Source organism: Streptomyces sp. NPDC040410, assembly GCF_055595715.1.
The window spans coordinates 134,151-247,056 of the sequence record NZ_JBVIVK010000002.1 but is presented as its reverse complement, the minus strand read 5'-3'; the positions used below and the strand labels follow the sequence as shown (position 1 = coordinate 247,056).

At 70.8% G+C, this 112,906-nt stretch carries 104 protein-coding genes, 1 tRNA gene and 3 pseudogenes; 70 read left to right on the top strand and 38 right to left on the bottom strand.

Annotated features, from left to right (window positions below; all coding sequences use genetic code 11):
* Positions 1-300 precede the first annotated feature (300 nt).
* Entirely contained in the window at positions 301-1,338 is a 1,038-nt protein-coding gene (locus tag ACZ562_RS05105) for a helix-turn-helix transcriptional regulator (protein WP_471174266.1), read from the top strand.
* Here ACZ562_RS05105 and ACZ562_RS05100 read toward each other — a convergent pair.
* Together ACZ562_RS05100 and ACZ562_RS05095 are read right to left on the bottom strand one after the other, a co-directional pair.
* Positions 1,301-2,287, bottom strand: a complete 987-nt coding sequence (locus ACZ562_RS05100) for a helix-turn-helix transcriptional regulator (protein ID WP_471174265.1) — start codon at positions 2,285-2,287, stop codon at positions 1,301-1,303. The two genes, ACZ562_RS05105 and ACZ562_RS05100, sit on opposite strands and share 38 nt — an antisense overlap.
* A 39-nt stretch (positions 2,288-2,326) precedes the next feature.
* On the bottom strand, positions 2,327-3,190 hold the full coding sequence (locus tag ACZ562_RS05095; RefSeq protein ID WP_471174264.1) for a helix-turn-helix transcriptional regulator: 864 nt from the start codon (positions 3,188-3,190) through the stop codon (positions 2,327-2,329).
* A gap of 479 nt (positions 3,191-3,669) precedes the next feature.
* On the opposite strand from ACZ562_RS05095, the gene ACZ562_RS05090 reads away from it, so the two are divergent.
* The gene (locus tag ACZ562_RS05090) at positions 3,670-4,005 is read left to right on the top strand and encodes a hypothetical protein (protein WP_471174263.1); all 336 of its coding nucleotides are present in this window, start codon (positions 3,670-3,672) and stop codon (positions 4,003-4,005) included.
* A 178-nt stretch (positions 4,006-4,183) separates the two neighbouring features.
* On the opposite strand, the gene ACZ562_RS05085 is transcribed toward ACZ562_RS05090, so the two are convergent.
* Positions 4,184-4,597, bottom strand: a complete 414-nt coding sequence (locus ACZ562_RS05085; protein WP_471174262.1) for a pyridoxamine 5'-phosphate oxidase family protein — start codon at positions 4,595-4,597, stop codon at positions 4,184-4,186.
* Between the two features lie 114 nt (positions 4,598-4,711).
* Here ACZ562_RS05085 and clpB point away from each other — a divergent pair, with 114 nt between their 5' ends.
* Positions 4,712-7,318, top strand: a complete 2,607-nt coding sequence (gene clpB, locus ACZ562_RS05080; RefSeq protein ID WP_471174261.1) for an ATP-dependent chaperone ClpB — start codon at positions 4,712-4,714, stop codon at positions 7,316-7,318.
* 172 nt (positions 7,319-7,490) lie between these two features.
* Entirely contained in the window at positions 7,491-8,021 is a 531-nt protein-coding gene (locus ACZ562_RS05075) for a YbjN domain-containing protein (protein WP_471174260.1), read from the top strand.
* Positions 8,022-8,244: 223 nt separating this feature from the next.
* Here the strand turns inward: ACZ562_RS05075 and ACZ562_RS05070 are convergent, their stop codons facing one another.
* Together ACZ562_RS05070 and ACZ562_RS05065 are read right to left on the bottom strand one after the other, a co-directional pair.
* Entirely contained in the window at positions 8,245-9,435 is a 1,191-nt protein-coding gene (locus ACZ562_RS05070; RefSeq protein WP_471174259.1) for a pyridoxal phosphate-dependent aminotransferase, read from the bottom strand.
* 222 nt (positions 9,436-9,657) lie between these two features.
* A complete protein-coding gene (locus tag ACZ562_RS05065) occupies positions 9,658-10,089 on the bottom strand; it encodes a hypothetical protein (protein WP_471174258.1) in 432 nt (143 codons plus the stop codon).
* Positions 10,090-11,903: 1,814 nt separating this feature from the next.
* Between ACZ562_RS05065 and ACZ562_RS05060 the strand changes: the two genes are divergently transcribed.
* From ACZ562_RS05060 to ACZ562_RS05030, 7 genes are all read left to right on the top strand, one after another.
* A complete protein-coding gene (locus tag ACZ562_RS05060) occupies positions 11,904-12,440 on the top strand; it encodes a DUF2617 family protein (RefSeq protein WP_471174257.1) in 537 nt (178 codons plus the stop codon).
* Between the two features lie 98 nt (positions 12,441-12,538).
* Positions 12,539-14,176: a polyamine aminopropyltransferase gene (locus ACZ562_RS05055; RefSeq protein ID WP_471174256.1), complete on the top strand. Its 1,638-nt coding sequence runs from the start codon at positions 12,539-12,541 to the stop codon at positions 14,174-14,176.
* Between the two features lie 160 nt (positions 14,177-14,336).
* Complete coding sequence (locus ACZ562_RS05050) at positions 14,337-15,146, top strand: SRPBCC family protein (protein ID WP_471174255.1); 810 nt, start codon at positions 14,337-14,339, stop codon at positions 15,144-15,146.
* A 70-nt stretch (positions 15,147-15,216) separates the two neighbouring features.
* Positions 15,217-16,005 carry an aldose epimerase family protein gene (locus ACZ562_RS05045; protein WP_471174254.1) on the top strand — a complete coding sequence of 263 codons (789 nt, stop codon included), beginning with the start codon at positions 15,217-15,219 and terminating at the stop codon, positions 16,003-16,005.
* A 10-nt stretch (positions 16,006-16,015) separates the two neighbouring features.
* Positions 16,016-16,564 carry an orotate phosphoribosyltransferase gene (gene pyrE / locus ACZ562_RS05040; RefSeq protein ID WP_471174253.1) on the top strand — a complete coding sequence of 183 codons (549 nt, stop codon included), beginning with the start codon at positions 16,016-16,018 and terminating at the stop codon, positions 16,562-16,564.
* 217 nt (positions 16,565-16,781) lie between these two features.
* The gene (gene fbaA, locus ACZ562_RS05035; RefSeq protein ID WP_471174252.1) at positions 16,782-17,813 is read left to right on the top strand and encodes a class II fructose-bisphosphate aldolase; all 1,032 of its coding nucleotides are present in this window, start codon (positions 16,782-16,784) and stop codon (positions 17,811-17,813) included.
* A 68-nt stretch (positions 17,814-17,881) separates the two neighbouring features.
* The gene (locus tag ACZ562_RS05030) at positions 17,882-19,351 is read left to right on the top strand and encodes an MFS transporter (RefSeq protein WP_471174251.1); all 1,470 of its coding nucleotides are present in this window, start codon (positions 17,882-17,884) and stop codon (positions 19,349-19,351) included.
* Between the two features lie 331 nt (positions 19,352-19,682).
* Here the strand turns inward: ACZ562_RS05030 and ACZ562_RS05025 are convergent, their stop codons facing one another.
* The gene (locus ACZ562_RS05025) at positions 19,683-20,105 is read right to left on the bottom strand and encodes a DUF3151 domain-containing protein (RefSeq protein WP_471174250.1); all 423 of its coding nucleotides are present in this window, start codon (positions 20,103-20,105) and stop codon (positions 19,683-19,685) included.
* Here ACZ562_RS05025 and ACZ562_RS05020 point away from each other — a divergent pair.
* Together ACZ562_RS05020 and ACZ562_RS05015 are read left to right on the top strand one after the other, a co-directional pair.
* Entirely contained in the window at positions 20,094-20,222 is a 129-nt protein-coding gene (locus ACZ562_RS05020) for a hypothetical protein (protein WP_471174249.1), read from the top strand. The genes ACZ562_RS05025 and ACZ562_RS05020 overlap by 12 nt on opposite strands.
* A 75-nt stretch (positions 20,223-20,297) precedes the next feature.
* A pseudogene (locus ACZ562_RS05015) lies at positions 20,298-20,587 on the top strand (IS630 family transposase); the annotation flags it as partial.
* Between the two features lie 42 nt (positions 20,588-20,629).
* Here the strand turns inward: ACZ562_RS05015 and ACZ562_RS05010 are convergent.
* Complete coding sequence (locus ACZ562_RS05010; RefSeq protein WP_471174248.1) at positions 20,630-21,466, bottom strand: hypothetical protein; 837 nt, start codon at positions 21,464-21,466, stop codon at positions 20,630-20,632.
* Between the two features lie 884 nt (positions 21,467-22,350).
* Positions 22,351-23,319, bottom strand: a complete 969-nt coding sequence (locus ACZ562_RS05005) for a DUF4240 domain-containing protein (protein WP_471174247.1) — start codon at positions 23,317-23,319, stop codon at positions 22,351-22,353.
* Between the two features lie 190 nt (positions 23,320-23,509).
* Here ACZ562_RS05005 and ACZ562_RS05000 point away from each other — a divergent pair, with 190 nt between their 5' ends.
* Entirely contained in the window at positions 23,510-24,688 is a 1,179-nt protein-coding gene (locus tag ACZ562_RS05000; RefSeq protein ID WP_471174246.1) for an ISAs1 family transposase, read from the top strand.
* 230 nt (positions 24,689-24,918) lie between these two features.
* On the opposite strand, the gene ACZ562_RS04995 is transcribed toward ACZ562_RS05000, so the two are convergent.
* Complete coding sequence (locus tag ACZ562_RS04995) at positions 24,919-25,386, bottom strand: ATP-binding protein (RefSeq protein WP_471174245.1); 468 nt, start codon at positions 25,384-25,386, stop codon at positions 24,919-24,921.
* Positions 25,387-25,564: 178 nt separating this feature from the next.
* On the opposite strand from ACZ562_RS04995, the gene ACZ562_RS04990 reads away from it, so the two are divergent.
* The 11 genes from ACZ562_RS04990 (at position 25,565) to ACZ562_RS04940 (ending at position 37,130) form a co-directional block, all read left to right on the top strand.
* Positions 25,565-26,476: a helix-turn-helix domain-containing protein gene (locus ACZ562_RS04990; RefSeq protein WP_471174774.1), complete on the top strand. Its 912-nt coding sequence runs from the start codon at positions 25,565-25,567 to the stop codon at positions 26,474-26,476.
* On the top strand, positions 26,436-26,570 hold the full coding sequence (locus ACZ562_RS04985; protein WP_471174244.1) for a DUF397 domain-containing protein: 135 nt from the start codon (positions 26,436-26,438) through the stop codon (positions 26,568-26,570). The genes ACZ562_RS04990 and ACZ562_RS04985 overlap by 41 nt, the downstream gene beginning before the upstream one ends.
* Positions 26,571-26,843: 273 nt before the next feature.
* On the top strand, positions 26,844-27,779 hold the full coding sequence (locus tag ACZ562_RS04980; protein ID WP_471174243.1) for a hypothetical protein: 936 nt from the start codon (positions 26,844-26,846) through the stop codon (positions 27,777-27,779).
* Between the two features lie 119 nt (positions 27,780-27,898).
* Positions 27,899-28,729 (top strand): tryptophan 2,3-dioxygenase family protein, encoded by an 831-nt coding sequence (locus ACZ562_RS04975; protein ID WP_471174242.1) that lies wholly within the window; start codon positions 27,899-27,901, stop codon positions 28,727-28,729.
* Complete coding sequence (gene kynU, locus ACZ562_RS04970) at positions 28,722-29,909, top strand: kynureninase (RefSeq protein WP_471174241.1); 1,188 nt, start codon at positions 28,722-28,724, stop codon at positions 29,907-29,909. Before ACZ562_RS04975 ends, kynU begins: the two co-directional genes overlap by 8 nt.
* Positions 29,910-30,296: 387 nt before the next feature.
* On the top strand, positions 30,297-31,193 hold the full coding sequence (locus ACZ562_RS04965; RefSeq protein ID WP_471174240.1) for an alpha/beta hydrolase: 897 nt from the start codon (positions 30,297-30,299) through the stop codon (positions 31,191-31,193).
* A 198-nt stretch (positions 31,194-31,391) separates the two neighbouring features.
* Positions 31,392-32,411: an alpha/beta hydrolase gene (locus tag ACZ562_RS04960; RefSeq protein ID WP_471174772.1), complete on the top strand. Its 1,020-nt coding sequence runs from the start codon at positions 31,392-31,394 to the stop codon at positions 32,409-32,411.
* 76 nt (positions 32,412-32,487) lie between these two features.
* Positions 32,488-33,663, top strand: coding sequence for an acyltransferase family protein (locus ACZ562_RS04955; protein WP_471174770.1), 1,176 nt, complete (start codon positions 32,488-32,490; stop codon positions 33,661-33,663).
* A 185-nt stretch (positions 33,664-33,848) separates the two neighbouring features.
* Entirely contained in the window at positions 33,849-35,198 is a 1,350-nt protein-coding gene (locus ACZ562_RS04950; RefSeq protein ID WP_471174239.1) for a sensor histidine kinase, read from the top strand.
* Positions 35,195-35,860, top strand: coding sequence for a response regulator (locus tag ACZ562_RS04945; RefSeq protein WP_471174238.1), 666 nt, complete (start codon positions 35,195-35,197; stop codon positions 35,858-35,860). Before ACZ562_RS04950 ends, ACZ562_RS04945 begins: the two co-directional genes overlap by 4 nt.
* A 64-nt stretch (positions 35,861-35,924) precedes the next feature.
* Positions 35,925-37,130 (top strand): cytochrome P450, encoded by a 1,206-nt coding sequence (locus ACZ562_RS04940; protein ID WP_471174237.1) that lies wholly within the window; start codon positions 35,925-35,927, stop codon positions 37,128-37,130.
* A gap of 197 nt (positions 37,131-37,327) precedes the next feature.
* Here ACZ562_RS04940 and ACZ562_RS04935 read toward each other — a convergent pair whose 3' ends face one another.
* Positions 37,328-38,173, bottom strand: coding sequence for a diacylglycerol kinase family protein (locus ACZ562_RS04935; RefSeq protein ID WP_471174236.1), 846 nt, complete (start codon positions 38,171-38,173; stop codon positions 37,328-37,330).
* 189 nt (positions 38,174-38,362) lie between these two features.
* Between ACZ562_RS04935 and ACZ562_RS04930 the strand changes: the two genes are divergently transcribed.
* Together ACZ562_RS04930 and ACZ562_RS04925 are read left to right on the top strand one after the other, a co-directional pair.
* The gene (locus ACZ562_RS04930) at positions 38,363-39,646 is read left to right on the top strand and encodes an adenylosuccinate synthase (protein WP_471174235.1); all 1,284 of its coding nucleotides are present in this window, start codon (positions 38,363-38,365) and stop codon (positions 39,644-39,646) included.
* A gap of 421 nt (positions 39,647-40,067) precedes the next feature.
* Complete coding sequence (locus ACZ562_RS04925) at positions 40,068-40,358, top strand: DUF3303 family protein (RefSeq protein ID WP_471174234.1); 291 nt, start codon at positions 40,068-40,070, stop codon at positions 40,356-40,358.
* Between the two features lie 19 nt (positions 40,359-40,377).
* On the opposite strand, the gene ACZ562_RS04920 is transcribed toward ACZ562_RS04925, so the two are convergent.
* The 3 genes from ACZ562_RS04920 to ACZ562_RS04910 all read right to left on the bottom strand — a co-directional run bounded on the left by ACZ562_RS04920 (position 40,378) and on the right by ACZ562_RS04910 (position 43,334).
* Positions 40,378-41,028, bottom strand: coding sequence for a hypothetical protein (locus tag ACZ562_RS04920; RefSeq protein WP_471174233.1), 651 nt, complete (start codon positions 41,026-41,028; stop codon positions 40,378-40,380).
* Positions 41,029-41,174: 146 nt separating this feature from the next.
* Positions 41,175-41,876 carry a GntR family transcriptional regulator gene (locus ACZ562_RS04915; protein WP_471174232.1) on the bottom strand — a complete coding sequence of 234 codons (702 nt, stop codon included), beginning with the start codon at positions 41,874-41,876 and terminating at the stop codon, positions 41,175-41,177.
* A 102-nt stretch (positions 41,877-41,978) separates the two neighbouring features.
* Positions 41,979-43,334, bottom strand: coding sequence for an aminotransferase class III-fold pyridoxal phosphate-dependent enzyme (locus tag ACZ562_RS04910; RefSeq protein WP_471174231.1), 1,356 nt, complete (start codon positions 43,332-43,334; stop codon positions 41,979-41,981).
* Positions 43,335-43,503: 169 nt separating this feature from the next.
* Between ACZ562_RS04910 and ACZ562_RS04905 the strand changes: the two genes are divergently transcribed.
* The 3 genes from ACZ562_RS04905 to ACZ562_RS04895 all read left to right on the top strand — a co-directional run bounded on the left by ACZ562_RS04905 (position 43,504) and on the right by ACZ562_RS04895 (position 46,547).
* Positions 43,504-44,118 (top strand): type 1 glutamine amidotransferase family protein, encoded by a 615-nt coding sequence (locus tag ACZ562_RS04905; protein ID WP_471174230.1) that lies wholly within the window; start codon positions 43,504-43,506, stop codon positions 44,116-44,118.
* A complete protein-coding gene (locus tag ACZ562_RS04900) occupies positions 44,115-44,573 on the top strand; it encodes a MarR family winged helix-turn-helix transcriptional regulator (protein WP_471174229.1) in 459 nt (152 codons plus the stop codon). Before ACZ562_RS04905 ends, ACZ562_RS04900 begins: the two co-directional genes overlap by 4 nt.
* Before the next feature lie 78 nt (positions 44,574-44,651).
* The gene (locus ACZ562_RS04895; RefSeq protein ID WP_471174228.1) at positions 44,652-46,547 is read left to right on the top strand and encodes a serine/threonine-protein kinase; all 1,896 of its coding nucleotides are present in this window, start codon (positions 44,652-44,654) and stop codon (positions 46,545-46,547) included.
* Between the two features lie 157 nt (positions 46,548-46,704).
* On the opposite strand, the gene ACZ562_RS04890 is transcribed toward ACZ562_RS04895, so the two are convergent.
* Positions 46,705-47,454: an SLATT domain-containing protein gene (locus ACZ562_RS04890; RefSeq protein WP_471174227.1), complete on the bottom strand. Its 750-nt coding sequence runs from the start codon at positions 47,452-47,454 to the stop codon at positions 46,705-46,707.
* 294 nt (positions 47,455-47,748) lie between these two features.
* Between ACZ562_RS04890 and ACZ562_RS04885 the strand changes: the two genes are divergently transcribed.
* The 3 genes from ACZ562_RS04885 to ACZ562_RS04875 are packed head-to-tail and all read left to right on the top strand — an operon-like array spanning position 47,749 to position 49,397.
* A complete protein-coding gene (locus ACZ562_RS04885; RefSeq protein ID WP_471174226.1) occupies positions 47,749-48,087 on the top strand; it encodes a YbaB/EbfC family nucleoid-associated protein in 339 nt (112 codons plus the stop codon).
* Positions 48,088-48,145: 58 nt separating this feature from the next.
* A complete protein-coding gene (gene recR / locus ACZ562_RS04880; protein ID WP_471174225.1) occupies positions 48,146-48,745 on the top strand; it encodes a recombination mediator RecR in 600 nt (199 codons plus the stop codon).
* On the top strand, positions 48,738-49,397 hold the full coding sequence (locus tag ACZ562_RS04875; RefSeq protein ID WP_471174224.1) for a DUF5063 domain-containing protein: 660 nt from the start codon (positions 48,738-48,740) through the stop codon (positions 49,395-49,397). The genes recR and ACZ562_RS04875 overlap by 8 nt, the downstream gene beginning before the upstream one ends.
* A gap of 17 nt (positions 49,398-49,414) precedes the next feature.
* Here ACZ562_RS04875 and ACZ562_RS04870 read toward each other — a convergent pair whose 3' ends face one another.
* Together ACZ562_RS04870 and ACZ562_RS04865 are read right to left on the bottom strand one after the other, a co-directional pair.
* Positions 49,415-49,654: a hypothetical protein gene (locus ACZ562_RS04870; protein WP_471174223.1), complete on the bottom strand. Its 240-nt coding sequence runs from the start codon at positions 49,652-49,654 to the stop codon at positions 49,415-49,417.
* A gap of 207 nt (positions 49,655-49,861) precedes the next feature.
* A complete protein-coding gene (locus ACZ562_RS04865) occupies positions 49,862-50,263 on the bottom strand; it encodes a VOC family protein (RefSeq protein ID WP_471174222.1) in 402 nt (133 codons plus the stop codon).
* A gap of 65 nt (positions 50,264-50,328) precedes the next feature.
* Here ACZ562_RS04865 and ACZ562_RS04860 point away from each other — a divergent pair, with 65 nt between their 5' ends.
* On the top strand, positions 50,329-51,294 hold the full coding sequence (locus ACZ562_RS04860) for a helix-turn-helix transcriptional regulator (protein ID WP_471174221.1): 966 nt from the start codon (positions 50,329-50,331) through the stop codon (positions 51,292-51,294).
* On the opposite strand, the pseudogene ACZ562_RS04855 reads toward ACZ562_RS04860, so the two are convergent.
* Positions 51,276-51,359 (bottom strand): annotated as a pseudogene (locus tag ACZ562_RS04855) (response regulator transcription factor); the annotation flags it as partial. The gene ACZ562_RS04860 and the pseudogene ACZ562_RS04855 sit on opposite strands and share 19 nt — an antisense overlap.
* Before the next feature lie 228 nt (positions 51,360-51,587).
* Between ACZ562_RS04855 and ACZ562_RS04850 the strand changes: the two are divergent.
* The 4 genes from ACZ562_RS04850 (at position 51,588) to ACZ562_RS04835 (ending at position 56,298) form a co-directional block, all read left to right on the top strand.
* Positions 51,588-52,865 carry an aspartate kinase gene (locus ACZ562_RS04850; RefSeq protein ID WP_471174220.1) on the top strand — a complete coding sequence of 426 codons (1,278 nt, stop codon included), beginning with the start codon at positions 51,588-51,590 and terminating at the stop codon, positions 52,863-52,865.
* Entirely contained in the window at positions 52,865-53,923 is a 1,059-nt protein-coding gene (locus ACZ562_RS04845) for an aspartate-semialdehyde dehydrogenase (protein ID WP_471174219.1), read from the top strand. Before ACZ562_RS04850 ends, ACZ562_RS04845 begins: the two co-directional genes overlap by 1 nt.
* A 591-nt stretch (positions 53,924-54,514) precedes the next feature.
* Positions 54,515-55,111 carry a SigE family RNA polymerase sigma factor gene (locus ACZ562_RS04840; RefSeq protein WP_471174218.1) on the top strand — a complete coding sequence of 199 codons (597 nt, stop codon included), beginning with the start codon at positions 54,515-54,517 and terminating at the stop codon, positions 55,109-55,111.
* Between the two features lie 146 nt (positions 55,112-55,257).
* Positions 55,258-56,298 (top strand): hypothetical protein, encoded by a 1,041-nt coding sequence (locus ACZ562_RS04835; protein ID WP_471174217.1) that lies wholly within the window; start codon positions 55,258-55,260, stop codon positions 56,296-56,298.
* Between the two features lie 53 nt (positions 56,299-56,351).
* Here the strand turns inward: ACZ562_RS04835 and ACZ562_RS04830 are convergent, their stop codons facing one another.
* Positions 56,352-57,146 carry an SURF1 family protein gene (locus ACZ562_RS04830; protein ID WP_471174216.1) on the bottom strand — a complete coding sequence of 265 codons (795 nt, stop codon included), beginning with the start codon at positions 57,144-57,146 and terminating at the stop codon, positions 56,352-56,354.
* A 412-nt stretch (positions 57,147-57,558) separates the two neighbouring features.
* Here ACZ562_RS04830 and ACZ562_RS04825 point away from each other — a divergent pair, with 412 nt between their 5' ends.
* Entirely contained in the window at positions 57,559-59,400 is a 1,842-nt protein-coding gene (locus ACZ562_RS04825; protein WP_471174215.1) for a S9 family peptidase, read from the top strand.
* Positions 59,401-59,551: 151 nt separating this feature from the next.
* On the opposite strand, the gene ACZ562_RS04820 is transcribed toward ACZ562_RS04825, so the two are convergent.
* The gene (locus ACZ562_RS04820; protein ID WP_471174768.1) at positions 59,552-61,561 is read right to left on the bottom strand and encodes a potassium channel family protein; all 2,010 of its coding nucleotides are present in this window, start codon (positions 61,559-61,561) and stop codon (positions 59,552-59,554) included.
* Positions 61,562-61,743: 182 nt separating this feature from the next.
* Here ACZ562_RS04820 and ACZ562_RS04815 point away from each other — a divergent pair, with 182 nt between their 5' ends.
* From ACZ562_RS04815 to ACZ562_RS04780, 8 genes are all read left to right on the top strand, one after another.
* The gene (locus ACZ562_RS04815) at positions 61,744-62,769 is read left to right on the top strand and encodes a permease (RefSeq protein WP_471174214.1); all 1,026 of its coding nucleotides are present in this window, start codon (positions 61,744-61,746) and stop codon (positions 62,767-62,769) included.
* Positions 62,766-63,635 carry a TIGR03943 family putative permease subunit gene (locus ACZ562_RS04810; RefSeq protein ID WP_471174213.1) on the top strand — a complete coding sequence of 290 codons (870 nt, stop codon included), beginning with the start codon at positions 62,766-62,768 and terminating at the stop codon, positions 63,633-63,635. Before ACZ562_RS04815 ends, ACZ562_RS04810 begins: the two co-directional genes overlap by 4 nt.
* A gap of 113 nt (positions 63,636-63,748) precedes the next feature.
* Entirely contained in the window at positions 63,749-64,171 is a 423-nt protein-coding gene (locus ACZ562_RS04805) for a DUF6325 family protein (protein ID WP_471174766.1), read from the top strand.
* Positions 64,172-64,254: 83 nt separating this feature from the next.
* Positions 64,255-64,554 carry an SHOCT domain-containing protein gene (locus tag ACZ562_RS04800; protein ID WP_471174212.1) on the top strand — a complete coding sequence of 100 codons (300 nt, stop codon included), beginning with the start codon at positions 64,255-64,257 and terminating at the stop codon, positions 64,552-64,554.
* A 32-nt stretch (positions 64,555-64,586) separates the two neighbouring features.
* A complete protein-coding gene (locus ACZ562_RS04795) occupies positions 64,587-64,931 on the top strand; it encodes a carboxymuconolactone decarboxylase family protein (RefSeq protein ID WP_471174211.1) in 345 nt (114 codons plus the stop codon).
* A gap of 411 nt (positions 64,932-65,342) precedes the next feature.
* The gene (locus ACZ562_RS04790; RefSeq protein WP_471174210.1) at positions 65,343-66,686 is read left to right on the top strand and encodes a dicarboxylate/amino acid:cation symporter; all 1,344 of its coding nucleotides are present in this window, start codon (positions 65,343-65,345) and stop codon (positions 66,684-66,686) included.
* Positions 66,683-67,405 (top strand): cysteate racemase, encoded by a 723-nt coding sequence (gene cuyB, locus ACZ562_RS04785; RefSeq protein ID WP_471174209.1) that lies wholly within the window; start codon positions 66,683-66,685, stop codon positions 67,403-67,405. Before ACZ562_RS04790 ends, cuyB begins: the two co-directional genes overlap by 4 nt.
* Before the next feature lie 38 nt (positions 67,406-67,443).
* The gene (locus tag ACZ562_RS04780) at positions 67,444-68,130 is read left to right on the top strand and encodes a GntR family transcriptional regulator (RefSeq protein WP_471174208.1); all 687 of its coding nucleotides are present in this window, start codon (positions 67,444-67,446) and stop codon (positions 68,128-68,130) included.
* Between the two features lie 249 nt (positions 68,131-68,379).
* On the opposite strand, the gene ACZ562_RS04775 is transcribed toward ACZ562_RS04780, so the two are convergent.
* Together ACZ562_RS04775 and ACZ562_RS04770 are read right to left on the bottom strand one after the other, a co-directional pair.
* The gene (locus ACZ562_RS04775) at positions 68,380-68,835 is read right to left on the bottom strand and encodes a hypothetical protein (protein ID WP_471174207.1); all 456 of its coding nucleotides are present in this window, start codon (positions 68,833-68,835) and stop codon (positions 68,380-68,382) included.
* 456 nt (positions 68,836-69,291) lie between these two features.
* Positions 69,292-69,475: pseudogene (locus ACZ562_RS04770) on the bottom strand (IS481 family transposase); the annotation flags it as partial.
* Positions 69,476-69,577: 102 nt separating this feature from the next.
* Between ACZ562_RS04770 and ACZ562_RS04765 the strand changes: the two are divergent.
* Complete coding sequence (locus ACZ562_RS04765) at positions 69,578-70,417, top strand: hypothetical protein (RefSeq protein WP_471174206.1); 840 nt, start codon at positions 69,578-69,580, stop codon at positions 70,415-70,417.
* A gap of 324 nt (positions 70,418-70,741) precedes the next feature.
* On the opposite strand, the gene ACZ562_RS04760 is transcribed toward ACZ562_RS04765, so the two are convergent.
* The 3 genes from ACZ562_RS04760 to ACZ562_RS04750 form a co-directional block, all read right to left on the bottom strand.
* Positions 70,742-70,815: transfer RNA gene (locus ACZ562_RS04760), tRNA-Pro, on the bottom strand.
* Positions 70,816-70,849: 34 nt separating this feature from the next.
* Entirely contained in the window at positions 70,850-71,653 is an 804-nt protein-coding gene (locus tag ACZ562_RS04755; protein ID WP_471174205.1) for a Pr6Pr family membrane protein, read from the bottom strand.
* Positions 71,654-71,736: 83 nt separating this feature from the next.
* Complete coding sequence (locus tag ACZ562_RS04750) at positions 71,737-72,663, bottom strand: metallophosphoesterase (RefSeq protein ID WP_471174204.1); 927 nt, start codon at positions 72,661-72,663, stop codon at positions 71,737-71,739.
* Positions 72,664-72,755: 92 nt separating this feature from the next.
* On the opposite strand from ACZ562_RS04750, the gene ACZ562_RS04745 reads away from it, so the two are divergent.
* Entirely contained in the window at positions 72,756-73,220 is a 465-nt protein-coding gene (locus ACZ562_RS04745; RefSeq protein WP_471174203.1) for a GatB/YqeY domain-containing protein, read from the top strand.
* Between the two features lie 165 nt (positions 73,221-73,385).
* Here the strand turns inward: ACZ562_RS04745 and ACZ562_RS04740 are convergent, their stop codons facing one another.
* Positions 73,386-75,641: a transglycosylase domain-containing protein gene (locus ACZ562_RS04740; RefSeq protein ID WP_471174202.1), complete on the bottom strand. Its 2,256-nt coding sequence runs from the start codon at positions 75,639-75,641 to the stop codon at positions 73,386-73,388.
* 543 nt (positions 75,642-76,184) lie between these two features.
* Here ACZ562_RS04740 and wblA point away from each other — a divergent pair.
* Entirely contained in the window at positions 76,185-76,523 is a 339-nt protein-coding gene (wblA, locus tag ACZ562_RS04735) for a transcriptional regulator WblA (protein ID WP_067033339.1), read from the top strand.
* A gap of 15 nt (positions 76,524-76,538) precedes the next feature.
* Here wblA and bagB read toward each other — a convergent pair whose 3' ends face one another.
* The gene (gene bagB / locus ACZ562_RS04730; protein WP_471174201.1) at positions 76,539-77,948 is read right to left on the bottom strand and encodes an ATPase BagB; all 1,410 of its coding nucleotides are present in this window, start codon (positions 77,946-77,948) and stop codon (positions 76,539-76,541) included.
* 103 nt (positions 77,949-78,051) lie between these two features.
* Positions 78,052-79,029: an ATPase BagA gene (bagA, locus tag ACZ562_RS04725; RefSeq protein ID WP_471174200.1), complete on the bottom strand. Its 978-nt coding sequence runs from the start codon at positions 79,027-79,029 to the stop codon at positions 78,052-78,054.
* Positions 79,030-79,135: 106 nt separating this feature from the next.
* Here bagA and ACZ562_RS04720 point away from each other — a divergent pair, with 106 nt between their 5' ends.
* The 4 genes from ACZ562_RS04720 (at position 79,136) to ACZ562_RS04705 (ending at position 81,577) form a co-directional block, all read left to right on the top strand.
* Positions 79,136-79,297, top strand: a complete 162-nt coding sequence (locus ACZ562_RS04720) for a DUF4177 domain-containing protein (protein ID WP_003975360.1) — start codon at positions 79,136-79,138, stop codon at positions 79,295-79,297.
* The gene (locus tag ACZ562_RS04715; RefSeq protein WP_471174199.1) at positions 79,294-79,761 is read left to right on the top strand and encodes a RidA family protein; all 468 of its coding nucleotides are present in this window, start codon (positions 79,294-79,296) and stop codon (positions 79,759-79,761) included. Before ACZ562_RS04720 ends, ACZ562_RS04715 begins: the two co-directional genes overlap by 4 nt.
* Before the next feature lie 90 nt (positions 79,762-79,851).
* On the top strand, positions 79,852-80,721 hold the full coding sequence (locus tag ACZ562_RS04710; protein ID WP_471174198.1) for an NUDIX hydrolase: 870 nt from the start codon (positions 79,852-79,854) through the stop codon (positions 80,719-80,721).
* Between the two features lie 25 nt (positions 80,722-80,746).
* On the top strand, positions 80,747-81,577 hold the full coding sequence (locus ACZ562_RS04705; RefSeq protein ID WP_471174197.1) for an MBL fold metallo-hydrolase: 831 nt from the start codon (positions 80,747-80,749) through the stop codon (positions 81,575-81,577).
* Positions 81,578-81,611: 34 nt separating this feature from the next.
* On the opposite strand, the gene ACZ562_RS04700 is transcribed toward ACZ562_RS04705, so the two are convergent.
* Entirely contained in the window at positions 81,612-82,442 is an 831-nt protein-coding gene (locus ACZ562_RS04700; protein WP_471174196.1) for a nucleotidyltransferase, read from the bottom strand.
* Positions 82,443-82,679: 237 nt separating this feature from the next.
* Positions 82,680-83,354, bottom strand: coding sequence for a Crp/Fnr family transcriptional regulator (locus tag ACZ562_RS04695; protein ID WP_280886848.1), 675 nt, complete (start codon positions 83,352-83,354; stop codon positions 82,680-82,682).
* A gap of 215 nt (positions 83,355-83,569) precedes the next feature.
* Between ACZ562_RS04695 and nth the strand changes: the two genes are divergently transcribed.
* Genes nth through ACZ562_RS04680 form a run of 3 tightly spaced genes read left to right on the top strand, consistent with a single transcriptional unit; the run spans position 83,570 to position 86,536 of the window.
* Positions 83,570-84,538, top strand: a complete 969-nt coding sequence (nth, locus tag ACZ562_RS04690) for an endonuclease III (protein WP_471174195.1) — start codon at positions 83,570-83,572, stop codon at positions 84,536-84,538.
* Positions 84,539-84,590: 52 nt separating this feature from the next.
* The gene (locus ACZ562_RS04685; RefSeq protein WP_471174194.1) at positions 84,591-85,286 is read left to right on the top strand and encodes an NUDIX hydrolase; all 696 of its coding nucleotides are present in this window, start codon (positions 84,591-84,593) and stop codon (positions 85,284-85,286) included.
* A gap of 50 nt (positions 85,287-85,336) precedes the next feature.
* Positions 85,337-86,536 carry a MarP family serine protease gene (locus ACZ562_RS04680; protein ID WP_471174193.1) on the top strand — a complete coding sequence of 400 codons (1,200 nt, stop codon included), beginning with the start codon at positions 85,337-85,339 and terminating at the stop codon, positions 86,534-86,536.
* Between the two features lie 132 nt (positions 86,537-86,668).
* Here the strand turns inward: ACZ562_RS04680 and ACZ562_RS04675 are convergent, their stop codons facing one another.
* The 6 genes from ACZ562_RS04675 to ACZ562_RS04650 form a co-directional block, all read right to left on the bottom strand.
* A complete protein-coding gene (locus tag ACZ562_RS04675) occupies positions 86,669-86,851 on the bottom strand; it encodes a hypothetical protein (RefSeq protein WP_471174192.1) in 183 nt (60 codons plus the stop codon).
* Between the two features lie 127 nt (positions 86,852-86,978).
* On the bottom strand, positions 86,979-87,926 hold the full coding sequence (locus ACZ562_RS04670) for an alpha/beta fold hydrolase (RefSeq protein WP_471174191.1): 948 nt from the start codon (positions 87,924-87,926) through the stop codon (positions 86,979-86,981).
* A complete protein-coding gene (locus ACZ562_RS04665) occupies positions 87,923-88,411 on the bottom strand; it encodes a phage holin family protein (RefSeq protein ID WP_471174190.1) in 489 nt (162 codons plus the stop codon). The genes ACZ562_RS04670 and ACZ562_RS04665 overlap by 4 nt, the downstream gene beginning before the upstream one ends.
* 69 nt (positions 88,412-88,480) lie before the next feature.
* Entirely contained in the window at positions 88,481-89,932 is a 1,452-nt protein-coding gene (nhaA, locus tag ACZ562_RS04660; protein ID WP_471174189.1) for a Na+/H+ antiporter NhaA, read from the bottom strand.
* Between the two features lie 200 nt (positions 89,933-90,132).
* The gene (acs, locus tag ACZ562_RS04655; protein WP_471174188.1) at positions 90,133-92,091 is read right to left on the bottom strand and encodes an acetate--CoA ligase; all 1,959 of its coding nucleotides are present in this window, start codon (positions 92,089-92,091) and stop codon (positions 90,133-90,135) included.
* Between the two features lie 264 nt (positions 92,092-92,355).
* Positions 92,356-94,776 (bottom strand): bifunctional SulP family inorganic anion transporter/carbonic anhydrase, encoded by a 2,421-nt coding sequence (locus ACZ562_RS04650; protein ID WP_471174187.1) that lies wholly within the window; start codon positions 94,774-94,776, stop codon positions 92,356-92,358.
* Between the two features lie 337 nt (positions 94,777-95,113).
* Here ACZ562_RS04650 and ACZ562_RS04645 point away from each other — a divergent pair, with 337 nt between their 5' ends.
* Positions 95,114-96,385 carry a polysaccharide deacetylase family protein gene (locus ACZ562_RS04645; RefSeq protein ID WP_471174186.1) on the top strand — a complete coding sequence of 424 codons (1,272 nt, stop codon included), beginning with the start codon at positions 95,114-95,116 and terminating at the stop codon, positions 96,383-96,385.
* A gap of 3 nt (positions 96,386-96,388) precedes the next feature.
* Here the strand turns inward: ACZ562_RS04645 and ACZ562_RS04640 are convergent, their stop codons facing one another.
* Positions 96,389-97,369: an ATP-binding protein gene (locus ACZ562_RS04640; protein ID WP_471174185.1), complete on the bottom strand. Its 981-nt coding sequence runs from the start codon at positions 97,367-97,369 to the stop codon at positions 96,389-96,391.
* Between the two features lie 101 nt (positions 97,370-97,470).
* Here ACZ562_RS04640 and ACZ562_RS04635 point away from each other — a divergent pair, with 101 nt between their 5' ends.
* Positions 97,471-98,295 carry a Fic family protein gene (locus ACZ562_RS04635; RefSeq protein WP_471174184.1) on the top strand — a complete coding sequence of 275 codons (825 nt, stop codon included), beginning with the start codon at positions 97,471-97,473 and terminating at the stop codon, positions 98,293-98,295.
* A gap of 387 nt (positions 98,296-98,682) precedes the next feature.
* Here ACZ562_RS04635 and ACZ562_RS04630 read toward each other — a convergent pair whose 3' ends face one another.
* A complete protein-coding gene (locus ACZ562_RS04630) occupies positions 98,683-99,528 on the bottom strand; it encodes an HAD family hydrolase (RefSeq protein WP_471174183.1) in 846 nt (281 codons plus the stop codon).
* Between the two features lie 563 nt (positions 99,529-100,091).
* Between ACZ562_RS04630 and ssd the strand changes: the two genes are divergently transcribed.
* From ssd to ACZ562_RS04595, 7 genes are all read left to right on the top strand, one after another.
* Complete coding sequence (ssd, locus tag ACZ562_RS04625) at positions 100,092-101,195, top strand: septum site-determining protein Ssd (RefSeq protein WP_471174182.1); 1,104 nt, start codon at positions 100,092-100,094, stop codon at positions 101,193-101,195.
* Between the two features lie 107 nt (positions 101,196-101,302).
* Complete coding sequence (locus ACZ562_RS04620; RefSeq protein ID WP_471174764.1) at positions 101,303-102,625, top strand: TadA family conjugal transfer-associated ATPase; 1,323 nt, start codon at positions 101,303-101,305, stop codon at positions 102,623-102,625.
* The gene (locus ACZ562_RS04615; protein ID WP_471174181.1) at positions 102,618-103,481 is read left to right on the top strand and encodes a type II secretion system F family protein; all 864 of its coding nucleotides are present in this window, start codon (positions 102,618-102,620) and stop codon (positions 103,479-103,481) included. Before ACZ562_RS04620 ends, ACZ562_RS04615 begins: the two co-directional genes overlap by 8 nt.
* The gene (locus ACZ562_RS04610; RefSeq protein WP_471174180.1) at positions 103,478-104,266 is read left to right on the top strand and encodes a type II secretion system F family protein; all 789 of its coding nucleotides are present in this window, start codon (positions 103,478-103,480) and stop codon (positions 104,264-104,266) included. Before ACZ562_RS04615 ends, ACZ562_RS04610 begins: the two co-directional genes overlap by 4 nt.
* 144 nt (positions 104,267-104,410) lie before the next feature.
* Positions 104,411-104,620 (top strand): DUF4244 domain-containing protein, encoded by a 210-nt coding sequence (locus tag ACZ562_RS04605; protein WP_471174179.1) that lies wholly within the window; start codon positions 104,411-104,413, stop codon positions 104,618-104,620.
* The gene (locus tag ACZ562_RS04600) at positions 104,607-104,969 is read left to right on the top strand and encodes a TadE family type IV pilus minor pilin (protein WP_471174178.1); all 363 of its coding nucleotides are present in this window, start codon (positions 104,607-104,609) and stop codon (positions 104,967-104,969) included. The genes ACZ562_RS04605 and ACZ562_RS04600 overlap by 14 nt, the downstream gene beginning before the upstream one ends.
* A 302-nt stretch (positions 104,970-105,271) precedes the next feature.
* Entirely contained in the window at positions 105,272-105,736 is a 465-nt protein-coding gene (locus ACZ562_RS04595; protein ID WP_471174762.1) for an Rv3654c family TadE-like protein, read from the top strand.
* Here the strand turns inward: ACZ562_RS04595 and ACZ562_RS04590 are convergent.
* Complete coding sequence (locus ACZ562_RS04590; protein ID WP_471174177.1) at positions 105,661-108,216, bottom strand: DEAD/DEAH box helicase; 2,556 nt, start codon at positions 108,214-108,216, stop codon at positions 105,661-105,663. The two genes, ACZ562_RS04595 and ACZ562_RS04590, sit on opposite strands and share 76 nt — an antisense overlap.
* A gap of 80 nt (positions 108,217-108,296) precedes the next feature.
* Here ACZ562_RS04590 and bldG point away from each other — a divergent pair, with 80 nt between their 5' ends.
* From bldG to ACZ562_RS04570, 4 genes are all read left to right on the top strand, one after another.
* The gene (bldG, locus tag ACZ562_RS04585) at positions 108,297-108,638 is read left to right on the top strand and encodes an anti-sigma factor antagonist BldG (RefSeq protein WP_471174176.1); all 342 of its coding nucleotides are present in this window, start codon (positions 108,297-108,299) and stop codon (positions 108,636-108,638) included.
* Positions 108,639-108,749: 111 nt separating this feature from the next.
* Positions 108,750-109,172, top strand: coding sequence for an ATP-binding protein (locus tag ACZ562_RS04580; protein WP_471174175.1), 423 nt, complete (start codon positions 108,750-108,752; stop codon positions 109,170-109,172).
* Positions 109,173-109,494: 322 nt separating this feature from the next.
* Positions 109,495-111,900 carry a sodium-translocating pyrophosphatase gene (locus ACZ562_RS04575; protein ID WP_471174174.1) on the top strand — a complete coding sequence of 802 codons (2,406 nt, stop codon included), beginning with the start codon at positions 109,495-109,497 and terminating at the stop codon, positions 111,898-111,900.
* 195 nt (positions 111,901-112,095) lie between these two features.
* Entirely contained in the window at positions 112,096-112,686 is a 591-nt protein-coding gene (locus ACZ562_RS04570) for a small secreted protein (protein WP_471174173.1), read from the top strand.
* Positions 112,687-112,906: the final 220 nt, after the last annotated feature.

Here is a 112,906-nt window from a genome sequence, read left to right as displayed (position 1 = left end):
GAGGGACTTCCCGCAGCTCATGCCGCCGAGCGAGGCACCCCGGCCGTTCGCCGCGGTGCGGCAGACCCCCGTCAGCTCGGTGCGGACGGACGGGAGGGGGCCTCGAAATAGCGGGATGTATGGGTGGTTTCCGGTGGTCACGCCGGGGGGAGCCGTGTTGCGGAGCCGGTCACGGCCGCGCATAGTTGCGAAGCCGAAGGGGAGACAACCACATGGCGGTAGCGGCATATCCGGCACTGCGGTGCGCCCCGGAGGCGGAACCGGCACGAGGGAAGACGGGAAGCGGGGGTGGGATGGGCGATGGCCGGGCACGGGACGGACGAGCATCCACACGGTGCTGACCGACTGTGCGAGGCCGGGGATCGCGTGTATTCCCGGGCCGTACGGCGGGGCCGCGTGCCGCGCCGGGACGCGGAGCCGGTGCCCTGCCTGCTGGAGCTGGCCCTGCTGCACCCGGACCCCGACGACATGGACTGGCTGGTCCCCACCTCCCCGCAGGAGGTCATGACCCGGCTGCTGCGCGGGGTGTACGACGAGGTCAGCGCGAGCGAGCGGCGGGTGGGCTCGGCGGTGGCGGCCTTCGAGTGGTACGCCGGACTCGGCCCCCGGCCGCGGTCCGCCGCCGCGGAGGGCTCGGCGATCCGCGTCCTCGACGGCCTCTCCCGCATCCAGGCCGCGATGGACGAGGCGACCGAGGCCTGCACGACGGAGGTCCTCACCGTCCAGCCGGGCGGCATCCGGCCCGAGCACGAGCTGACGGAGGGCCTGCACCGGGCCCTCGCGCTGCGCGGCCGGGGCGTACGCATGCGCGACCTGTACACGCACGTGGCCCGGCACGGCCAGGGCCTGCTCAACTACCTGGAGCTGATGGGCGGCGCGGTCCAGGCCCGCACCCTCGACGAGGTGATCGACCGGCTGATCCTCTTCGACCGCACGGTGGCCTTCATCCCCGCGAACGCCGACCGCACCGTGGCCCTGGAGCTGCGCCACCCGGCCCTCGTCGAGTACCTGGTCACGGTCTTCGAACGGCTGTGGCGGCTGGCGATCCCGCTGACCGCACCACTGCCCGACACCGGTATCGAGGGCATATCGCACCGGGAGCAGTCCATCGCCGCGCTGCTCGCGGAGGGCCACCAGGACGCGGTGATCGCGGAACGGCTCGGCATAAGCGTCCGCACCTGCCGCGCCCACATCGCGCGGCTGTCGGAGACGCTGGGCGCCGCCAGCCGCACCCAACTGGGCGTCCGCATAGCCCAGGTCGGCCTGGACGGCCCGCCCCGCCCCCAGGAGGTCGGCTCCCTCACCGTTCCGGATCAAGAATCCCGGACCGTGCGATGAGGTAGCCGAGCTGTGCCCGGCTCTCACTGCCGAGCGTCGCCGCGAGTTTGGCGATGTGGACGCGCGCGGTGCGGATGTTCATGCCGAGGCGGTCGGCGATGACGGCGTCGGTGTGGCCCTCGACGAGGAGTGCGGCGATGGCGCGCTGACGGTGCGTGACGCCGCCCAGGGAGGGCTGCTCCGCCGCCTCCGGGTACATGGGCGTGGCCAGGCGCCACAGGCGGTCGAAGGTGGTGGCGAAGTAGTCCACGAGGGCCGGGTGGCGGACCTCCAGGGCCAGGGACCGGTCCTTGCTGCCGGGCACGAAGGCGACGGCGCGGTCGATGACGAGGAGGCGCTCGGTGACCTCGTCGAGGGTGCGCGCCTCGACGTCGCCGTGCAGCCGTTCGTAGCGGGCGAGGACCGAGGGCGCGTGGCGCAGCGTGTGCTGGTAGAGGGTGCGGATACGGCCGCCGCGGTCGAGTAGGTCCTGGTCGCGGGACAGGGCCTCGGCATGGCGCTCGGCAGGTGCGCGGGTGTGGCTGGTGTACGGGTGGATCGCGAGAAGTTCGGCGGAGGCGTCGGCCATGGCCTCGGCGATGGCGAGGTTGATCCGGTCGAGTCCGCTCAGGACGCTGATGGTGGGGATGTCCTCGCCCGCGGTGTGCCGGACGCCCATCCTCAGGAGCGGTTCGAAGGTCTCGGCCAGCCGCTCCTCGCGCCGGCGCTCGTCCGCGATGCGCTCCTCACAGGCGCGCAGCAGCCGGTGCAGCGCCACGGCCGGGGACGCCGGCTCCAGCCTGTCGAGGTTCGCGACGGCGGGGTGCAGCAGGCCGAAGTCGACGAGACAGGGCGCCGCTTCGGCGTCGGCGACGCTCATTCGCCCCTCGCGCAGGGCTCGTTCGTACAGCTCCGTCCCCGCGGCACACAGGGCTTCCGGGCCGTGCTCCGGATGCGGCGCCGGGGTCACTCGCGTGTCTCCTTCCGTCAGGCACCTCTTGGCCGGCGGTCACCGGTCGGCGATCTGGGTGTCCCGGTCAAGGATGCCCGACTGTGCGATGAGGAAGCCGAGTTGGGCCCGGCTGCCGCTGCCCAGGGCGGCCGCGAGTTTGGCGATGTGGGCCCGGCAGGTGCGCACGTTCATGCCGAGGCGCCGGGCGATGGCCTCGTCGACATGCCCCTCGACGAGGAGCTTGGCTATCGACCGCTGCACTCCGCTGATGCCGTCCGTGGGGGGAGCGTACGGGGCTTCCTCCAGTAGGGGAACCGCGCGTGCCCAGAGCTGCTCGAAGACCTTGGCCAGATACTCCACGAGACCCGGGTGCCGCAGTTCGAGGGCGACGTCGCTGCCGTCGGCCGCCGGGATGAAGGCGACGGTTCGATCGAAGATCATCAGCCGTTCTATGAGTTCCTCGAGCGTCCGTATCTCCACGTTGCCCTCGGCCATGAGCTCGGCGTACGCCAGCGTGCCCTGGCTGTGCCGGGCGGTGTGCTGGTAAAGGGTCCGCATGGTGATGCCGCGGGCGATGACGGCGCGCCCCCGCTCCAGCGCCTCGGTCAGCGAGTGCTCGCTGCGGCCGCCGCCCGGCTGGACCGTGAGGATCTCCGTCCTGCAGTCGGCGATGGCGAGTTCGATCGCCGAGTTGATCCGGTTGATTCCCTCCAGCACGGTGATGGCGTGCGTGGTCGGCAGATCCTGGGCAGTGATGGCCATGAAGGGCTCGAAGGAGTCGGTCAGTTGGACCGCGAGGCTCCTGCGCTCCTGGATCTCCCGTTCCAGGGGGTGCAGGCGCTGCGCCAGTGCCGCCGCCGGCGGAACCGGGCGCAGCCATCCCGCGTCGTCGGGGTCGGGGTGGAGCAGTGCGAACTCCATCAGGCAGGGAGCGGGCTGGACTTCGGTGCGCGCGATGCGGCCGAAACGCAGCGCACTGGCATAAAGGCGCTTGCCGTCGTCACACAGCTCAGTCTCAGCATGAGGATGTGTCCGGTATGAGTTGTTTGATGGCAAAGCTCCACCCCCCAGGGTCCTGAACGTGCAGGAACATGATGCATCGACCCTGTGGTGTTCGACTGACTGAATGAGCCATCGTCTTGGTGACGGCGGGGGAGAGTAGCAACGGAAGTGAGGACGAAGCCGACTATGTGCAAGAGAATGGTTCGCTCGGTGCTCGCTGTCGCCTTCTCCGCTGGGTTGGTTTTCGGTGCGTACGGTGCCCTGGACCTCTCCTGGAGCAGTGAGCCGGCCACCGCGCAGGACTCCGGCAGTGAGGCCGTCGTACCGTCGGACCTGTCATGGAGCAGCGTTCAGGCGCGAGACCTGTCGTGGAGTTTCGCTCCGAAGGGCACGACGGCATGACCACCCCACCCGACGACCGCTCCTTCCGCCGAGAGATGGCCACGGCCTACCGCTCGGGCTGGCACTTCATCGACCTGGTCACCGCGATCCCCCACGCCGGTGACTCGTTGATGGTGACGGTCTTCGGTGAGCCGGTGGTGGTCACGCGGGACGAGGAAGAGGACGTGCGGGCGTACCGGTGTCTGCGTCGGCCTCGGGGGGCGCCGCAGCCCGTGCGATGTGCCATCCGGTACGGAATGATCTTTGTGAACCTTGACCAGCGGGACCATCAGCTGGTGGAGCCGGACGCTCCGGCCCTGCCGACCATCTCAGCCACCCCCCGCAGTGCCTGACGCGATTCCCCCGTCGTAAAAAGATCGCTCAGGTACTTCCCCCCGCAGCGGCGTCACCGTGACCTGAACACGGTGACGCCGCTGCAGCTTTTGCAGGAAATTTCCGGGTATCGGGTCGATCGGTACGTGGCTGGAACCAGTCGGTCTCCGGTGCGTCTTGTTACCGGTGTCACCCGCGTCACCCGCGGCCCATCGCGCGCGTCAGCCGGATCTCGATCACCACCCGGGACGGGTTCGGTGACGGCGTCCGCCCGTAGCGCTCCGCGTAGCGCCGCTCCGCCTCCGCGATCCGCTCCGGCTCGGTCCGGACCGAGGCGCGGCCCTCCAGCGTCGCCCACCGCCGCCCGTCCACCTGGCACACGGCGACCGGCGCGCCCTCGGGACCGGCGGCCAGCACGTTTCCCACCTTCGCGCTCGACTTGTCCGCGATCACCCGAGCGAGCCGCGCCCCGGGGTCGTATGTCACTCCGACGGGAACGACGTGCGGGCTGCCGTCCGGGCGCGGTGTCGTCAGTGTGCACAGGTGCCGCTCCCGCCAGAAACCGAGGTATGCGGCGTCGGGGGCGGCGGGGTCTTGCGGGTACTTGGCCATGCAGGGGAACTTATACGGCGAACCTTGAGTGGAATAGACTCAAGTTTGTGTAGGTTGACTGAGTCAGAACTGGGAGATGTCGCCGACAGCTGACGGCAGGAGGAGAAAGCGAACGTGGACGCCGAGCTGACCAACCGGAGCCGGGACGCCATCAACACGGCCGGTAACCGCGCCGTGTCCGAGGGACACCCCGACCTCACCCCCGCCCACCTGCTCCTGGCTCTGCTCCAGGGGCGAGGACCCCAAGGAAACGAGAACATCGTCGACCTGCTGGCCGCGGTCGACGCCGACCAGGCGGCCGTACGCGTGGGAGCGGAGAAGATCCTCGCCGGGCTGCCCAGCGTGACCGGCTCCACGGTCGCGCCCCCGCAGCCCAACCGCGAGCTGCTCGCCGTGATCGCGGACGCCGGCGAGCGCGCCAAGAACCTCCGCGACGAGTACCTCTCCACCGAGCACCTGCTCATCGGCATCGCCGCGAAGGGCGGCGCGGCCGGCGACGTACTCTCCGAACAGGGCGCCAGTGCGAAGAAGCTGCTGGACGCGTTCCAGAAGAGCAGGGGAGGGCGCCGGGTGACCACCCCCGACCCCGAGGGCCAGTACAAGGCGCTCGAAAAGTTCGGCACGGACTTCACCGCCGCCGCGCGGGAGGGCAAGCTCGACCCCGTCATCGGGCGGGACCAGGAGATCCGGCGGGTCGTGCAGGTGCTGTCCCGCCGCACCAAGAACAATCCCGTCCTGATCGGTGAGCCCGGGGTCGGCAAGACCGCCGTCGTCGAAGGGCTCGCCCAGCGGATCGTGAAGGGCGACGTGCCGGAGTCCCTCAGGGACAAGCGGCTGGTCGCGCTCGACCTGGGCGCGATGGTCGCGGGTGCGAAGTACCGCGGCGAGTTCGAGGAGCGGCTGAAGACCGTCCTCGCGGAGATCAAGGACTCCGACGGCCAGATCATCACCTTCATCGACGAGCTGCACACGGTCGTGGGCGCGGGCGCCGGCGGCGACTCCGCCATGGACGCCGGCAACATGCTCAAGCCGATGCTGGCTCGCGGCGAGCTGCGCATGGTCGGCGCGACCACCCTCGACGAGTATCGCGAGCGGATCGAGAAGGACCCGGCCCTGGAGCGGCGCTTCCAGCAGGTGCTGGTCGCCGAGCCCTCCGTCGAGGACACCATCGCGATCCTGCGCGGACTCAAGGGCCGCTACGAGGCCCACCACAAGGTCCAGATCGCGGACAGCGCGCTGGTGGCGGCCGCCGCGCTCTCCGACCGGTACATCACGTCCCGCTTCCTGCCCGACAAGGCCATCGACCTGGTCGACGAGGCGGCCTCGCGCCTCCGTATGGAGATCGACTCCTCGCCTGTCGAGATCGACGAACTCCAGCGCGCCGTCGACCGGTTGAAGATGGAGGAGCTGGCGATCGGCAAGGAGACCGACCCGGCCTCGCGCGAGCGCCTGGAGAAGCTGCGCCGCGACCTCGCCGACAAGGAGGAGGAGCTCAGGGGCCTGACCGCCCGCTGGGAGAAGGAGAAGCAGTCCCTCAACCGCGTCGGAGAGCTGAAGGAACGGCTCGACGATCTGCGCGGCCAGGCCGAACGCGCCCAGCGCGACGGCGACTTCGACACCGCCTCCAAGCTGCTCTACGGCGAGATCCCCACCCTGGAACGCGACCTGGAGGCCGCTTCCGAGGCTGAGGAGGAGGCCGCCAGGGACACGATGGTCAAGGACGAGGTCGGCTCCGACGACATCGCGGACGTCGTCGCCGCCTGGACCGGCATTCCCGCGGGCCGCCTGCTGGAGGGCGAGACGCAGAAGTTGCTGCGCATGGAGGAGGAGCTGGGCCGCCGCCTCATCGGCCAGCAGGAGGCGGTCCAGGCGGTGTCCCACGCCGTACGGCGCACCCGTGCCGGTATCGCCGACCCGGACCGGCCGACCGGCTCGTTCCTCTTCCTCGGCCCCACCGGTGTCGGCAAGACCGAACTCGCCAAGGCTCTCGCGGACTTCCTCTTCGACGACGAGCGGGCGATGGTCCGCATCGACATGTCGGAGTACGGCGAGAAGCACAGCGTGGCCCGACTGGTCGGCGCCCCGCCCGGCTACGTCGGCTACGAGGAGGGCGGCCAGCTCACGGAGGCGGTGCGGCGCAGGCCGTACAGCGTCGTGCTCCTCGACGAGGTGGAGAAGGCCCACCCCGAGGTCTTCGACGTCCTCCTCCAGGTGCTGGACGACGGGCGCCTGACGGACGGTCAGGGACGTACGGTCGACTTCCGCAACACGATCCTCGTGCTGACGTCCAACCTGGGCAGCCAGTTCCTGGTCGACCCGATCACCGGCGAGGAGGAGAAGAAGGAACAGGTCCTGGAAGTGGTCCGCACCTCCTTCAAGCCGGAGTTCCTCAACCGCCTCGACGACCTGGTGGTCTTCTCGGCCCTGTCGAAGGACGAGCTGAGCCGGATCGCCCGGCTCCAGATCGACCGCCTGGCCAAGCGGCTGGCCGAGCGCCGTCTGACCCTGGAGGTCACGCCCGAGGCCCTGGACTGGCTCGCCGACGAGGGCAACGACCCGGCCTACGGCGCCCGCCCCCTGCGCCGACTCATCCAGACCGCCATCGGCGACCGTCTCGCAAAGGAGATCCTGGCGGGCGAGGTCAAGGACGGCGACACGGTCCGGGTGGACGCGATCGGCGGCGGCCTGCTGGTGGGACCGGCGACCGGGAAGACGCTGTAGGCCCGAGGGCCGGGCGCGGTCCTGGAGCCCGCTCGCGCCGGTGATCCCTCACGCCGTCGCGCCACGGCGGCGTAGGAGGTTGCCGGTCGTGGGCCAAGAGAGAGAGGGTGGGTGTGTACGTCTGGTCTCAGCGATGGCCGGACGAGCCAGACGACCGCAGGAGTTTCCAAGTATGTCCATCGACCCGTCCTCGATTCCGAACTTCGGGGGCCAGCCCGAGCCGCAGCCCCAAGGACCGGCGGGCCCCGTCATCCCGGATCAGGACCTCGTGAAGCAGCTCCTCGACCAGATGGAGCTGAAATACGTCGTTGACGACGAGGGCGACCTCGCGGCGCCGTGGGAGGAGTTCCGTACGTACTTCATGTTCCGCGGGGAGGGTGACCAGCAGGTCTTCTCGGTGCGGACGTTCTACGACCGGCCGCACCAGATCAACGAGAAGCAGCAGCTCCTCGAGTCCATCGACGACTGGAACCGCAGGACCCTGTGGCCCAAGGTCTACAGCCACACCCATGACGACGGCACCGTCCGCCTGATCGGCGAGGCCCAGATGCTGATCGGTACGGGGGTGAGCCTGGAGCACTTCGTCTCGTCGACTGTCAGCTGGGTGCGGGCCGCCATCGAGTTCGACAAGTGGCTCGTCGAGCAGCTGGGTCTCGAGCAGGAGGTCAATGACGCGGAGAAGCCCGAGGACGACGAGGAGTAAGTCCTCCCTCCGGTCTTGCTGCCAGGGGGGCGGGCGAGTACGGCTCATTACGCCCCGTGAGCGAACGAGTGCCCGGCCAGGGCGCCGACCACCGCGGTCGCGCGCCGGGGCCGGGCTCTCGCCTTCCGCTCCGGCGCATGCGTATGCGCCTGCGCTTGCGCCGTATGAGCGTGCAAGCGCGGCAGGCGCCCGTCCACAGCCTGTGGGGAACCCGGGCCCGGAGTCAGCCCTCCAGCGCCTTCAGGCGCTGTACGGCCTCCTCCAGCACGGCCGTCTGCTTGCAGAACGCGAACCGCACGAACGGGGCGCCGGCCTCCCGGTGGTCGTAGAAGACCGCGTTCGGAATGGCCACGACGCCGGCCCGGTCCGGCAGGGCGCGGCAGAAGGCGAAACCGTCCGTCTCGCCGAGGGGCCGGATGTCGGTCGTGATGAAGTAGGTGCCGGCCGGCCGGAACACCGCGAAGCCCGCCTCCGTCAGGCCCGCCGCCAGCAGGTCCCGCTTGACCAGCATGTCCTCGCGGAAGGCGGCGAAGTAGGAGCCGGGCAGGGACAGCGCCTCGGCCACCGCGTACTGGAACGGCCCCGACGACACGTAGGTCAGGAACTGCTTCGCCGAGCGCACCGCGGTGACCAGCCCCGGAGCGGCCGTGACCCAGCCGACCTTCCAGCCGGTGAAGGAGAAGGTCTTGCCCGCCGAGCCGATCGTGACCGTCCGGTCCCGCATCCCCGGGAACGTGGCCAGCGGCAGGTGTTCGGCCTCGTCGAAGACCAGGTGCTCGTACACCTCGTCCGTGACCACGAGCAGATCGCGCTCGACGGCCAGCCCGGCGATCGCCGTGAGTTCCTCGCGGGTCAGGACGGTGCCGGTCGGGTTGTGCGGAGTGTTGATCAGCAGGAGGCGGGTGCGGTCGGTGACGGCGTCGCGCAGCTCGTCGAGGTCGAGCCGGAAGCTTCCTTCGTGCGGGCGCAGGGTGACCGGCACGCGCGTCCCGCCCGCCATCGCGATGCAGGCCGCGTACGAGTCGTAGTACGGCTCGAAGGCGATGACCTCGTCACCGGGCTCCAGCAGGGCGAGCAGGGTGGCGGCGATGGCCTCCGTGGCGCCGGCGGTGACCAGCACCTCGGTGTCGGGGTCGTACGACAGCCCGTACCGCCGCTGCTGGTGCGCGGCGATCGCGGTACGCAGCTCGGGAACGCCCGGACCCGGCGGGTACTGGTTGCCGCGCCCCTCGCGCAGCGCGCGCACGGCCGCCTCCCGGATCTCCTCGGGGCCGTCCGTGTCGGGGAAGCCCTGGCCCAGGTTGATCGACCCGGTCCGCAGGGCCAGCGCGGACATCTCGGCGAAGATCGTCGTCCCGAACTCGGCGAGCCGGCGGTTGAGGAGCGGGCGTGCGCTGGAGGTCATGCCGGCCATCCTGCGCCGACCGCTGGACTTCCTCAACTCACGTTCGGGAACGAGCGCCTGCTCCGGTGCCCGAAGCACCGCCTCTGAGCGGGGGGAGGACTGTCGTCGTCCGTCGTCGTCCGTCGCCGTCGGACGGCACACAGTCGGCACGGCCCAGGGCTCCGAAGGGCCTCCAGGACTCCCGAACGGGGATGTGTTCTCGCTCCAGCGGACAGGCTCCGGATGCCTCGGTCACCTTGTCACCGCTGCCCAGATGCGCAGGCCGACGAACCACGCAGCCACCCCGGCGCCGGCCCACCCGATTCTCCCCTGCTGAGCGTCCACGAGCTGTTGCAAGTCGGAAATCCTGTGGCCAGGACGGTCGAAGGCTGGTTCGTTCGCAAAGTAGCAGACGACGACTGGCACGGCGGCCCGCAGCGGCGTCCACCGCGACCTCGCTGCCCAGAAGTCCGCGATCAGGGCCACACAGTACGGAGCACCGAAGGCAAAGGCGATTTGCCCAGGACTGCACTCGAACAGGGTTTTGCCGTCCATGGCCGGAAGCAGTATGGGCATGTTCATGATCATGCCTGTGACGGGGGACATGAGCGCCAGAGCAAACAGGCCGACGATCCACCCCGAACATCCGTCTTCTTTTTCGACCACCCAGTACTCGCGGGTCATGTAGATCCCGTACTCCTTACGCTCCGCAATCGTTGGCACGGTGCCTATGGGGCTCAGGCATCGGCTGCAAATGCCCGTCCGGCTCTCACCGTTGAGCTCCGCCCCCGGACCCAGCCTGCGCGTCGCAACACACGTCGTGGCGGGTCATGCACGAGTCGTTCCACTTCGTCGTGGGTGACACGACCGGCTGAGCGGTCGCACCTCTGTCGGTGTGCTCCTCATGGACCGGGCTTGTGAGGAGGGATGCATTGGACAGGTGGAGTCGTAGCAGCCGCGTGGCGCTCCAAGGGCGAGAATTCCCTGACCCCGCGCTCCCGGCATGCGGAGCATCCGATACCGGCCGGGCGCACCACGAAGCGTGAAGAGTTGTCGACCTCGTTGTCGATGGAGATCCCCTGGGGCGCCGGCTCCGATCAGCGGGGTGGCGGGAAGACTGACGTGTTCTCCGAGGGCTCTGACCCGCCGGTGCGCGGTGAGACGCGGCCAGTCATTCCTTGTCAAATACCCTGTTCTACCGCCCTGATCGTTGCTACTCGCCGCCTGCATGAGGAGCAGCAGCGGGACTCACGGTAGGTGGTCGATGCGGGCTTGCCATCCGTGGAACTACTCACTCCCATCCCGCCGGGAGTCCGCGTCAGAACACCGACGGAGGCAGGTCCGCCGAGAGATCGCGTACCGTGCGCCCGCGTGGCATCGGCCGGGCCGGTTGGACCGGGTCGCGTCGAAAATAGACAACGTGGACAAGGTCGCGTCGTTCGTGGTCATGGTGCCGCCGAGCGACCAGCCCGGTGGAGTGCCCGTTCAGGTGTCCAAAGAGCTTGAGGCCGAGCGAGCGTGCTACCAGCAGCAGTTGGAGTACGGCTTTTATGCCCTGGGAATCACGACGCTCCATGTGGTCCGGCAGATCAAGCGCGTGGAAACTCGGACGGCCCTGAAACCTTTGTGCAGTTCAGCGGACTCCTCGCCGGGACCCTCTGAAGTTCCTCAACTCTGCTTTGGGCCGGGAGGCGGGAGGGCATCTCCTCCGCACGCACCAAGCGAGGCGCCCACGGGGGGTGGCTTCGGGGGAATCGGAAGGAGGGTGACGTCATGTTCTTCGGCATCATCCTGGCGGTGATCGCGGTCCTGTTCGTAGGGGCCCTGGTGTCCCTCGCGCGCAGGGGCAGCCACGGGCCGGTCGGTGGCCGGCGTGCCCGTTCGCACCGCTCGGGGAGCGGCGACAGCTGGTGGGCCGGCGAGGGCGGCAGCGGATCGTCGTGCGGCTCGTCCTCGGGCGGGGACTCCGGGGGACACTCCGGTGGGCACTCCGGTGGGCACTCCGGTGGGCACTCCGGTGGGCACTCGTGCGGCGGCGGCTCGTCCTGTGGCGGCGGGTCGTCCTGCGGCGGTGGGGGCGGATGCGGTGGAGGCAGCTGACACGGGGCAGCTGAGCTTCCGAAGGGAGTCGTATCCGGCCGACGGGGCCCGCTCGACGAGCGGGCCCCGCAGCACGGCGTCGCGCGCCCGCCGGGGACTTTGCCCGGGGGCGCTCGCTTGTTTCTGCGCGCGCCTCGACCGCCCCGGCGTACGCCGTAGTTGAACAGTTGAGCTGTGGAGCCCTCTGAGGGATGGAAACCCCACGAACTTGGGTAAAAACGCTGTGGCGGCGCCACAGTTCATGATTCCCTCTAAAACACCAACGCAGCCCTCGGACGTGCAGCGGAAACACCTCTCCTGACCTCCCGACCGGGCTGACCGGGCCGATCCCCCGGAGCCGACCGGGGTGCGCCGGACCCACACCCTCCTTTTTCTTTGCGTGCTTTCGGAGCCGACCCATGCTCACGACCCTGAACACCTCCTACACCGACTCGCGCGCGGCCGACCTCGCCTGGGCTCTGGGACGCGAGCCGCTGCCCGCGCTGGCCACGCTCGACCTCGAACTGAGCGGAGCGAAGCTTCAGTTGAGACTCCTCGGTGCGTCCCACCAGGTGCTCCTGGAGGAGGAGCGGGGCGTCTGCTCGGAGACGGTGGCATGCATTCCCGGCAGCAGCACACCGCTTCCGCTCGGTGTCGCCAAGCGGGTCGGCGACTGGGAGTACGAGTTCGCGGCGAGGGTGGAGGTCCTCTCCCCGGGCTCGTTCGCGGGCCGCGCCCAGGAGTTGCTGGCCCTGGTCTCCGACCATCCCAACGGCCTCGCCGGCGTCTTCCCGGGCAGTCCGCACGCCTTCACGGCGCTGCTCGCCCAGCACCACGAGGGGCAGGTGCACTGGCGGACCTGGCACGCGTACCCGCAGGACGGGCAGCTGGTGGCGACGCGGACACGGGTGGGCGTCCGGGTGCCGGTGAGCAGTCTCAGCCCGTCCGGCGTCTGACACAGACTCCGAGCACTCGAACAAGGGGCCCCGGCCGTACGGCACTTCCACACGTGTGGGTGACGAAGCGTGCCGCATATGTGACGTAACGTCGCAGCGTGATCGAACCGCACGCGCCAGCCCCGACCGGCACCAGGCTGCCCTGGGCCGGTCCGGCGCGGCTGCCGGTCCGGCCGGACACCGCCCGGTTCCTCGTCCTCGCCTGCGTCTTCGTCTGCGCGGCCTGCGGACTCGTGTACGAACTCGAACTCGTCGCCCTCGCCTCGTACTTGATCGGCGACTCGGTCACCCAGGCCTCCGTCGTCCTGTCCGTAATGGTCTTCGCGATGGGCCTCGGCTCGCTCGTCGCGAAGCGGCTGCGCCCGCTCGCGGCGGCCGGCTTCGGCGCGATCGAGGCCGCTCTCGCGCTCGTCGGCGGCTGCAGCGCGATGGCGCTGTACGCCGTCTTCGCCTGGACCGGCGACTGGGGCGGCCTGTGGGCGAACGGACCCCGCTGCCTGCTGGTCGCCTTCTCTCTCGCCATCGGCCTGCTGATCGGCGCCGAAGTCCCGCTGCTGATGGAACTGATCCAGCGCATCCGCAGACAGGACGCGGGCGGCGCGGTGGCCGACCTCTTCGCGGCGGACTACGTGGGCGCCCTGGTCGGCGGCCTCGCCTTCCCCTTTCTCCTGCTGCCCCTGCTCGGCCAGTTGACCGGCGCGCTGCTCACCGGCGCGGTCAACGTCGTGGCCGGCGGGGCACTCGTCCTCGGCCTCTTCCGCGGCGACCTGACCCGCCGTGCCCGCTGGGTGCTCCTGGTCGTCATCGTCGCCGTGCTCGCGGTGCTGGCCACGGCAGCCGCACTCGTCGGCGACTTCGAACGGGCAGCACGCCACGCCGTCTACGGCAGGGACGTTCGCGTGGCACTCCAGACCGGCGTCCAGGAAGTGGTGATCACCGGCGGCACCCACGGCCGCCCCCTCAACCTGTTCCTCGACGGCCGGCTGCGGGTCAGCGGCCGCGACGAGCGCCGCTATCACGAGGCGCTGGTCCACCCCGCGATGAACGGTCCCCACGCGCGCGTGCTCGTCCTGGGCGGCGGCGACGGACTGGCCGCCCGGGAGGTGCTGCGGTACCCCGGCGTGCGGCAGGTCGACGTCGTCGAACTCGACGCGGCGGTGGTACGACTGGCGCGCCACGACCCCGCGCTGTCCGAGCTGAACGGCCATGTGTACGGCGACCCGCGCGTCCGTGTGCGGACGGCCGACGCCTTCCGCTGGCTGCGGGGCGCCGCGCGGACCGCTTACGACGTGGTGATCGCGGACCTTCCCGACCCGGGCATCACGGCGAGCACGAAGCTGTACTCGCAGGAGTTCTACGGCCTGGTGCGGCGGGTGCTCGCCGGCGACGGCCGCCTGGTGGTGCAGGCGGGCCCGGTCTCCTTGCGCCCGCGTGTCTTCTGGACCGTGGAGACGACCGTCCGTGCGGCCGGCCTCGGCACGGCCCCCTACTGCGTGGGCGGCCGCGACTCCGGCTTCGCCGCGGGCCCCGACCGCTCCGCCGGCGCGACCCGCGCCCCCCACGACTGGGGCTTCGTCCTCGCGGCCCCCGGAGCACCCCCACCCCTGCGACTCGCTCCGCACGGCCCCCACCCGGCCACGCTGACGCAGCCGTCACTGGACGCCGACGCGAGAGCGGCGGAGGCGACGAGGATCAGCGGGTCGCCGGTGTCGACGCTGGTGCATCCGAGGTACTGAGGTTTGGCGGCGCATCTCGGCCCGTCCCGCGTTCGAGGACGAGGCCGTTCAGGCCGAAGCGGGTGTCCGGGGTGCAACCCCCGGCACGCCCACACCAACGCGCGGTCACTTTCGACCAGGGGGAGTGCACAACGGCGCCCACTGGGTAGGCTCCGCTGACATGGAGCATGAGGTGTTCGTTCCGGTTCCTGCCGAGCGGCTCAGGGAGGCGCTCGCCGATCCCGCGCGGGTCGCCCGGGCGGTCCCCGGGCTCCAGCAGGACGCCGGTGCCGAGCCCGTCAGCGGCAGGCTGAAGGTGCGCGTCGGCAGCCACTCCGTCACCTACCGCGGCACCGTACGCGTCTGCGGGCAGGAGGACGGTTCCTACGCCGTCGAGGGCGACGCCTCCGAGACCCGCGGTACCGGCTCGGTCAAGCTCGCGCTGACGCTCCGCCTGAGGGACACGGACGGCGGTACCACCCTCACCTTCGACGGAACGGCCTCCGCGGACGGACGCGTCAAGGAACTCCCGGCCGACGCGGTCGCCTCGGCCGCGGCCAGGCTGCTGACCCGGTTCGCGGAGAACCTGGGCGGGACGGCGGAGGAACGGGAGCCGGAGCCGGAACCTGAGCAGCCGGAGCCGGAACCCGGGCTGCGGCAGCCCGAACCGGAAAAGGCACCGGAGCAAGAGCCGCGCCGGCCGCCGGAGCCCCCGCCCGTCGAGGACGTGGCACCCCTGCCGGCCGACGACTTCGAGGCATCCGCCGAACCGCCCGCCGAACCGCCCGCCGAGGCGGCGCACGCGCGGCGGACGATGATCGGGCGCAGCGCGGAGGAGGTGGACCACGCTCCGCCGCGCGGCCGGTACGCTCCCGTGCCCGCCCCGCAGACGGTCACCCCCGTCTCGACGCTGCGCTGGGCGGCACCGGCCGCCGCGGCCGTGGTCGTCTCGGCGATCGTGGTGGGGCGGATGCTGCGCAGACGGCACTGACGCCGGCCGGTGCGGATGCGCACGCACGCGTACTCGCCCGCCCTCCTGATCAGCCCAGTAGGGTCGTCCCGTGAGTAACGAAGACATCACGCTGACCGCGGGCGACGCGGAAGTGACCGTGCAGCCGCGCAACGGCGGCCGCATCGGAGGACTCCGGGTCGGCGGCACCGAACTCCTGCGGCAGGGGGACCGGTTCGGCTGCTTCCCGATGGTCCCCTGGTGCGGCCGGATCCGCGACGGACGGTTCCGAAACGGCGCGACCGTCCACCAGATGCCGCTCAACTCCCCGCCGCACGCCATCCACGGCACCGTCCGGGACGGCGCCTGGCGCACCGCCCGCACCTCCGCCGACGAGGCGGTCATCACGTACGACCTGGTCGACCCCTGGCCCTGGTCCGGCCGGGTCACCCAGGTCGTCGGCCTGACCGGGGACGGCCTGACGCTCACGATGTCCATCGAGACGTACGAGACCTCCTTCCCGGCGCAGATCGGCTGGCACCCGTGGTTCAACCGGAACCTGGGAGGGGAGGACGTCCGTCTCGCCTTCGAGCCCGCCTGGCAGGAGGAGCGCGGCGACGACCACCTCCCCACCGGCAACCGCGTCGACCCCGAGCCCGGCCCCTGGGACGACTGCTTCGGCATGCCCGGCGGGGTCGACGTCACCCTGACCTGGCCCGGGCAGCTGGAGCTGAAGATGGCCGGCCGCCTGCAGTGGGTGGTGGTGTACGACGAGCAGGAGGCCGCGGTGTGCGTGGAGCCGCAGACCGGCCCGCCCGACGGCCTGAACACCCGGCCCCGCCTGGTCACCCCCATCGACCCCCTTGAGGCCACGACGACCTGGACCTGGCGCCGCCTCTAAGCTGGCGGGCATGAGTGACGTACGCGGCGAGCTGCTGCAGCAGATCAAGGACAAGGCCGTGGTGCACGGCAAGGTGACCCTGTCGTCGGGCAAGGAGGCCGACTACTACATCGACCTCCGCCGTATCACCCTGGACGGCGTGGCCGCCCCCTTGGTCGGCGAGGTCATGCTCGACCTGACCGCCGACCTGGACTTCGACGCGGTCGGCGGGCTCACGCTCGGCGCCGACCCGGTGGCGACCGCGATGCTGCACGCCTCCGCCGCGCGCGGGAAGGTGCTCGACGCGTTCGTCGTGCGGAAGGCGGGCAAGGCGCACGGCCTGCAGCGCCGTATCGAGGGTGCCGAGGTCGCGGGCCGCCGTGTCCTGGCCGTGGAGGACACCTCGACCACGGGCGGCTCGGTGCTGGCCGCCGTGGAGGCGCTGCGTGAGGCAGGGGCCCAGGTCGTCGCGGTGGCCACCATCGTGGACCGCGCCACGGGCGCAGCCGAGGCGATCAAGGGGCAGGCGGACGTACCGTACGTCTTCGCGTACTCCAAGGACGACCTGGGCCTCGACTGAGTCCCGACTGAGTCCCGACTGAGTCCCGACCGGGTCAAGCCCGGGTCCCGCCCGGGTCCCGCCCGGTTCTCGCCCGTGTTATCCACAGGTTGGACACGATGGAGGGATCATCCGGCCAAGTCTGGAAAGATGGGGCCGACGATGACGTCACTCCCAAGGTCTAGGTCAGGGCCGTAGGACGCAGAACCCCAACCCGCACATACCAAGGAGCGGACACATGCCCATCGCAACCCCCGAGGTCTACAACGAGATGCTCGACCGGGCGAAGGCAGGCAAGTTCGCCTACCCGGCCATCAACGTCACCTCGACCCAGACCCTGCACGCTGCGCTGCGCGGCTTCGCGGAGGCGGAGAGCGACGGCATCGTCCAGATTTCGACGGGTGGTGCCGAGTTCCTGGGCGGCCAGTACAGCAAGGACATGGTCACCGGCGCCGTCGCCCTGGCCGAGTTCGCGCACATCGTCGCCGAGAAGTACCCGGTCCAGGTCGCCCTGCACACGGACCACTGCCCGAAGGACAAGCTCGACGGGTACGTACGTCCGCTGCTCGCGGTCTCCGAGGAGCGCGTCAAGGCCGGCCGCAACCCGCTCTTCCAGTCCCACATGTGGGACGGCTCCGCCGAGACGCTCGCCGACAACCTCGCCGTCGCCCAGGAGCTCCTGGAGCGCGCCCGCGCCGCCAAGATCATCCTCGAGGTGGAGATCACCCCGACAGGTGGCGAGGAGGACGGCGTCTCCCACGAGATCAACGACTCCCTGTACACGACGGCCGACGACGCGATCCGCACGGCCGAGGCGCTCGGCCTGGGCGACAAGGGCCGCTACCTGCTGGCCGCCTCCTTCGGCAACGTGCACGGCGTGTACAAGCCGGGCAACGTCGTGCTCCGCCCCGACCTGCTGAAGGAGCTGAACGACGGCGTGGCGGCGAAGTTCGGTCTGCCGGCCGGCTCCCAGCCGTTCGACTTCGTCTTCCACGGCGGCTCCGGCTCCACCCCGGAGGAGATCGCGACCGCGCTGGAGAACGGCGTCGTCAAGATGAACATCGACACGGACACGCAGTACGCCTTCACGCGTCCCGTCGCCGACCACATGTTCAAGAACTACGACGGTGTCCTGAAGGTCGACGGCGAGGTCGGCTCCAAGAAGACCTACGACCCGCGTACCTGGGGCAAGCTGGCCGAGGCGAGCATGGCCGCGCGTGTCATCGAGGCGACGCAGAACCTGCGCTCGGCGGGCACGAAGATCAAGTAACCGGCCGTCCACGGCGGTATACAGCGAGCCCGGCGCGACCGCGCCGGGCTCGCTGTATACCTGGGGGCATGCCCGATGTCCGGCTGGCCTCGCCGCAAGGCAAGTGGATCCTGCTGACCACCGTGCTCGGCTCCAGCATGGCCATGCTGGACTCGACCGTCGTCAACGTCGCCCTGCCCCGCATCGGTCGTGACCTGGACGCGAGCCTCGCCGCCCTGCAGTGGACGGTCAATGCGTACATGGTCACCCTGGCCGGGCTGATCCTCCTCGGCGGGTCACTCGGCGACCACTACGGCCGCCGCAAGGTCTTCGTCGTGGGTGTCGTCTGGTTCGCCGCCGCCTCCCTGCTGTGCGGCATCGCCCCGAACGCCGGCGTCCTGGTCGCCGCCCGCGCCCTGCAGGGCATCGGCGGTGCCCTGCTCACCCCCGGCTCCCTCGCCCTCATCCAGGCCTCGTTCCACCCCGACGACCGGGGCCGGGCCGTGGGACTGTGGTCCGGGTTCGGCGGCATCGGTGCGGCGGTCGGCCCGTTCGTGGGCGGCTGGCTGGTGGACGGCCCGGGCTGGCGGTGGGTCTTCCTGCTCAACGTCCCGCTGGCGCTGGCCTGCGCTCCCATCGCCGTACGGCACGTGCCCGAGTCGGCTGGGGGAGGCACCGGCCACGGCCGCTTCGACGTGCTCGGCGCGGTCCTGGGCGCCCTGGCCCTGGCCCTGGTGACGTACGCGCTGATCGAGGCCCGGCAGGGGTCGCTGGTCGTCGTGTTCAGCGCGGTGGCGGGACTGGCAGCGGGCGTCGCCTTCGTCTACGTCGAGCGGCACCGCCCCGACCCCATGATGCCGCTCGACATCTTCGCGTCCCGCCAGTTCACCGCGGTCAACCTGGTCACGCTGTGCGTGTACGCGGCCTTCGGCGGCTTCTTCTTCCTCGCCGCGCTCCAGCTCCAGGTCGCCGTGGGCTGGTCGGCCCTCGCCGCCGGTACGGCTCTGCTGCCGACGACGGTCCTGATGCTGCTGTTCTCCGCCCGCTCCGGGGAGCTGGGCGAGCGCATCGGCCCGCGGATCCCGCTCACCGTCGGCCCCCTGCTGTGCGCCGCCGGGATGCTGCTGATGCTGCGCGTCGGACCGGGCGCCTCCTACGTCGCCGACGTGCTGCCCGCGCTGCTCGTCCTCGGCCTGGGCATGGTCACCCTGGTCGCCCCGCTGACCGCCACCGTCCTCGGCTCCGTGGACGTCGCCCGCGCGGGTCTGGCCAGCGGCATCAACAACGCCGCTGCCCGGGCGGCCGGCCTGATCGCGGTGGCCGCGCTGCCGCTGCTCGCCGGGATGGGGCCGGAGGCGTACCGGTCGCCGAGCGCCTTCGACGAGGCGTTCGGGCGGGCGATGGTCCTGTGCGCGGGAGCGCTGGTGGTGGCGGCGGGCCTCGCCTTCGCGACCGTACGGCGGCCTCCGCCGGACTGCCGGCGCCCGGAGTGCCGGACGCACGGATCGATCACGGCACCGCCGTTGGAGGGGGAGCGGGCGCGGGGGCGGATTTCGTAGGCGCTCGGGCTGTGGCCGGGAGTGGACGTGACTCCGTCAGCGCCGCGGTGCTCCGCGTGCCGCCGCCGCTGCCTCAAGGCAGAGCGGTGGCACGCAGGCGAATCCGCAGCTTTCGTCGACCTCCTCTGCGGTGACTAGTGCCGCTCAGCCAAGGTTTGCCCGTCAAGGAGCGGCGTCCGGTGCGTGCTCTCGGCGTGCCGGCCGGAAGTCCTCGTACTGGACGTACTCGGGCTTTCGGCCGGTGCGGCGAGTGGGGGCACCTCCCACGCCCTTGAGGCAGTGGGGGAGCGTGCCGGGCGTCGCGACGGGGCGAACCTTGGCTGACGCGGCACTAGGATCGCTTCAACTCGTCGTACGCCTCGGCGCTGCTGTCCCGCAGGAACTGCCAGCATCGTTCCGTCTCGTCCTTCTCGTCGATCGCCCCGGCGGCGCGGGCGAGGGCGGCGAGACAGCGCAGGAAGCCGCGATTGGGCCGGTGACTCCAGGGGATGGGGCCGTGCCCCTTCCATCCGGCCCGGCGCAGCGCGTCGAGCCCCCGGTGGTAGCCGGTGCGGGCATACGCGTACGACTCGACCACTCGCCCCGCCTCGAAGGCGTCGTCGGCGAGCATCGCCCAGGCCAGCGAGAACGTGGGGTACTTCGCCGCGACCTCGGCCGGCGGCAGCGACTCCTCGCCCAGCAGGCGGTACGCCTCTTCGTTCTCCGGCAGGTTCGTCGGGTCCGGACCCCCGAGCAGGTTCTTGTGACTCGTCATGATGGCAGTCTGCCACTTGCGGTCTTCCGCGCGATCATCATGAAGCCGGGCCTCGAACGGCCGATCTTCGGCCCGGCGGACATCGCCATCGGGCTGGAGGACCGGCCAGTGCTGTGACCGCATAGGTTCACCGGGTTGGTGGTCGTGGCGGTTGGATGTGCGGTGACGTCCGATCCGACCGTTGGAGGTGCGGTGGCTGAGCCTGTCCGTGTGCGGAGACTGACCGACCAGGAGGGGCAGCGGCTGCAGCAGATCGTGCGCCGCGGCAGCACGTGTTCGGTGCGCTACCGGCGCGCGATGATGGTGCCGGCCTCGGCCGGCGGGAACCGTGTACCGGTGATCGCCTCGCTGGTGCAGGCCGACGAGGACAATGTCCGGGATGTGTTCCACCGGCCTGGCCTGCCTGGACTCTCAGTGGGCGGGAGGCCGTCCCCGCCAACTCGGCCCCGACGACGAGGACTTCGTCGTGGCGACGGCGTCCGCAGCGTCGGCCTCTCTCTGTAACACCAGGATCTGCTGCCAGGTCAACACAGTTCGTGGGACTCGCTCCGGTTCGGGGCGGGCAGAGAGACCATTTCTGGCAGGGGTAGGCGCAGTTCCACTGCGGTGCCGTCCGGCAAGGTCAGCCGGAGTTCGTCACTGCTGCAGAATTCCAGTGCCGTCGCCCCACACTCCCAGCGCACGTCCCAAGGGTTGTCTGGCACCCAGCCCGGCTCCAACTCGAACTTCAGTCCGTGGACGCTGGCCTTGTCCCGGTCAAGGTCATGCAGGACCAGTGAGCCGAAGGCGGCCGGTCCGCCGTTGCTCGGGATCTCCTGCTCGTCGTCGTACTCGTCCCACCATCGTTCGGGCCAGTCCTCCTCCGGAGGCACCCACCAGGGCCCGCCACCAGGTGAACAGGCGACCAGCCGCTCATCGGGGGAGAACACCGGCACGCAGTACATCGGCGCAAGGTTCATCGGGTTCACTTCGTGATCCAGATGCGTCACGCGGCGCAGCGGACCGTCCAGGGAATAGACATCGTAGCCATTCTCACCCTGACCGGATTCGAACCTCGCAACGACAAGCCGCTGCGAGGGCGATGTCACCAGTCCGTCGATCCCACCGCCGCAGTCGGGCATCGGGATCGTCAGCTCGTCGAGTACCGTCATCGCAGGCCAGGTGTACCGTGCCAGTCGCAGCCCCATCTGCTCTGCCTCCAGCAGAATCTGACCGGATTCCAACGGGCGCACGGTGTCGGCGCCGTCGTGCCACCACTTCAGTTCACCACTGCCACGGTCCCACAGCCCCACCCCGCCGTGCACGGCTGCCAGGACGCTGTCACCATCGCCTGCCAAGCGCAGCCACTGCGGATCCGCCACGGGCCCAGCCTCTGCCTCTCGCCACCCCGACGGGGGTAGTTCGAACTCGCCCGTAACGCCCGGACGACGGAATCCGAATCTGGATCTGTCCATTGGCGCATCATATGTTGACCGTTTAAAGCCGCCAATTGACCGCCCGGGTTGGTCATTCTGGTCGGTCACGCCGGGCTTCTTCTCACTTCTTTTGGTAGGTGTTTCCAACTCTGGTCGCTGGGGTGTGTACGGCCGGATGATCCAGGGTTGATGCGTTCTCAGCTGGCGGGATAGGCCGGTTCGTTGGCTCTGGGGCCTGATAGGCGGTTTGCCGGAGTGGGAGCAAGAGACGCGACGCCAGATGATCAAGGCTTCTGAGACCGAAGATCGTCCTGGAGTCGCGTCCGCGTGTCATCCTCCCTGATCAACGTCCTCGCGCGCCACTGCGAGGACGGCAACGAGCCCTGCCCGTCCATCGAACCGCACGAGCCTCTGAGCCGGCCGCGCCCACGGACTCGAAGTCCGACAGGCGGATTCCCCGCTCGCACGTTCGAAAGTCCCGATCAGGACTCGCAGCCGCACGCCCCCTCCCGTGGAATGGGCTCCCCTGGCGCCGTAGTGGGCGAGGTGCAGGGTCTCACCGTCGACCTGGAGCTCTCGCGGTGCCGCTGCCACCGGAGGCGGCGCGGCGTGGCAGGCCCACCAGGCTCTTGGGAAGTTGATACGCGCGGTAGCGCATGCCCCAGGCGCTACCGTGCCTGTCACCTCCCAAGACCAACGTCAAAGGTCCTGCAAGCGAGCACACAGAGACCTGCACGGCGATGCGCAACGGACACCGGGCGAAGCGGGGATCCGGACCTCGCGAACCCCAAGGTCCGACCGGCAGTTTCTTCCCCGGCTTGCCAGGAAGCTCAGCAGGGATCGAACGGAATCGTGTGCGCTGTACCGTCCGCCGGGTCTTGGACGATGATCTCCGCGATGTGGTCGCAGTAGTAGTGATTCGTGAAGTGATGGAAGAAGACGTTCTGGATCAACTTGCCGGCACCCTCGATCGTCAGGTCGGGTACCCGCAACGTCAACTCGATGGTCACGGGGATGCGGGTGTCACCATTCATGGACAATTCACCGTACATACCTCGCAATACCTCACGACCGCCGTCGCGCTCTTCGATACCGAAGAAGTCGTACCGAGCTCCGTCGACAACCTTTCCATCGAAGCCGTACGCCTCATATGCCGCGAGATTCGCCTGGCGAGACGTATGGGAGCCCAGTGGGGCGTCGTTGAGGAAGAGCGCGGCAAGTCGGGGAAGTCGGCGGTGCATCTCTTCCGGATCGTCGAAGTCAAAGTCCTCACCCGTGCCGTTGCCCGCCGCAGTCGGCCTGAGGGAGCTCGCATAGGCCCACGCTGCCCTGCCCACCTGAGGGTGTTCGGCCTCATAACGCTCCAACTCACCCCAAAAGTCCTGGCTGCTGGTGAGGCTCTCGAATGCGGATGATGCGGCGCAATACACCCACTCATTGCGGAACACGTGCAGGTTTCCCGCGGCAGCTGCTTCGATCACCATCGGCTGAGCTGCCAGCTCGTCAGGAGCGGCGGCGACCCGCTCGAACCAGGAACGGCCCAGCACCAGAAGGCCAGCCCTGAAGTAAGCGAAGCTGTCGTCCGAGCAACCGCCACCTATGAGATAGGCCGCAGCCCACACATCCCACCGCTCAACGGCACTATGCAACTCGCGGAAGCACACCTGATAGCCGAGGACGTCCGTGGGTGCAAGGCCGTCCAGTCGGTCTCCCAACGCCCTGGCGAAGGCGTCGCCGTCAGCGCCACCACTGTCCGCTCGGGCCGTCTCGACCACATTCCAGAATCTGTCGATGTCCATGGCGGACATCGTTGCACCAGGGTCTGACACTGGCGTCTGGCTATCAGGGTTGATGCGTTCTCAGCTGGCGGGATAGGCCGGTTCGTTGGCTCTGGGGCCTGATGGGCGGTTTGCCGGAGTGGGAGCAAGAGACGCGACGCCAGATGATCAAGGCTTCTGAGACCGAAGATCGTCCTGGAGTCGCGTCCGCGTGTCATCCTCCCTGATCAACGTCCTCGCGCGCCACTGCGAGGACGGCAACGAGCCCTGCCCGTCCATCGAACCGCACGAGCTGGCCTCGCTGTCCGAGGTGCTGGCCGCCGTGCCCGATCCCCGCCAGGTGCGCGGGCGCCGCTACCGCATCGGCGTGCTGCTGGCCCTGTGCCTGACGGCGGTGCTCGGCGGAGCCCGCTCGCTGGCGCAGATCGCCCGGTATGCCGCCGACGCCGACCCGCAGGTCCGCGCCGGACTCGGCCTCGCCCGCGCCACGCCCAACGCTTCCACGCTCGGCCGACTGCTGGCCCGCATCGACGGCGACGCCCTGGACGACGCGGTCGGAACCTGGCTCGCCCGCCACGCCGCCGATCCCGTCGAGGAGGACGAAGCCCTGGTCGGGCTGGCGGTGGACAGCAAGACGGTGCGCGGCTCGCGCACCGACAGCAAGACCGCGATACACCTGCTAGCCGCCGCCCTGCACGGCAGTCAGACCGTCATCGCCCAGCGCCAGGTGGCGGCCAAGAGCAACGAGATCCCGGCCATGGCCCCGCTGCTGGCCCGCTTCGACCTGCGCGGCGTGGTCGTCACCGCCGACGCCATGCACACCCAGCGCAAGACCGCGAAGAACATCGTCGCCGCCAGCGGGCACTACCTCCTGGTCGTCAAGGGCAACCAGAAGAAGCTGCGCCGGCAACTGCGCCGCCTGCCCTGGCGGCAGATGCCGCTGCTGGACCGCACCCGCACCGCCGGGCACGGACGTCGCGAGGTCCGGCGGCTGAAGGTATGCACCGTCGAAGCCGGGCTGCTGTTCCCGCACGCCGTCCAGGCCATCGAGATCAAGCGACGCCGCGTCAACACCAAGACCGGCAAGGTCCAGACGAAGACGGTCTACGCCGTCACCAGCCTCACCCCCGACCAGGCCGACCCCGCCCGCCTGGCCGAACTCATCCAGGGCCACTGGTCCGTGGAGGCCCTGCACCACGTGAGAGACGTGACATTCGCCGAGGACGCCTCCAAGATCCGCACCGGCAGCGCGCCCCGCGCCATGGCCACCCTGCGCAACCTCGCCATCGGCCTGATGCGCCAGGCCGGCTGGACCAACATCGCCGCCGCAGCCGACCACTATCGGTCACGCCCCGACTACGCCACCGCGCTCCTCAAGATCACCTGCTGAGAACGCATCAGCCCTGCCGGATGATCCGGCGTGTGGGGGCTCGCGGGATGGCGTCGGCAGGGCTGAGTTGGCGGGGACGGCCTCCCGCCCACTGAAGGTCCAGGCAGGCCAGGCCGATCTCGTTGAACCGGTGGAACACATCCCGGACGCACAGCACTAGGCGCACTCGGCCGGCTGCCGGAATCGGGCCCCTTGACCCACTGAGCGAACGCACCCGGCCGGACGATCCCTTACACCCCTTCCCAGGACGCAACCGCAGGATCGGTGGACACCTCTGCCCACACGGTCTTGCCCACGGGTTGACGAGGTGTCGAACCCCAGCGCACAGCCAGGACGTCCACCAGGAGCAGGCCGCGGCCCGACTCTCCGTCAGGACAGGACGGGGGCGGGGCGGTGAGCGGGTGTTTCGCTGAGGCCGCGTCCGCTACCTCGATACGGACGAGGCCCGCCCCCGCGTCGAGGGTGAGCCGGAGACCGAAGTCGCGTCCCGGAACGCGGCCGTGCCGCACGGCGTTCGCGGTGAGTTCCCCGACGACGAGGGCGACCGTGCACGACGTGTCCGACGCCGGCGGGTATCCCCACTCCTCCATGCGCCGCACGGCGAGGCGTCGGGCGAGCCGCGCGCCGCGCGGCGAGGAAACGAACTGTGCAGTGAGCAAGCGGAGTTCGCGTCCCGAGCTGGTCGTTCCTGTCAGCACGGCCTGTCCATCCTTGTCCGTCGAGTCTGAGGACGTCCCGCGATGTGCGCGAGTCGTCACGTTCCGTACCCAAGATTCGTCCGGTCGCCCTACGCTCGAAAGGTGACGCAGCCTTACTTTTCAGTCCGTAAGGAACGGAAGTGATGCCTTGGCCAACGGAATTGATCCCAGCGCGTCGATGGCGGCGCTGTTCGGTGCGCGGGTGCGCAGGCTCCGCACGGCGGCGGGAATGACCCAGGCCGAACTCGGCGAGAAGACGCATGTGGTGAGCACGCGGATCACGCAGGTCGAGCGGGCCTCCGGGGCGAAACCGACGCGGGAACTGGCACGGACGCTCGACGCCGTCCTCGGCGCGGACGACTTGCTGGTCGAGCTGTGGCCGTACGTGTACCGGGAGGCGTTTCCGGACTGGTCGCGGGCGTTCATCGAACTCTCGGAGCGGGCGGTGTCCATCAACCAGTACGCGGCCCATGTGGTGCCGGGTCTGTTGCAGACCGAGGCGTACGCGCGGGCGGTTCTGAGCCTCGACGTACTCCTCAGCGGCGAGGAGCAGTTGGAGGAACGCGTGGCGGCACGGTTGGGTCGGCAGCAGCGCCTGCGATCGCCGGACCGACCGGACTTGTGGGTCGTCCTGGACGAGGCCGTACTTCGGCGTCCGGTCGGTGGGCGGACGGTTATGCGGGAACAGTTGGCTCGGCTGCTGGATGCCGCTGCGGAGCCCCACATCCATTTACAGGTGCTGCCGTTCGACCAGGGCGGGCACGAAGCGATGGGTGGGTCCCTGACCATCCTGACCCTCCCGGACGGCACAGCGGCGGCCTACACAGAAGGCTCGGACTACGGCCAACTCATCGAGGAAACGGCCGACGTCAGCCGGTACACGGTGATTTACGATCGGCTGCGGGCGGCAGCCCTGCCCCCGCTCATGTCCGTCGACATGATCCGGTCCGCGATGGAGGGCAACTACCGTGGCGCGAACGTCCCGACCCGATCAGACCGGCGCCGACTGGCGCAGAAGCAGCTACAGCAATCAGGCGGGAGGCGACTGCGTGGAGGTGGCCGACGGCTTCACCGTCGTCCCCGTCCGTGACAGCAAGGTCCCGCACGGCCCCGCTCTGGTCTTCGAGGCAGGCTCCTGGGCCGCGTTCATAGGCGAGTTGAAGGCCGGTCGGCACCGCCTCTGAGTCAACCGGGTGCCGGTCACGGCCCGTCTTCCGGGCCCGCCGGATCCTTGCCCGCGAGGGTCCGGCGGCCCACTGACCTCCCAAAGAACCGGGGGAAAGAACTACCCGCCCACCCACCCTCCCGGCCCGTGTCACCCGTCCGGGTGACCGGCTTGCTAGGGCGGGATACGGACGGCTACGTTCGCCGCGACAACCGCAAACAGATACGGCCCCCGGCCGGGACGGCAATCCCGATCGAGGGCCTGACCGATCAGGAAGCAGAACCCCTTCCCGATGGCTGAACCGCAGTCTAACGCGCGCCGGCGCGCCGACGCCGGAACTCCGACCTCCGGCGTGATCCACGTACGCACCCGGCTCACGGCCGACTTCACCGTGCTCTCCAACGCCCTCGCGCAACGACGCGGCAGTGCGGTCACGGTCGGCGTGGCGGCCTACATCCTCTCCTTGCCCGACGGCGCCCCCGTGAGCATCGCCGCCCTGTGCGAGCACTTCACCGAGGGCGAGATCCTCATCTCGCGAGCGCTCAGGGAACTCGAAGCGGCCGGCTACCTGGAACGCCGCCGTGAGCGCCTGTCCACCGGCCAGATCCGCACCCGGACGTACTTCTACGACATCCCCGGCGGCGCCCCGGACACGGACGGCCCTCCCGATCCGCCGAAGCCGCGTCGGCCCCGGAAGCAGCCCGCCGCAGCGGCGGCCGCGCTCACGGCCGCGACCTTGCAGGAAACGCTGCACGCGCCCGCACAGATCGAGGCGGAGACGCCGATCCCGCTCGCCGACGCCGACCCGCGGGCAGTCGCCGTACTCGCCGCCCTACGCCGGGTCGATCCGCGGCTGATCCTCTCGGGGCAGGAGGCGGCCCGCCTCGCACCGGCCGTCGCCCAGTGGCTCGCGGCGGGAGTGGGAGCGCCCCAGATCACCGAGCTGCTCACCGCAAGACTCCCCGACCACTTCCTTGCCCGTCCGGCAGCCATCCTCGCCTTCCGCCTGCGAGAGATGCCCCTGCCCCCTCCACCCGCGTCGGAGCACGCCTTGGAACGCCCGGCTGTCCTGCCTTTCCAGACCTGCGACGGCTGCGCTCTGGGTACTCGGCAGAAACTGGCAGCAGCAGTGCGTGAGTGCATCGGCCTTCGCCGAAGATGCGCACGGCGGCCCGGACGCCGAGCTGAGAGATTCCTCGTGGGCTCGCCCCGGGCACGCCGGGTGTGACCAGGCGGGCCTTGCGCCGCTGGGGCACGATTGCGGAGGATGCCCGTGGGGACCGGGGCCCCCGTGTCGGTAACGGCAGGGGCGGACCGCTACCCGGAGTACATGTACAGGAGACAGCGATGTCCCACGAGGCTCATGAGCCCGAGACCCCGCATCTCGATTTCGCAGGCACGACGCCGTACGAGGACTACGTCAAGGCGGACGTGCTCACCCACCTCCAGCACACCCTCTCCGACGACCCCGGAGAGATGGTCTTCCTGGTCACGACCCAGGTCATGGAGCTGTGGTTCACCGTCATCGTCCATGAGTGGGAGACGGCCGCGGGGGCGCTGCGCGAGGACCGGGTGCCGGTCGCGATCGACGCGCTGAAGCGTTCCGTACGGGAACTGGAGGCGCTGAACGCCTCCTGGAAGCCGCTCGGCCAGCTCACCCCGGCCCAGTTCAACGCCTACCGCTCCGCCCTCGGCGAGGGCTCCGGCTTCCAGTCGGCGATGTACCGCCGCATGGAGTTCCTGCTCGGCGAGAAGTCCGCGTCCATGCTGGTCCCGCACCGCGGTGCGCCCCGCGTCCACGCGGAGCTGGAGAAGGCACTGCACGAGCCGAGCCTGTACGACGAGGTGCTGCGGCTGCTCGCCCGGCGCGGGCACGCGATCCCCGGGGAGGTGCTGCGGCGCGACGTCGCGCGGCGGTACGAGCCGTCGGACGAGGTCGAGGCGGTGTGGACGGCGGTCTACTCGGGAGACGCCGGCGACGAGGTCGCCCGGCTCGGCGAGGCGCTGACCGACGTCGCCGAGCTGGTGTGGCGCTGGCGCAACGACCACCTGGTCGCCACCCGCCGTGCGATGGGCGCGAAGCCCGGCACGGGCGGCTCCGCCGGGGTGGCCTGGCTGGAGAAGCGCGCGCAGAAGAACGTGTTCCCCGAGCTGTGGACGGCGAGGTCCCATGTCTGAGCTTGCCATCACGGCGAAGAAGCTGGACGCCGCCGACGAACTGGCAGGGAAGCGCGCGGAGTTCGTCCTCGACGACGTTGTGTACCTCGACGGCAACTCGCTGGGCGCGCTGCCCGCGGCCGTACCCGGACGCGTCGACGACGTCGTGCGCCGGCAGTGGGGATCCCTCCGCATCCGCTCCTGGGACGAGAGCGGCTGGTGGACGGCGCCCGAGCGGATCGGCGACCGGATCGCCCCGCTGGTGGGGGCGGCGCCCGGGCAGATCGTGGTGGGCGACTCGACAAGTGTCAACGTCTTCAAGGCACTTGTGGCAGCGGTACGCATGGCCGGCAGCGGCCGGGACGAGATCGTCGTCGACGCGACGACGTTCCCCACGGACGGGTACATCGCGGAGTCGGCGGCACGGATGACCGGCTGCGCCCTGCGGCCGGTGACGCCGGCGGAGGTGCCGGGGGTCCTGGGCGACCGTACGGCCGCGGTCCTGCTGAACCACGTCGACTACCTCACGGGCCGGCTTCACGACCTGCCGTCACTCACCGCCGCCGTGCACGCGGCGGGCGCGGTGGCCGTCTGGGACCTGTGCCACAGCGCGGGCGCCCTGCCGGTCGGGCTCGACGAGCACGGGGTCGGCCTGGCGGTCGGCTGCACCTACAAGTACCTGAACGGAGGCCCTGGTTCACCGGCCTACCTGTACGTACGAGGTGATCTGCAGGACCGCTTCGACTCCCCGCTCCCCGGCTGGAACTCCCACGCCGAGCCCTTCGACATGCGCTCCGACTACGAACCCGCGTCGGGCGCGCAGCGGGGCCGGGTGGGCACGCCGGACATCCTGTCCATGCTCGCCCTGGAGGCGGCCCTCGAGGTGTGGGACGGCGTCACCGTCGAGGCGGTACGTGCCAAGTCGCTGGCGCTGACGGACTTCTTCCTCGACTGCGTCGCGGCGTACGTGCCCGCGGGACGGGTGGAGTCCCTGACCCCGGCCGCCCACGGGGAGCGGGGCAGCCAGGTCGGGCTGCACTGCGAGAACGCGGGCGAGGTGATGCGGCGGCTCGTCGAAAAGGGAGTGGTCGGTGACTTCCGCCGCCCCGACGTACTGCGGTTCGGCTTCACGCCGCTGTACGTGGGGTTCGCCGATGTGGAACGGGCGGCTCGGGTGCTCGGGGAGGTGTTGGCCGCTTAGGACCTGTCCGGGCGATCTCACGGCGGAGGAAGGCGGCGGCGCCCTGTCGGTTCCGGTGAGCGGGGTGCGGTGCGTGCGGCTGCGAGGCGGAGGAGGGCGTCGACGTGGAGCGTCGGCAACCGACGACAACGCGGCAGATGTGCGTGCCACACCCCGCGTCTCCGCCGGGATCGGCCGGACGGGTCCTAGCCGTTTCAGCCGCATGGCCGCGCAGCCCGACGCCCTCAGGCTGCGCGGCGACGCACCGACCCAGGCCCACACTCGGACGACGTACGCTCCGACACAGAGCCGAATGCGCAGCCCAGGCAGCCCGCTGATACCGTCCCCGCCGACGGCCGAATTCTCTCCTGGTCCGCCGAACACGTTTCGTCGCTGAGAGGTTGGAGCATGCCGGACGACGACGCCCGTGCCGCAGCAGCAGCAGCCGCCGCAGAAGAGGAGTCGGCCTTCTCGCACCCCGCCGTCGACCCCGATGCCACGGCCGCGTACGGCGACCACACCGACCAGGTGATCGACTTCTATGCGCCGCGCGGCGGGGAAGTGCCGGGCGCCCAGTCCGCCCCGCTGGTCGTCGTGCTGCACGGCGGCGCCTGGCGGGCCGCGTACGACCGCCGCCACATCACCCCGTTCGCGGACTACCTGGCCCGCCGGGGCTTCGCCGTGGCCAACGTCGAGTACCGCAGGGGCGGGGCCGGCGAGGGTGCCGTTGCCACCGGCCCCGTCGCGGGCCGCTGGCCCGACACCTTCGACGACGTGGCCGCCGCGCTGGACGCGCTCCCCGCCCTCGTACGCGAGGTCCTCCCACAGGCCGACCCGCGCCGCACGGTGATCACCGGCCACTCGGCGGGCGGCCACCTGGCCCTGTGGGCGGCGGCCCGGCACTGCCTCCCGCCGGACGCCCCCTGGCGCACCGACCGCCCGGCCCCGCTGCGCGGCGTGGTCGCCCTCGCGCCGATCGCCGACTTCGAGGTCGCCGACAAACTGGACGTCTGCGGCGGCGCCACGCGCCAACTCCTGGGCGGAGCGGACAAGTTCGCCGTACGCAGGCCGTACGCGGACCCGGCCCTGCTGCTCCCCACGGGTATCGCCACCGCCCTCGTCCAGGGCCGCAGGGACGTGGACGTCCCGCAGGCGGTCGCCGAGGCGTACGCGGAGGCGGCGGCGAAGGCCGGCGAGATGGTCGGCCTGACGCTCCTGGAGGACGTCGGCCACTTCCCGCTGATCGACCCGGCGGCGGACGCGTGCGCGGTGGTGGCGGAGGAGATCGCCCAGCTGGCGTGGTGAGCAGCCACCGTCCTCTCCACCTGTGCCATACCCGCCTGTGCCCTGCCCGCCTGTGCCATACCCGCCTCTGTCATCCCCGTAGTACCTGAGAGCTACCGCGCAGGTGAGCTCCCCGGCGGGACGCGGACGACGACGAAGGGTCCGTAACTTCCCCTCCAGACAAGCCCGATGGCCGGGCGGACCGGGGGGAAGACGACCATGGGGCTGGACACTCCTACCGCCGCCGGGAAGACCGCGCGGCGGGGCAGGAACAAGGGGCGCCGTGCGGGCACATGGCGCCGCATCCTGCTCGCGGCCCTCATCACCGGCGCCGTCGTGGCCCCCCTCTCCGCCGCCGCCCGACCGGAGATCCCCGCCCCGGCCCCCGTGGCCCTCGCTCCGGTCACGGCTGCCACGCTGGACGAGGCGTACGCCGCCAACCGTGCCAACGCCGCTCAGGCGGCCCGTATGGCCGCTGCCCACGGCGACACCCACCGCGCCGCGGCCGACCGCTCCATGGCCGACCCGTCCCGCCGCTTCCTCGCCTTCGACGGCCGAGGCCCCGGCCTGGCGACGGAGGTCTTCGGCGACCTCGCCCACGCCGACCGCACAGCCGTCCTGGTCCCGGGCTCCGACACGAGCCTCGACACCTACGAACGCTTCCGCGCCGGGGCCCTCGCCCTGCAGCGGCAGCTCACCCGGCAGGCCCCCGACGGCACCGGCACCGCGGTCGTGGCCTGGCTCGGCTACCGCACGCCGGGCACGGTCAGCGCGGCCGTCCTCACCCGGGGCCGCGCCGAACAGGCCGCCCCGCGCCTGCGCGCCTTCCTGCGGGAGCTGCGCGGCATCACCGGCCGGGAGGCCCACGTCTCGCTGGTGTGCCACTCGTACGGCTCGGTCGTCTGCGGCCGCGCCGCATCCGGCCTCGACGTCGACGACATCGTCCTCGTCGGCAGCCCCGGCACCGGTGCCGACTCGGCCGCGGCGCTGCACGCGCCCGCCCGGATCTGGGCGGCCCGCGGCGCCGGGGACTGGGTGGCGCACGTGCCGCACGCCAGGACCGACCTCTTCGGCACCACTGTCGGCCTCGGCGCGGACCCGGTGTCACCGGCCTTCGGCGCGCACGTCTTCGCGGCCGGCGACGGAGGCCACAGCGCCTACTTCGCACCGGGCTCGGCCTCCCTGGCCAACCTGACCCGGATCGTCCTCGGGGAGACCTCGGAGGTGACCCGTGGGTGAGACGGGCACGCACACCGCGTGGCACGGCACAGGCCTCGGTACATGGTGCGGCACACGGCACGGCATACGGCACCGCATACGAAGGGGCGCCGGCCGGATCGACGCCGCCCCGCCCGCGGAGCGGGACCGCGCCGTCGACGCCCTGCGCGCCTTCGCGATCCTCGGTGTCGTGCTCGGCCACTGGCTGGTGACCGCCCTGGTCGCGGACGGCGGCACCCTGCGCGCCGCGAGCCCTCTGCAGCACATGCCGTGGCTGGCCCCCGTCTCCTGGGCGTTCCAGACACTCGCCGTGTTCTTCCTGGTGGGCGGGCACGTGGCGACCCGGAGCCATGCCTCGGCGCCGGCGCGCGGCACGACGTACCGGCAGTGGCTGGGCACCCGCCTGGCCCGCCTGTTCAAGCCGGTGGCCGCGGTGCTGACGCTGTGGACGGTGGCGACGGCCGCCCTCCTCCTCTCCGGCGCGCGGTTCCTCACGGTGCGCACCCTCGTCAGACTGGCCCTGTCTCCCTTGTGGTTCCTCCTGGTCTTCGCCGCGCTGACGGCGGCGACTCCCCTGCTGGCCCGGCTCCACCCGCTGTGGCCGCTGGCCGTCGTTCTTCATGTGGACCTCGTGCGCTTCGGCCTGGGTGGCCCCTCCTGGCTCGGCTGGGTGAACGTGGCGGCGGGCTGGCTGGTGCCGTTCACCCTGGGTGCCGCGTGGACGCGGGGCGAACTGGAGTGCCGTCGCGCGGGCTGGATCCTGCTCACCGCGGGAGTCGCGGCCACGGCGGCGCTCGTCGCCTGGGCGGACTACCCGGCTTCGATGGTGGGCGTCCCGGGCGCCTCGGTCTCCAACCTCAACCCGCCCACACTGGCCGCCGTCACCTTCGGCCTGGCCCAGTGCGGACTGGCCCTGCTCCTGCGCGACCGCCTGCGGCGCGCCATGAGCCGCCCCCTGGCCTGGGCGGGGGCGGCCCTGGTCAACCTCTCCGCGATGACCGTGTTCCTCTGGCACCAGACGGCGCTGATGGCGACCACGGCCATGGGCCTGCTCGCCGGCCGGCTGCCCGGCCTGCACACGGTCCCCGACGGCATGGTCTGGGTGGCGGCCCGGCTCGCCTGGCTCCCGGTGTTCGCCCTTGCGCTCATGGTCTGCTGGGCCGCCTTCCACGGGTTCGAGACGGGCGGCGGCCACGCGGTGAGCGGTTCCCGGGTGGTATGGGTCCAGCGGCGGCCGGAAACCACAGGAACCGACACGGTGCGCGGTGCTTAGGGTATGGGCCTCAGGGACCGGACCCCGGCGCGGCGGTGTTCGCGTACGAGTCCGGGCTGGTCCGGCCTCCGGGCTACCGACCAGGTCCGGTCGTTGCTGACGCGGCACTAGTACCTGAGACGGATCCCGGAGAACCCCTCTCACAGCTGACGACCGCGACCCCGCCTCCGCCTACCGTTCTGCATGTGACCGAGACGACCCAGCAGATGCCCCGCACGCCACCGGGTGAGGGCAGCAGACCGCGCAGCCCGGAGTTCCGGCTGGCCGCCGACGCCCTGCGCGGGCTGCGACAGGACCTGTTCCACGGCGCCTTCGCCTACGACCCGCTCCCGGCCATGCGCGTCGACGGCGCGCTGACCAGGCGGCTGCCGACGCGCATCCGGCAGTACGCCGTCTGGACCCCGCACGCCCTGGTGGCGGCCGCCGGCCTGCTGTCGGCGGCCATCGCGGGCACCACGACCCCGGGCAACGACATCGGCGCCCTGATGTGCGCCCTTTTCGCGCTGTGCCCGGTGCTGCTGACGCTGCTTCGGCCGATCGGCGCCTTCTGGTCGTCCCTGGCGGCCGCCCCGGTCACCGGTTTCTTCGCCAACGGCTGGGACGACTGGCCGTGGCGGCCCGGCAGCTTCGCCTGCCATCTGGTCGTGCTGACGGTCGTGGCCCTGCGGACCAGACCGCGGGTCACAGGGTGGATGTGGCTCCTGACCGCGGTGTACAGCGTCACCGTCGACAGCTTCTTCGGTTCGGGGTACTACTCCACGAACACCGGCCCGATGCTGGTCGTCTCCGCACTCGTCCTGCTCGCAGTCAGCGTCGGACACATACGCCGCGAGGCCGCGCAGGAGGTGACCGCCCAGCAGACGGTGACGGAGCACGAGCGCTCCCGGCGCACGCTCCTGGAGGAGCGCACCACGATCGCCCGCGAACTGCACGACGTCGTCGCCCACCACATGTCGGTCGTCGCCATCCAGGCGGAGGCCGCCCCGTACCGGGTGGAGAACCCGCCGCCGGAGCTGGAGCGCGCCTTCGCCACCATCCGGGAGAACGCGGTGGCGGCCCTGACCGAGCTGCGCCGGGTCCTGGGCGTCGTGCGTGCCGAGGACTACGAGGCCCCGGACGCCCCGCAGCCCACCCTCGCCGACCTGGACGCGCTGCTCTCCAACGTGCGGAACACGGGGCTGACCGTCGAGAAGGCGGTCACCGGAGCGGTGCGCGAACTGCCGCAGGGCGTCGAGCTGTCGGCGTACCGCATCGTGCAGGAGGCGCTGAGCAACTCGCTGCGGCACGCGCCGGGCGCGAGCGCCAGAGTCGAGATCGGGTACGTCCTCGGAGGCCTGGGCCTGCGCATAGTCAACGGCCCGCCGCCCGAGCCGTCCCTGGTGAAGCCCTCGCCCGGAGCAGGGCACGGCATCACCGGCATGCGGGAGCGGGTCTCCATGCTGAACGGCGAGATGACGGCGGGCCCGGCGGCCGGCGGAGGCTACGAGGTGGCGGTGTTCCTGCCGGTCGCCGGTGTGAGCGGCGGTGACGCATGACCATCCGCGTACTCATCGCCGACGACCAGATGATGGTGCGCGAGGGCTTCTCGGTCCTGCTGAACGCGATGCCGGACATCGAGGTGGTCGGCGAGGCCGTCAACGGGCGCGAGGCGGTCGAGCGGGTCCGTGAACTGGCCCCGGACGTGGTGCTGATGGACATCCGCATGCCGGAGCTGAACGGCATCGAGGCGACCCGGGAGATCGTCGCCGCGGACGGCGCGGCGAAGGTGCTGGTGCTCACCACCTTCGACCTCGACGAGTACGTGTACCAGGCGCTGCGGGCGGGAGCCTCGGGCTTCCTCCTCAAGGACGCCTCGGCACGCCAGCTCGCGGACGGTGTGCGGGTGGTGGCGTCCGGCGAGGCCCTGCTCGCCCCGTCCGTGACCAAGCGGCTGATCACGGAGTTCTCGAAGCTGTCCGACACCCCGCGGCTGATGCCCTCCGCGCAGGCGGCGTACGGCGATCTGACCGAGCGGGAGACGGAGGTGCTGGTGCTGATCGCGCAGGGCCTGTCGAACGCGGAGATGGCCGAGCGGCTCGTGGTGGCCGAGTCGACGATCAAGACGCATGTGAGCCGGATCCTGGTGAAGCTGGGCCTGAGGGACCGGACGCAGGCCGCGGTGTTCGCGTACGAGGCGAGACTGGTCACGCCGGGCTGAGCCGGGCCCCGTCCGGCCGGACCCCCTGGTCAGACCGCGGGACGCCGGACTAGCGTCCGTGTGCATGGCAGCCTTCGACCCGTGGGACCCGGCGTTTATCGCCGACCCGTACCCCGCCTACGCAGAGCTGCGTGCCCGGGGCCGTGTGCACTACTTCGAGCCCACGAACCAGTGGCTGGTACCGCACCACGCCGACGTGTCGGCGCTGCTGCGGGACCGCCGCCTCGGCCGGACGTACCAGCACCGCTTCACGCACGAGGACTTCGGGCGTACGGCGCCGCCGGCGGCGCACGAGCCGTTCCACGTCCTCAACGACCACGGGATGCTCGACCTGGAGCCGCCGGACCACACCCGGATCCGGCGCCTGGTGTCGAAGGCGTTCACGCCGCGCACGGTGGAGCAGCTGAAGCCGTATGTGCACGGGCTGGCCGGCGACCTGGTGTCCGCGCTGGTCGAGGCGGGCGGGGGCGACCTGCTGACGGACGTCGCGGAGCCGCTGCCGGTCGCGGTGATCGCCGAGATGCTCGGCATTCCGGAGTCCGACCGGGCCCCGCTGCGGCCCTGGTCGGCGGACATCTGCGGGATGTACGAACTGAACCCGTCCGAGGACGCGGCGAGCCGGGCGGTGCGGGCGTCGGTCGAGTTCTCGCAGTACCTGCGGGAGCTGATCGCCGAGCGCCGCAAGGAACCCGGCGACGACCTGATCTCGGGCCTGATCGCGGCGCACGACGAGGGCGACCGCCTGACCGAACAGGAGATGATCTCGACCTGCGTCCTCCTGCTGAACGCGGGCCACGAGGCCACGGTGAACGCCACGGTCAACGGCTGGTGGGCACTGTTCCGCAACCCCGAGCAGCTGGCGGCGCTGCGCGCGGACCACTCCCTCGTGCCGTCCGCCATCGAAGAGCTGATGCGTTACGACACCCCGCTCCAGCTCTTCGAGCGCTGGGTGCTGGACGAGATCGAGATCGACGGCACGGTGATCCCGCGGGGAGCGGAGATCGCGATGCTGTTCGGCTCCGCCAACCACGACACCGAGGTCTTCGGGAACCCCGGCGAACTGGACCTGTCCCGCACGGAGAACCCGCACATCTCGTTCAGCGCGGGCATCCACTACTGCATCGGCGCACCCCTGGCCCGCATCGAGCTGGCGGCGTCGATGACGGCCCTGCTGGAGAAGGCCCCCACACTGAGCCTTGCGGCGGAGCCGAAGCGGAAGCCGAACTTTGTGATCCGGGGGTTGGCGGGGTTGCGCGTCGAGGAGAGGTGACCACCCCGTTCGGCTGATCGTCGAGCGGATACCGAGACATCCACACGGTCAGGCTCGGCGGCAAGATCACCCTTCCCGATCCCGTCGGAATCACGCTCGACACCGACGAGCTCAAGCAGTACGCCGACTGACAGGCCGGGGGCAGCCGGTCAGGTCCCGTCGCCGCGGCCCGGGGCTGCCGCGGCGGTCGCCCTTCCTCAGGCGACCGGCAACGTCAGGCCGAACGCCCCCTCCCAGACGGTCCAGGTCCGTCGGCGCACCGGTCCCGACACGACCGAGTCCGCCCGGTAGCGGAAGTCACCGCCGGACACGGTCACGCTCCGGCCGCGGGCCAGCAGCGGTGCCGCCTCCGCGCCCACCGAGACCGGCCGTACCTCGACGTCTGCCACCCCCGAGTCCCCGGGCGTCACCGACATCTCCTGCACCGGCTGGTCCAGGTCCACCAGCGTCACGCCGTCGACCTCCACCCGCAGGCGGGAGGGCCCCCGCCAGGGGGCGGCCTGCATCGCCCGGGGCGGCCGGGCGGGCACCAGCGTCCGTACGAGCGACTGGTACGTCCGCAGCCAGGGATGCGCGGGGTCGGCGGTCTCCGGTTCAGCCGGCGAGGCCGGCGACGGTATCCCCAGGGCGCCGAGCACGACCCCGTCGCTCTCGTCGACCAGCAGGTCCAGGCGCCGCTCGGCGCCGTCCAGGACCGCCCTGGCCGCCGCCACCGCCGCGGTCGGCACCCCCAGGGAACGCGCCAGGGACACGGCGCCGCCGACCGGCACCACCGACAGCGCACATCCGGCCAGCTCCCGCTGCCGGTGCAAAACGGACACCGCCCGGACCAGGGTCCGGTCGTCGCCGACCACGACCGGCCTTCGCGAACCCCTTCGCCGCAGTGCGCGGGCGAATTCCTCGGGCCCTTCCGGGAGGCACACCTTCATGGGCGCACCCCCGCTGAGCACGTCTTTCGCGATCCGAACGGACTCGCCGTCCGCCCGGACGGCGACCGGGTCGATGACCACAAGGAGCTGGTCGGAAGTCGCCACCTCGGTCATGCCTCGCTTCCTCGGGTAGCATCTTTGTGCAAGAGCCCCTTGCGCTATTGCGCCAGGGGCTTCGTCTATTCCGGGGCATCCGGTCCGACGGGTCGCGGCCAACGAAGGTCGCCGGGGTACCAGGTACGGGTTTCGTGCCGGGTGCGCCCCTGACCCTGGACATGCCCCGCCCGGAAGGGGTGTACGCGCGTGCCCGCACTTGTGCTGCTCGGTGCTCAGTGGGGTGACGAAGGCAAGGGAAAGGCGACCGATCTGCTCGGCGGGTCGGTGGACTATGTGGTGCGTTACCAAGGCGGTAACAACGCCGGCCACACGGTAGTCGTGGGCGACCAGAAGTATGCCCTCCACCTCCTCCCTTCCGGAATCCTGTCCCCGGGGTGCACCCCGGTCATCGGCAACGGTGTCGTCGTCGACCCGTCGGTCCTGCTCTCCGAGCTGAGCGGATTGAACGAGCGCGGCGTCGACACGTCCAAGCTCCTGATCAGTGGCAACGCCCACATCATCACGCCGTACAACGTCACCGTCGACAAGGTGACCGAACGCTTCCTCGGGAAGCGGAAGATCGGCACGACCGGGCGCGGCATCGGGCCGACCTACGCGGACAAGATCAACCGCGTCGGGATCCGCGTGCAGGACCTGTACGACGAGTCGATCCTCACCCAGAAGGTCGAGGCGGCCCTCGACGTCAAGAACCAGCTCCTCACCAAGCTGTACAACCGGCGCGCCATCGCCGTCGACCAGGTGGTCGAGGAGCTGACCGGCTACGCGGACAAGCTCGCGCCGTACGTCGCCGACACGGTTCTCGTCCTCAACCAGGCGCTGGAGGACGACAAGGTGGTGCTGTTCGAGGGCGGGCAGGGCACCCTGCTCGACATCGACCACGGCACGTACCCCTTCGTGACCTCGTCGAACCCGACGGCGGGCGGTGCCTGCACCGGCGCCGGTGTCGGGCCGACGAAGATCAGCCGGGTCATCGGCATCCTGAAGGCGTACACGACCCGTGTCGGCTCCGGCCCCTTCCCGACCGAGCTGTTCGACGAGGACGGCGAGGCGCTGCGCCGCATCGGCCACGAGCGGGGCGTGACCACCGGCCGTGACCGCCGCTGCGGCTGGTTCGACGCGGTGATCGCGCGGTACGCGACAAGGGTCAACGGTCTGACCGACTTCTTCCTCACCAAGCTCGACGTCCTCACCGGCTGGGAGCAGATCCCGGTCTGCGTGGCCTACGAGATCGACGGCAAGCGCGTCGAGGAGCTCCCGTACTCGCAGTCGGACTTCCACCACGCGAAGCCGGTCTACGAGACCCTCCCGGGCTGGTCCGAGGACATCACGAAGGCGAAGTCGTTCTCCGACCTCCCGAAGAACGCCCAGAACTACGTCAAGGCGCTGGAGGAGATGTCCGGCGCCCCGATCTCCGCGATCGGCGTGGGACCGGGCCGGGACGAGACGATCGAGATCAACTCGTTCATCTAGTGCCGCGGCAGGCAACGTTTGCCCGTCAAGGAGCGGCGTCCGGTGCGTGCTCTCGGCGTGCCGGCCGGAAGTCCTCGTACTGGACGTACGTGGGCTTTCGGCCGGTGCGGCGAGAGGGCGTGCCGGGCGTCGCGACGGGGCGAACGTTGCCTGCCGCCGCACTAGTCCTCCGCACGTGCGCGTGCCTGTGCCCCTGGCCGCCGACTCCGGCCAGGGGCACAGGTGTTCCCGACCGGCGCCGACCGGGAACGGAGGGCGCCCCCTGCCGGGGTGCCCTCCGTTTTCCGTACGCCCAACCTGCCCTCGGCGCGGGCACGTTCTGAGGCGTGGAACGCCGACCGGGCAGCCCAGGAGAAATGCCCTTTATGCGAATATTCTGGTGCCGTACGTGTCTGTGACCCGACGGAAGAAGGTGACCGCGATGCGAATGCTGCTGAAGGCCTCTCTCGACACGGAGCGGACGAACGACCTGATCCGGAGCGGCAAGCTGCCCCAGCTGGTCCAGGAGACCATGGAACACCTCAAGCCGGAGGCCTCCTACTTCACCGTCGATCAGGGGCTGCGCACCATGTACCTGGTCTTCGACATGACGGACCCCTCCGACATGCCGTCGATCGCCGAGCCCTTCTTCATTCAGCTGGGCGCCAAACTGGACTACACCCCGGTCATGAACCTCGACGACCTGCAGAAGGGACTGTCCCGGCTGAGGTGACCCGTCGGCAGGCCGGCCGTCAGCTGAAGATGATCATCGATCCCTGTGCCAGGCTCCGCGTCGCCGCCGCGTGCAGACCCAGCCAGACGTGGCGCTCACGGGCGAAGGGGCTGGGATCGTACGGCGCGGGCACGGCCGGTTCCTCCAACTCCGTCGGGGCCATCGGCGGCTGGGGGGCGGCCGGGGGGTTGGCCGGGTCGATCCCGATGACCGGGGCCACGAACTCCAGCTCCCGCAGCAGGGTCTGGGAGGAGCCCAGCGGGCCGCCGCCGGCGAGGAGTTCGTCGTTGGACAGCGGGTGCGGGAAGTCGACCGGTACGTACGCGCCCGCGTGGTCGTAGTGCCAGACCAGATGCGACTGCTGGGCCGTCGCCTCGAACATCTCCAGCAACTGCTCGTAGTCGCCGCCGAGTTCGTCCACCGGCGTCACCGCCAGCCCGCACACCTGGAGCAGGTAGGCGCGGCGCAGGAAGTGCAGCGCGTCGTAGTCGAAGCCGGCCACCGGGGCGACCTCGCCGGACAGTCCCGGCATGTACTGGTACACGGGCACCGGCGGCAGGCCGGATTCGCCGAGCACCTTGTTGTACTGCGCGAGTTCCTCGGCGAAGGGGTTGTCGGGGGTGTGGCACAACACGTCCACGAGCGGCACCAGCCACAGGTCACAGGCCAAAGAGAGCTCCTCGGGTACTCGTAGCGCCCAGCGGCGTCGCACGACGGTCGTCGCACAACGGTCGTCGCACAGTGGTCAAGGAAGGGTAGTCGGTACGGCGCGGCTCGGCTGCCCTCGTGCGGGTCCCATACCCGGGCCCGCCCCGGTCATCCGGCGGCGAGGCGTTCGATCATGGCGAGGGAGTGCGCGTCGTACGCGGCGAGGATCGCGCGGGCGGCCCCGAGGTCGCGGCGCGCCAGGGCGTGCACCAGTTCGGTGTGGCCGGACCACAGCTCGCCGCGCAGGTCGGTGAGCCGGCGCAGGCGCTGCACCGCGCACACCCAGCCCTGGACTTGCAGGCGGTGCAGGAAGTCGACCAGGTGGGGATTGCCGTACAGGCTGCTCAGTTCACGCCAGAAGCGCAGGTCGTAGCCGATCAGGACGGTGAGGTCACCGGCGGTGGCGGCGCGCTGCGCCTCCTCGCCGCGCCGCCGCACAACCGCCACGGCTGCGGCGGTACGGGCGTCGTCGAGCCGTTGGAAGCCGCCGTGGCCGCCTGCCAGCGCGTGGAACATCCCGCCGGTGACCAGGCTGCGGGCCTCGATCATGCCGCGGAAGTCGTCGACCGAGTACTCGTGCACGTGGAAGCCGCGGTGGTGGTCGGCGTCCAGCAGCCCCTGGGCGGAGAGATCGACGAGCGCCTCGCGCACCGGGGTCGCGGACACCCCGTACTGCTCGGCGATCTCCTTCACCGTGAATTCCTGCCCCGCCTGCAGCCGCCCGGCCAGCACCTCGTCGCGCAGCGCGTCGGCGATCTGCTGCCGCAGGGTGCTTCGCGTCACGGCGCCGTTGCCGCTGGTGGCGGGCATGGTCGGGGGTTCACCTCATCGCGTTCGGGTGGCGTGCACATATATGTCTACGAGCACGCCACCTTACGCGTTCGAATGCGTGAGCGGCGCTGCCGCGGGCGTCTACTCGGTGTACTCGTCCGCAACGGAAAGCGCCACGTCGAGGGCCGCCAGCCCCTCCTTGAGCTCCGCCTCGCTCACGTTGCACGGCGGCACCACATGGGTCCGGTTCATGTTCACGAACGGCCACACGCCCTGCTTCTTCGCCGCCGCCCCGAACGCGGCCATCGCGGCATTCGCCTCGCCCGCCGCGTTGTACGGCACGAGTGGCTCCCGTGTCTCCCGGTTCCTCACGAGTTCGACCGCCCAGAACATCCCCACGCCCCGCACGTCGCCGACCGACGGGTGCCGCTCCGCCAGCGCCTGCAGCGCCGGTTCCACGACCTCCGTCCCGAGCCGCGCCGCGTTCTCGACGACGCCCTCCTCGGCCATGACGTTGATCGTCGCGACGGCCGCCGCACACGCCAGCGGATGCCCGGAGTACGTCAGGCCGCCCGGGTACGCGCGCTTCCCGAAGGTCTCCGCGATCGCCCCCGAGATGGCGACACCGCCCAGCGGCACGTATCCGGAGTTCACGCCCTTCGCGAACGTCATCAGGTCCGGCACGACGTCGAACAGGTCCGCGGCGAACCATTCACCGGTCCGCCCGAACCCGGCCATGACCTCGTCCAGGACGAAGACGATGCCGTACTTGTCGCATATCTCACGGACGCCCGCCAGGTAGCCGGCCGGCGGCACCATGATCCCCGCGGTCCCCGGGATCGTCTCCAGGACGATCGCGGCGACGGTCGACGGCCCCTCGAAGGCGATCGTCGTCTCCAGGTGCTCGAGGGCCCGCGCGCACTCCTGTTCCTCGGTCTCCGCGTAGAAGCGCGAGCGGTACAGGAACGGCGCCCAGAAGTGCACGACTCCCGCCGTGCCGCTGTCGGACGGCCAGCGCCGCGGGTCGCCGGTGATGTTCACGGCCTGCTGCGTGCCGCCGTGGTACGAGCGGTACGCCGACAGCACCTTCGGCCGCCCGGTGTGCAGCCGCGCCATCCGCACCGCGTGCTCCACCGCGTCGGCCCCGCCGTTGGTGAAGAAGATCTTGTCCAGGTCGCCGGGTGTCCGCTCGGCGATGAGCCGGGCCGCCTCGGACCGTGCCTCGACGGCGAACGCGGGCGCGAACGTGGACAGGGTCGCGGCCTGTTCCTGGATCGCGGCGACGACCTTGGGGTGCTGGTAGCCGATGTTCGTGTAGACGAGCCCGCTGGTGAAGTCGAGGTACCGCCTGCCGTCGTAGTCCCAGAAGTACGACCCCTCCGCGCCGGCGACGGCGAGCGGGTCGATGAGCTCCTGCGCGGACCAGGAGTGGAAGACGTGCGCACGGTCCGCGGCCTTCACGGCGGCGCCGGCCTCGGGGTTTGGCTGAGGGGTCATGCGCCCGAGGGTAGGTGTGTGCGGCGGGGGTGCGACATCGGCGTCCTGTCTGCGGTCCCGGGCTTTCCGCGACAGGTTGTCGACGCGGGGCGCGCCCCGGGACCGGCATTGACAGCCTGCTGCGTTTATGACAGCCTACTGTCATGCAGTCGAGGGTCGAGGAGGAGTCATGAACAGCACCACTCGCAAGCCCGTCCGTCTCGCCGTCTACGACACCCTCGCCGACTGGGAGACGGGCCACACGACCGCCCACCTCGCCCGCGCCGGGTACGAGATCCGGACCGTCGGCCCCTCCACCGCCGCCGTCACGAGCATCGGCGGCCTGCGCGTCCAGCCCGACGCCGCCCTGGACGACGTACGACCCGAGGACAGCTCCCTGCTGATCCTCCCGGGCGCCGACCTCTGGGACACCACCGACGACCTCGCGCCCTTCGCCCGCAAGGCCCGCGACTTCCTGGACGCCGGCGTGCCCGTCGCCGCGATCTGCGGCGCCACCGCGGGGCTCGCCCGGGCGGGCCTGCTCGACGACCGCGACCACACCAGCGCGGTCTCCTTCTACCTGGCCGCGACGGGCTACCGGGGAGGCGGCCACTACGTCGACACCGACGCCGTCACCGACCGCGGCCTCGTCACCGCCGGCCCCACCGAGCCCGTCGCCTTCGCCCGCGAGGTCTTCCGTCTCCTCGGGGTGTACGACGGCGAGGTGCTCGACGCCTGGTACCGGCTGTTCCACGACTCCGACGCGGAGGCGTACGCGGTCCTCGAGAAGGCGGGCGCGCAGTGAGCCGGGAGCGTCAGGACCTGCTCAGCCGCAGCGCGCTCGGTGTCTTCCGGCTCAACGGCCAGTTCCTCGCCGTGGCGGAGGAACTGGCCAGGCCCGCCGGGCTCACCGCCGCCTGGTGGCAGGTGCTCGGCGCGGTCCTCCCCGAGCCGCTGCCCGTCTCCGGGATCGCCCGCGCCATGGGCATCACCCGGCAGAGCGTCCAGCGGATCGCCGACCTGCTGGTGCAGCGCGGCCTCGCCGAGTACCGTTCCAACCCCGCCCACCGCCGCGCCAAGCTTCTCGCGCCCACGGCGCAGGGCCGCGCGGCCGTCGACCGGATCGACCCGGGCCACGCCGCCTTCGCCGGCCGGCTCGCCGAGGCGTTCGGGGACGCGGACCTCGCCGCGGGCGTGGCCGTACTCGAACGGCTGTCGAAGGTGCTGGACGAGCTGGGACCGCCTGTTACGGAACCGTAGACACCGCGCCGCTCGACTCCCGGAACGGCCGGTTTATTCTCGGCTCGATCACATATGTGGGGGAAGGGCGGCGCGGCCATGGAGAAACTGGGCCCGGAGGATCCGCAGCAAATCGGCGGATACCGGCTGCTCGCGCGGCTGGGGGCCGGCGGGATGGGGCAGGTCTATCTCGCCCGCTCGGACCGGGGGCGCACCGTCGCCGTGAAACAGGTCCGGCAGGAGCTGGCGGCGCGGGAGGAGTTCCGGGCGCGCTTCCGGCAGGAGGTACGCAACGCTCAGCGCGTCGGGGGATTCTGGACCGCGCCCGTCCTCGACGCCGACACCGAGGCCGCCGTGCCCTGGGTCGCCACCGGCTATGTCGCCGGGCCGAGCCTCCAGCAGGTCGTGAGCCACGACCACGGCCCGTTGCCCGAGCGGTCGGTACGCATCCTCGGCGCCGGGCTCGCCCACGCGCTCACCAACATCCATGCGGCCGGGATCGTCCACCGCGACCTCAAGCCGTCCAACGTGATGGTCACCATAGAGGGACCCCGCGTCATCGACTTCGGCATCGCGCGGGCCCTGGAGACCGTAGGGGACGCGGGACTGACCCGCACCGGCGCGATGATCGGGTCGCCCGGCTTCATGGCCCCCGAGCAGGTGCGGGCCGACCGGATCACGCCCGCGTGCGACGTCTTCTGTCTCGGCTCCGTCCTCGCGTACGCCGCGACCGGCCGCCTCCCGTTCGGCGCCGCCGACAGCGGGGTGCACGCCGTGATGTTCCGCATCGCCCAGGAGGATCCCGACCTCGCGGGCGTGCCCGAGGGCATCGCCGACCTCGTCCGCGACTGCCTGCAGAAGGACCCGGCCGCCCGGCCGACGCTCGCCCGGATCCTGGAGCGCACCGGCGCGGAGGACACCGTCTCCGGAGGCCGCTCCCGGGAGCCGTGGCTGCCGAGCGCGCTCGTGGCCCAACTGGGGCGGCATGCGGTGCGGTTGCTGGACACGGAAGATCCGGATTCCGGATCCGGTCCCGGTTCCGTTTCCGCCGAGGGGTGGGCTCCCGCGGCCCCGCCCGAGCACGCTCCGGCCGCCGGCTACTCGTCCACCGACCCGCCCACGAAGCCGGCCCCGGCCCCCGCGGCACCGCCGGTGCCGGGACAGCCGGGCGCGGGCACACCAGCGAACCACCTCCCCACACGGGTCGCCGGGCAGGTACCGCCCCCGGCCCGGCCCCACCCGGCGTACGGCCATCCGCAACAGCACCCGTCGCACCCGCAGCCCTCCGCGTACGGCTATCCGCAGCAGCCCGGCGCACCCGGCCGGTACCAGTCGCACGGCGGCCAGTCGTACGGCGGCCTCGGCTCGCCCCCGCCGTACGGCCCGCCCTTCACGACGCCGCCGGGAACCCCGCAGCAACCGCCGCGAAGGAGCGCCCGCTCCACGGCGGCGCTCGTCGTGGTCGCCCTGATCGTCGCGCTGGGCGCCGGCGGTTCGGTCTACGCCCTGATGAACGGCGGCGAGGACGACCACGGCGGCTCCACCCCGTCCCCGACCACCAGCGCACCCAAGACCCCCGGCCCGAGCACGCCCGAGCCGTCCCCGACCGACTCCCAGCCGACCGCCTCGGCCGCGGCGGACGGCACGATCCCGGCCGCGTACCTGGGCACCTGGACAACGTCCATCGACAACGACACCGGGCACAACACCCGCGAACTGACCATCCAGCAGGGCGAGGTGGGCGACACGGTGCTCTCCCTCGTCGCCGACGGGCCTACGGACGCCGGCACCTACCACTGTGTGTTCGAGGCGCCGCTGGCCGAAGCCCCCTCAGAGGACGGCCCGTTGGCGATCGGCCCGTCCACCGTGACGACCGGCGAGCCGCGCTCCTCGTGCACCCCGGGCGCGGCCAGCGAGGTCACCCTTCTGCCGGACGGCAGGCTGGAGCGTGTGAACAGGGACACCGGGGAGAAGCTGACGTACACACGGCAGTGAACGTACGGCGAACTCCGGCCGGCCAGCCGGCCCGGACGGTCCGGCGTTCGAGGACGAGGCCGCAGGCCGAAGCGGGAGGCCGGGGGCGGCAGCCCCCGGGGACGGGGCGCGAAGGGGCCGGAGAGGGCGAACACCTCCGACGGCGGCCCCGCGCCGCTCATCTGGGCTCGGGCGGCCGCTGGCGGGGCATGTTCGGGCGGGCGCTGGCACTCGGCGGCATGGCGAACCTCCCCTGCGTCGCCCCCGTGTCCGCGCGGCCCCCGGAAGCCGCCGTCGGCTGGACCCCCACCGGCGCCACCCCGGTGCGGAACTCCGCCATCCAGTCAGCCGTCTCCATCCGCACCAGCTCGGTCACGTCCTCGGAGAACCTCCGCAACACCGCGAGACACCGCTCGGTGGCCTCGCTCGCCGTCCCCTCCGCCGGCCCCAGCACCTCCCGTACACACTCCGACGCCCAGTCGAACTGCAGCACCTGAAGCCTCCGCTGCACGGCCTGAGCCGTGGCCACGTCCCTCATCCACCCTGACGTGACGCCGAAGAACCGGTCCCCGGCCAGGCACGCCGCCCCCAGCAGCAGCGCCAGATACCCCCACGGAGAGACTGCGCCGACCACCCCGGTCAGATCGAGGAGCGGCAGCGAGGCCCCGGCCACACCGCCCGCCGCCGCGCCCACCCGCAGCAGCCGCGCCCCTCGCCGCTTCCACACCCGCTCGGCGAGATACCAGGCCGCGGTCTCCAGCGCCCCGCGCTCCACCCACCGGTACAGCTCGTCCAGCCGCTCGGCCGGTTCCCCCCAGTCGCCGAGGGGCAGCGTCCGCCCGGTCAGGTCGCCCGGCCGCAGCCCGGCCGCGCCCTCGCCCCGCCCGTCCTGAGGCGGACCCTCGGGCTGCATCTCCGGCTGACCCACCCGGCACTCCCTACTGATCCTGGACGACACTGGTCACGACACCGCACGCGACCGATCACGTTGCGTGACGTCCGCTGCTGGTGCGCCGCCCTCTTTCCTAGCGCCCAAGGGGTGGCGAAGGCGTCGGTTCGGCCTCTTTTCCGCCCGGAAGAGGTCCTTGATCAGGTAGAGGGATCGACGTCGACTCACTCGAAAGAGTGCTGCGGCGACGGCCGCCCGGACCACGTAGGCTCGATCCAAGCGGAAAAACCCGCCCGGACAGCCGTAACAGCCATACGAGACCAGGAGCTGATCGTGATCCCCGGTGGTGGCCAGCCCAACATGCAGCAGCTGCTCCAGCAGGCCCAGAAGATGCAGCAGGACCTGGCGGACGCCCAGGAGGAACTGGCGCGGACCGAGGTCGACGGGCAGGCGGGCGGCGGCCTGGTGAGGGCCACCGTCACCGGGGCCGGCGAGCTCCGCGCCCTGAAGATCGACCCGAAGGCGGTGGACCCGGAGGACACCGAGACCCTCGCCGACCTGATCGTCGCGGCCGTCCAGGCGGCCAACGAGAACGCGCAGACCCTCCAGCAGCAGAAGCTGGGCCCCCTCGCACAGGGCCTCGGCGGCGGCATCCCGGGCCTGCCTTTCTAAGACGGCCGTCGGCCAACTACGGTACGTACTGAAGGAACCAGGAAGGACGGGCAGTCCGTTGTACGAAGGCGTGGTCCAGGACCTCATCGACGAGCTGGGGCGGCTGCCCGGCGTCGGTCCCAAGAGCGCGCAGCGGATCGCCTTCCACATCCTGCAGGCGGAGCCGACGGATGTACGGCGTCTGGCGCAGGCCCTCCTGGAGGTGAAGGCGAAGGTCCGCTTCTGCGCGACCTGCGGCAATGTCGCGCAGGAGGAGCTGTGCAACATCTGCCGTGACAGCCGCCGCGACCTCTCCGTCATCTGCGTGGTGGAGGAGCCGAAGGACGTGGTCGCTATCGAGCGCACCCGTGAGTTCCGCGGCCGTTACCACGTGCTCGGCGGAGCGATCAGCCCGATCGAGGGCGTCGGCCCCGACGACCTGCGCATAAGGGAACTGCTGGCCCGCCTGGCCGACGGCACGGTCACGGAGCTCATCCTGGCCACGGACCCGAATCTCGAAGGCGAGGCGACGGCCACGTACCTCGCCCGCATGATCAAGCCCATGGGCCTCAAGGTCACCCGCCTGGCCAGCGGCCTCCCGGTGGGCGGAGACCTGGAATACGCGGACGAGGTGACTCTCGGCCGCGCCTTCGAGGGGAGACGACTCCTAGATGTCTGACGCCACGCTGCACGCGACCAGCCAGAACCCCGACGACTTCGCGGTCCAGATCGCGGATCAGGTCGAGAGCTTCCTGGTGGCCGTCACGGAGGTAGCGAAGGGCGACGAGCCTGACTCGGCGGTCCCCTTCCTGCTCCTGGAGGTCTCCCAACTGCTCCTGGCCGGCGGCCGTCTGGGCGCCCACGAGGACATCGTCCCCGACGAGCGTTACGAGCCCGACCCGGGCCCGGAACTGGACGTGGACGAACTCCGCGAGAACCTCGCCCGCCTCCTGGAGCCGATCGACGTCTACTCGGAGGTCTTCGACCCGTACGAGCCCCGCAAGGCACCCGTACCGGCCCGCATCTCCGACGACCTGACGGACGTCATCACGGACCTCCGCCACGGCATGGTCCACTACCGCGCGGGGCGCACGACCGAGGCGCTGTGGTGGTGGCAGTTCTCGTACTTCTCCAACTGGGGTACGACGGCCTCGGCGACGCTGAGGGCTCTGCACTCGGTGCTCGCCCATGTGCGGCTGAACCAGCCCCTGGAGGAGCTGGACGGCCTGGACACGGACCAGGGCGTGGGGGACGAGACGCTGGAGTTCGAGGCCGGAAAGGTGATGCAGGAGGAGATCGCGGGCCCGCTGGGCATGCGGACGGCGCGGTAGCCGTCGGGAGCGGGCGCTCAGGCCGGGTCCGCTCCCGGGAACCGGCCCGCGGTGCGCAGCAGGTCGAAGAGCCTCATCGGTAGGTCGAATCCGGTGGGGTCAATCCGGCCCATGTCCGAGACCACGACGTCGAAGGCAGGCCGCGCCTTGTGCAGGGCACGGACGCCTTCCTGCGTGGACGTGGCGTTCACCACTTCCACGCCCAGTGCCTGGAGTTGGGCCACCTCGTAGGCGTTGTTCGCCGGCTGGTCGTCCACCCACAGCACTCTGCGGAGCAGATCCGACGGTCGCTCCGCTGCTCGGGCGCCACCTCCAGTCCATCGCCCCCGGCATAGGGCAACGCGCCTTGATTCAGGCGGAGTTGGCCCCATAGTTGTGGGATCGCTTTCGGATCGACGTACGGCGCGGCGAATCGCGCCGCCATGGCCACACGGTCTTGCCGCTTTCGCGTCATGGCCGCGTGCTCAGAGTCCGTGGGCGGAAAGGCAGAAGGGGTGGCCGGCCGGGTCCAGCAGCACCCGCCACCTGTCGGGCTGCGGCTGGAACGACGCCACCACGGCGCCCAGGCTCAGCATCCGGTCCTGGGCGGCGTCCAAGTCCTCGACGTCCTCGACGCCCAGTTCGATGTGGGCCTGCTTCTGCCGGGCGGGGTCGGGCCAGGTCGGGGGCCGGTAGTCGGCCTGCCGGACGAACCCCAGTCCGGGGGCGCCCTCACGGCCGAGCAGGACGAAGTCGTCGCTGGCGAACAGCACCGGCAGGCCGAGGGCGTCGCCGTAGAAACGGGCGAGCTCGGCCGGGTCCGGGCAGTCGAAGTCGACGGAAAGGAAACGGATTGCCGGTGCGGATGAAGAATCCCTTGTGGTCATGGTGCGCGAGCGTAGAACCAGACCCGGACACTGGCTGTCCTGGTCATGTCCCACACTGAGTAACCGTGATGGGTACCTCGTCCCGCCTGCTCCGCCTGGTGTCGCTGTTGTCCACGCGACCGGTCTGGACTTGTCGCGAGCTGGCCGAGCACATGTCGGTCACCGACCGGACGGTCCGGCGCGACATCGCCCGGCTGCGGGATCTGGGCTACGGCATCGAGTCCGACCCGGGCCCGTGGGGCGGCTACCGGATCGGTCGCGGCGCCCGGCTGCCGCCACTGAGCCTGGACGACGAGGAGGCCCTCGCCGTGGCCGTCGGCCTGCGTGAGGCCGCGCTCAGTGGAGCACTGGGCGCGGACCAGGCCGCGCTGTCAGCCCTTTTCAAGCTCCGCCAGGCACTTCCGAAGCGGCTGGCCGACCGGCTGGGCGAACTCGACGCCACCCTCGCGCACACGCCTCGGTCCACGGAGCCACAGATCAGCCCCCACATGCTGCTGGAACTGGCGACCGCGTGCCGCAGCGGACTGCGCACCGAGCTGTCGTACCGGGACCACGCAGGGCGCACGAGCGTCCGCGACGTCGAACCGTACCGGCTCGTCCACACCGGCCGCCGCTGGTACTTCGTCGCTCGCGATGTCGGCCGGGGCGAGTGGCGTACGTTCCGGGCCGACCGTGTGACACGGGTGCGACCCACAGCCGAGCCGGCCGAACTTGTCGATCCACCGGACCCGGCGTTGCTGGTCTCCCGGGGTATCGCAAGCGTCGTGTACCCGGTGTATGCGACGGTCCGCCTTCCGCTTCCCCTGGACCAGGCCCTGAGCGTGGTCCCCCGAACGATCGGCACACACAGCCCTGACGGTCCCGACGCCACGGTGGTCGAGATCGGCGGCAACGACGTGGACCGGCTAGCGGCCTACCTGCTCGGGCTGGGTACTCCCCTGCGGGTGCTTTCCACCGAAGCCGTGCGCGAGGCGCTGATCCGCAGCACCCGGGAGTTGCTCAAGGCCAACGAATCGACCTCGAAGCAGTGACGGATCAGGCCGCGCCGCGGCGCCTGGGCCACCGGTTCATCGTCTTCCATCAGAAGTACGCGCACAGCCAGGAGTACGCGCACCGCCCGAACGATGGTGCTTGAAACTTAATCCATAACGTGATCCGCAGCCGTCACTTGTGACCCGTGGCACTTTCCGAGTGCCGTCGGCGCGCACCGGGCATGTGCGTTCCGGAACGGGCGTCCGGACATCTCACCATGCGGTACTCCGGAGGGGAATATCGGACGCTCGTTAAACTGAGCCGACACACACGGACTGAGCGAGGAGCGCACGTGGGCCTTGTCGTGCAGAAGTACGGAGGCTCCTCCGTAGCCGATGCCGAGGGCATCAAGCGCGTCGCCAAGCGGATCGTGGAAGCGAAGAAGAACGGCCACCAGGTGGTCGTCGTCGTTTCCGCGATGGGCGACACGACGGACGAGCTGATCGATCTCGCCGAGCAGGTATCGCCGATGCCTGCCGGGCGTGAGTTCGACATGCTGCTGACCGCCGGAGAGCGTATCTCCATGGCCCTGCTGGCCATGGCGATCAAAAACCTGGGCCACGAGGCCCAGTCCTTCACCGGCAGCCAGGCAGGCGTCATCACCGACTCGGTCCACAACAAAGCCCGGATCATCGACGTCACGCCGGGCCGGATCCGCACGGCGCTGGACGAGGGCAACATCGCCATCGTCGCCGGGTTCCAGGGCGTCAGCCAGGACAAGAAGGACATCACCACGCTAGGCCGCGGTGGTTCCGACACCACGGCCGTCGCACTCGCCGCCGCTCTGGACGCCGAGGTCTGCGAGATCTACACCGACGTCGACGGCGTGTTCACCGCCGACCCGCGGGTGGTGAAGAAGGCGAAGAAGATCGACTGGATCGCCTTCGAGGACATGCTGGAGCTCGCCGCTTCCGGCTCCAAGGTGCTGCTCCACCGCTGTGTGGAGTACGCGCGCCGCTACAACATCCCGATCCATGTGCGCTCGTCCTTCTCCGGGCTGCAGGGCACCTGGGTCAGCAACGAGCCGATTCAGCAAGGGGACAAGACGGTGGAGCAGGCCATCATCTCCGGTGTCGCGCACGACACCTCCGAGGCCAAGATCACGGTCGTCGGTGTGCCGGACAAGCCGGGCGAGGCCGCCCTGATCTTCCGTACGATCGCCGATTCCGAGATCAACATCGACATGGTCGTGCAGAACGTGTCGGCCGCCTCCACGGGTCTGACGGACATCTCCTTCACGCTGCCGAAGACCGAGGGCCGCAAGGCCATCGACGCGCTGGAGAAGAACAAGACCGCGATCGGCTTCGACTCGCTGCGCTACGACGACCAGATCGGCAAGATCTCGCTCGTCGGCGCCGGCATGAAGACCAACCCGGGTGTGACCGCCTCCTTCTTCGAGGCGCTCTCCGACGCCGGCGTGAACATCGAGCTGATCTCGACCTCCGAGATCCGCATCTCGGTCGTCACCCGCGCCGACGACGTGCCCGAGGCCGTCCGTGCCGTGCACACCGCCTTCGGGCTCGACTCCGACAGTGCCGAGGCCGTCGTCTACGGAGGCACGGGCCGCTGATGAGGCGGTCCGCGCGGCCGAGGCTCGCGGTCGTGGGGGCGACCGGAGCCGTCGGAACGGTCATGCTCCAGATCCTGTCCCAGCACGCGGACATCTGGGGCGAGATCCGACTGGTCGCCTCGCCGCGCTCGGCCGGCCGCAAGCTGGCCGTGCGCGGTGAGCAGGTCGAGGTGGTGGCCCTGTCGGCGGAGGCCTTCGACGGGGTCGACGTCGCCATGTTCGACGTCCCCGACGAGGTCTCCGCGCAGTGGGCGCCGGTCGCCGCGGCCAAGGGCGCGGTCGTGGTGGACAACTCGGGCGCCTTCCGGATGGACCCCGACGTGCCCCTCGTCGTCCCCGAGGTCAACGCGCACGCGGCACGGCGGCGGCCGCGCGGGATCATCGCCAACCCGAACTGCACGACCCTCTCCATGATCGTGGCCCTGGGCGCGCTGCACGCCGAGTTCGGGCTGCGCGAGCTGGTCGTCTCCTCGTACCAGGCCGTGAGCGGGGCGGGCCGGGCCGGCGTCGAAACGCTGCGGCAGCAGCTCACCCTGGTCGCCGGCACCGAGCTCGGAACCTGCCCCGGTGACGTGCGGCGGGCCGTGGGGGACAACACCGGGCCCTTCCCGGAGCCGGTCGCCCTCAACGTCGTACCGTGGGCCGGGTCGCTGCGCGAGGACGGCTGGTCCTCGGAGGAGATGAAGGTACGGGCCGAGTCCCGCAAGATCCTCGGACTGCCCCAGCTGCCGGTCGCGGTGACCTGTGTGCGGGTGCCGGTGATCACCACGCATTCGCTCACCGTCCACGCACGCTTCGAGGGGGAGGTCACCGTGGACAAGGCGCGGGAGATCCTCGCCACAGCCCCGGGTGTCGTCCTCTTCGACAACCCGGCCGCCGGGGAGTTCCCCACGCCCGCCGACGTGGTCGGGACCGATCCGACCTGGGTGGGCCGGGTGCGGCGGGCGCTCGACGATCCCACCGCGCTGGAACTCTTCGTTTGCGGAGACAATCTGCGCAAGGGCGCCGCGCTCAACACGGCGCAGATCGCCGAGCTGGTGGCGGCGGAGCTGGTGTGACGTCTGCGGCCCGCGCCACGCTTCCCGGGGCGAGGGCTTGCTCTGGGAAGAAGTCCTGGCCATGGGCGGGCTCATTTGTAGGATCTATGCAAGCAGTGTGGCCGGAGTAATGGTCCGGACCACTTGATCCGGACGACCCGGGTGCCCGAAAATTTCCCTCCCCGCCCTCCGCAACCACGCGGAGGGCGGGGAGCGTCTTTGCGAACGCCCTTCGGTGGTTCGGGGATGCTTCACGGGGCGTGGGGACGCCTCGGACATTCTGGATATACGGGAAGAGCGGGTAGGCATGAGGGCGTTCGACGCACGGTCAGTTGTGCTGCCTGACGCAGGGCCGTCGGCCGGTTCGGCCGACGTGGGACCTGTGAATCCGTCCGGCGTACGAGCGTCTGGTGCGGGACCGTCCGGCGTACACCTGTCCGACACAAAAGTGACGCCCGGCACGTACAACCCTGACGGGGGGAAACGTGTCCAACTGGCGTGGCAGAGGTACTCGACTTCTCCCCCGCCCTCGGCCCCGCCCGAGCGGGGAGACCCCCATCGGCGACCCGCGGCACGGCCCTACGGCCGCCCCGCCCGTCCCTCCGACCCCGCATGCCCGGCACGCCCGGCGGCATGCCGGTGATCGCACCCATGCCCGCAGCGCGGCCCACCCGCATACCGAATCAGCGCGACGGCGCCGACGACATCGCGGCCGCCGGTACCACCGTCGACCATCTCACCGAGACCTACCGCGCGCACTACCGCTCGCTGCTGGGTCTCGCCGCCCTCCTCCTCGACGACACCGCCTCCTGCGAGGACGTCGTCCAGGAGGCGTTCATCCGCGTCCACTCGGCACGCAAGCGCGTCCGCGACCCCGAGAAGACGCTCGCCTACCTGCGTCAGACGGTCGTCAACCTCTCCCGCTCGGCCCTGCGCCGCCGCATCCTCGGCCTGAAGCTGCTCCCCAAGCCGATGCCCGACATGGCGAGCGCCGAGGAGGGTGCGTACGACCAGCTGGAGCGGGACTCCCTGATCAACGCGATGAAGGGCCTGCAGCGCCGTCAGCGCGAGGTCCTCGTCCTGCGCTACTTCGCGGACATGACCGAGGCACAGGTCGCCGACTCGCTCGGGATATCGCTCGGCTCGGTCAAGGCCTACGGCTCGCGCGGCATCGCCGCCCTCCGGGTCGCCATGGAGGCGCCGGCATGAGCGAGCACGACGACGGGCAGGGGCACCCGCACGTCCCCCATGAGCCCCCTGGGGGTCCCCCCGGGCCATTCGGGCCGAAGGGGAGGCGCGAGCCGGGGGCGCAGGACAAGCAACAGCCGAAGCAATCGCACGCTGGGAACGGAACTGTGAACCACGGCCTCGACGAACAGAGCTCTGACGGGCTCGACTCGGACGAGCTGGCACTGCGCCGGATGCTGCACCGGGCGGTCCAGGAGGTCGCACCCCGCGACGGCACACTGGACCATCTGCGGCGCGCGGTCCCCGCACGGCGGGCCCGCAAGCGTCAGGCCATGGTCGGCATGGCGGCCGCCGCTCTGTTCCTCGGCACCGCCGTCCCGGCCCTCGTGCACGTCTCCAACTCCACCGGCACCGACGCCAACCCGTCCATGGCCGGCAACGCCTCGCAGACGCAGGGCGGCGGCGGACAGGGCAAGGGCCCCGACGGCGGCGAGAGCGCCGTCGGCGGCTCCTCCGGCAAGACCGAGGACCAGGGCACCGGCGGCAAGACGAACGACGACGAGACCAAGGGCTACAGCACGGGCACCGGCACGAGCAGCGGCTCCGAGGCCCCGGCCACCACCACGGCGGACGCCTCGGCGTGTATGCCGGGCCAGCTCGGCTCCGCCACCGGCGCCGCCAACGCCCCCGACTCCGCGGGCACGGTCTACGGCACCTTCCGAATCGTCAACGTCTCCACCGCGGCGTGTACGGTCACCGGTCCTGGCACCGTGAACACCACGCCCCAGGGCGCGGCGGACGCCACCAAGATCAGTACCGCCCGCCACATCTCGGGGGACGCGGCCGCGGGACTGCCCGACCCGTCCCTCGAGGTCTCCCCACTCCTCCTTCAGCCCGGCTCCGCCTACGAGGTGAGGTTCGCCTGGGTCCCCTCCGATACCTGCCCCACCAGCAGCGGCAACTCCGGCGGCGAGACCGGGGGCTCGACCCCCGACCCGACCACCAGCCCGGACGACGGCACGACCGGCGGCGCCACCACCGGCACCGACAGCGGGACCACGGCCCAGCTCGTCACCGAGGACGGCACGGCCGACGGCAGCGTGACGGTCACGAACACGGCGGAGGGCGGCGGACCGGTGGTCTCGACGACGGTGTCCAACGCGTGTGCGGGGACGGTGTACTGGACGGGCGTGCTGACGGGGGCGTGACGGGTATCCGGCCTGCGGGCCGGTCGGCACCCACACCCGGGCTCGGCCCCGATTCACCTGGCCCCGGCGTCCACAGCCGCCGGCTCCTCGTCCGGCACCAAGCCCAGCGCGGCGTCCCGCACGAACTCCACCTCGCGCCGCAGCAGCCGGAACCACATGAACACCACGAACCCGGCGAAGACGAACCACTCCCCGGTGTACCCGAGGTTCTGGAACGCCTTCAGGTCCAGCCCCGTGTCCGCGGGTGCCGCCGCCGGTACGGCCTTCATCCCGGAGTCACCCCGCTCCAGGGTGACCCAGGCGTCGTGGACGTCGTACGGCACGAGGTTCACCAGCGACGCCGCGCTGATCGCGCCGGTCTGCCCGGCCGGCAGCCCGCCCCGCGCACTGACGCCGTTGTCGCCCGGCGTCTCGGACGCCTGCAGCGCACCCGTGACGGTGACCTCGCCGCGCGGCGCGGCCGGCGCCTTCGACGCGTCGGCGTCTCCGGGCAGCCAGCCCCGCACGACCGGCAGCGCCTTGCCGTCGTCGGTGCGCAGCAGCGTCAGGACGTAGAAGCCGCGCTTGCCGTCCAGTTCCCGGTCGGGTACTAGCAGCTGCTTGGCGTACCGCCCGGTCGCGGTGGCCGGCTTGCCGGACGTCGCCTTGTCCACCGGCAGCAGCTCCTGCAGCGGACGGGCGGCCTCCAGCCGGCCGGACGCCGCCTGCGCGTCGGCGCCGCGATGGTCCTGCATCCGTGCCTCGAAGCGGCTCAGCTGCCACGACCCCATGAAGACGCAGAAGGGGATGGCGAGCAGCACGAAGACGTTGATCCCCCACCAGCGGGGTGTCAGCAGAAACCGGTACACGCCTTCAACGGTACGGGGCACGGGCCGCGGCACGGGCCGCGGGGTCAGTCCCGACCGACCAGGTGTTCCCGGCCCGCGGGCCGTTCGTACGGCTCCGGCCAGTAGTCCGTGACGGTGGCTTCCCCGCTCTCGGCTCCGCTGTGGCGGGGGTCCCCCACCGCGTCCGCGGCAGCGTGCAGACGACGTGGTCGGCCAGGGTGTCTGCCAGGGTGTCGGCGAACCCGGTCAAGTCCCGGCCTCGGTGGTGGCCCAGAACCTCTCGACGGTTTTGCGCTGTTAGGTCATGCGGGCGAGTCCGCACCCGGCCACTGACGATCGCCCCGAGCTTCACGGCGGGTACTCACTGTGGGAGTTTTCCACAGGCTGGGGACCTGACCTGCACATTGTCCGACGGGACGGGCAGTATGGGGCCATGACTGAGAGCAACGGGTCGGACGAGCAGGACCGGCAGGACCAGCAGGAACAGCGCGATGCGGTGCCGGACTGGGAGAAGCGCTTCCGGGCGCCCCGGGTGTCCCTGCCCGACTGGGCGGAGGACGCACCGGACCGCTCCCTGTTCGTGTCGAACGCGACGGGAACGTACGAGCTGTACGCCTGGGACCGTGCGACGGGCGAACAACGCCAGGTGACCGACCGGCCGAACGGCACGACGGACGGAGTGCTCTCCCCGGACGGCGCCTGGATCTGGTGGTTCGACGACAAGGACGGCGACGAGTTCGGCGTCTGGCGCCGTCAGCCCTTCGGCGGCGGGGCCGACGAGCCCGCCACCCCGGGCCTCGAACCTTCGTACCCCGCGGGCCTGGCCCTCGGCCGGGACGGCCGGACGGCGGTCGTGGGCCGCTCGACCGACGAGGACGGTACGACGATCCACCTCGCCCGCACGGGCGCGGACCCGGCGGAGATCTACCGCCACCGCGAGTCGGCGGGCGTCGGCGACCTCTCCCACGACGGCTCGCTGATCGCGATCGAGCACACCGAACACGGCGACGCGATGCACTCGGCCCTGCGTGTCCTGCGCGCCGACGGCACGCCGGTCGCCGAGCTCGACGACACCCGGGGCGGCACGGCGGAGCTCGGCCTCGACGTGCTCGGCTTCGCGCCGGTCGACGGGGACACCAGGCTGCTGATCGGGCATCAGCGGCGGGGCCGCTGGGAGCCCCTGGTGTGGGACGTGGCCACGGGCGAGGAGACCGAGCTCGCCCTGGACCTGCCCGGCGACGTCGGCGCCGAGTGGTACCCGGACGGAACCGGCCTGCTGATCGCCCACAGCTTCGAGGCCCGCAGCGAACTGTTCCGGTACGACCTGGGCAGTCGCACGCTGGAAAAGGTCCCCACCCCGCCCGGCTCGGTCTCCGGGGCGACGGCACGCCCGGACGGCAGCGTGGAATACCTCTGGTCCTCGGCCGCCGAGCCGTCGACGGTCCGCTCGACGACCGGCGGAGTCCTCCTGGACCCGCCCGGACTCAAGTCACCGGGCTCGGTCCCCGTGCAGGACGTGTGGGTGGACGGCCCCGGCGGCCGCATCCACGCCCTGATCCAGAAGCCGGCGGGCACGACGGGCCCACTCCCCACCGTCTTCGACATCCACGGCGGCCCCACCTGGCACGACAGCGACTCGTTCGCTGCGGGCCCGGCGGCCTGGGTCGACCACGGGTACGCGGTGGTCCGCGTCAACTACCGCGGCTCGACGGGCTACGGCCGTGCCTGGACGGACGCGCTGAAGCACCGTGTGGGCCTGATCGAACTGGAGGACATCGCGGCGGTGCGGGAATGGGCGATCGGCTCGGGGCTCGCCGACCCGTCCCGTCTGATCCTCACCGGCGGCTCCTGGGGCGGCTACCTCACCCTCCTCGGCCTCGGCACCCAGCCGGACGCGTGGACCCTGGGCATCGCGGCGGTCCCCGTCGCCGACTACGTCACGGCGTACCACGACGAGATGGAGGCGCTGAAGGCCATGGACCGCACTCTCCTCGGCGGCACCCCGGAAGAGGTTCCGGAGCGCTTCGAGGCGTCGTCCCCCCTGACGTACGTCGACCAGGTCAAGGCCCCGGTCTACATCTCGGCGGGCGTCAACGACCCACGCTGCCCGATCCGCCAGATCGACAATTACGTCAAACGCCTGGAGGCCCGAGGCGCCCTCCACGAGGTGTACCGCTACGACGCGGGCCACGGCTCGCTGGTGGTGGACGAACGGATCAAGCAGGTCAGACTGGAGCTGGACTTCGCGGCGAGATATCTGGGGAGCGTCGCGTAGCTGCCGGCAGTCGTGCCGCCGGGGCGATCGGGGTCCCCCGCTCCAGCGAACCCGAGAGCGGGGGGCGGGCGCGGCCGGCACCCCCGGCGGGGCCGGCCCCGCGCGACCCACCGCAGCCCGGCCCTGGGCCCGGCCCCGGCGCCCGGCCCGCTCACGCCCCCGCCCGCTCCCGCGACCGCCTCCCCAACAGCTCCGCCAGCCCCCGCCGAGTGGCCGCCAACACCACCCGATCCTCCCCCCGCAGAACCCGCGTCTCGGGGAGATCCCACACCAGCCCCGAAGAACCCCCGTCCGCCCCCACCCGCACGTCCTCGTACGCCTCCTCGACCGCCGGCTCCCCCCGCCGGCCGTAGGAGACACCCGGTTCCAAGGCCAACACCCGCCACGCCCCCGCCCGGAACGCCTCCCCGACGGTCTTCCCCTCCAGCTGCGGATGCCCGCCCACATCCACGGCCGCGAACAGCAGCACCCGCCGCTCCACCGGAATCGCCCCCAGGATCTGCCGGCCCATCATCGCCCCGGCGAAGGCGGGCGCCGCCAGATGGGACACGCTCCGACTACGCGTGGAGGCGTTCGGGTGCGCGGCCCGGAGGGTGCGGTACACGGCGGTCGCGAAGTCGTCGTCGTACAGCCGCAGGACCACCCGAAGATCGGGCCGCACGGATCGCGCGTACAGCACGGCCTCCAGATTCGTCGTGTCCGCGCTCGTCACCGCGAGCAGCGCGTCCGCCCGATGGATCTTGGCGGCTTCCAGAACCCCTTCCTGCGTGACGTCCCCGAGCACCACCGGCACCCGCAGCCGCCGCGCCGTCGCCAGCCCGCGCGCCTCGGGGTCGGACTCGACGCACACCACCGGAATGTGCAGTTCCCGCAGCCGTGTCAGTACCCGCGTGCCGATCTTGCCCAGTCCGAGCAGCACGACGTGCCCGCCGAGCCCGCGCGGCGGCTTGCGCAGCGCGGACGCGTTCCGGAAGGTCCCCAGCGCCTCCAGCACCGCCGCCAGCAGCACCGGCAGCATCAGCAACCCGACGAGACCGGACAGCAGTTGGAGGATCTGCCGTCCGAGGGACTGGCCGAGGGCGGGGTCGTCGATGGCGAACAGATCGAGCAGCGTGAGGTAGAAGGCGCCCAGCGGATGGATGCCGGTCACCAGCCATAACGCGACGGCGAGCGCGAGCACGCACCCCACGAGCCCCGCCAGCGACCACCGCAGCCGCCGCGAGAACAGCGACGCGAACGCCGGGACGACCCCGCTCCCCGCGGGCAGCGAGGGCCCGGAGTACGACACCTGCTCCAGGACGACACTCCCGCGCCCGCGGGCGTCCCGCACCGCCGCGGCGTCGGGCAGCAGCAGCGGTCCCTGCTCCCCGCTGCCGTCGGAACCGTCCGCGCCTGCCGGGTCGTTGCCCGTCGTGGACAGCAGGGCAAGGGTGGCCAGCCCCGGACCGGCGGTCTGGCCGGGCCGCGGCGGCGGCCGTTCCACCGCCCGCAGCAGCAGGCCGTCCGTCTGTACGACCTTGCTGGTACCGGCCAGCGCGGTGGCGGCCAGCGCGGGCGCGGCGGTGTCGGCGTCCGACAGGACGGTCGTCGAGGAGTCGGACGTGTCCAGCCCGGAGCCCGGCTCCTGGCCTTCCCCGTCACCGGTGGCCAACGCGGCCGCCTGGTCGAGGAGTCCCTCGATGTGCTGCCCCAACCGGCGGTTGTAGAGCCGGAGTACGAGCCGCAGCGTGGGGTTGAGCCGCCGGGCGGTGAGGGCGGCGCGGATGTTGGTCTCGTCGTCGTCGTACACGAGCGCGAGCGCGGCGGCCCGTGCGACGCCCGCCTCGGCGAGCACGGCCTCGGTCGGCTCGGCGGCCTCCATCACCCGCTCGTTCCCGGCTGTTTCGCCGCCGGAGCCGCTGCCGCCGCTCGTGCCGTTGGTGCCGTTCGCGGTGCTCGTGGCGTTCGTGGCGTTCGTGCCGTTGGCGCCGGTGGCCCGGCTGACCGCCGCGTTGACCACCCGGTCGAGCAGCGCAGCGGACGCGGCCCGGGCCCGGCCGACCACGGGTGGCCGTACGCCGCGTTCGGAGGGCGGTACGACGAGCGTGACCTGTTCGCCGTACACACCGCGCAGTTCGGCCGCGAGCCGGTGCGCGAGTCCGTCGTCGCCGCACACCACCATGTGCGCGGACACGTCACCCGGCTGAATTTGATTCGGAACGCTCCCCACGAGGGAAGAGACTGCCTCAACGGGACGGGTGGTTCCAAGGAGCACGGGCCCCGCGGTGAACGCCGGCGCTCCGCCCGCCGTACCGAAGGGGAGGGAAACCAGCGCCCTTCCGCACCACCGGAGGTACCTCGCCCGTGGCCATCACCAAGGCAGCTCCGACGCGGGCTGCGAACCGGGACGCGGCCCGTGACGGGGACAACGGCGGCCGGCAGCCGGACTCGAAATCCCCTCTCGTCCTGACCCTGCTGCTCGTCCTGGCCGTGCTCCTGCAGGGCCCGGTCCGCCGGGCGCTCGGCGCGCCGGTGATGCAGAGCTGGATGACGGTGTTCGTCGCGGTGGTCGTCCAGGCCCTGCCGTTCCTCGTGCTGGGAGTCCTGCTGTCCGCGGCGATCGCGGTGTTCGTGCCGCCGTCGTTCTTCGCCCGGGCCCTGCCCGGCCGCCCCGTCTTGGCGGTCCCGGTCGCCTCGGCGGCGGGCGCGGTGCTCCCCGGCTGCGAGTGCGCGTCCGTACCCGTGGCTGGAGCGCTCGTGCGCAGGGGCGTCACCCCGGCCGCGGCACTGGCGTTCCTGCTGTCGGCTCCCGCGATCAACCCGATCGTGCTGACGGCGACGGCCGTCGCGTTCCCGCGCAACCCGGAGATGGTGCTCGCCCGTCTGGTGGCCAGCCTGCTGGTGGCGTGCGCGATGGGCTGGCTGTGGCTGCGCGTCGGCCGGGCCGACTGGCTGCGCCCGCCGGCCCGGACGTCGTACGAGGGCCAGGGCAAGGGCGCGGCGTTCTGGGGCTCGGTCCGGCACGACGTGATGCACGCGGGCGGCTTCCTGGTCGTCGGGGCGATGGCCGCGGCGACCCTGAAGGCCGTGGTCCCCTCGCACTGGCTGCGCACGGCGGCGGACAGTCCGGCCGTGTCGGTGCTGGCCCTGGCGATCCTCGCCGTGCTGCTGTCGATCTGCTCGGAGGCGGACGCGTTCGTGGCGGCGTCGCTGTCACAGTTCTCGCTCACCGCGCGGCTGGCGTTCCTGGTCGTCGGCCCGATGATCGACCTGAAGCTCTTCGCGATGCAGGCGGGCACGTTCGGCCGCGGCTTCGCCCTGCGCTTCGCCCCCGCCACCTTCGCCCTCGCCGTCCTGGTGTCGGTTCTGACCGGGGCGGTGCTCCTGTGAACCGGCAGGCACAGGCGGCGGTCCTGTTCCTGCTCGGCGCGGCCCTGCTGCACGCGGGCCTGACCGACCTCTACCTGCGCTACGTCAAGGCCGGCCTGCGCCCGATGCTGCTGGCATCCGGCGCAGTACTGATCGCGGCGGCGCTGGCGACGGCGTGGTACGAGTGGCGGCGGGGGAGAGGGGGCCCAGGCGCCGAGCACTCCGGTGATCACATTCACGGCAATGGAGGCGGCGGCCTCGGTCATGGAGGCGGCGGCCTCGGTCATGGAGGCGGCGGCCTCGGTCATGGAGGCGGCGGCCTCGGTCATGGAGGCGGCGGCCTCGGTCATGGAGACGACGGCCACGGCCACGCTCACCGCGAACCCCGGGTCTCCTGGCTCCTCGTCCTCCCGCTCTTCGCCCTCATCCTGGTCGCCCCGCCCGCCCTCGGCTCGTACAGCGCCATGCACACGGGTACGGCGCTGCAGCAGTCGTACGGCTACCCGGCCCTGCCCGGCGCCGACGGGCCCCTCCGACTGAGCCTGGCCGACTACGCGAGCCGCGCGGTCTACGACCACGGCCGCTCACTGCGCGGCCGCCAGATCAGGATCACCGGCTTCGTCGCCCTGGACCACGCCGGCGCCCCCTACCTGGTCCGCATGGCCCTCAACTGCTGCGCGGCGGACGCCCAGCCGGTGAAGATCGGCCTGACCGGCCGGATCCCCCCGGTCCTGCAGCCGGACACCTGGCTGGAAGTCACCGGCACGTACACCCCCCGCCGGACGAAGGACCCGGTCAACAACGGCCCGATCCCCTATCTGAAGGTCACCGGAGCCGCCCCGGTCCACGCGCCGCACGACCCCTACGACGAGACGTGGAACACCTGACGGTCGGGCCTGGGGCGAGTCCTCACCGGGTGCGTCGGTAGGTGTCCGGTGATGGAATGGCCTTCGGGGGCTTCGAGCGCAAGAGGTGAGCCGTGACCGAGCAGAGCGACGAGATGGGGCCCATCGACTACATCGTCGTGGAGTTTCCCGGCAACCGAATGACGGGGGAGGCCTTCCCCCTGCTGGTCGACCTGGTGGACCGAGGCCTCATCCGGATCCTCGACCTGGTGTTCATCAGGAAGGACGAGGACGGCTCGGTGACCGCCCTGGAGATCGCCGACCTCACCGGTGACGGCAACCTGGACCTCGCCGTCTTCGAGGGCGTCCAGACCGGCCTGCTCGGCCACGACGACATCGAGGAAGCCGCCGCCGCCGTCGAGCCGGGCAACTCCGCCGGCCTGCTGATCTACGAGAACGCGTGGGCCGCCCCCTTCGCTGCCGCGCTGCGCCGTGGCGGAGCCCAACTGGTGGCCTCCGGACGGATTCCCGTACAGGCGATCCTCGCCTCGCTCGAAGCGGCCGAGGCCGCTTCCTGAGGTGCGGCGGGCCGAGCAGCACGCGTCTTTCCGGACGTACCTCGTCAACTCAAGCTGAGAATTCGGTGAGAAAGGACATCGCCATGCCAGGTCTCCTTCGCGGAGTGGCCCGCACGGCGGTCGTCGCCGGCACGGCGACCGCGGTGTCCAACCGTGTGTCGCGCCGCCAGCAGGGACGCTGGGCCGCCCAGCAGGGCCAGTACCAGGAACCCGCGCAGTACCAGGAACCCGCGCCGGCGCCCGCCGCGCCGCCGCCCTCCGCCCCGCTGGCCGACGACATGAGCAGCAAGATCGACCAACTGAAGGAGCTCGGCGAACTCAAGGCGCAAGGCATCCTCACCGAGGCCGAGTTCGAAGAGCAGAAGCGCAGACTTCTCGGCTGAGCGGCCCGCCGCTCCTGCGGAGGAGGGACACGATGCCGGACGACGGCGTGCCCGGCGGCGCCTTCGAGGCCCTCGCCGGGGCGGACGACCGTGTGTTCGAGGAACTCGTCCAGATGACGCTGGACACCTTCGAACGCTCGGGCCTGGATCCGCGGACGTACCTGCTGACCCGTATCGCCGCGCTGGTGGCGCTTGACGCGGCCCCCGCCTCGTACCTGCTGAACATCGCCGCGGCCGAAGAGGCCGGCGTGCCGATGGAGACGGTGCGGGGCGTCCTCGTGGCGATCGCACCGGTGGTGGGCAGCGCCAGGGTCGTCTCCGCCGCGGGGAAGATCAAGGAAGCCTTCGCGGAGGCGGACGAGCCGCGCCAGGCCTGAGCCCGGGGCTGACGGCGCACCGCGGCGGCCCATGCCGGGTGGGCCGGGCGGCGCCACGGCGGAGCGGCACGTGTGTCACGGAGGGGCCGCCGCCGAGGGCCCCGGCGGAGTGTCCGGTGCCAGCAGCGAACCGTCCAGCGGGCGCAGTGAGGTGGCCAGGGCCAGGCGGACGGCGGTCGGGTGGACATCGTTGGCGCTCTGGCCGAGGTCGACGTGGTCGATCGAGGGGGTGGACCACCTTGGTCGTGCTCCATGCGGCGCGGCCTGCGCCTTCTGATGCTCCTCGTCGTGGCCGGCGGACGTAGGCCGGGATGCCCTCCGGCGCGGGCCCCCTTGACAGGCACCCGTCCTGGGGCCCAGTCTGGCCGATCAATACGCAGAGCGCAATATATTGCATGTTGCAGGAGTCGCATGAACACCTCGCTCACCCCCACCACCAGCGCAGACACCCCACCGGTCCGGCCGCACCGGTTCCTGCGGCGATGTCTCCGGATGCCCATCGGCGTCCAGTCGATCATCGCCGTCGGGCTCGGAGCCCTCATCGGAAGCCTCGCCCCGTCAGCGGGCGAGCAGATGAAGATCCTCGGGGAGGTGTTCCTGAACCTGGTGCAGGTCGTGGTCCTGCCCCTGGTCTTCCCCCTCATCGTGCTGGGCATCGCCCGCATGGAGTCGGTCAAGAAGGTCGGCCGGATCGCGGGCAAGGCCATCCTCTACTTCGAGCTCGTCACCACGGTCATCCTGCTGATCGCGGTGGGCCTGGCCAAGCTCACGGACATCGGCACAGGCGCCCCCGTCCACACCGGCGGCTCCAAGGACGTGGCGGGCCTGGACCAGGGCATCGACTTCCACGAACTGCTCCTGCACGCCGTGCCGAAGAACATCTTCGCGGCGTTCAGCGAGGGCAACCTCCTCGGCGCGATCGTCTTCGCCCTGCTCGTGGGCGTGGCGATGGCCGCGATCGGGGAGAAGTCCGCACCCTTCGCCTCGCTGCTGGATTCCGTTGCCGCGGTGATGTTCAAGGTCGTCGGCTACGTCATCCGCATCGCGCCGCTGGGCGTGCTCGGCTTCATCTCCTACGACGTCGCCCACTACGGTTTCGGCAACCTGCGCAGCCTGATCGGCTTCATCGCCGTCGTCTACGCCGGCCTGGCCATCATCGTCGGCGTGCTCTTCCCGCTCATCGCCGCGATCTACCACATCCGCTACGTCGACCTGCTGAAGACGATCGCCGGGCTGGCCGGGATCGCCTTCGTCACCCGCAGCTCCGAGTCCGTCCTCGCACCGCTCATGGGCAAGCTCGAAGAGTTCGGCCTCAGCCGGTCGACGACCTCGTTCGTCGTCCCCCTCGGCTACTCCTTCAACACCGACGGCTCCGTCCTCTACCAGGCCGCCGCCCTGGTCTTCCTCGCCAACGCCTACGGCACCGACACCTCACTGCCCGCCCTTCTTCTCATGGTCGGCGTGCTGGTGATCCTCTCCAAGGGCATGGCCGGCGTCGCCTCCGCCTCCATCGTCGTCCTCATCGCCGCCGGCAACTCCATCGGTCTGCCCGCCGAAGGCGTGGCACTCCTCCTCGGCGTGGACTTCATCGTCGACATGGCCCGAACCGGCGTGAACGTCATCGGCAACTCGCTGGCCGCTGCCGTCGTCGACAGTTCCGAGAAACGGCGGGAAGCCAAACGCGGCCATCGCGAAACCCCCCACGCCCCGGCCGAGCACGAGGTGATGGCACTGCGGAAGGACACCGCGCAATGAGCACCCCCACCGCCACGAACGAGATCATCGGGATCCTGGGCGGCATGGGCCCGGCAGCCACCGCCGACTTCTACGCCAAGTTGGTGTCGACGACCCCGGGCACCAGCGACCAGGACCACCTCAGGACGGTCATCTGGTCCGACCCCACCATTCCCGACCGCACCGATGCCCTGCTCGGCGACGGCCCCGACCCCACCCCGTGGCTTCTCGAGGGCAGCCGCGTTCTGCGCGAGGCCGGTGCCACGGTGATCGCCATCCCGTGCAACACCGCGCACGCCTTCGTCCCGCGCATCGCCCACCACGTCGGCCTGCCCATCGTCCACATGATCGGCGAGGTCGCCCGGCATCTCACCACGCTGAACCCACGCGTCCACACCGCCGGACTGCTCGCCACCAGCGGCACGGTCCGGGCCGGCCTGTACCAGGAGTGGCTGGACCGCGCCGGGATCCGCCTCGTACTGCCCGCTGCCGCCGCCCAGGACCGCGAGGTCATGGCCGCCATCCGCGGGGTGAAAGCGGGCGCCCGCGACGGCTCGACGACCGCGCTCCTGGTCCGCGCCGCACGGCGCCTGACCGAACAAGGCGCCCAGGCGGTGATCGCCGGCTGCACGGAAATCCCACTCGGACTTCCCGCCGATGCCCTCGACGTCCCCCTCATCGACCCGGCTCTCATCCTCGCCCGGGCCTTGGTCCGCCGGGCAGGCGGACCGACGGCGTAGCCGGGTAGGGAGACCAAGAGCGATGTACTGTACGCAATATGTCACTCGACAGCCCTGTTTCCCGCCGCCTTCTCAGTGACGAGGTCTTCCACCGCCTGCGCGACTCCATCGTGCGCGGCGAACTCGTCCCCGGCGAGAAGGTCAAGGACAGCGAGCTCGCCGAGCGCCTCGGGCTCAGCCGCACCCCGGTGCGCGAGGCGCTCGCCCGGCTCTCCGACACCGGCCTGGTCGAAGCCAAACCCGGCGTCTACACCCGCATCACCACCCTCAACCGCCGCGACGTGGCCAAGACCCTCGCCGTCCTGCGCTCCCTCGACCAGCTCGCCATCGAGACAGCCGTCCCGGTCATGACCGAGCAGGACCTGCAGCGCATGCGCGAGGCCAACCGCGAGTTCGAACGGGCCGTCGCCGCCAACGACATCACCGCCGCGCTCGCCGCCGACGACCGCTTCCACGGCGTCCCCATCACAGCCGCGGACAACCCCGTGCTCAGCCGGATCGTCGAGCAGTTGCACCCGCAGATCCACCGCATCCTCTACCGCAAGTTCTCCACCCTGCTCGGCGGCCGCAACACCATCGAACACCATGACCAGCTCGTCGACGTCTGCGCCGGCGGCAATGCCCGCGCCGCCGCCGAACTCTCCGGCCGGCACTGGTCCGAACTCGGCGGCCACATCAACGAGCTCTTCGACACCAACCAGTTCGCCGAAGCGGCGCCAGGGTGAAGCACCAGCCCCTGCCGGCGATCGGTACCAAGGGGGAGTGGACCCCGCAAAAGCTCCGGCACCGCTTCGTGTCCCCGCTCTCCGGCCACGGCATCCCGCTGGAGACCAGTGCCTTGTCGGTCGGTCACAGCAGTCAGGCGCCACGGAGGCGGTCTACCGCAGACAGATCCGGCCGGGGTACCTCTGGACGTGGCCCCCTTCCAGGTGGCGACGCCAGTGTGCCGCCGAGGCATCCTCCGCGTGCTGCCGTCAGGGGCGTTGTGCGTTCTGCAACCGCTCGACCTGTCGGCTGACGAGGTCGGCGGGGAAGGACGCGCTGCCGCCGACGTTCTGCTTTCGGAACATCACGATCGTGTTCCCGGCCCGCACCACGGTGAACTGCTCGTTGCTGTCGCCCGGGTGCTCAGGGCCCATGGGGATGGTCTCCCGGAATCGCACGGCTTCGTCCCCGACGCCCGGGGCCTGTTCCGTCTTCAGCGTGGCCTTGAACTTCCCCACCCAGCCCGTGCCCTCATACGAGCGGCAGGACCCGAGTGCCCGCTTGAGCTGTGCGAAGGCCTGCCGGGCCTTCCCGTCTTCGTAGGCGGCAAGAGTCGAGCTGCCACCCCAGATATCACCCTTCCAGTTGAAGACCTGAAAGACGACGGTGGAGGCGCGCTCCCCGTTGCGGATGTCCAGCATGGTCTGACAAGTGGGGTCGGACACCGGCGGGAAAGTGCGCTGTTCCTCCTTCGGCTGGGGGTCATGCACCGGAATGTCGGCCTCCTGCGCCCCCGCAACCTCGCCCTCCCTGAAGGTGAGCGCCCGCAGCTGTGCCCGCGTCAGAGGGGTTGTGGCTGCCTTGGCCGATGCGGTCGCCCGCGGTCCCACCGAGTCTGGTGGCGCATCTGGACCCGCGGAGCACCCGGAGGCCATCAGGGCCCCGGCCATCACGGAACCGAGTGCCGACATGAGCCGCAGCGTGCGGACGTGCATGGATGTCCCCCCAAGGACTGTGAGAGCGCGGACGCTGACGGTAGCCGTGCCGGGGCGTCCATGACCAGGGACTTCCTACGAAACCGAGCGGCTGGAGCGGACCGTGGAGGCGCTCGACGGCATCTCCCGGGCCCTGGTGCGGACGGCGGAGGGGCCGCGTGCCCTGCAAGGTCCGCAGGAGATCCGGCAGTGAGGGCGGATGAACCGTTGCCCGGCGCCGAGGCCGGCCACGGCCCGGCGGCAGGACGTGCTCTCGCGGTGGTCCAGGCGTCGCCGTGCGGGTGAGGAGGCCGGCGCCGGTGCCGGCCTTCTCATCGGCGTGGATCTCGGCAGAGGCCGGGCGGGAGTGATCGTCTACGGCAGCGTGGACCCTCTGGGGCGGCGCCGGGCGGCTCGCCGACCGGTGGCGGCCTCCCATGGGCGGTGGAAGGATCGGAAAGATCCCTTTACGTACACGTTCTCGAGGAGCGGCATGGACGACGAGGGCACCAAGGATGTGACGGAAACCGACGTCGATGCCATCGATGCCATCGATGACTACGTCGACGAGGAACCCGTCGGTGGGGAGCTCGCGGAGCCGGACGTTCTCCTCGACGTCCCCCTGCTGAAGGTGGACGAGATCGCCCTGGACGTCGAGGATCTGCGCGCGAAGGTCTCGCTCCAGGCGGAGGTGCTCGACCTGCTCCGGCTGAACGTGGGCGCGTACGTGGAGCTGGGCGCCGTCCACCTGGAGATCAAGGGCGTGGAGGCGCAGGCGCTGCTGAAGGTGCGTCTGGACAACGTCGTGGAGGTCATCGGGAGGGTTCTGACGACCATCGACCGCAACCCGGACATCCTCAGGGACGTGGCCTCGGGCGTCGGGACCGCCGTAGGTGAGGTGGGCACTGGGGCGGGCCGTACGATCGACGAGGTCGGGCGTGGTGCCGGCAGGGCGGTGGAGGACGTGGGGCGCGAGGCCGGGACAGCGGTCGAGCGCCTGGGTGACGACACGGGCAGCGCGGTCGCGGGGCTCGCGGAACGGACCGGGGACACGGTGGAGGGAGCCGCCGCGCGGGTCGGCGAGACGCTGCCGGACACCGCGGAGAAAGTGTCCGACGTCCCGGAGGCCGCGAGTGGCGGCGCCACACGTGCCGGGAAGGCCGGGGGCGTGACGGGCCGCGCAGAACGGAAGCTCGCGCGCGAAGAACCCGCGCGCAGGCGACGGGCCGCCGAAGGTGGCGAGGGGCGGGCGCGGCGGGGCACTGATGCGCCGCGTCGCAAGGTGAAGCGTGTGCGGGAGCAGCAGCCGGAGGACGACGGCCGGCCTCCGTGAAGGCCTGAACACCGGCACGCGGACATCGAGTTCACCTCCACCGTGGCGGCCGGCCGGCTCCGTTTCCCCGAAGCGCCGCTGGCGCACGTCCGCCTCAGCGGGAGCCCCGGCACCCGCTCGGCCACGGAGAGCACGAGGATGAACCTGGCCGACCCGGTCGACGTCGGCATGGAGTACCGGAACGTGCAGGTCCGGTACGGGCTGTCGAACACACTCGGCACCGAGGACCGACAGCGCTCTTGAAACGGCGGCGATCATGCCAACTGAAACCAGTCAGGGGCCCGATCCGCTCAGCGGATCAGGCCCCTGACTGGCACTTCACTGTCGGGGTGGCGGGATTTGAACCCACGACCTCTTCGTCCCGAACGAAGCGCGCTGCCAAGCTGCGCCACACCCCGATCGTCGCTGCTCGTCGCGGCGACGTCGTTTACTTTAGCCCACCGGTGGCTGGAGACGAAATCCGGTTTTCGCGCGGTGGCGGGTCGGGTTGGGGCGGATGTGGTCGGCGGCCACGAGGAGGGCGGCGAGGGCGTAGAAGGAGAGGCCGAGGAGGAGGGCGTTGCCGAGGACGCTCCGGTAGCCGTGGTGGTCGACGTCCAGGAACGGGTAGAGGTAGCGGCCCGGCGTACCGGGCGCGATGAGCTCGCCGCGGATGAAGGAGAACGCCAGGTAGGCCAGGGGGTAGAGCAGCCACGTCGTGACCTGGCGGAAGTGCAGGCGGCCGGGGGAGGTGAGGAGCAGCCAGTCCAGCGCCGCCGCGATCGGCGTTGCCGTGTGGAGGATCTGGTTGGCGACTGCCTGCCAGCCCGTCGGTGGCGTGGTGCCGCCCGTCAGTGAGAAGGGGCTCGCCGTGTCCGCCAACAGCAGGTGGTAGACCAGGCCGGTGATGGTGATGTAGAGCAGTGCGGCCCCTGTCACGAGCGACGGCAGGGGGCGGCGGGCCGTCCAGTTCCGGCGGGCCGAGGCGGCGAGGACCAGGGCCAGGATGATGTTGCTCTGGATCGTGAAGTGGCTGAGGACCCGGATCGGGCTGCCGTTGACCAGGTCGATCGTCACGGCTGCGGCTGCCGCCAGTGCGACCAGAAGGCGGTAGGCGGCGGCCAGGGGGCGGCGTGCCGGCGCCACCACCGCCGCGGCGGGGACGCGTGACGGGAGCAGCGCGGGCATGCCCGGGACCGCGGGGAGGCCTGGGATGTCCCTGGGTATCGGGGGTGTCGGGGGTGTCGGGGCGGTCATGCCCTCACGCTAAGCAAGGGCGACAAAACGGGCGATGTGGGAGGGCTGGGCGGGTTACGCCGGCCCAGGTCCCGTGCCGTCGGCTACTCGCGCCCCACCAGCGTCAGCAGCGTCGCCTCCGGCGGGCATGCGAACCGGACCGGCGTGTACTTGTTCGTCCCGCAGCCCGCCGACACGTGCAGGTACGACTTACGGCCCTCCGCCGTGTGCGTGGACAGCCCCTTCACGCGGTCCGTGTCCAGGTCGCAGTTGGTGATCAGGGCGCCGTAGAAAGGGATGCACAGCTGGCCGCCGTGCGTGTGGCCGGCCAGGATCAGGGGGTAGCCGTCGGCGGTGAAGGCGTCGAGGGCGCGCAGGTACGGGGCGTGCACCACGCCCATGCTGAAGTCGGCGTCGTCCGACGGGCCGCCGGCCACCTGCTCGTAGCGGTCCCGTTTGATGTGGGGGTCGTCCAGGCCGGTCAGCTCCAGGGACATGCCCTCGATCTTCAGCCTGCCCCGCGTGTTGGTCAGGTTCAGCCAGCCCGCGCCGTCGAAGCCGTCGCGCAGGTCCTCCCAGGGGTTGTGGACCGCGCCGACGGCGGGCGGATTGCCGTTCAGGCCGTGGCGGCCGCGGGCCTTCTCCACCAGGTAGCGGGCCGGGTTGCGCAGCTTGGGGCCGTAGTAGTCGTTGGACCCGAAGACGTACGCGCCCGGGAACTCCATCAGGGGACCCAGCGCGTCCAGGACCTCCGGGACGCCCTCCGGGTCGGAGAGGTTGTCGCCCGTGTTGATCACGAAGTCGGGGCGCAGGCCGGCCAGTGAGCGCAGCCAGCGCTGCTTCTTGCGCTGGCCGCCGACCATGTGGATGTCGGAGACCTGCAACATGCGCAGGGGGCGCATTCCGGCGGGGAGGACGGGGACCGTCACCCGTCGCAGCCGGAAGGAGCGGGCTTCAAATCCCGCCGCGTACACCAGACCGGCGGCGCCGGCCGCCGCGATGGACAGGGGTACTCCGTATCGCTCGCGCATGCGTCCATCGTGTCAGACCCGTCGGTGCCCGTGCCCCACCGTCCTTTAAATGAACGGGCGTCGGGCCGCCAACACCTGCGACAATCAAACCCATGACCACGCTCAAGTCGAAGCTGCAGGAAGACCTCAACGCCGCGATCAAGGAGCGCGACGAGCTCCGCTCCTCGACGCTCCGGCTGACGCTCGCCGCGATCACCAAGGAGGAGGTCGCGGGAAAGGAGAAGCGCGAGCTCTCCGACGACGAGGTCCTCAAGGTGATCACCAAGGAGGCGAAGAAGCGCCGCGAGGCCGCGGACGCCTTCGCGCAGGGTGGTCGTGCCGAGTCGGCCGAGCGGGAGAAGGCGGAGGGTGAGGTGCTCGCCGCGTACCTGCCCAAGCAGCTCGGCGACGAGGAGCTGAACCAGATCGTCGCCCAGGCCGTCGAGGAGGCGAAGGCGGCCGGTGCCGAGGGGCCGCGGGCCATGGGTGCGGTCATGAAGATCGTGAATCCGAAGGTGGCCGGCCTGGCCGAGGGCGGCCGAGTCGCCGCCGTGGTCAAGAAGCTCCTGGCGGGCTGACACCGACTCCGGTCCGCAGAAGGCAATCGGCCCCTTTCCCCTCGTACGACATCAGATGCGTACGAGGGGAAAGGGGCCGCTCCCGTCCTCAGCCCGCGCCGCCAGCCGCCAGCCGCCAGCCGCTGGCCGTCTGGCCGCAGGCCGTCCGGCGGTCAGCCGTCGGCCTCAGCCACGCCCCCCGTTCCCGTTCCTGTTACCCCCATTGGTCTGTCCCTCGATGAAGTTCTCGGGGATGGAGAAGGTGGGCTCCGGGAAGGTTCCGCCGTTCGTGCCGCCGGCGCCGTTGCCGTTTCCGTTGCCGTCGCCGTTTCCGTTGTCGTCGTCGCCCTCGTCGTCGTCCCTGCGCTTCTCGGGATCCGGGATGTCGATGAGGTTGAAGGACTCGACGCTCTTGCCCGACAGGGCGCCGGACATGGCGTCCTTCCAGATGGGGCCGGGGACCTGGCCGCCGTAGACGAGGCCGTGGTAGACGCCGCCGATCGTGATGTTGGTCATCTTGACCTTCTGGGTGGCGCTGCCGACCCAGACGGCGCCGGAGAGGTTCGGCGTGTAGCCGACGAACCACGCGTTCCTGCGCTCGTCCGTCGTACCCGTCTTACCGGCGCTCTCGCGGTCGGTGAGACCGGCCTGCTGACCCGTACCGGAGTCGACCACACCGCGCAGCAGGGTGTTGATGGTGTCCGCGGTCGTCTCGCTCATCGCCCGCGAGCACGTCGACTTCGGCACCTCGAGCGACTTCTGGTCGTTGCCGACCTTCTGCGTGATCGACTCGATGGCGATCGGCGTGCAGTACATGCCGCGGGACGCGAAGGCGGCGTACGCGCTCGCCATCGTCAGCGGGGACAGGCCCACCGAGCCGAGGGCGATGGCCGGCCGCTCCGGCAGCTTTTCGCCGTTGCCCTGCCTGACCTGCAGCTTGTCGGTCATGTTGACGACGGGGCAGAGGCCGATGTCGGAGATCATCTGCACGAAGTAGGTGTTGACCGACTTGGCCATGGCCTCCTTCAGCTGGTACGGCCCGACCTCCGATTCGCTCTCGTTCTCGACGGTCTGCCCGCCCTGGTTCGTCCACGGGCTGCTCCCGCACGTCTGGACGGGGCTGGGATACGCCATCTTGTACGGCGACGCGTACTCCTGGGTCGGCGGCCGGCCCTCCTCCAGCGCGGCCGCGGCCACGTACGGCTTGAACGTCGAACCGGTCGGCCAGCCGAAGTTGGAGCCACCCATCGCCGCGTCGACCGAGTAGTTGTACTCGGTCTCGTTCTTGCCGTAGCCGTACGGCTTCGACTGGCCCATCGCGACGACCTTGCCGGTGCCGGGCTCGACCAGCGTGGCCGCCGCGGCGACCTTGTCGGACTTGTTGACGTGGTCCTTGAGCGAGGCCTGCACCGACTCCTGCGCCTGTGGGTCGAGGGTCGTCGTGATGGTCAGGCCGCCCTGGTTCCAGATCTTCGCGCGGGTTTTCCTGGTCTTGCCGAAGACCGGGTCGCTGAGGAAGACCTTCTCCACGTACTTGCAGAAGAAGCTGGCGCCCTTGACCGCGGTGATGCAGCCGTTCTTGGGCTGGCTGACCTCGAGACCCAGTGGTGTCTTCTTGGCCTTGTCGGCCTGCGCCTGGGAGATGTCGCCGACCTCGGCCATGCGCTGCAGCACGGTGTTGCGTCGCTTGGTGGCCTCGGTCTCGTCGTTGACCGGGTCGTAGCGGCTCGGGGACTGGACGATGCCCGCGAGCAGCGCCGACTCCTGGACGTTCAGGTCCTCGGCGTGCTTGGAGAAGTAGCGCTGGGCGGCGGCCTCGACGCCGTAGGCCTGCTGACCGAAGAACGTGATGTTCAGGTAGTTCTCGAGGATCTTCTTCTTGCCGAGTTCCTCTTCCACCTGGATCGCGTACTTCAGTTCCTTGATCTTGCGGCCGAGGGTCTGCTGGGTGGCCTCAGCGACCTTCGTCGGGTCGTCGCCGGCCTCCTCGACGAAGACGTTCTTCACGTACTGCTGGGTGAGCGTGGAGGCTCCCTGGGACACTCCGCCGCTCTGGGCGTTCTTGTTGAGCGCGCGCAGGACGCCCTTCAGGTCGATCGCGCCGTGCTGGTAGAAGCGCGAGTCCTCGATCGCGACGATCGCCTTCTGCATGTACGGCGAGATGTCCTTGAGCTCGACCACCGTGCGGTCGCGCGAGTAGACCGTGGCGATCTGGTTGCCCTTGTTGTCCAGGATCGTGGTGCGCTGGCTCAGCGGCGGGCGCTTGAGATTGGCCGGGATCTCGTCGAAGCCCTCGACCGAGCCCTTGGCGGCGAGACCGAGCGCACCGGCCGCGGGCAGCGCGATGCCGGCCATCACGGCTCCCGCGAGCACACTGACACCGAGGAACTTGGCGGCCTGCTGTGTTGTCGACAGACCGCCGCCCGAGCGCTTGTTTGGCATAGGGGCAGCCTAATCCGTAGTGCTGAGGGTTCCGACGGAGCCGCTGCCTGTCGGGAGGTTCGAGTGCCGGATCGTGATATCTCGAGCATCTTGGGCATCTCGATGCGGTCGGGGCGGCGGCGACGGCACGGCGGTGTGAGGTGTCCGCGTTCTCATTTGCCGGACACGCGTATAGGCCTTGGCCTAAGCTGCACTCAACTGTCACAGCGGTAGTGCCACGAATCTATACGTCCGGCGAACCCGAATCGTTCTGGTCGTTCCCCAACTTTTTTGGTGGGGGCGTGTCCGAATCCGCCTTGTGTGTCACTTGGCGCCCGTTGTGACTCAACTGAACTGTCCCGGATTGCCGGGGAAGTCACGTATGTCGCCAGCTCACTCCCCCGGGTGATCTGCCGCTTACGCATAGTCCGTTCGGGCCATTCAAGATTGGGCCCGAAGGGGGTGTTGCGCTGTGCCCACCTTCCGTAACGTCCTCAACTGGCGGCGGTGAATATGCCGCTGCCGCCGTGGGGGAGCCTCGATTCGGGAGAGGACGGCGCCGGTATGGGCTGGGTAACCGACTGGAGTGCGCAGGCGGCCTGCCGCACTACCGATCCGGATGAACTGTTCGTTCAGGGAGCAGCGCAGAACAGGGCCAAGGCGGTGTGCACCGGATGTCCGGTACGCACCGAATGCTTGGCTGACGCGCTCGACAACCGCGTCGAGTTCGGCGTGTGGGGAGGCATGACGGAGCGGGAGCGCCGCGCACTGCTGCGTCGGCGGCCGACCGTCACCTCGTGGCGCCGGCTGCTCGAGACCGCACGGACGGAGTATGAGCGGGGGGCCGGCATTCTGCCCCTCGACGACGACGAGGTGTACGAGAACTACGCTGCGGTGAGCTGAGGGGCTCCCCTCGGCTCAGCTCTCGGCGGCCGCGGGCAACTCCGGTCGCCCGGCCGCCAGCCGGTTCCCGATGTCCCGCAGCCCCGCGAGGTCGTGTACGTCGCCGGGCAGCGCGGCCACTTCGGCCACCGCCACCTCGGGGTGGAGCGCGGTGAAGCGGTCGCGCGTGCGCTGCTCGCGGGAGAGCAGCTGCATGCGCTCGGCATGCAGCCTCAGCAGGCCTGCGGTGAGTTGTTCCACGCTCCGGTCTGCGGTTCGGTCCGCGGCGGGGGAGCCTGACCCGGATACCGGATCGGATGCGGGAGATTCTGAACTTCCGTACGTCTCGGGAGAGTTACGAAGTCCAGCTTTCCCGCCGTCCTGATCCACAATGCGGGGCTCCTCAAGATTTTCCGCGGCGGCGGTGTCGGTCGCGGGATCGTCGAGGTCGGCAGCGGGATCGTCGAGGTCGAGGTTCTCCGCGGCCGCGAGCGCCCGCTCGGCCGACAGCCGGGCGGCGCCGCTGCCGTGGACCCGGTTGAGCACCAGTCCGGCGAGCGGCATGTCCTCGGCGGCCAGCCGCTCCACGAAGTACGCGGCCTCCCGCAGCGCGTCCCGCTCCGGCGCCGCGACCACGAGGAACGCCGTCCCGGGCGCCTGGAGCAGCTTGTACGTGGCGTCCGCGCGTGTGCGGAAGCCGCCGAAGGTGGTGTCCATCGCGGCCACGAACGTCTGGACGTCCTTGAGGAGCTGTCCGCCCAGCAGCTTGCCGAGGGTGCCGGTCATCATCGACATCCCCACGTTCAGGAACTTCATCCCGGCGCGCCCGCCCAGCTTCGCCGGGGCCGTCAACAGCCGGATCAGCCGCCCGTCCAGGAAGGACCCGAGCCGCTTGGGCGCGTCCAGGAAGTCGAGCGCCGAACGGGACGGCGGTGTGTCGACGACGATCAGGTCCCACTCGTCACGTGCGCGCAGTTGTCCCAGCTTCTCCATCGCCATGTACTCCTGCGTGCCCGCGAAGCCCGCCGAGAGCGACTGGTAGAACGGGTTGTTCAGGATCACGGCCGCCCGCTCGCCGTCCGCGTGCGCCTCGACGATCTCGTCGAAGGTGCGTTTCATGTCGAGCATCATGGCGTGCAGTTCGCCCGTCGCGGAGTCGTCGATGCCCTTCACCCGGCGGGGGATGTTGTCCAGCGAGTCGATACCCATCGACTGGGCGAGCCGGCGGGCCGGGTCGATGGTCAGGACCACCACCTTGCGGCCCCGCTCGGCGGCCCGCAGACCCAGCGCCGCCGCGGTCGTGGTCTTGCCGACCCCGCCCGAGCCGCAGCACACCACGATGCGGGTCTTCGGGTCGTCGATCAGCGGATCGAGGTCGAGCATGCGCGCGGGAGACAGGTGCCGGGCGGCGTGGTCGTGCGCGTGGGCCGGATCCTGACGGCTCATGACATCCCCTGCTTCCGACTGTTCGACGACCTCATGGCAGGTCCTGTCAACGACCTCATGGCAGGTCCTGTCAACGACTTCATGGCAAGTCCTGTCAACGACCTCATGACAGGTCCTGGTTCCGCAGCTCCCGGGCCAGTTCGTACAGGCCCGCCAGATCCATGCCCTCGGCGAGCAGCGGCAGTTCGTGCAGCGGCAGGCCCAGCTCGCCGAGGACGGCCCGCTGTTCGCGCTCCAGCTCGTACCGCTCGGCGTACTCCTCGGCCTGCTGCAGGAGCGGGTCCACCAGCTTCTCGGCGTTTCCGCCGCGCCGTGCCCCGCCCAGCCCCGCCGCGGACAGCGACTTGGCGACGGCGGTGCGCGGAACGCTCCGTACGAGTTCCAGGTCGGTGGCGTCCAACACCTCGGGCCGCACCATGTTGACGATGATCCGCCCGACCGGCAGCCGCGCCGACCGGAGCTCGGCGATCCCGTCCGCGGTCTCCTGGACGGGCATCTCCTCCAGCAGCGTCACCAGGTGCACGGCCGTCTCCGCCGACTTCAGCACCCGCATCACGGCCTGCGCCTGATTGTGTATCGGCCCGATCTTCGCCAGTCCGGCGACCTCGTCGTTGACGTTGAGGAACCGGGTGATGCGCCCGGTCGGCGGGGCGTCCATGACGACGTAGTCGTAGGCGAACCGCCCCGACTTGTCCTTCCGCCGCACCGCCTCGCACGCCTTGCCCGTCAGGAGTACGTCTCTCAGCCCGGGCGCGATGGTGGTGGCGAAGTCGATCGCGCCGAGCTTCTTCAGGGCCCGTCCGGCGCTCCCCAGTTTGTAGAACATCTGGAGGTAGTCCAGAAGGGCCAGTTCGGGGTCTATGGCGAGGGCGTACACCTCCCCGCCCCCGGGAGCGACGGCGATCTTCCGCTCCTCATAAGGCAGCGCTTGTGTTTCGAAGAGCTGCGCGATGCCCTGCCGACCCTCGACCTCGACGAGAAGCGTCCGCTTCCCCTCGGTGGCCAGGGCCAGCGCGAGGGCTGCGGCGACCGTGGTCTTCCCGGTCCCGCCCTTGCCGCTGACGACGTGGAGCCTGCTCACGTCTTCGAGCCTAACCAGTCCGTGTCCGGGCCACGCGGGAGGCTGTGGACAACGCGGCTGCGGTCGGCCGCAGGACCGGTCCCGGGCAGCGGCTAGAGTCGCCCACATGACCAAGTGGGAATACGCAACCGTGCCGCTGCTCGTCCACGCCACGAAGCAGATTCTGGACACCTGGGGCGAGGACGGCTGGGAGCTCGTCCAGGTCGTGCCCGGGCCGAACAACCCCGAGCAGCTTGTCGCCTACCTGAAGCGGGAGAAGCAGGCATGAGCGCGGTCGAGGCGAAGCTGGCCGAACTGGGCCTGACCCTTCCGGAGGTCGTGCCGCCGCTCGCCGCGTACCAGCCGGCCGTACGGTCGGGGGCGTACGTGTACACGTCCGGCCAGCTGCCGATGGTGGAGGGCAAGCTCCCGGTCACCGGCAAGGTGGGCGCGGAGGTCACGGCGGAGGAGGCCAAGGACCTGGCGCGTACCTGCGCGCTGAACGCACTGGCCGCCGTCAAGTCGGTGACCGGCGACCTGGACCGCATCGCACGCGTCGTGAAGGTCGTCGGCTTCGTCGCCTCGGCCTCGGACTTCACGGGCCAGCCGGGCGTGGTGAACGGCGCGAGCGAGCTGCTGGGTGCGGTCCTCGGCGACAAGGGCGTGCACGCGCGCAGCGCGGTGGGCGTGACGGTGCTGCCGCTGGACGCGCCGGTGGAGCTCGAGATCCAGGTGGAGCTGACGGAGGCGTAGCCGCACCACCGGGGGAAGATGACCGGCATCCCCCGGAGGGGACGATGGGCGCCTCTCGAACATCAGCGCGCTTCGGGATAGCCTCCGACCATGGCGAACGGTCAGTGGTACCCCCAGGAGTGGCCAGACCTCATCCGCGCGCTGACGGACGGCAGCCTCACCCCGGTCTCCCCGAAGCGCGCGGCCACCGTCATGCTCCTCAGGGACACCGACACCGGCCCCGCCGTTCACATGCTGCGCCGACGAGCCTCCATGGCCTTCGCCGGAGGCGCGTACGCATACCCGGGCGGCGGCGTCGATCCCCGGGACGACGACCGCCACGTCCGCTGGGCGGGCCCCACGCGCGCGTGGTGGGCGAACAGGCTGGGCGTCGACGAGACCGCGGCCCAGGCGATCGTCTGCGCGGCCGTCCGCGAGACGTACGAGGAGGCAGGCGTCCTGCTGGCCGGGCCCGCCTCCGACTCCGTGGTCGGCGACACCACGGGCGAGGACTGGGAGGCGGACCGTGCGGCGCTGGTGGCCCGCGACCTCTCCTTCGCCGAGTTCCTGGACCGTCGCGGACTGGTCCTGCGCTCGGACCTCCTCGGCGCCTGGACCCGCTGGATCACCCCCGAGTTCGAACGCCGCCGCTACGACACCTGGTTCTTCGTCGCCGCCCTCCCCGAGGGCCAGCGCACCCGCAACGCCTCCACGGAGGCCGACCGCACGGTGTGGACCCGGCCCGAGGACGCCGCCGCCTCCTACGACAAGGGCGAGCTGCTGATGATGCCGCCCACCATCGCGACCCTGCGCCAGCTGGCCCCGTACAGCACGGCCGCGGAGGCGCTCGCCGCGGCTCCCGGGCGCGACCTGGCCCCCGTCCTGGCGCAGGCCCGTCTGGAGGACGGCGACATCGTGCTGTCCTGGCCGGGCCACGACGAGTTCACCAAGCACATCCCGACCGGTGGAGCCCCCGCATGAGTCACGTCCCGGAAGGTCGCCTCGCATGACGGAAGCAGCAGCCCTTCCCGGCCAGCCGAGGGGCGGGGTCCTGTCCGGCCCCGCCACCCCGCGTGCCGTCAACGTGCTCGCGCCCAACGCATCGGCGATGACCCTGGACGGGACGAACACCTGGATCCTCTCCGAGCCCGGCTCCGCACTCGCCGTCGTCGTGGACCCCGGGCCGCTCGACGAAGGACACCTGACCCATGTCGTCGACACGGCCGAGAAGGCGGGCAAGCGCATCGCCCTGACCCTGCTGACGCACGGCCACCCCGACCACGCGGAGGGCGCCGTCCGCTTCGCCGGGCTGACCGGCACGAAGGTGCGGGCGCTGGACCCGGCGCTGCGGCTGGGCGACGAAGGTCTGGGCGCCGGAGACGTGGTCACCGTCGGCGGCCTGGAACTGAGAGTCGTACCGACGCCGGGGCACACCGCGGACTCCCTCTCGTTCCACCTCCCGGCCGACCGGGCGGTCCTCACCGGCGACACCGTCCTGGGACGCGGTACGACGGTCGTGGCGCACCCCGACGGCCGCCTGGGCGACTATCTGGACTCCCTGCGGCGGCTCAGGTCGCTCACGGTCGACGACGGCGTGCACACGGTGCTCCCGGGCCACGGCCCGGTCCTGGAGGACGCCCAGGGCGCCGTCGAGTTCTACCTCGCCCACCGCGCCCACCGGCTCGCCCAGGTCGAGACGGCGGTGGAGGACGGCTACCGGACGCCGGCCGAGGTCGTCGCCCACGTGTACGCGGACGTGGACCGCTCCCTGTGGCCGGCGGCGGAGCTGTCGGTACGGGCGCAGCTGGACTATCTGTCGGAGCACGGGCTCATCTAGTGGCCGCGTCAGCCGAGGCTGACGCGGCACTGGCTCATTCGGGACGTGGCGCTTTGACGCCGTGCACGCGCGTGTACTCCTCGGCGAGCCAGGGGCCGAGATCGTCGACATACGTAGTGAGGACGGCCCGGTCACCGGTCGGCTCGTGTCCGAGGACGGCGGCCGCCCGCATCTGCCCGGCCCGCTCGGGGTAGTACGCGCCGAAGACCGCGGCCATCTCCTCAAGGTCGCTGGTCCAGCCGTTCCAGCGGGGCATGACGAGCGTGAAGCCCGTACGCACGAGGTGGCGCGACATGAAGCGCACGAGCTGCCGCCGGGCCTCCTCGGGGTCGTCGCCGGCCTCGGCGCCGGCGATCCGCTCCCGCCAGTGCGGCAGGAGCTGGGCGAGGTCCCCGTTGGTCTCCCGGGCGAGCAGTGAGTCGGGCCGGTAGCGCGGCAGGTACTCGGCGAGGTCCTCGCCGAGCAGCGGCGTGCACATACAGGCGACGAACCACCCCAGGTCGTACGTCTCCGGCTCGCTCAGCAGCCGTGCCCGGCTGAACAGCAGCGTGCCGACGCCGTCGACCTGCGGGAACTCCTGGTCGAGCGCCGCGCCGAGGGTGCCGGCGTCGGCCCGGTCGGCGTCGGTCGGTTCCGCCTTCAGCGCGAGCAGCAGATCGAGATCACTGCGCCCCACGCGCGCGGTGCCGCGAGGAATCGACCCGTAGAGGTACGCGCTGTGCAGCCGCGCCCCGAACACGTCCAGCACCCGATCCCGCGCCACGGCGACCACGGGACGGAAGGCGTGGGGGATACGCCCGAGGGAGCCCTCGCGCTCGATGTAGCCCTGAGGGTCGAGGCCTTTGGGTACAACGGTTCCGGCCATAGACCTACTGTGCCGTGCGAAGAGAGTCTGAGCAGGCTGTCTCCGGCCGGGCACCTTCGGCCGGTCGGGCGCTCGCGGACGTGGCCCGCCCGGACGTCGTCAGCCCGTCGGCCGCTGAGGACGAGGCCGTTCCGGCCGAGGCGGGGGGCAGGGGGCGCAGCCCCAAGGCGGACGGCCACACGAACGGGGCCCGCCTCCGAAAGAGACGGGCCCTGCAACGCACGGCGGGACCAGGCGTCAGCGCGACCGCTTGGCGAGCCGCTCCACGTCCAGCAGGATCACGGCCCGCGCCTCCAGGCGGAGCCACCCGCGCTGCGCGAAGTCGGCCAGCGCCTTGTTCACGGTCTCGCGGGACGCGCCGACCAGCTGGGCCAGCTCCTCCTGCGTCAGGTCGTGGACGACGTGGATGCCCTCCTCCGACTGCACGCCGAAGCGGCGGGAGAGGTCGAGGAGCGCGCGGGCCACGCGGCCGGGGACGTCCGAAAAGACCAGGTCGGACATTGCGTCGTTGGTCCTGCGCAGCCGGCGGGCGACGGCGCGCAGCAGGGCGCCGGCCACCTCGGGGCGGACGTTCAGCCACGGCTGCAGGTCGCCGTGGCCGAGGCCGAGCAGCTTGACCTCGGTCAGCGCGGTGGCGGTCGCCGTGCGCGGGCCCGGGTCGAAAAGCGACAGTTCGCCGATGAGCTCGCCGGGTCCCACCACGGCCAGCATGTTCTCGCGGCCGTCGGGGGACGTGCGGTGGAGCTTGACCTTGCCCTCGGTGACGACGTAGAGCCGGTCACCGGGGTCGCCCTCGTGGAACAGCGAGTCGCCGCGTGCGAGGGTCACCTCACTCATGGAGGCGCGGAGCTCCGCGGCCTGCTCGTCGTCGAGAGCCGCGAAGAGCGGGTTGCGCCGCAGAACGTCGTCCACGAGTTCTCTCCTTGTCGACCTGCTCAGGGGATCTTGCGCCCCGCGTACCAGGGGACCGTGTTCCCCCATCTTGCCGGACGGTCCAAACAGTGTGATCTGTCACAAGGATGCCGCACACGTGTCCCGGGGTAAGCGGCAGGGGTCCAATTGGGGGCCGATCTTCAGGGTCCGGGGCGGATGTCAGTGCCGGGCTCTAGGCTGGCCGGGTGTCCAAAATGCCGGTGAGAGCACAGACCGAGGGGGCTGCGCGGGTGGTTGCACGTCGTAATTCCGCTGTGGGCGAACAAGCTCCCGGTGGTGGCAGGAAAACGGCAAAAGCGACAAAGAAGGTGACCGTCGCCCCCAAGAAGGCCACGGCCGCCGTAAAGAAGGCCGCTCCCGCTAAGACCATCGCACCGAAGCCGCCGAAGAACGAGTCGCGCACGGCCCTGGTCCGTCGTGCCCGCCGGATCAACCGCGAACTCGCCGAGGTCTACCCGTACGCCCACCCGGAGCTGGACTTCGAGAACCCCTTCCAGCTGGTCATCGCCACGGTGCTGTCCGCCCAGACCACCGATCTGAGGGTCAACCAGACGACGCCAGCGCTCTTCGCCAGGTACCCGGCGCCGGAGGACCTTGCGGCGGCCGATCCGGAGGAGGTCGAGGAGATCCTCCGGCCCACCGGTTTCTTCCGGGCCAAGACCAAGTCCGTCATAGGACTGTCCAAGGCCTTGGTGGAGGAGTTCGACGGCGAGGTCCCCGGGCGGCTCGAGGACCTCGTCAAACTGCCCGGCGTCGGCCGCAAGACCGCCTTCGTCGTGCTCGGCAACGCCTTCGGCCGCCCCGGCATCACCGTGGACACCCACTTCCAGCGGCTGGTGCGGCGCTGGCAGTGGACCGACGAGACCGATCCCGACAAGATCGAGGCCGCCGTCGGCGCGCTCTTCCCGAAGAGCGAGTGGACGATGCTCTCGCACCACGTGATCTTCCACGGCCGCCGCATCTGCCACGCCCGCAAGCCCGCCTGCGGCGCCTGCCCCATCGCCCCGCTCTGCCCGGCGTACGGCGAGGGAGAGACGGACCCCGAGAAGGCGCAGAAGCTGCTCAAGTACGAGAAGGGCGGCTTCCCGGGCCAGCGTCTGAAGCCCCCGCAGGCGTACCTCGACGCGGGCGGCAGGCCGGCACCGCCGCTGGGGGCGGGATGACGGAACGATCTCGCGGGGGCACGGCGTTGGACATGACGGAACGGGGGTGGCGATGACGCGAGCCAGCAATACCCGGGGCGGCCCGGTGACAGTCAGCAAGGAGGGCCTGCCCGGCTGGCTGGACCCGGTGGTGCACGCCGTCGAGACGGTCGAGCCGCTGCAGCTGAGCCGTTTCCTGCCGCCGGAGAACGGCGCAGGGCGCCAGTCCGCCGTCCTCGTCCTGTTCGGCGACGGCGAGCGCGGCCCCGAGCTGCTGCTCATGGAGCGGGCGACATCCCTGCGTTCCCATGCGGGCCAGCCGTCCTTCCCCGGCGGTGCCCTCGACCCCGAGGACGGTGACCCGAAGGCCGACGGGCCGCTGCGGGCCGCCCTGCGCGAGGCCGAGGAGGAGACCGGGCTCGACCCGGCCGGAGTCCAGCTCTTCGGCGTGCTGCCCAAGCTCTACATCCCGGTCAGCCACTTCGTCGTCACGCCCGTCCTCGGCTGGTGGCGTGAGCCCAGCCCGGTCGGGGTCGTCGATCCGGCCGAGACCGCCCGGGTCTTCACGGTCCCCGTGGCGGATCTCACGGACCCCGCCAATCGGGCCGTCACCGCCCACCCCAGCGGCCACCGAGGTCCGGCATTCCTGGTCGAATCGGCCCTGGTCTGGGGTTTCACGGCCGGAATCATCGACCGCCTGCTCCACTATTCGGGCTGGGAGCGGCCCTGGGACAGGGAGAAGCAGGTCCCGCTCGACTGGCTGTCATGACAGGGTGTCCCCTGAGGTGACCGCGAAGTGATGAGGCGAGGCTCGAACCGGTGAACGTGCTGGACATCCTGTTGCTGGTCGCCGCCGTGTGGTTTGCGATCGTCGGCTACCGCCAGGGCTTCGTCGTCGGCATCCTGTCGGTGATCGGTTTCCTGGGTGGCGGGCTCGTCGCCGTCTACTTGCTTCCGGTCATCTGGGACGCTGTCACCGACAACGCGGAGGTCAGCACGACCGCCGCCGTCGTCGCCGTGGTCGTCGTCATCGTCTGCGCCTCCGTCGGCCAGGCCCTGACCACCCACCTCGGCAACAAACTGCGCCGCTACATCACCTGGTCGCCGGCCCGCGCCCTGGACGCCACCGGCGGCGCCCTGGTGAACGTCGTCGCGATGTTGCTGGTGGCCTGGCTGATCGGCTCCGCCCTCGCGCAGACCACGCTGCCGACGCTGGGCAAGGAGGTCCGCGGCTCCAAGGTGCTGCTGGGCGTGTCGGAGGCGCTGCCCGACCAGGCCGACACGTGGTTCAACGACTTCACCTCGGTCCTCGCGCAGAACGGCTTCCCGCAGGTCTTCAGCCCGTTCTCCAACGAGCCGATCAAGGAGGTCAAGCCGCCCGACCCGGCACTCGCGCACAGCCCCGTGGCCACCCGCGCCCAGCGCTCCATCGTCAAGGTGATGGGCACCGCCCAGAGCTGCGGCAAGGTCCTCGAAGGCACCGGATTCGTCTTCGGCGAGCGCCGCGTCATGACCAACGCGCACGTCGTGGGCGGCGTCGACGAGCCCACCGTCCAGATAGGCGGCGAGGGCAGGAAGTACGACGCGACGGTCGTCCTCTACGACTGGGAGCGCGACATCGCCGTCCTCGACGTACCGGACCTGAGCGCGCCCGCCCTGCAGTTCACGTCCGAGGACGCGGCCAGCGGCGACAGCGCGATCGTCGCCGGCTTCCCGGAGAACGGGTCGTACGACGTCCGTGCCGCGCGCGTGCGCGGGCGCATAACGGCCAACGGCCCGGACATCTACCACCGCGGCACCGTCCACCGCGACGTCTACTCGCTCTACGCGACCGTCCGCCAGGGCAACTCCGGCGGCCCGCTGCTCACGCCCGAAGGCAAGGTGTACGGCGTGGTCTTCGCGAAGTCGCTCGACGACGCCGACACCGGATACGCGCTCACCACGGACGAGATCCAGGAGGACATCGCCGAGGGACGTACCGCGGACCAGCAGGTGGACAGCGACAGCTGCGCGCTCTAGCGCCGCGCCGGCCAAGGCCTGCCCGTCACGGAGCGGCGTCCGGCACGCCGAGAGCACGCACCTGAGGCCGCGGGGCCCGCCCTGCGGGGCGGACGACGGGAATGTGACGACAGGACCTGGGCAGCGGCCGTGTCAGCCGCGCGGGTGACGTAGGCGTACCGAGACCCAGCGGGCCCGGCGGCGCAGAATGCGCGGGATGCCCACCCGGAGGTCTGTGCCCGGCAGCTGCGGGGCACCGCCTCGTTGGTGGGAGCTCAGACCGCTGCCCGAGCGTCGATTGCGTGCCGCGTCACTGTAGTCGTGCGTCCAGCCCATACCCCGACGTGTGCCCCTGCCCCATGGTCGATAATCGCCTCCGGGCCGCCCAATTGGCCTATGCGCCGGGCAATTGGCCGTTCGTAGGGCAGGTGTTCCGGCCCGGATACCGGGCGCATCGGCGCGGTCACCGGTCGGGTTCGGGATCTTTGAGCCAGTTGACGAGCTCCGTTGAGAATGCCACCGGATCCTCTTCGTGCGGGAAGTGCCCGAGCCCGTCGAAGAGCCGCCAGCGGTACGGCGCTTCGACGTACTCCCCGGATCCGGCCGCGCTGCGGATACGCACCACGGGGTCGAGTGAGCCGTGCAGATGCAGCGTCGGCACGCGCACCGGCCGCTTCATGCGGCGGTTGAACTGGATGCCGTCGGGGCGGGCCATCGACCGCACCATCCAGCGGTACGGCTCGATCGAGCAGTGCGCAGTCGAGGGGATGCACATCGCTCGCCGGTACGCCTCCACCGCCTCGCCGTCCGGCAGGCCCGGGCCGGACCAGTCCCGGATCAGCCGGCCCACCAGGGCGCCGTCGTCGGCGGTGAGCTGCCGTTCCGGGATCCAGGGCCGCTGGAACCCCCAGATGTAGGAACCCGCGCTTGTCTGCTTGAGGTCCGAGAGCATCGCCGAGCGCCAGCGCCGAGGGTGCGGCATGGACGCCACCGCGAGTCGCCGTACGAGCTTGGGGCGCATCGCGGCCGCCGTCCACGCCAGGTATCCGCCCAGGTCGTGGCCGACCAGGGCGGCGTCCGGCTCGCCCAGGGAGCGGATCACGCCGGTCACGTCGAGGGCGAGGTTGGCCGGGTCGTAGCCGCGCGGGGTGCGGTCGCTGCCGCCGACGCCCCGCAGGTCCATGGCGACGGCCCGGAAACCCGCGTCGGCGAGCGCGACGAGCTGGTGCCGCCAGGTCCACCAGAACTGCGGGAAGCCGTGCAGCAGCAGCACCAGCGGCCCGTCGCCGAGCTCGGCGATGTGGAAACGGGCGCCGTTGGCGGCGACGTTGCGGTGGGTCACCTCTTGCCCGCCGGGGAGGTCCGGTCGTACGAGTGCGGCAGGCTGCGCCGAAGCGGCGGGATCCGTCATGACGACGAGCGTGCCACAGCTTCGATGGCCTCCGGGACCCGGTCCTGCGGGAGCTCCGGACGCGGATGCGGCTTGGCCTTCTGCAGGACACCCGCCGTCTCCTTCATCGAGGCGGCGACCTTCTGCGGGCCCTGGCTCTTCTTGGCCTTCTTCGCGAAGACCACGCCGATCAACGCGAGGACCGCCGCGACCAGAACGTTCGCCGCGAAGGACAGCAGGAAGCAGATCGCGAGGTTCCAGTCGCTCCAGGTCCGGATGCCGTACGCCAGCGCGAAGTTGAGCATCGGCAGGGAGAACAACAGGACCGCGCCGGCCATGGAGAACGCGCCGCCGCTCGTCGCCCCCCGCTTGACGTCCTGCCTGAGCTGCGCCTTGGCCAGCGCGATCTCGTCGTGCACCAGCGCCGACAATTCGGTCGTCGCCGAGGCGAACAGCTGGCCGATGCTGCGTTCGGCGCCGACCGGGCTGCCGTCGGGTGCGCTCATCGCGGTCTCCCTGTGTCTGTCTGACTCGTGTGTGACGGGGAACGGTCTTTTTTGTACCGTCCCGTCAGATCATGCCGGACGGTCGTTCTCCTCGCCTGCCCCGCCCGCCACTTCGGCAAGCCCGTGGCGTCCGGCGGCCTCCCGGTCGGCGGCCTTGAGCTCGGCGATCCGGCGGTGTTCGGCGGCCTTGCGCTCGTAGATGTCGGCCATCCGCAGGTGGTACGCCGGGTCGTCCTCCTCGTAGATGTCCGGGATGCCGTCGAGGTCCTCGTCGCGCTCCTCCGCCTCGAAGAGCCTGCGGTACCTGGTGTTCCGGATCTTCAGCAGGACACTCGCGACGACTGCCGCGATGAGGGACCCCGTCAGGACGGCGGCCTTGACCTCGCCCGTCAGCACCGTGTCGCCCTCGAAGGCGAGTTCGCCGATGAGCAGCGAGACGGTGAAACCGATGCCCGCCAGGGCCGCCAGCGCGAAGACGTCCGACCATTCGAGGTCGTCGCTGAGCGAGGCCCGGGTGAAACGGGCCGTCAGCCACGTCCCGCCGGAGATGCCGAGCGCCTTGCCGACGACGAGCCCGAGGACCACGCCGAGCGTCTCCGGTTTGCCGAACACATCGCCGAGCGCGTCTGCGGAGACCGACACGCCGGCGCTGAACAGTGCGAACAGCGGCACGGCCACGCCCGCCGACAGGGGGCGTACGAGGTGTTCGACGCGCTCGCCGGGGGACTTGTCCTCACCCTCCCGTCTGGTACAGCGCAGCATCAGGCCCATGGCGACGCCCGCGATGGTGGCGTGGACGCCGCTGTTGTACATCAGCCCCCAGACGACGAGGGCGAGCGGGACGTACACGTACCAGCCGTGCACGCCCTTGCGCAGCAGCAGCCAGAAGACGAAGAGACCGGCCGCGGCGCCCCCGAGCGCGGCGAAGTCGATGCTGTCGGTGAAGAACAGCGCGATGATCAGGATCGCGAAGAGGTCGTCGACGACGGCGAGCGTGAGCAGGAAGGCGCGCAGAGCGCTCGGCAGGGACGTGCCGATGACGGCGAGCACGGCCAGGGCGAACGCGATGTCGGTGGCGGTGGGCACCGCCCAGCCCGCGAGGGAGCCGCCGCCGGTGAGGCTGGTGAGGGTGTAGACGAGCGCCGGTACGGCCATCCCGCACAGCGCCGCCACCACGGGCAGTGCGGCTGCTCTCGGGTCGCGCAGGTCACCGGCCACCAGCTCCCGCTTGAGCTCGATCCCGGCGACGAAGAAGAAGATCGCGAGGAGCCCGTCGGCGGCCCAGTGCGCGACGGACAGGTTCAGGCCGAGGGCCTCGGGGCCGAGGTGGAAGTCGCTGACGCTCTCGTAGCTGTCGTGCAGCGCGGGTATGTTCGCCCAGATCAGCGCGGCGATCGCGGCGAGGAGCAGCAGCACACCGCCGACGGTCTCGGTGCGCAGCGCATCCGTGACGAAGGTCCGCTCGGGCAGCGACAGGCGTCCGAGAACCTTGCGGGGTGTGGTGGTGCGGGGCGCGGCCACGGGGGAGACCTCCGGTCGGTGGGCAGGACGGAGCACATGCCGACCAGACTTCCCGGCGCACCTTGGGTGTTGCTTTTTTGTTTAGTTTACCTAAGGTGCGCGAGAAGGAATCCGGCGATCCCTACGTTAGGTCCGAAAAGGGCACCCGGCGCGCTTGTCGCCGGGTGCCCCTGGAAGCCTTGCTCAGTCCTGAGCCGTGCTCAGTCCTCGCTGGGCGCCGCCGGGAGCTTCGCCTGGATGAGGTCCATGACGGTGGAGTCCGTCAGCGTGGTGACGTCACCGAGCTGGCGGTTCTCGGCCACGTCCCGCAGCAGACGCCGCATGATCTTGCCGGAGCGGGTCTTCGGCAGCTCGGCCACCGGCAGGATCCGCTTCGGCTTGGCGATCGGGCCGAGGGTGGCGCCGACGTGGCTCCGCAGCTCGGCGACGAGTTGCTCGTCCTCGGCGTTCGCCGTGCCGCGCAGGATGACGAAGGCGACGATGGCCTGCCCCGTGGTCTCGTCGGCGGCACCGACGACGGCGGCCTCGGCGACCGACGGGTGCGACACGAGTGCCGACTCGACCTCGGTGGTGGAGATGTTGTGGCCCGACACGAGCATCACGTCGTCGACGCGCCCGAGCAGCCAGATGTCGCCGTCGTCGTCCTTCTTCGCACCGTCGCCGGCGAAGTACTTGCCCTCGAAGCGCGACCAGTAGGTGTCCAGGAAGCGCTGGTCGTCGCCCCAGATCGTGCGCAGCATCGACGGCCACGGCTCGGTGAGGACCAGGTAGCCGCCACCGCCGTTCGGCACCTCGTTCGCCTCGTCGTCGACGACGGTCGCACAGATGCCGGGCAGCGGTGTCTGCGCGGAACCCGGCTTGGTCTCGGTGACACCCGGCAGTGGCGAGATCATCATCGCGCCGGTCTCGGTCTGCCACCAGGTGTCGACGATGGGCGTCCGGTCGGCCCCGATGTGCTTGCGGTACCAGATCCAGGCCTCGGGGTTGATGGGCTCGCCGACCGAGCCCAGGACCCGCAGGCTGCTCAGGTCGAACTTCGCGGGGATGTCGTCGCCCCACTTCATGAACGTACGGATCGCGGTGGGCGCCGTGTACAGGATCGTCACCCCGTACTTCTGCACGATCTCCCAGAAGCGGCCCTGGTGCGGGGTGTCCGGGGTGCCCTCGTACATGACCTGACTCGCGCCGTTCGCCAGCGGCCCGTAGACGATGTACGAGTGCCCGGTGACCCAGCCGACGTCGGCCGTGCACCAGTAGACGTCGGTCTCCGGCTTGAGGTCGAATACCGCGTCGTGGGTGTACGCGGTCTGGGTGAGGTAGCCGCCGGAGGTGTGCAGGATGCCTTTCGGCTTACCCGTCGTACCGGACGTGTAGAGGATGAACAGCGGGTGTTCCGCCTCGAACGCCTCGGGGGTGTGCTCGGCGGACTGCCGTTCGACGATCTCGTGCCACCACACGTCGCGGCCGTCGGTCCAGGCGACGTCCTGGCCGGTACGGCGGACCACGAGCACGTGCTCGACGTTGTCCACGCGCGCGATGGCGTCGTCCACGGCCGGCTTGAGCGCGGACGGCTTGCCGCGCCGCCAGCCGCCGTCGGAGGTGATGACGACCTTGGCGTCGGCGTCCTCGATACGGGTGGCGAGCGCGTCCGCCGAGAAACCGCCGAAGACGACCGAGTGCGCGGCGCCGATACGGGCGCAGGCGAGCATCGCGACCGCCGTCTCGGGGATCATCGGCATGTAGACGGCGACCCGGTCACCCTTCTGAACTCCCAGTTCCAGCAGGGCGTTCGCGGCCTTGGAGACCTCGTCCTTGAGCTCGGCGTAGGTGATGGCGCGGCTGTCGCCCGGCTCGCCCTCGAAATGGATGGCGACCCGGTCCCCGTGCCCGGCCTCCACATGCCGGTCCACGCAGTTGTACGCGACGTTGAGCTCGCCGTCCTTGAACCACTTGGCGAACGGCGGGTTCGACCAGTCCAGGATCTCGGTCGGCTCCTTGGACCAGGTCAGCCGACGGGCCTGCGCGGCCCAGAAACCGAGCCTGTCAGCCTTGGCCTGCTCATACGCCTCCGCGGTGACGTTGGCGCTCGCCGCCAGGTCGGCGGGGGGTGCGAACCTGCGCTCTTCCTTGAGCAGGTTGGCCAGGCTTTCGTTGCTCACGGCATCTGCCTTTCCCAGGGTGTCCGTTGTGTCCCAGGCCACAGCTCATCAGACCGGGGGGTCCGGTGACAAGGGTCGACGGGTAAATTGGTTTAGACCTGTTTGTGGGATGGTACCGGCGGCTGAAGTCACCCGTACCCACGGACGCCGGTCGGAGGGAGTTCATCGGCTGTAACGCGATTCACAGGGAGGGCGCGGCGGATGAAGGGACGCGGGGCGGGCCGCCAGGTCCCGGAAGACGCGGCCGGCCCTCCCCGTGGCGGTTCACGCGGACAGGTCCGCCGCCCGCACATGATCGAACAGCTCGTCTTCGTCCGGCCCGGTGAGCAGGTACGCCTGGGCCTCGCCGACGTGGAAGTACATCCCGTGCAGTTCCAGTTCCCCGTGCTTCAGGGCCCGGGCCACGGACTCGTGGGCGCGCAGGTGCTCCAACTGCTGGACCACATTGGTCAGACAGAGCTGCTCGACCGCGTCGGCGGGTGCCCGTCCGGCCAGCCTGGCCCACGGCCGGGCGGCGTCGGCCATGCGCTCCAGGCTGGGCAGTCCGTGCCGCAGCCACCGCTTGAGCGGGGTCCGGGCGCCTCCTGGCTCGGAGTTGAGCAGCGCCTGCATGGCCCCGCACCCGGAGTGCCCGCACACCGTGATGGAGCGCACCTTCAGCACGTCCACCGCGTACTCGATCGCGGCCGCCACCGAGTCGTCCCCGCTCTCCTGGCCCGGCAGCGGCACGAGGTTGCCCACGTTGCGCACCACGAAGAGGTCGCCGGGACCACTGGAGGTGATCATCGACGTGACGAGCCGCGAGTCGGCGCAGGTGAGGAAGAGCTGGGCCGGGCGCTGCCCTTCGCGTGCCAGCCGCGCCAGCTCGCCCCGCACCAGGGGTGCGGTGTCGCGCTGGAACGCGCTGATGCCACGCGCCAGTTCGTGTCCGCTGGGCCCCGCCCCGCCCGAGCCGGGATCCCATGGACCGGGCCCGCCGGGCCCGCCCGGACGCTCGTCGGATGATGGTGCGGACTGCGAGCGATCGCACTGGTGGTTGCGCCAGGGGGTCCAGGGGCGGCAGCGGCACCCGGCGGAGTCCGCGGGCTCGGTGGCGCCGGCCTCGGAAAGACGGCCGGTGGGGCTCGCGGGCTCGCCGGTCCGGCCCCCGGCACGACGGCCGGTCAGCTCGGCGGTCCCGCCCTGGGCGGTGTGCGTCCTGCGCCAGTCGTGCAGCGTCTCGAACGCCGCGTGGTCCATGAACGACCCGTCCAACTCGACGACGGTGTCGGCCCCTTGTGGGACGAGATGCAGGGCACGGCTGAGCCGCGGCACCGCGAGGAACGTCAACTGTCCTCGTACGTGTACGTGATGGACTCCTTCCTTCTCCTCGTGGGTGATCCGAGTGTGGGCGAGGCGGTTCAGGGCGACGGAGACGGCCACGGCGATCCCCAGGCTCACGCCCTCCAGGACACCGAGGAGGACCACGCCGAGGGTGGTGACGGCGTACACCAGCACCTCTCGGTGGCGGGTCACCGTGCGGATGTGGTGCAGGGACACCATCTGGATGCCGACGGCCATCACCAGGGCGGCGAGCGAGGCGAGCGGGATGAGTTCGAGGACCGGGACCATCAGCAACGCGGCGACTACTACGAGAACGCCGTGCAGCATCGTGGAGTTCCGGCTCACGGCGCCCGCGTGCACATTCGCCGACGTCCGTACGGCGACCCCGGCGACCGGTAGTCCGCCGAGCGTGCCGGAGACGATGTTGGCGGCGCCCTGGCCGAGCAGTTCGCGGTCCAGGTCCGAGCGCCCGACGCGGGCGGGCAGCGGAGGGCGCCCCGCCACCAGCTTGTCCACGGCGACCGCGCCGAGCAGCGACTGCACACTGCACACCAGCGTGATGGTGAGGACGGCGGCGACGAGGCCGAGCACCGGCCCCTCGGGCAGCCCGGCCAGGGCGTGGCTGCTCCAGGACGGGAGGTCGACCTCGGGCAGGGTCAGTCCGGCGAGCGAGGCGATCGCGGTGGCTCCGGCGACGGCGACGAGCGGGGCCGGGACCTTGCGCAGGAGGTCTCCCACCCGGCCGGGGACCCGCGGCCACACCAGCAGCAGGGCCAGGGTCAGTGCGCTCACCGATACGGCGGCGAGGCTCACGTGCCCCAACTGGGCAGGCAGGGCACGCAGGTTGTCGAGGACGGAGCTCTGCGGAGTGCTGCCGAGGACGATGTGCAACTGGGCGACGGCGATGGTGACACCGATGCCGGCGAGCATGCCGTGCACGATGGCGGGGCTGACGGCGAGGGCGGTGCGGGCCACGCGCAGGCAGCCGAGGCCGATCTGGGCGAGGCCGGCGAGGACGGTGATGGCGCAGGTCGTACGCCACCCGTAGCGGTGGATGAGGTCGGCGGTGACGACCGTGAGCCCGGCGGCGGGGCCGCTGACCTGCAGCGGAGAGCCGCCGAGCCACCCGGCGACGAGTCCTCCGACGGCAGCGGCGACGAGGCCGGCCTGGAGGGGCGCGCCGGTGGCGAGGGCGATGCCCAGGGACAGGGGGAGAGCGATCAGGAAGACCGCGATCGAGGCGGACATGTCGGCGCCCGCGACGCGGAAGCGGCGGGGCGGGGTCGGCGGGGGGCTGTGGGGCTGGTGGTCGCGCGTCGACCGAGTCGGGTCGTCGGCGCGGGTGGGGACGCAGGCTGACATTGTTCCCGTCTCCTCCGGGGCAGCGCGGTCGCGGATCAGGTGGTCCCCCGTCGATGGCGGGGGGTCGGGTCGCGGCCGTGGGTCACGGCGTGCAGCGGCGGGATGAATCAACGCTCGGTAAATGAACCGTAATGCAGAGTAAAGGCCAGGCATAGGCATTCCTGGCAAATGGGGCAACAAGTCACCCATAAGGCTGAAGTAACCACTTGATCGGCTTGTCGTACTAATTCCTTCTCGGTCCCGTGCGACCTTGGCGGCGCTGTCGGGCCTTCCCGGCGCATCACCAGAAACACCCTCATCAGCGTTGGCCTGAGAGAAGGAAGTAGGTGGGCGGATTATGGCCGCCACCCGGAGGATCGCCGCGGGCGCCGTGGTCGCTGCGGCCTGTGCGGCATCGCTCGCCGGTTGCGCGAGCGGCGTCAGCGGTTCGAAGGCAGGGGCGCCCGGACCGCAGAGGGCTGCCCCGGGGCCGCCGCCCAGGAGCATGGTCCGCCTGATCGGTGACGGCTCCACGGCGTTCACCGGGGCGCAGCCGCACCTGCCCAGACCCGAGCGCCTCAAGCCCGGCCGGCGGCCCCCGCAGTTCGTGGTCTTCTCCTGGGACGGCTCCGGCGAGGACAGCCAGAAGCTCTTCTCCCACTTCCGCAAGGTCGCCAAGGCGAACGACGCGACGATGACGTACTTCCTGAGCGGCGTGTACATGCTGCCGGAGGACAAGCGCGACCTGTACCGGCCGCCGCAGCACTCCCCGGGCCGCTCGGACATCGGCTTCAACGACGAGCAGGGCATCGCCGACACCGTGAAGCAGCTGCGCCTGGCGTGGCTGGAGGGCAACGAGATCGGTACCCACTTCAACGGCCACTTCTGCGGCAGGGGCGGCGGGGTGGGCGAGTGGTCGGTGGACGACTGGAAGGACGAGATCTCCCAGGCCAAACAGTTCGTGAAGTCCTGGAAGACCAACACCGGCATGAAGACGGCGGCCCCGCTGCCCTTCGACTACGACAAGGAGCTCGTCGGCGCCCGCACCCCCTGCCTCGAGGGGCAGACGAACTTCATCAAGGCCGCCCGCGAACTGGGCTTCCGCTATGACACCAGCGGCGTCAACGAGCAGGTCTGGCCCGGGAAGAAAAACGGCCTGTGGGACCTGTCGATGCAGCTCGTGCCGTTTCCCGGACACTCCTCCGAGCAGCTCACCATGGACTACAACTTCATGGTCAACCAGTCGGGCACGACCACCCAGGGCGACCCCGGTAAATACGACCTCTGGGGCGACCAGATGCGCGACAGCCTGCTCAAGGGCTTCGACCGGGCCTATCACGGCAACCGCGCGCCCCTGATCATCGGCAACCACTTCGAATCCTGGAACGGCGGCACCTACATGCGCGCCGTCGAGGAGGTCGTCGAGCAGGTGTGCACCAAGTCCGAGGTGCGATGTGTCTCCTTCCGGCAGCTCGCCGACTGGCTGGACGCCCAGGACCCGCAGGTACTGAAGAAGCTGGGCACCCTGAAGGTCGGCGAGGTCCCGAAGCAGGGCTGGGCGTCCTTCCTGGCCGGCCGCCCCGCCCCGGCCCCGAAGGGCGTGCCGGGGGCGCCGGCGGTCAAGCCGTAGCCGTCAGACCTTGGCCACCACGCCCTCGCCGAGCACGAACCCGGGGTCGATCTGCGCCGCCAGGTCGGCCCCGGTGCGCGCGTTGCCCCACGAAGCCGCGTTCTTCAGGTGGAAGTGCACCATCTGCCGCGTGTACCGCTCCCAGTCGCGCAGCTCGTACGTCGCGTCGACGGCCGTCTGCAGCAGGCGCAGCGCGCGGCGGTTGGCGGCCTCCAGGAGCTCGAACCGGGGCGGCCGGCCCTTCTCCAGGGCGCGCACCCAGTCCGAGTGCCCGACCGTCACGAGCAGGTCGTCCCCGACTTCGGCGCGAAGGAAGTCGAGGTCGTCCTGGCCCTGCACCTTGTTGCCGACGACCTTCAGCACGACGCCGAAGTCGCGAGCGTGCTCCTTGTACTGGCGGTAGACGGAGACCCCCTTCCGGGTCGGTTCGGCGACGAGGAACGTGATGTCGAAGCGGGTGAACAATCCGGACGCGAAGGAGTCCGAGCCCGCCGTCATGTCGACGACGACGTACTCGCTCCGGCCGTCCACGAGATGGTTCAGGCAGAGCTCCACCGCACCGGTCTTGGAGTGGTAGCAGGCCACCCCCACATCGGCCTCGGTGAACGGGCCGGTGACCAACAAACGGACGGCGCCGCCGTCGAGTTCCACCGGCCGGGCGCAGGCGTCGTACACCGGATTGTCCTCGCGCACCCGCAGCAGCCGGGAGCCCTCACCGGGCGGGGTCGTCTTGATCATCGTCCCGGCGGAGGTGATCCGCGGGTTGCTTCCGCGCAGGTAGTCCTTGATCAGCGGCAGCCGCTCGCCCATCGCGGGCAGCGCGGCGGCCTCCGCCTCGTCCATGCCGAGCGCGGGGCCCAAGTGCTGGTTGATGTCGGCGTCGACGGCGACGACCGAGGCGCCGACATGCGCGAGGTGGCGGATGAACAGGGAGGACAGGGTGGTCTTGCCGCTGCCGCCCTTCCCGACGAAAGCAATTTTCATGTTCACAAAGGGTAGTCAAGTGATGGCTGTACGTGGTGGGTGGGCGTGAAGAAGACCACTCCTTCGTGGGTCTGCCTCCAGGGGTGCGTAGTGTCGTACTCATGAGTACGACAGGCGCGACCGCCGATCCGCTTGCGGCCCTGGGCTCCCTGCCCGGTGTGGCCGAGTCCGTGGAGTCCGTGCGCAAGGCCGTGGACCGGGTCTACGGGCACCGGGTCATGCGGCGGCGCAGCAACGAGATCACCGCCGAGGCCGCCCTGCGCGGCTCCCGAGGTTCCGCGGCGCTGTCCGGCGCGGACTGGGCGCTCGAAGAGGTGCGTCGGCGCACCGACTTCAGCGGTGACGACGAGGCGCGCGTCGTGGGCGCGTCCCTCCGGCTGAGCGCGGAGGCGGGCCAGCTGCTGTCCATCTGGCGGCAGTCACCCCTGCGGGTGCTGGCCCGGCTCCACATGGTCTCGGCCGCGGGCAAGGGGGACGAGGTCGGGCGGCCGCGACAGGACGGCGAGCCGGTCGACGAGCCGCTGGTCGGGCTGCCGCTGCCGAGCGCGGCCGAGGTGTCCGGCCGGCTGGAAGGGCTCTCCGAGCTGATCATCGCGGGCAGTTCCGCCCCGGCCCTGGTCACGGCCGCCGTCGTGCACGGCGAACTTCTCGCGCTGCGCCCCTTCGCCTCCCACAACGGCCTGGTCGCGCGCGCGGCCGAGCGCATCGTCCTGGTGGGCAGCGGCCTCGACCCCAAGTCCGTCTGCCCGGCGGAGGTCGGCCACGCCGAGCTGGGCCGCGCGGCGTATCGTGCGGCCCTCGACGGCTACGTCTCCGGCACGCCGGAGGGGATGGCCGCCTGGATCGCCCACTGCGGCAAGGCGGTCGAGCTCGGCGCGCGTGAGTCCACGGCGGTGTGCGAGGCGCTGCAGCGCGGGGCGGCATAACGCGGAAAAGGCCCCTCGAAGGGGCCTTACAGGGTTGCGGCGGTACGAGAATTCGTACCGCCGCTGGCATGTCCACCGCGTTACCAAGCGTCCTCGATATATTGCCCATCAGGCCGGGAACTTCGCCCGTCCCTGGTGCGGCTGGCCCGTATTCGACGGGTCGACGTCGCGTGGGTGCCCGGTGTTCATGCTCGGTCCGTGGGGCCAATCTGCGTATTAAAGGTGATCCTTTCGGATGGCCTTGGTCTCGCGGGCCGTTAACCCCTTTGTACTCCAGGCCCAGAGCAAGCGGAAGCCCTGGCTGTACTTCTTTACCTTTAAGTTCAAACGCGTACTAATCGGGTGCCAGAATTCCGAACGAGGCCTGACAGGTCGCGAAATGCCAGGTCAGGCCGCGGTCGCCCGGCGCCGGCTCGCGTACCAGACGAGACCCGCGGTGGCCGCCGCGGCGCCTATGGCGGCGGCAGCGACGAGTGCCGGCCGGGGCGGTACGGAGAAGGCGGGGAACCGCTTCTTGAGCCGCACCGGGCGGTGGAAGTCGAGGATCGGCCACCCGCGCGCGACCGCCTCGCGGCGCAGCGCACGGTCCGGGTTCACGGCGTGGGGGTGGCCGACCGTCTCCAGCATCGGCAGGTCGGTCGCCGAGTCGCTGTAGGCGTAACAGCGCTCGAGGTCGTATCCCTCGGACTCGGCCAGTTCCCTGATCGCCTCCGCCTTTGTCGGGCCGTAGGCGTAGTACTCCACCTCTCCGGTGAAGCAGCCGTCCTCGCCCACCACCATGCGGGTCGCCACCACGCGGTCCGCGCCGAGGAGTTCGCCGATCGGCTCGACCACCTCGGCGCCCGACGTGGACACGATCACGACGTCACGGCCGGCGGTGTGGTGCTCCTCGATCAGGGAGGCCGCCTCGTCATAGATGATCGGGTCGATGATGTCGTGGAGTGTCTCGGCGACGATCTCCTTGACCTGCTGGACGTTCCAGCCGCGGCACAACGCGGACAGGTACTTCCGCATGCGCTCGATCTGGTCGTGGTCGGCGTCGCCGGCGAGGAAGACGAACTGGGCATACGCGGTGCGCAAGGCGGCCCGGCGGTTGATCAGTCCGCCTTGGTAGAAGGACTTGCTGAAGGTGAGCGTGCTCGACTTCGCAATGACCGTCTTGTCCAGGTCAAAGAAGGCCGCTGTGCGGAGCAAGGAGTGGTTTTCCACGCCCCGAGCATAGGTGCAGCCCATTCGGCGTAAGGTGGGCGCGTGGGTTTGCCTGAGAGGCCTCTCGGGTACACCATGGAAGTCACGGATCGTTCGCGACCGTGCTAACCCGGTCCGACTCCTCCCCCCCCGAGTCGGCCGTGGAGACGACCCCCGCTCTCCCCCCCGGCGGGGGTCGTCGCATGTCCGGGTGGCTTTTCCTCCTTCTCCGCGCGGCCACCGGGCCGACGCCGGGCAGCTGCAGCCCTCAACTTTCCCCGCCCATGATCCGTCACTTTGGGTAGTTGCCGCGCTGCGCTGCGGGAGTCCCACACGAAGCACTACAGGAGTCACCGGTTTGGGTGACGGCGATATTCACAGCTGCTGAGTTGTCCACAGTTATCGACCAAGATCCACACGATTTCCCGGATCGCTGCACCGTGATTCCAGCGCGCTCCGCCGGTGCCGACTTCATGCCCGGTTCCGGTTAGCCGGGCGCGTTTGGCCGGTTCGTTTCGGCCGTTCATATGGAGGCCGCTTGCCGGTTCTTCACACGTTTGGGAATCGCGGGGCCGCAGAGGGCCGTGCGAGACATGCAGCGAAGGGGGATGGAAACCGTGGCCGGATCCGTCACACACGACCCGCCGCCCGCCTCGGGGCGGCATGGCACACCACTGATCATCACCGAGGACGCAGAACTGCTCGACGACCTGCTGCGCCTGTGCGCGGCAGCCGGCGCCACACCCGAGGTCAGTCCCACCGTGCACGACAGCAGCTGGGAGGCCGCACCGCTCGTCCTGGTCGGCGACGACGCCGCGCGGCGCGTGCGCGGGGCCGCGCGCAGACGCGGAGTGGTGCTGGTCGGCCGAGACCAGGACGACTCCGGGGTCTGGCGGCGGGCCGTCGAGATCGGCGCCGACCATGTCCTGATGCTGCCCGACGGCGAGCAGTGGCTGGTCGACCGCATCGCCGACGTGGCCGAGGGAGTCGGCCGGCCAGCCCTCACCGTCGGCGTCATCGGGGGCCGGGGCGGGGCCGGAGCGTCCACGCTGGCCTGCGGGCTCGCCGTCACCTCCGCGCGCGAGGGACTGCGCACCCTGCTCGTGGACGCCGATCCGCTGGGCGGCGGACTCGACGTGCTCCTCGGCGGGGAGACGGCCGAAGGGCTGCGCTGGCCCGCCTTCGCCGCCTCGCGCGGGAGGGTCGGCGGGGGCGCCCTGGAGGAGTCGCTGCCGCGGCTGCACTCGCTGCGGGTCCTCAGCTGGGACCGCGGGGACTGCGTGGCCGTCCCGCCTCAGGCCGTGCGGGCGGTGCTCGCCGCCGCGCGCCGCCGTGGCGGCACGGTGGTCGTCGACCTGCCGCGCCGCGTCGACGACGGGGTCGCCGAGGTTCTCGCCCAGCTCGACGTCGGGCTCCTGGTGGTCCCCGCCGAACTGCGCTCCGTCGCGGCGGCCGCCCGCGTGGCCTCCGCGGTCGGCATGGTCCTGCGCGACCTGCGGGTGGCGGTACGCGGACCCTACGCACCCGGCCTGGACGACCGCGAGGTGGCCCGGCTGCTCGGACTCCCTCTGGCCGGCGAGGTACCCGTCGAGTCCGCCCTGCTGCGCCCGGACGGGGGCAAGGCACCCCCCGCCGCGGCCGCCCGCAGCCCGCTCGCAAGTTTCTGCAAGGAGTTCTGGGAGCGGGCGCTGCTGGAGGCGGGCGCGGCATGAGTACGGTCTCCGGGCTTGAGCGGGCGGGGCGTTCGAGCGGCGCGGCAAACGACTCGGCGGCCGGTCGTGACGCGCCGTCGGCAGTGTCGTCGGGCAGGGCCGTGGGAATGTCCTCGGGTCTGCTGGACGGTGTGCGCCAGTGGCTGGCCGCGAGCGGGGCCGAGCCGACACCCGCGCGGGTGGCGCAGGCGTTGCGGGAACAGGGACGGGTGCTCGGGGACGCCGAAGTCCTCGGCGCGGCCGAGCGGTTGCGGTCGGAGCTGGTGGGCACCGGCCCGCTGGAGCCGCTGCTCGCCGATCCGTCGGTGACCGACGTGCTGGTCTCGGCCCCGGACCGGGTCTGGGTGGACCGCGGCGGCGGACTGGAGCTGACCGGCGTCTCCTTCCCGGACGCCTCGGCCGTACGACGCCTCGCTCAGCGTCTGGCCACGGTGGCCGGACGCCGCCTGGACGATGCACGGCCCTGGGCCGACGCCCGGCTGCCCGACGGGACCCGGCTGCACGCGGTGCTGCCGCCGGTCGCCGTCGGCTGCACCTGCCTGTCGCTGCGCGTCGTACGGCCGCGCGCGTTCACACTCCACGAACTGGTGGCCGCGGGCACGGTGCCGCCCGGCGGGGACCGGGTGCTGCGCGCGCTGCTCGACGCGCGCCTGTCCTTCCTCATCAGCGGAGGCACCGGCAGCGGCAAGACGACCCTGCTGAGCGCGTTGCTGGGACTCGTCGGCCCGGGCGAGCGGATCGTGCTCGCCGAGGACTCGGCGGAGCTGCGGCCGGACCATCCACACGTCGTACGGCTGGAGAGCAGACCCGCCAACCAGGAGGGCGCGGGACTCGTCACGCTCCAGGACCTGGTGCGGCAGGCGCTGCGGATGCGGCCGGACCGGCTGGTCGTGGGCGAGGTGCGAGGGCCCGAAGTGGTGCATCTGCTGGCCGCGTTGAACACCGGCCACGAAGGCGGATGCGGAACCGTGCACGCGAACGCGGCGGCTGATGTGCCGACCCGGCTGGAAGCCCTGGGCACCGCCGCCGGGCTCGACCGGGCCGCACTGCACAGCCAGTTGGCGGCCGCGCTGTCGGTGGTCCTGCACCTGGTCCGTGACCGGGCCGGGCGGCGGCGGATCGCCGAGGTGCACGTGCTGGAGCGGGACCCGTCCGGGCTGGTCCGGACGGTACCGGCGCTGCGGTGGGGCGCGGAGGCGTTCGCGTACGAGCGGGGATGGGAGCGGCTGCGGGGGCTGCTTCGGAGCGGGGAGAGCGAGGTGGGGTGCGGGGGCGGTGAGCCGGCGGGCAAGGGCCGTGGGTTGCTTGGCGCAGGCGCCGAGTTGGAGCCCGCGCGCCATGGATCGCGGAGGGCGGGCGGCGAACTGAGCGGCGAGTACGGCGAGCACGGCGGATTGACGGTGGAGGGATGCGGTGACCGGGATGGCTGAGACGGTGATGGGAGTGGCCGTGGTGTGCGCCGGAGCGGCGGCCTGGTTGCTGGGCGGATGGCACTTTGGGGCCGCCAGGCGGGCGCAGCTGTTGCTCGCGGGCGGCGGAGCGGTGGGGGTCGGCCCGCCGGCATGGCGGCAGCTGGCAGGTGGTCTGCGCCGGGTCCGCGTGCGGTTGCGCGCCGAGTGGTGGTCACTGGCCGCGGGGCTGGCGCTCGCGCTGCTGGGTGCCTCAGTGCTGCCGGTCGTCGCGGGGGCGGCCGGGGTGCCGCTGCTGCGGCGGGTGCGGCTGACGGCTCAGGCCCGGCGCGCTCGGGAGCGTCGGGGTGACGCGGTGATCGCGCTGTGCGGGGCTCTCGCCGGGGAGGTGCGCGCCGGGCGGCAGCCGGGCGACGCCCTGCTGCGTGCCGCCCGGGACTCCGGCGGGCTCGGTGACGGCCAGGCGGCCGTGCTGGCGGCGGCGCGGTTCGGCGGCGACGTGCCGGGCGCGCTCGCGGCGGCGGCGCGGCAGCCAGGTGCCGACGGGCTGCTGGGCCTCGCGGCGTGCTGGCGGGTGGCCGTGGACCAGGGTGCCGGCCTCGCCGCCGGACTCGACCGGCTCGAAGGGGCGCTCCGCGCCGAACGAGACCAACGAGCCGACCTGAGAGCCCAGTTGGCGGGTGCCCGCTCCACCGCGCTGATGCTCGCCGGGCTGCCCGTCCTGGGCCTGCTGCTCGGCGTGGCCCTCGGTGCCGATCCGCTGTACGTACTGCTGCACACCGGGGCGGGGCTGGGCTGTCTGCTGGCCGGCGGTCTGCTGGAGGGCCTGGGGATGTGGTGGGCGATGCGGATCGTACGGGGAGCGGAGGCGGCGTGAGCGCGGAAGTTTTCCACAGGCTGGGGGTGGCCGTGGGTGTTCTGCTGGTCCTCGGGTGGCTGATCCGCTGGATCGAGGCGGCACGGCACGAACGCAGAGTGCGGCGGCGGCTGGCCGAGCTGCTGGCCGCCGCGGAGACGGCGGCCGGCGCGCCGCGAAGCGACCTGCGGGACGCCGGACGGCGGTGGCTGCCTGCCGTGGCAGCGGTGTGTGCCGGGTGGGTGCTGCTCGGCGGTGTCATTGGCGCCGGGGCGGGACTGGCGGTCGCGGTGGGGCTCTGGCGGTGGCGGCTGCGCCGGACGGCTGCCGCAACTGCGCAGGAATTCGACGCGGGCGAGGCTCGCCGTCAACTCCCGCTGGCCGCTGACCTTTTGGCGGCCTGTATCGCTGCGGGTGCCGGGCCGGTGATCGCGGCACATGCCGTGGGGGAGGCCCTGGGTGGCCCCGTCGGGGAAGGGCTCGCACGCGGCGTGGCGGAGGTGCGGCTCGGCGGCGAACCGGCCGAGGCCTGGCGCGTGCTGGCCTCGATACCGGGCGCCGGAGCCCTGGCCCGGCTGCTGGAACGGGCCGACGTGTCCGGACTTCCCGCCGCCGGACCGGCAGCCCGGCTGGCCGCGGACGTCCGCGCCGACTGGGCCCGCACCGCGACGGCACGGGCACGGCGGGCGGCCGTGATGGTCACCGCTCCGGTGGGGCTGTGCTTCCTGCCCGCGTTCATCGCGGTGGGTGTACTGCCGGTGGTGATCGGACTCGCGGGTGGCGTGCTGGGAGGAGGAGGTGGATGACGGCCACGGACCAACGGCCGGTGAGCAAAGGCCAGTAGCCGGCAAAGGCCAGTAGCAGGCAAGACCCAGTTGTAGGCAAAGGCCCCGTTGTAGGCACATGCCTTCAACGGTGCGACAACAGCGCTGATCCATACGGGGGTTGAGATGTGCAAGGCGGTACGGGCAGGGCTGCGTGCCCTGGTGTGCAGGGTGCGCGCGGTGCGGAGGGACGCGGGGATGGTCACCTCCGAGTACGCGATGGGGATCGTCGCGGCGGTGGCGTTCGCCGTCGTCCTCTACAAGGTGGTGACGAGCGGGGCCGTCAGCGCGGAGCTGCAGGGCATCGTGAAGCGGGCGCTCAGTGCGCGGATGTGAGCGGAAGACGGACCGGGGGTTCGTGACGGCCGAGTCGGCCGTGGTGCTGCCCGTCCTGGTCATGTTCGCGATGGCGCTGGTGTGGGGGCTGCTCGTGGTGGCCGCCCAGATCCAGTGCGTGGACGCGGCCCGGACGGGGGCCCGTGCGGCGGCCCGCCAGGACCCGGCCGACGCGGTCGTGGAGGTCACCCGCGCGGCGGCACCGCGCGGGGCGAAGGTCACGGTCAGCCGGGAGGGGGACCAGGTCCGCGTGGCGGTAGTGGCGAAACCGCCTGTGCTGCACGGCCTGCCCTTCGAAGTACGGGAGGAGGCCGTGGCGGCGGCGGAGGAGACGGTGGGGGCAGGGTGATGAGAGAGATGAAAGACCGTTCCTCACGCCACGGGTCCGCCACCGGTCGCGGGCTTACGGCCATCTGGCGCAACGGTCGTGGGCTTACGGCCATCTGGCCCAACCGTCGTGGGTGTGGGGGCGTCCGGTCCAACGGTCGTGGGTGTGGGGCCGTCCGGTCCAACGGTCGTGGGTGTGGGGCCATCTGGCCCAACGGTCGTGGGTGTGGGGCCGTCCGGTCCAACGGTCGTGGGCTTACGGCCATCTGGCCCAACGGCCGTGGGTGGGGGACCGTCCGGTCCAACAGCCGTGGCATCGCGGCCATCCGGTCCAGCGATCGTGAGTCTGCGGCCCTCTGGCCCAGCGGCCGCAGACTCGCCTTCGCCCGGCGTTCCGACCGTGGTTCCGCCACCGTTTGGAGCATCGGGGCGATCGCCGTCCTCTGCGTGGTCTTCGGGGTCGTGGTCGCGATGGGCCAGGCCGTCGTGACCCGGCACCGGGCGGCCGGCGGAGCGGATCTCGCGGCGCTCGCGGCGGCGGACCACTGGGCTGAGGGCGGCACGGCCGCCTGCGCCCGGGCCGACCGGGTGGCCCTGGCACAGGGTGCGCGGCTCGTGCGGTGCGCGGTCGTGGGCGAGATCTCGGACGTGACCGCAGCGTCGGGACGGGGCCCCTTCGCGGCCGAGGTCAGGGCACGGGCGGGCCCTGCTGATCAGGTCCCGTCGGCTGCCCCGCCGTCGGCGGATCCGGCGGAAACTGGCCTTTCCGCCGACTTCTCTGCCGACTGATCCGGCGGAGCCGCCTCCTCCGTCGGCTTCTCCTCCGGTGCCCCCCTGAGCAGCACCGTGAGCAGCCGCACCGCCCCCCTCTTGTGCAGCGGGTCGTTGCCGTTGCCGCACTTGGGGGACTGGATGCAGGACGGGCAGCCCGCGTCGCACTCGCATGAGGCGATGGCCTCCCGGGTGGCCGCCAGCCAGGCGCGGGCCGTGTGGAAGGCGCGCTCCGCGAAGCCCGCGCCGCCGGGATGGCCGTCGTAGACGAAGACCGTCGGGAGGAGGGTGTCCGGGTGCAGCGGGATCGAGACGCCGCCGATGTCCCAGCGGTCGCAGGTCGCGAAGAGGGGCAGCATGCCGATCGACGCGTGCTCGGCGGCGTGCAGGGCGCCGCCGAGGAGCTCCGGGCCGATCCGGGCCTCGTCCAGCTGGTCATCGGTGACCGTCCACCACACGGCACGCGTGCGCAGCGTGCGAGGAGGGAGGTCGAGCTTCGTCTCGCCCAGCACTTCACCGGTGATGACACGTCGGCGCAGGAAGGAGACCACTTGGTTGGTGACCTCGACGGAGCCGTAGCACAGGCGGCCGTCGCCCCAAGGGATCTCGGTGTCCGTCTCCAGGACGGAGATCGACGTCGTGTCACGGGCGACCGTCGAATATGACGGGGCGGCCTCCTCGACCAGGGCCACCGAGTCCTCCAGATCGAGGGAGCGCACCAGGTACGTACGGCCCTGGTGCAGGTGCACCGCGCCCTCGTGGACCGTCGTGTGGGCGGCGCCCGCGTCGACCGTGCCCAGCAGCCGGCCCGTGCCGGACTCGACGACCCGGACGGCCTGCCCGCCGCCGCCGCGGATGTCGGTCAGGTCGGCGGCCCGTTCCCGGCGTGTCCAGTGCCAGGCCTTCGTCCGGCGGCGAAGCAGCTTCGCGGCCTCCAGCTGGGCAAGCAGTTCCTCGCAAGCTGGGCCGAAGAGCTCCAGGTCCTCGTCCACCAGGGGCAGCTCGGCGGCCGCCGCGCACAGGTGCGGGGCGAGGACGTACGGGTTGTCGGGGTCGAGGACTGTGGACTCCACGGGCTGGTCGAACAGGGCCTCGGGGTGATGGACGAGGTAGGTGTCCAGCGGGTCGTCGCGGGCGACCAGGATGGCCAGGGCCCCCTGGCCGGACCGCCCCGCCCTGCCCGCCTGCTGCCACAGCGACGCGCGCCTGCCTGGGTAGCCGGAGATCAGTACGGCGTCCAGGCCGGAGACGTCGATGCCGAGTTCCAGGGCGGTTGTCGCCGCGAGGCCGAGGAGCTCGCCGGAGTGGAGAGCCTGTTCCAGGGCACGGCGCTCCTCGGGGAGGTAGCCGCCCCGGTAGGCCGCCACGCGCCGCGCCAGTGACCGGTCGACTTCGGCCAGGCGCTCCTGGGCGATCACCGAGATCAGCTCGGCGCCACGGCGGGAGCGGACGAAGGCGACCGTGCGGACGCCCTGGACGGCGAGGTCGGTCAGCAGGTCGGCCGTCTCGGCGGTGGCGGTGCGGCGGACCGGCGCGCCCTTCTCGCCCGGCAGCTCGGTGAGCGGGGGCTCCCACAGGGCGAACACGAGTTCGCCGCGCGGGGAGGCGTCGTCGGCGACCTCCACCACCGGGAGGCCGGTGAGCCGGCGGGCGGCCACCGAGGGTTCGGCGGCTGTCGCGGAGGCAAGCAGGAACACGGGTGAGGCGCCGTAGCGGGCGCACAGGCGCCGCAGCCGGCGCAGCACCTGGGCGACGTGGGAGCCGAAGACGCCGCGGTAGGTGTGGCACTCGTCGATGACGACGTACTTCAGCGCCTTCAGGAAGGAGGACCAGCGGGGGTGGGAGGGAAGTATGCCGCGGTGCAGCATGTCGGGGTTGGTGAGGACGTAGTTGGCGTACTGGCGCACCCATTCGCGTTCTTCGAACGGCGTGTCGCCGTCGTACACGGCTGGGCGAACGGAATTGCCCAAGGGTTGTGAAAGTTCCTTCACAGAGCGGCACTGATCCGCCGCGAGGGCCTTCGTGGGGGCCAGGTAGAGGGCGGTGGCGGCCCGGCCGCTGGGGGCCTCGGAACCGTCCAGGAGCTTCGAGAGGACCGGGACGAGATACGCCAGGGACTTGCCGGACGCCGTGCCCGTGGCGACGACGACGGAGTCGCCGTCCAGGGCGTGCTCGGCGGCTAGTGCCTGGTGGGCCCATGGGTGCTCGATGCCGCAGGCCCGGACGGCCGCGATGACCTCCGGGCGGATCCGGTCGGGCCAGACGGCATGGCGACCCTCGCGCGGGGGCAAGTGCTCCGTATGAGTGATGCGCGAAGCCCGGCTCGGCCCCATGGCGAGCCGGTCGAGGACCGTGCCCGGCGCGAGGCGGGACATGGGCTCCGTCGAGGGTCGATCGGATCGGTGATTCTTGGCCATCGGCACCGAGTGTGTCACTGGCGTGACGGACAATGGGACCAAGGCGTCGTGCACGCCTGCCGGTAAGTGATTGAATGCCATCGCGGCTGGCGAACCGTCCCGGGGGCTCTGCCGAGGTGTCCCGAAGGGCGACCGCTCGATAGCAAGGTGCTGGAGGATCCGTGGACCTGTCCCTGTCGACCGAGACCATCGGCGATCGCACGATCGTCAGGGTCGGTGGCGAAATCGACGTATATACCGGGCCCAAGCTGCGCGAGCAGTTGGTCGAGCTGGTGAATGACGGCAGTTTCCACCTTGTCGTCGACATGGAGGGCGTGGACTTCCTCGACTCCACCGGCCTCGGCGTCCTGGTGGGCGGGCTCAAGCGGGTGCGTGCCCATGAGGGCTCGCTGCGCCTGGTCTGCAACCAGGAACGCATTCTCAAGATCTTCCGCATCACCGGCCTCACCAAGGTGTTCCCGATCCACACCTCGGTCGAGGAAGCGGTGGCGGCCACCGACTGATCCCGGCCCGGGGAGGACGCAGTCCGAACCCGGGCCGGCCGCAGTGAACGAAGGGTGTCCGGGCTTCGGCGGCCCGGTCCCCCGACAGCACGCCCGTTCCGAGGGGGATGCATGGCCACCGTTGAGCTCCGCTTCAGCGCGCTGCCCGAGCACGTGAGGACCGCCCGGCTGGTGGCGGCAGCGGTGGCGCGCAGGGCCGGAGTGGACGAGGCCGTCCTCGACGAGCTCAGGCTCGCCGTCGGTGAGGCGTGTTCCCGTGCCGTCGGACTGCACCAGACCGTCGGCATCACCTCGCCGGTGAAGGTGCTGCTGATCGAGGAGGAGAAACAGTTCTCCATCGAGGTCGGCGACGAGGCACCCCGCTCGGCGCCCGGCGCCGCGGGCGGCGAGGCCGCCGTGGAGACCGAGGAGGACGAGATGGGCCTCGCGGTCATCAGCGGACTCGTCGATGACGTGGAGGTGACCGCTGGGGAGCACGGCGGACTGATCCGTATGACCTGGCCGACCACGCCGCCGGCCGCGGTGCTCACCTGAGATCTGCTTCGCCTCGCTCCGAAATCTGACCCGAAGGGCCCTGGTCACCAGGGCCCTTCGGCATGTCCGGCCGCGGGCAACGGCCGTACAGTTATCTCAGGAAAGCCTTTTCGTGAATTCATTCACGATCAATCACGTGATAATTGGATCAAGCGTCAACGCTTTTGAGGCATTACCGCTTTCGAGTTCTATGCTGGGACCTCGATCATTTGCTGAAGAGCAAGTGAAGGCTAATTCCGTTTACCGCGTACTGTTTTGATCAGGTTCCGGTACCTAGAATCCGTCCACATCTTGAGCTCAGCCCAAGCGTCAAGGAGGACGAATGGCGGGGCTTCCTACCCCTCATCAGTTGGATCACCCCACAACCCTCGCGGCCGCAGTGCTCACCGACGGCAACCGTCTCATCGTGACGGTCATCGCGGCCGTCGCACTGGCGGCGCTCGTCGTGGCAGGCATCCTGGTGCGCCAGGTGCTCGCGGCAGGCGAGGGCACCGACAGCATGAAGAAGATCGCGACGGCGATCCAGGAAGGCGCGAACGCCTATCTGGCCCGGCAGCTTCGCACGCTCGGCGTATTCGCCGTCGTCGTGTTCTTCCTGCTCATGCTGCTGCCCGCGGACGACTGGAATCAGCGCGCAGGCCGATCGATCTTCTTCTTGATCGGCGCCGGGTTCTCGGCGGCCACCGGTTATATCGGCATGTGGCTCGCCGTGCGCAGCAATGTGCGCGTCGCCGCGGCGGCACGGGAAGCGACCCCGGCCGAAGGCGAGCCGGAAAAAGATCTCACCGCCGTATCGCACAAAGCAATGAAGATCGCTTTCCGCACGGGCGGCGTCGTCGGCATGTTCACGGTGGGGCTCGGTCTGCTGGGCGCCTCCTGCGTGGTGCTGGTGTACGCGGCCGACGCGCCGAAGGTGCTCGAGGGCTTCGGCCTCGGGGCCGCGCTGATCGCCATGTTCATGCGTGTCGGAGGCGGCATCTTCACCAAGGCCGCCGACGTCGGCGCCGACCTGGTCGGCAAGGTCGAGCAGGGCATTCCGGAGGACGATCCGCGTAATGCCGCGACCATCGCCGACAACGTGGGCGACAACGTCGGCGACTGCGCGGGCATGGCGGCCGACCTGTTCGAGTCGTATGCCGTGACGCTGGTCGCCGCGCTGATCCTCGGCAAGGCGGCGTTCGGCGACTCCGGGCTCGCCTTCCCGCTGCTCGTCCCCGCGATCGGCGTGATCACGGCGATGATCGGCATCTTCGCGGTGGCGCCGAGGCGCTCCGACCGCAGCGGCATGTCCGCGATCAACCGCGGGTTCTTCATCTCCGCGGTGATCTCGCTGGCGCTGGTGGCCGTGGCCGTCTTCGTCTATCTCCCCGGCAAGTACGCCGACCTCGACGGAGTCACCGACGCGGCGATCAGGGCCCATGACGGCGACCCGCGGATCCTGGCGCTCGTCGCGGTGGCGATCGGCATCCTGCTGGCAGCCGTCATCCAGCAGCTGACCGGCTACTTCACCGAGACCAGCCGCCGCCCGGTCAGGGACATCGGCAAGACCTCGCTCACCGGCCCGGCCACCGTTGTCCTGGCCGGTATCTCCGTCGGCCTCGAATCGGCCGTCTACACCGCGTTGTTGATCGGCCTCGGTGTGTACGGTGCGTTCCTGCTCGGCGGTACGTCGATCATGCTGGCGCTGTTCGCGGTGGCCCTTGCCGGCACCGGCCTGCTCACCACGGTCGGTGTGATCGTCGCGATGGACACTTTCGGTCCGGTCTCCGACAACGCGCAGGGCATCGCCGAGATGTCCGGCGACGTCGAGGGCGCGGGCGCGCAGGTGCTCACCAACCTGGACGCGGTCGGCAACACCACCAAGGCCATCACCAAGGGCATCGCCATCGCCACCGCGGTGCTCGCGGCATCGGCGCTCTTCGGGTCGTACCGTGACGCGATCACGACCGGCGCGCAGGACGTCGGTGAGAAGCTCAGCGGGCCCGGTGCGCCGATGAGCCTGATCATGGACATCTCCCAGCCCAACAACCTCGTCGGTCTCATCGCGGGCGCGGCGGTCGTCTTCCTCTTCTCGGGGCTCGCGATCAACGCCGTGTCGCGGTCGGCGGGTTCCGTGGTGTACGAGGTGCGGCGGCAGTTCCGTGAGAAGCCCGGGATCATGGACTACAGCGAGACACCGGAGTACGGCAAGGTCGTCGACATCTGTACCAGGGACGCCCTGCGCGAACTCGCCACGCCCGGTCTGCTAGCCGTGCTGGCGCCCATCTTCATCGGGTTCACGCTCGGGGTCGGCGCACTCGGCGCGTTCCTGGCGGGCGCCATCGGCGCCGGCACGCTGATGGCGGTGTTCCTGGCCAACTCGGGTGGAGCGTGGGACAACGCGAAGAAGCTCGTGGAGGACGGCCACCACGGCGGCAAGGGCAGCGAGGCCCACGCCGCGACGGTGATCGGCGATACGGTCGGCGACCCGTTCAAGGACACCGCCGGTCCCGCGATCAACCCTCTGCTGAAGGTGATGAACCTGGTGGCGCTGCTGATCGCGCCCGCGGTCATCAAGTTCAGCTACGGCGAGGACAAGAGCATCGGCGTTCGGATCGTCATCGCGGTCCTGGCGTTCCTCGTGATCGCAGGCGCGGTCTACGTCTCCAAGCGGCGCGGGATCGCCGTGGGTGACGAAGGCAACGCCGACCGGGTGGCCAAGTCGGCAGATCCCGCGGTGGTTTCGTAGGCGGTCTTCCGGACCCCAGCTCAATGGGCGGGCGGGTGGCGCGAGTTGACGCGTCGCCCGCCCGCTCTGTGTCGGGTGCGCGCCGTCGTCGTGAGCCTTCTCTCGCTTGGTGTAAATAGTTACAATACGTGTTATAACGGACGTTCGATATGCGGTTGTCCCCCACTTGGCGTGTATGTTCCGGGGCCGAGAGCCATGGAAGGGACCGATCCGGTGAACAAGAAGCTCGCGGCCGCACTGTCCGGCGGTGCGGTACTGGTGTTGGCGCTGTCGGGATGCGGCAGCGACGACAGCAGCGACAAGCTGAACTCCTGGGCCAAGCAGGTCTGCGACGCGGTGCAGCCGCAGGCCAAGAAGATCGAGGCCGCCAACGCCGCGATCCAGAAGGAGACCTCGGACAACAGCACGCCGGAAGAGGTCCAGAAGACCGACGCGCAGGCCTTCCAGGACATGTCCGACGCCTACAAGGCGATCGGTGCCGCCGTGCAGAAGGCGGGGGCGCCGGACGTCGAGGACGGCGCGAAGAAGCAGCAGGACGCGGTCAAGGAACTCAACGGGATCTCCTCGTCGTACGCGTCCCTGAAGGCGCAGGTCGACAAGCTCGAGACCAAGGACCAGGCGAAGTTCGCGGACGGCCTCAAGGACATCGCGACCGAGCTCGACAAGCTGAGCCAGAGCGGGAACGACGCGCTGAAGACCCTCGAAGAGGGCGACGTCGGCCAGGCCATGGCCAAGCAGGAAAGCTGCAAGGCGGCGTCCACCTCGGCTCCGGCGGCGGCGAGCTGACGCCGCCCGTGACGGCGAGCTGACTACTGCGTGACGGCTGGCTGCACCGCCGGCCACGGCGAGCTGACGCTCCCGCCACGGCGAGCTGACGCTCCCGCCACGGCGAGCTGACGCCGCCCGCCACGGCGAGCTGACGCCGCCCGTGACGGCGAGCTGACTACTGCGTGACGGCTGGCTGCACCGCCGGCCACGGCGAGCTGACGCTCCCGCCACGGCGAGC

What these genes read in the sequence shown, in the direction of transcription:
- ACZ562_RS05105 (WP_471174266.1), top strand. Translation starts at nt 301, where the DNA reads ATGGCCGGGCACGGGACGGACGAGCATCCACACGGTGCTGACCGACTG.
- ACZ562_RS05095 (WP_471174264.1), bottom strand. Translation starts at nt 3,190, where the DNA reads ATGGAGTTCGCACTGCTCCACCCCGACCCCGACGACGCGGGATGGCTG.
- ACZ562_RS05090 (WP_471174263.1), top strand. Translation starts at nt 3,670, where the DNA reads ATGACCACCCCACCCGACGACCGCTCCTTCCGCCGAGAGATGGCCACG.
- ACZ562_RS05085 (WP_471174262.1), bottom strand. Translation starts at nt 4,597, where the DNA reads ATGGCCAAGTACCCGCAAGACCCCGCCGCCCCCGACGCCGCATACCTC.
- ACZ562_RS05075 (WP_471174260.1), top strand. Translation starts at nt 7,491, where the DNA reads ATGTCCATCGACCCGTCCTCGATTCCGAACTTCGGGGGCCAGCCCGAG.
- ACZ562_RS05070 (WP_471174259.1), bottom strand. Translation starts at nt 9,435, where the DNA reads ATGGCCGGCATGACCTCCAGCGCACGCCCGCTCCTCAACCGCCGGCTC.
- ACZ562_RS05065 (WP_471174258.1), bottom strand. Translation starts at nt 10,089, where the DNA reads ATGACCCGCGAGTACTGGGTGGTCGAAAAAGAAGACGGATGTTCGGGG.
- ACZ562_RS05060 (WP_471174257.1), top strand. Translation starts at nt 11,904, where the DNA reads ATGCTCACGACCCTGAACACCTCCTACACCGACTCGCGCGCGGCCGAC.
- ACZ562_RS05050 (WP_471174255.1), top strand. Translation starts at nt 14,337, where the DNA reads ATGGAGCATGAGGTGTTCGTTCCGGTTCCTGCCGAGCGGCTCAGGGAG.
- pyrE (WP_471174253.1), top strand. Translation starts at nt 16,016, where the DNA reads ATGAGTGACGTACGCGGCGAGCTGCTGCAGCAGATCAAGGACAAGGCC.
- fbaA (WP_471174252.1), top strand. Translation starts at nt 16,782, where the DNA reads ATGCCCATCGCAACCCCCGAGGTCTACAACGAGATGCTCGACCGGGCG.
- ACZ562_RS05030 (WP_471174251.1), top strand. Translation starts at nt 17,882, where the DNA reads ATGCCCGATGTCCGGCTGGCCTCGCCGCAAGGCAAGTGGATCCTGCTG.
- ACZ562_RS05025 (WP_471174250.1), bottom strand. Translation starts at nt 20,105, where the DNA reads ATGACGAGTCACAAGAACCTGCTCGGGGGTCCGGACCCGACGAACCTG.
- ACZ562_RS05005 (WP_471174247.1), bottom strand. Translation starts at nt 23,319, where the DNA reads ATGGACATCGACAGATTCTGGAATGTGGTCGAGACGGCCCGAGCGGAC.
- ACZ562_RS04990 (WP_471174774.1), top strand. Translation starts at nt 25,565, where the DNA reads ATGGCGGCGCTGTTCGGTGCGCGGGTGCGCAGGCTCCGCACGGCGGCG.
- ACZ562_RS04980 (WP_471174243.1), top strand. Translation starts at nt 26,844, where the DNA reads ATGGCTGAACCGCAGTCTAACGCGCGCCGGCGCGCCGACGCCGGAACT.
- ACZ562_RS04975 (WP_471174242.1), top strand. Translation starts at nt 27,899, where the DNA reads ATGTCCCACGAGGCTCATGAGCCCGAGACCCCGCATCTCGATTTCGCA.
- kynU (WP_471174241.1), top strand. Translation starts at nt 28,722, where the DNA reads ATGTCTGAGCTTGCCATCACGGCGAAGAAGCTGGACGCCGCCGACGAA.
- ACZ562_RS04965 (WP_471174240.1), top strand. Translation starts at nt 30,297, where the DNA reads ATGCCGGACGACGACGCCCGTGCCGCAGCAGCAGCAGCCGCCGCAGAA.
- ACZ562_RS04960 (WP_471174772.1), top strand. Translation starts at nt 31,392, where the DNA reads ATGGGGCTGGACACTCCTACCGCCGCCGGGAAGACCGCGCGGCGGGGC.
- ACZ562_RS04945 (WP_471174238.1), top strand. Translation starts at nt 35,195, where the DNA reads ATGACCATCCGCGTACTCATCGCCGACGACCAGATGATGGTGCGCGAG.
- ACZ562_RS04940 (WP_471174237.1), top strand. Translation starts at nt 35,925, where the DNA reads ATGGCAGCCTTCGACCCGTGGGACCCGGCGTTTATCGCCGACCCGTAC.
- ACZ562_RS04935 (WP_471174236.1), bottom strand. Translation starts at nt 38,173, where the DNA reads ATGACCGAGGTGGCGACTTCCGACCAGCTCCTTGTGGTCATCGACCCG.
- ACZ562_RS04925 (WP_471174234.1), top strand. Translation starts at nt 40,068, where the DNA reads ATGCGAATGCTGCTGAAGGCCTCTCTCGACACGGAGCGGACGAACGAC.
- ACZ562_RS04915 (WP_471174232.1), bottom strand. Translation starts at nt 41,876, where the DNA reads ATGCCCGCCACCAGCGGCAACGGCGCCGTGACGCGAAGCACCCTGCGG.
- ACZ562_RS04910 (WP_471174231.1), bottom strand. Translation starts at nt 43,334, where the DNA reads ATGACCCCTCAGCCAAACCCCGAGGCCGGCGCCGCCGTGAAGGCCGCG.
- ACZ562_RS04905 (WP_471174230.1), top strand. Translation starts at nt 43,504, where the DNA reads ATGAACAGCACCACTCGCAAGCCCGTCCGTCTCGCCGTCTACGACACC.
- ACZ562_RS04895 (WP_471174228.1), top strand. Translation starts at nt 44,652, where the DNA reads ATGGAGAAACTGGGCCCGGAGGATCCGCAGCAAATCGGCGGATACCGG.
- ACZ562_RS04875 (WP_471174224.1), top strand. Translation starts at nt 48,738, where the DNA reads ATGTCTGACGCCACGCTGCACGCGACCAGCCAGAACCCCGACGACTTC.
- ACZ562_RS04865 (WP_471174222.1), bottom strand. Translation starts at nt 50,263, where the DNA reads ATGACCACAAGGGATTCTTCATCCGCACCGGCAATCCGTTTCCTTTCC.
- ACZ562_RS04845 (WP_471174219.1), top strand. Translation starts at nt 52,865, where the DNA reads ATGAGGCGGTCCGCGCGGCCGAGGCTCGCGGTCGTGGGGGCGACCGGA.
- ACZ562_RS04840 (WP_471174218.1), top strand. Translation starts at nt 54,515, where the DNA reads ATGCCCGGCACGCCCGGCGGCATGCCGGTGATCGCACCCATGCCCGCA.
- ACZ562_RS04825 (WP_471174215.1), top strand. Translation starts at nt 57,559, where the DNA reads ATGACTGAGAGCAACGGGTCGGACGAGCAGGACCGGCAGGACCAGCAG.
- ACZ562_RS04820 (WP_471174768.1), bottom strand. Translation starts at nt 61,561, where the DNA reads ATGGTGGTGTGCGGCGACGACGGACTCGCGCACCGGCTCGCGGCCGAA.
- ACZ562_RS04805 (WP_471174766.1), top strand. Translation starts at nt 63,749, where the DNA reads ATGGGGCCCATCGACTACATCGTCGTGGAGTTTCCCGGCAACCGAATG.
- ACZ562_RS04800 (WP_471174212.1), top strand. Translation starts at nt 64,255, where the DNA reads ATGCCAGGTCTCCTTCGCGGAGTGGCCCGCACGGCGGTCGTCGCCGGC.
- ACZ562_RS04795 (WP_471174211.1), top strand. Translation starts at nt 64,587, where the DNA reads ATGCCGGACGACGGCGTGCCCGGCGGCGCCTTCGAGGCCCTCGCCGGG.
- ACZ562_RS04790 (WP_471174210.1), top strand. Translation starts at nt 65,343, where the DNA reads ATGAACACCTCGCTCACCCCCACCACCAGCGCAGACACCCCACCGGTC.
- cuyB (WP_471174209.1), top strand. Translation starts at nt 66,683, where the DNA reads ATGAGCACCCCCACCGCCACGAACGAGATCATCGGGATCCTGGGCGGC.
- ACZ562_RS04780 (WP_471174208.1), top strand. Translation starts at nt 67,444, where the DNA reads ATGTCACTCGACAGCCCTGTTTCCCGCCGCCTTCTCAGTGACGAGGTC.
- ACZ562_RS04765 (WP_471174206.1), top strand. Translation starts at nt 69,578, where the DNA reads ATGGACGACGAGGGCACCAAGGATGTGACGGAAACCGACGTCGATGCC.
- ACZ562_RS04755 (WP_471174205.1), bottom strand. Translation starts at nt 71,653, where the DNA reads ATGACCGCCCCGACACCCCCGACACCCCCGATACCCAGGGACATCCCA.
- ACZ562_RS04750 (WP_471174204.1), bottom strand. Translation starts at nt 72,663, where the DNA reads ATGCGCGAGCGATACGGAGTACCCCTGTCCATCGCGGCGGCCGGCGCC.
- ACZ562_RS04745 (WP_471174203.1), top strand. Translation starts at nt 72,756, where the DNA reads ATGACCACGCTCAAGTCGAAGCTGCAGGAAGACCTCAACGCCGCGATC.
- ACZ562_RS04740 (WP_471174202.1), bottom strand. Translation starts at nt 75,641, where the DNA reads ATGCCAAACAAGCGCTCGGGCGGCGGTCTGTCGACAACACAGCAGGCC.
- wblA (WP_067033339.1), top strand. Translation starts at nt 76,185, where the DNA reads ATGGGCTGGGTAACCGACTGGAGTGCGCAGGCGGCCTGCCGCACTACC.
- bagB (WP_471174201.1), bottom strand. Translation starts at nt 77,948, where the DNA reads ATGAGCCGTCAGGATCCGGCCCACGCGCACGACCACGCCGCCCGGCAC.
- ACZ562_RS04720 (WP_003975360.1), top strand. Translation starts at nt 79,136, where the DNA reads ATGACCAAGTGGGAATACGCAACCGTGCCGCTGCTCGTCCACGCCACG.
- ACZ562_RS04715 (WP_471174199.1), top strand. Translation starts at nt 79,294, where the DNA reads ATGAGCGCGGTCGAGGCGAAGCTGGCCGAACTGGGCCTGACCCTTCCG.
- ACZ562_RS04710 (WP_471174198.1), top strand. Translation starts at nt 79,852, where the DNA reads ATGGCGAACGGTCAGTGGTACCCCCAGGAGTGGCCAGACCTCATCCGC.
- ACZ562_RS04705 (WP_471174197.1), top strand. Translation starts at nt 80,747, where the DNA reads ATGACGGAAGCAGCAGCCCTTCCCGGCCAGCCGAGGGGCGGGGTCCTG.
- ACZ562_RS04700 (WP_471174196.1), bottom strand. Translation starts at nt 82,442, where the DNA reads ATGGCCGGAACCGTTGTACCCAAAGGCCTCGACCCTCAGGGCTACATC.
- nth (WP_471174195.1), top strand. Translation starts at nt 83,570, where the DNA reads ATGCCGGTGAGAGCACAGACCGAGGGGGCTGCGCGGGTGGTTGCACGT.
- ACZ562_RS04685 (WP_471174194.1), top strand. Translation starts at nt 84,591, where the DNA reads ATGACGCGAGCCAGCAATACCCGGGGCGGCCCGGTGACAGTCAGCAAG.
- ACZ562_RS04675 (WP_471174192.1), bottom strand. Translation starts at nt 86,851, where the DNA reads ATGGGCTGGACGCACGACTACAGTGACGCGGCACGCAATCGACGCTCG.
- ACZ562_RS04670 (WP_471174191.1), bottom strand. Translation starts at nt 87,926, where the DNA reads ATGACGGATCCCGCCGCTTCGGCGCAGCCTGCCGCACTCGTACGACCG.
- ACZ562_RS04665 (WP_471174190.1), bottom strand. Translation starts at nt 88,411, where the DNA reads ATGAGCGCACCCGACGGCAGCCCGGTCGGCGCCGAACGCAGCATCGGC.
- ACZ562_RS04650 (WP_471174187.1), bottom strand. Translation starts at nt 94,776, where the DNA reads ATGTCAGCCTGCGTCCCCACCCGCGCCGACGACCCGACTCGGTCGACG.
- ACZ562_RS04645 (WP_471174186.1), top strand. Translation starts at nt 95,114, where the DNA reads ATGGCCGCCACCCGGAGGATCGCCGCGGGCGCCGTGGTCGCTGCGGCC.
- ACZ562_RS04640 (WP_471174185.1), bottom strand. Translation starts at nt 97,369, where the DNA reads ATGAAAATTGCTTTCGTCGGGAAGGGCGGCAGCGGCAAGACCACCCTG.
- ACZ562_RS04635 (WP_471174184.1), top strand. Translation starts at nt 97,471, where the DNA reads ATGAGTACGACAGGCGCGACCGCCGATCCGCTTGCGGCCCTGGGCTCC.
- ACZ562_RS04630 (WP_471174183.1), bottom strand. Translation starts at nt 99,528, where the DNA reads ATGGGCTGCACCTATGCTCGGGGCGTGGAAAACCACTCCTTGCTCCGC.
- ssd (WP_471174182.1), top strand. Translation starts at nt 100,092, where the DNA reads ATGGAAACCGTGGCCGGATCCGTCACACACGACCCGCCGCCCGCCTCG.
- ACZ562_RS04620 (WP_471174764.1), top strand. Translation starts at nt 101,303, where the DNA reads ATGTCCTCGGGTCTGCTGGACGGTGTGCGCCAGTGGCTGGCCGCGAGC.
- ACZ562_RS04615 (WP_471174181.1), top strand. Translation starts at nt 102,618, where the DNA reads ATGGCTGAGACGGTGATGGGAGTGGCCGTGGTGTGCGCCGGAGCGGCG.
- ACZ562_RS04605 (WP_471174179.1), top strand. Translation starts at nt 104,411, where the DNA reads ATGTGCAAGGCGGTACGGGCAGGGCTGCGTGCCCTGGTGTGCAGGGTG.
- ACZ562_RS04590 (WP_471174177.1), bottom strand. Translation starts at nt 108,216, where the DNA reads ATGGCATTCAATCACTTACCGGCAGGCGTGCACGACGCCTTGGTCCCA.
- ACZ562_RS04580 (WP_471174175.1), top strand. Translation starts at nt 108,750, where the DNA reads ATGGCCACCGTTGAGCTCCGCTTCAGCGCGCTGCCCGAGCACGTGAGG.
- ACZ562_RS04575 (WP_471174174.1), top strand. Translation starts at nt 109,495, where the DNA reads ATGGCGGGGCTTCCTACCCCTCATCAGTTGGATCACCCCACAACCCTC.
- ACZ562_RS04570 (WP_471174173.1), top strand. Translation starts at nt 112,096, where the DNA reads ATGGAAGGGACCGATCCGGTGAACAAGAAGCTCGCGGCCGCACTGTCC.